Annotated in this window: 98 protein-coding genes and 2 pseudogenes (2 of these 100 running past the window's edge); 31 read left to right on the top strand and 69 right to left on the bottom strand. The window is 37.5% G+C overall.

Features of this window, described 5'->3' with window-relative positions:
* The 6 genes from B5488_RS12365 to B5488_RS12340 form a co-directional block, all read left to right on the top strand.
* Positions 1–245, top strand: partial view of a hypothetical protein gene (locus B5488_RS12365; RefSeq protein WP_079735540.1) — the 3' portion only. 229 nt of this gene lie to the left of the window's left edge; the window shows 245 of its 474 coding nt (coding positions 230–474); its start codon lies beyond the left edge, outside the window; its stop codon occupies positions 243–245.
* 132 nt (positions 246–377) lie between these two features.
* The gene (locus B5488_RS12360; RefSeq protein WP_079735539.1) at positions 378–1508 is read left to right on the top strand and encodes a CNNM domain-containing protein; all 1131 of its coding nucleotides are present in this window, start codon (positions 378–380) and stop codon (positions 1506–1508) included.
* Complete coding sequence (locus tag B5488_RS12355; protein ID WP_079735538.1) at positions 1441–1935, top strand: methylated-DNA--[protein]-cysteine S-methyltransferase; 495 nt, start codon at positions 1441–1443, stop codon at positions 1933–1935. The genes B5488_RS12360 and B5488_RS12355 overlap by 68 nt, the downstream gene beginning before the upstream one ends.
* Positions 1936–1947: 12 nt before the next feature.
* Positions 1948–3102 (top strand): serine hydrolase domain-containing protein, encoded by a 1155-nt coding sequence (locus tag B5488_RS12350; protein WP_079735537.1) that lies wholly within the window; start codon positions 1948–1950, stop codon positions 3100–3102.
* Positions 3086–3799, top strand: a complete 714-nt coding sequence (locus B5488_RS12345) for a 3'-5' exonuclease (protein ID WP_079735536.1) — start codon at positions 3086–3088, stop codon at positions 3797–3799. The genes B5488_RS12350 and B5488_RS12345 overlap by 17 nt, the downstream gene beginning before the upstream one ends.
* A gap of 112 nt (positions 3800–3911) precedes the next feature.
* Positions 3912–4271, top strand: a complete 360-nt coding sequence (locus B5488_RS12340; RefSeq protein ID WP_079735535.1) for a DUF6616 family protein — start codon at positions 3912–3914, stop codon at positions 4269–4271.
* A gap of 58 nt (positions 4272–4329) precedes the next feature.
* Here the strand turns inward: B5488_RS12340 and B5488_RS12335 are convergent, their stop codons facing one another.
* The 6 genes from B5488_RS12335 to trhO form a co-directional block, all read right to left on the bottom strand.
* Positions 4330–4983, bottom strand: coding sequence for a CoA transferase subunit B (locus tag B5488_RS12335; RefSeq protein WP_079735534.1), 654 nt, complete (start codon positions 4981–4983; stop codon positions 4330–4332).
* Between the two features lie 144 nt (positions 4984–5127).
* Complete coding sequence (locus B5488_RS12330; RefSeq protein ID WP_079735533.1) at positions 5128–5826, bottom strand: CoA transferase subunit A; 699 nt, start codon at positions 5824–5826, stop codon at positions 5128–5130.
* A gap of 107 nt (positions 5827–5933) precedes the next feature.
* On the bottom strand, positions 5934–8246 hold the full coding sequence (locus B5488_RS12325) for a penicillin-binding protein 1A (RefSeq protein WP_079735532.1): 2313 nt from the start codon (positions 8244–8246) through the stop codon (positions 5934–5936).
* 11 nt (positions 8247–8257) lie between these two features.
* Complete coding sequence (locus B5488_RS12320; RefSeq protein WP_079735531.1) at positions 8258–8749, bottom strand: gliding motility lipoprotein GldH; 492 nt, start codon at positions 8747–8749, stop codon at positions 8258–8260.
* Positions 8742–9902: a PSP1 domain-containing protein gene (locus B5488_RS12315; protein WP_079735530.1), complete on the bottom strand. Its 1161-nt coding sequence runs from the start codon at positions 9900–9902 to the stop codon at positions 8742–8744. Before B5488_RS12315 ends, B5488_RS12320 begins: the two co-directional genes overlap by 8 nt.
* 205 nt (positions 9903–10107) lie before the next feature.
* Positions 10108–11139, bottom strand: a complete 1032-nt coding sequence (gene trhO, locus B5488_RS12310) for an oxygen-dependent tRNA uridine(34) hydroxylase TrhO (protein ID WP_079735529.1) — start codon at positions 11137–11139, stop codon at positions 10108–10110.
* 468 nt (positions 11140–11607) lie between these two features.
* Between trhO and recA the strand changes: the two genes are divergently transcribed.
* The 4 genes from recA (at position 11608) to B5488_RS12290 (ending at position 15285) form a co-directional block, all read left to right on the top strand.
* Positions 11608–12624, top strand: coding sequence for a recombinase RecA (gene recA / locus B5488_RS12305; protein WP_079735528.1), 1017 nt, complete (start codon positions 11608–11610; stop codon positions 12622–12624).
* Between the two features lie 160 nt (positions 12625–12784).
* Positions 12785–13267 carry a hypothetical protein gene (locus B5488_RS12300; RefSeq protein WP_079735527.1) on the top strand — a complete coding sequence of 161 codons (483 nt, stop codon included), beginning with the start codon at positions 12785–12787 and terminating at the stop codon, positions 13265–13267.
* 12 nt (positions 13268–13279) lie between these two features.
* Positions 13280–13822 (top strand): RNA polymerase sigma factor, encoded by a 543-nt coding sequence (locus B5488_RS12295; protein ID WP_079735526.1) that lies wholly within the window; start codon positions 13280–13282, stop codon positions 13820–13822.
* Positions 13819–15285 carry a hypothetical protein gene (locus B5488_RS12290; RefSeq protein ID WP_079735525.1) on the top strand — a complete coding sequence of 489 codons (1467 nt, stop codon included), beginning with the start codon at positions 13819–13821 and terminating at the stop codon, positions 15283–15285. Before B5488_RS12295 ends, B5488_RS12290 begins: the two co-directional genes overlap by 4 nt.
* A gap of 33 nt (positions 15286–15318) precedes the next feature.
* Here the strand turns inward: B5488_RS12290 and B5488_RS12285 are convergent, their stop codons facing one another.
* The gene (locus B5488_RS12285; RefSeq protein WP_079735524.1) at positions 15319–16077 is read right to left on the bottom strand and encodes a lysophospholipid acyltransferase family protein; all 759 of its coding nucleotides are present in this window, start codon (positions 16075–16077) and stop codon (positions 15319–15321) included.
* A 74-nt stretch (positions 16078–16151) separates the two neighbouring features.
* On the opposite strand from B5488_RS12285, the gene trpS reads away from it, so the two are divergent.
* The gene (gene trpS / locus B5488_RS12280) at positions 16152–17120 is read left to right on the top strand and encodes a tryptophan--tRNA ligase (protein ID WP_079735523.1); all 969 of its coding nucleotides are present in this window, start codon (positions 16152–16154) and stop codon (positions 17118–17120) included.
* On the opposite strand, the gene dprA is transcribed toward trpS, so the two are convergent.
* Positions 17117–18217 (bottom strand): DNA-processing protein DprA, encoded by a 1101-nt coding sequence (gene dprA / locus B5488_RS12275; protein WP_079735522.1) that lies wholly within the window; start codon positions 18215–18217, stop codon positions 17117–17119. The two genes, trpS and dprA, sit on opposite strands and share 4 nt — an antisense overlap.
* 98 nt (positions 18218–18315) lie before the next feature.
* Between dprA and B5488_RS12270 the strand changes: the two genes are divergently transcribed.
* Positions 18316–19245: an HU domain-containing protein gene (locus B5488_RS12270; RefSeq protein WP_079735521.1), complete on the top strand. Its 930-nt coding sequence runs from the start codon at positions 18316–18318 to the stop codon at positions 19243–19245.
* 57 nt (positions 19246–19302) lie between these two features.
* Positions 19303–19815: an acyl-CoA thioesterase gene (locus B5488_RS12265; protein ID WP_079736614.1), complete on the top strand. Its 513-nt coding sequence runs from the start codon at positions 19303–19305 to the stop codon at positions 19813–19815.
* On the opposite strand, the gene B5488_RS12260 is transcribed toward B5488_RS12265, so the two are convergent.
* The 20 genes from B5488_RS12260 to B5488_RS12165 all read right to left on the bottom strand — a co-directional run bounded on the left by B5488_RS12260 (position 19812) and on the right by B5488_RS12165 (position 39050).
* Entirely contained in the window at positions 19812–20450 is a 639-nt protein-coding gene (locus B5488_RS12260; protein ID WP_079735520.1) for an autotransporter domain-containing protein, read from the bottom strand. The genes B5488_RS12265 and B5488_RS12260 overlap by 4 nt on opposite strands.
* Entirely contained in the window at positions 20434–21135 is a 702-nt protein-coding gene (locus tag B5488_RS12255) for a hypothetical protein (RefSeq protein WP_146128743.1), read from the bottom strand. The genes B5488_RS12260 and B5488_RS12255 overlap by 17 nt, the downstream gene beginning before the upstream one ends.
* Positions 21136–21198: 63 nt before the next feature.
* Complete coding sequence (locus B5488_RS12250; protein ID WP_079735518.1) at positions 21199–22422, bottom strand: murein hydrolase activator EnvC family protein; 1224 nt, start codon at positions 22420–22422, stop codon at positions 21199–21201.
* Complete coding sequence (locus B5488_RS12245) at positions 22422–23192, bottom strand: DUF4292 domain-containing protein (protein WP_079735517.1); 771 nt, start codon at positions 23190–23192, stop codon at positions 22422–22424. Before B5488_RS12245 ends, B5488_RS12250 begins: the two co-directional genes overlap by 1 nt.
* Complete coding sequence (locus B5488_RS12240; protein WP_079736613.1) at positions 23193–24569, bottom strand: tetratricopeptide repeat protein; 1377 nt, start codon at positions 24567–24569, stop codon at positions 23193–23195. It abuts the gene before it with no gap.
* A gap of 170 nt (positions 24570–24739) precedes the next feature.
* Entirely contained in the window at positions 24740–25756 is a 1017-nt protein-coding gene (locus tag B5488_RS12235) for a sugar phosphate nucleotidyltransferase (protein ID WP_079735516.1), read from the bottom strand.
* Positions 25757–25880: 124 nt separating this feature from the next.
* The gene (gene dut / locus B5488_RS12230) at positions 25881–26315 is read right to left on the bottom strand and encodes a dUTP diphosphatase (RefSeq protein WP_079735515.1); all 435 of its coding nucleotides are present in this window, start codon (positions 26313–26315) and stop codon (positions 25881–25883) included.
* A gap of 2 nt (positions 26316–26317) precedes the next feature.
* Complete coding sequence (locus B5488_RS12225) at positions 26318–27769, bottom strand: oligosaccharide flippase family protein (RefSeq protein ID WP_079735514.1); 1452 nt, start codon at positions 27767–27769, stop codon at positions 26318–26320.
* Positions 27770–27794: 25 nt separating this feature from the next.
* Positions 27795–28235, bottom strand: a complete 441-nt coding sequence (locus tag B5488_RS12220; protein ID WP_079736612.1) for a hypothetical protein — start codon at positions 28233–28235, stop codon at positions 27795–27797.
* Positions 28236–28350: 115 nt separating this feature from the next.
* Complete coding sequence (atpG, locus tag B5488_RS12215; protein WP_079735513.1) at positions 28351–29211, bottom strand: ATP synthase F1 subunit gamma; 861 nt, start codon at positions 29209–29211, stop codon at positions 28351–28353.
* Positions 29212–29330: 119 nt separating this feature from the next.
* The gene (atpA, locus tag B5488_RS12210) at positions 29331–30911 is read right to left on the bottom strand and encodes a F0F1 ATP synthase subunit alpha (RefSeq protein WP_079735512.1); all 1581 of its coding nucleotides are present in this window, start codon (positions 30909–30911) and stop codon (positions 29331–29333) included.
* Between the two features lie 76 nt (positions 30912–30987).
* Entirely contained in the window at positions 30988–31542 is a 555-nt protein-coding gene (gene atpH, locus B5488_RS12205) for an ATP synthase F1 subunit delta (RefSeq protein WP_079735511.1), read from the bottom strand.
* A 6-nt stretch (positions 31543–31548) separates the two neighbouring features.
* A complete protein-coding gene (locus B5488_RS12200; protein ID WP_079735510.1) occupies positions 31549–32043 on the bottom strand; it encodes a F0F1 ATP synthase subunit B in 495 nt (164 codons plus the stop codon).
* Between the two features lie 88 nt (positions 32044–32131).
* Positions 32132–32356, bottom strand: coding sequence for an ATP synthase F0 subunit C (atpE, locus tag B5488_RS12195; RefSeq protein WP_079711397.1), 225 nt, complete (start codon positions 32354–32356; stop codon positions 32132–32134).
* A 23-nt stretch (positions 32357–32379) separates the two neighbouring features.
* Positions 32380–33465 (bottom strand): F0F1 ATP synthase subunit A, encoded by a 1086-nt coding sequence (atpB, locus tag B5488_RS12190; protein ID WP_079736611.1) that lies wholly within the window; start codon positions 33463–33465, stop codon positions 32380–32382.
* A 134-nt stretch (positions 33466–33599) separates the two neighbouring features.
* Positions 33600–33983: a hypothetical protein gene (locus B5488_RS12185; RefSeq protein WP_079735509.1), complete on the bottom strand. Its 384-nt coding sequence runs from the start codon at positions 33981–33983 to the stop codon at positions 33600–33602.
* A complete protein-coding gene (locus B5488_RS12180; RefSeq protein ID WP_057482400.1) occupies positions 33973–34203 on the bottom strand; it encodes an AtpZ/AtpI family protein in 231 nt (76 codons plus the stop codon). Before B5488_RS12180 ends, B5488_RS12185 begins: the two co-directional genes overlap by 11 nt.
* A gap of 19 nt (positions 34204–34222) precedes the next feature.
* Positions 34223–36739, bottom strand: coding sequence for a type IX secretion system periplasmic lipoprotein PorW/SprE (gene porW / locus B5488_RS12175; RefSeq protein ID WP_079735508.1), 2517 nt, complete (start codon positions 36737–36739; stop codon positions 34223–34225).
* Between the two features lie 90 nt (positions 36740–36829).
* Positions 36830–37555, bottom strand: coding sequence for an ABC transporter ATP-binding protein (locus tag B5488_RS12170; protein WP_079736610.1), 726 nt, complete (start codon positions 37553–37555; stop codon positions 36830–36832).
* A gap of 13 nt (positions 37556–37568) precedes the next feature.
* Positions 37569–39050, bottom strand: coding sequence for a DUF5687 family protein (locus B5488_RS12165; RefSeq protein WP_079735507.1), 1482 nt, complete (start codon positions 39048–39050; stop codon positions 37569–37571).
* Between the two features lie 182 nt (positions 39051–39232).
* Here B5488_RS12165 and B5488_RS12160 point away from each other — a divergent pair, with 182 nt between their 5' ends.
* Together B5488_RS12160 and B5488_RS12155 are read left to right on the top strand one after the other, a co-directional pair.
* On the top strand, positions 39233–40279 hold the full coding sequence (locus tag B5488_RS12160; RefSeq protein ID WP_079735506.1) for a ferredoxin--NADP reductase: 1047 nt from the start codon (positions 39233–39235) through the stop codon (positions 40277–40279).
* A gap of 53 nt (positions 40280–40332) precedes the next feature.
* The gene (locus B5488_RS12155; protein WP_079735505.1) at positions 40333–41301 is read left to right on the top strand and encodes an ABC transporter ATP-binding protein; all 969 of its coding nucleotides are present in this window, start codon (positions 40333–40335) and stop codon (positions 41299–41301) included.
* 30 nt (positions 41302–41331) lie between these two features.
* On the opposite strand, the gene B5488_RS12150 is transcribed toward B5488_RS12155, so the two are convergent.
* From B5488_RS12150 to pdxA, 9 genes are all read right to left on the bottom strand, one after another.
* Positions 41332–41784, bottom strand: coding sequence for a transcription elongation factor (locus B5488_RS12150; RefSeq protein ID WP_170065282.1), 453 nt, complete (start codon positions 41782–41784; stop codon positions 41332–41334).
* Positions 41785–41937: 153 nt separating this feature from the next.
* Entirely contained in the window at positions 41938–42609 is a 672-nt protein-coding gene (mtgA, locus tag B5488_RS12145; RefSeq protein ID WP_079735504.1) for a monofunctional biosynthetic peptidoglycan transglycosylase, read from the bottom strand.
* A complete protein-coding gene (locus B5488_RS12140; protein ID WP_079735503.1) occupies positions 42606–43721 on the bottom strand; it encodes an NAD(P)/FAD-dependent oxidoreductase in 1116 nt (371 codons plus the stop codon). The genes mtgA and B5488_RS12140 overlap by 4 nt, the downstream gene beginning before the upstream one ends.
* A 250-nt stretch (positions 43722–43971) precedes the next feature.
* Positions 43972–45327 (bottom strand): acetyl-CoA carboxylase biotin carboxylase subunit, encoded by a 1356-nt coding sequence (gene accC / locus B5488_RS12135; RefSeq protein ID WP_079735502.1) that lies wholly within the window; start codon positions 45325–45327, stop codon positions 43972–43974.
* A 55-nt stretch (positions 45328–45382) separates the two neighbouring features.
* Positions 45383–45901, bottom strand: a complete 519-nt coding sequence (gene accB, locus B5488_RS12130; protein WP_079735501.1) for an acetyl-CoA carboxylase biotin carboxyl carrier protein — start codon at positions 45899–45901, stop codon at positions 45383–45385.
* Positions 45902–45922: 21 nt separating this feature from the next.
* A complete protein-coding gene (locus tag B5488_RS12125) occupies positions 45923–46918 on the bottom strand; it encodes a beta-ketoacyl-ACP synthase III (protein WP_079735500.1) in 996 nt (331 codons plus the stop codon).
* A gap of 178 nt (positions 46919–47096) precedes the next feature.
* Positions 47097–47294: a 50S ribosomal protein L32 gene (rpmF, locus tag B5488_RS12120; RefSeq protein WP_037318365.1), complete on the bottom strand. Its 198-nt coding sequence runs from the start codon at positions 47292–47294 to the stop codon at positions 47097–47099.
* A gap of 9 nt (positions 47295–47303) precedes the next feature.
* Positions 47304–47843 (bottom strand): YceD family protein, encoded by a 540-nt coding sequence (locus B5488_RS12115; RefSeq protein WP_079736608.1) that lies wholly within the window; start codon positions 47841–47843, stop codon positions 47304–47306.
* Positions 47844–47939: 96 nt separating this feature from the next.
* On the bottom strand, positions 47940–48986 hold the full coding sequence (gene pdxA, locus B5488_RS12110; protein WP_079735499.1) for a 4-hydroxythreonine-4-phosphate dehydrogenase PdxA: 1047 nt from the start codon (positions 48984–48986) through the stop codon (positions 47940–47942).
* A 145-nt stretch (positions 48987–49131) separates the two neighbouring features.
* Between pdxA and B5488_RS12105 the strand changes: the two genes are divergently transcribed.
* A complete protein-coding gene (locus tag B5488_RS12105) occupies positions 49132–49719 on the top strand; it encodes a riboflavin synthase (RefSeq protein ID WP_079735498.1) in 588 nt (195 codons plus the stop codon).
* Here the strand turns inward: B5488_RS12105 and B5488_RS12100 are convergent, their stop codons facing one another.
* The 11 genes from B5488_RS12100 to B5488_RS12050 form a co-directional block, all read right to left on the bottom strand.
* Positions 49720–49935 carry a hypothetical protein gene (locus B5488_RS12100; protein WP_106197102.1) on the bottom strand — a complete coding sequence of 72 codons (216 nt, stop codon included), beginning with the start codon at positions 49933–49935 and terminating at the stop codon, positions 49720–49722.
* 192 nt (positions 49936–50127) lie between these two features.
* A complete protein-coding gene (locus B5488_RS12095; protein WP_170065281.1) occupies positions 50128–52242 on the bottom strand; it encodes an ATP-binding protein in 2115 nt (704 codons plus the stop codon).
* Between the two features lie 104 nt (positions 52243–52346).
* On the bottom strand, positions 52347–53687 hold the full coding sequence (locus tag B5488_RS12090; protein ID WP_079735495.1) for a Gfo/Idh/MocA family oxidoreductase: 1341 nt from the start codon (positions 53685–53687) through the stop codon (positions 52347–52349).
* A 2-nt stretch (positions 53688–53689) separates the two neighbouring features.
* Positions 53690–55048: a 3-keto-disaccharide hydrolase gene (locus tag B5488_RS12085; RefSeq protein WP_079735494.1), complete on the bottom strand. Its 1359-nt coding sequence runs from the start codon at positions 55046–55048 to the stop codon at positions 53690–53692.
* Positions 55049–55171: 123 nt separating this feature from the next.
* Entirely contained in the window at positions 55172–55930 is a 759-nt protein-coding gene (locus B5488_RS12080; protein ID WP_079735493.1) for a glycoside hydrolase family 16 protein, read from the bottom strand.
* A 2-nt stretch (positions 55931–55932) separates the two neighbouring features.
* A complete protein-coding gene (bglX, locus tag B5488_RS12075) occupies positions 55933–58209 on the bottom strand; it encodes a beta-glucosidase BglX (protein WP_079736607.1) in 2277 nt (758 codons plus the stop codon).
* Between the two features lie 233 nt (positions 58210–58442).
* Positions 58443–60092 (bottom strand): family 16 glycosylhydrolase, encoded by a 1650-nt coding sequence (locus B5488_RS12070; protein WP_079735492.1) that lies wholly within the window; start codon positions 60090–60092, stop codon positions 58443–58445.
* A gap of 11 nt (positions 60093–60103) precedes the next feature.
* Positions 60104–62158 (bottom strand): PKD domain-containing protein, encoded by a 2055-nt coding sequence (locus B5488_RS12065; RefSeq protein ID WP_079735491.1) that lies wholly within the window; start codon positions 62156–62158, stop codon positions 60104–60106.
* A 12-nt stretch (positions 62159–62170) separates the two neighbouring features.
* Positions 62171–63634 (bottom strand): RagB/SusD family nutrient uptake outer membrane protein, encoded by a 1464-nt coding sequence (locus B5488_RS12060; protein WP_079735490.1) that lies wholly within the window; start codon positions 63632–63634, stop codon positions 62171–62173.
* An 11-nt stretch (positions 63635–63645) separates the two neighbouring features.
* On the bottom strand, positions 63646–66678 hold the full coding sequence (locus B5488_RS12055; RefSeq protein WP_079735489.1) for a SusC/RagA family TonB-linked outer membrane protein: 3033 nt from the start codon (positions 66676–66678) through the stop codon (positions 63646–63648).
* A 240-nt stretch (positions 66679–66918) separates the two neighbouring features.
* Positions 66919–69687, bottom strand: coding sequence for a helix-turn-helix and ligand-binding sensor domain-containing protein (locus B5488_RS12050; RefSeq protein WP_079735488.1), 2769 nt, complete (start codon positions 69685–69687; stop codon positions 66919–66921).
* Between the two features lie 82 nt (positions 69688–69769).
* Here B5488_RS12050 and B5488_RS12045 point away from each other — a divergent pair, with 82 nt between their 5' ends.
* The 7 genes from B5488_RS12045 to B5488_RS12015 all read left to right on the top strand — a co-directional run bounded on the left by B5488_RS12045 (position 69770) and on the right by B5488_RS12015 (position 80518).
* Positions 69770–70702 carry a DUF6807 family protein gene (locus tag B5488_RS12045; protein WP_079735487.1) on the top strand — a complete coding sequence of 311 codons (933 nt, stop codon included), beginning with the start codon at positions 69770–69772 and terminating at the stop codon, positions 70700–70702.
* Between the two features lie 222 nt (positions 70703–70924).
* The gene (locus B5488_RS12040; RefSeq protein ID WP_079735486.1) at positions 70925–72769 is read left to right on the top strand and encodes a PLP-dependent aminotransferase family protein; all 1845 of its coding nucleotides are present in this window, start codon (positions 70925–70927) and stop codon (positions 72767–72769) included.
* 107 nt (positions 72770–72876) lie between these two features.
* Positions 72877–73764, top strand: coding sequence for a DMT family transporter (locus tag B5488_RS12035; RefSeq protein WP_079735485.1), 888 nt, complete (start codon positions 72877–72879; stop codon positions 73762–73764).
* A gap of 306 nt (positions 73765–74070) precedes the next feature.
* On the top strand, positions 74071–76608 hold the full coding sequence (locus tag B5488_RS12030; RefSeq protein WP_079736606.1) for a glycoside hydrolase family 9 protein: 2538 nt from the start codon (positions 74071–74073) through the stop codon (positions 76606–76608).
* 247 nt (positions 76609–76855) lie between these two features.
* Positions 76856–79333, top strand: coding sequence for a glycoside hydrolase family 9 protein (locus B5488_RS12025; protein ID WP_079735484.1), 2478 nt, complete (start codon positions 76856–76858; stop codon positions 79331–79333).
* Between the two features lie 378 nt (positions 79334–79711).
* Entirely contained in the window at positions 79712–79897 is a 186-nt protein-coding gene (locus B5488_RS12020; protein WP_079735483.1) for a hypothetical protein, read from the top strand.
* 12 nt (positions 79898–79909) lie between these two features.
* Positions 79910–80518, top strand: coding sequence for a response regulator transcription factor (locus tag B5488_RS12015; RefSeq protein ID WP_079735482.1), 609 nt, complete (start codon positions 79910–79912; stop codon positions 80516–80518).
* 401 nt (positions 80519–80919) lie between these two features.
* Here B5488_RS12015 and B5488_RS12010 read toward each other — a convergent pair whose 3' ends face one another.
* On the bottom strand, positions 80920–84153 hold the full coding sequence (locus B5488_RS12010; RefSeq protein WP_079735481.1) for a T9SS type B sorting domain-containing protein: 3234 nt from the start codon (positions 84151–84153) through the stop codon (positions 80920–80922).
* Positions 84154–84640: 487 nt separating this feature from the next.
* Here B5488_RS12010 and B5488_RS12005 point away from each other — a divergent pair, with 487 nt between their 5' ends.
* Positions 84641–86932 carry an IPT/TIG domain-containing protein gene (locus B5488_RS12005; protein WP_079735480.1) on the top strand — a complete coding sequence of 764 codons (2292 nt, stop codon included), beginning with the start codon at positions 84641–84643 and terminating at the stop codon, positions 86930–86932.
* A gap of 97 nt (positions 86933–87029) precedes the next feature.
* Positions 87030–87269 (top strand): annotated as a pseudogene (locus tag B5488_RS18410) (tyrosine-type recombinase/integrase); the annotation flags it as partial.
* A 49-nt stretch (positions 87270–87318) separates the two neighbouring features.
* Here B5488_RS18410 and B5488_RS11995 read toward each other — a convergent pair.
* Both B5488_RS11995 and B5488_RS11990 read right to left on the bottom strand, forming a co-directional pair.
* Complete coding sequence (locus B5488_RS11995; RefSeq protein WP_079735479.1) at positions 87319–88644, bottom strand: serine hydrolase domain-containing protein; 1326 nt, start codon at positions 88642–88644, stop codon at positions 87319–87321.
* A gap of 8 nt (positions 88645–88652) precedes the next feature.
* Positions 88653–89120 carry a MotA/TolQ/ExbB proton channel family protein gene (locus tag B5488_RS11990; protein ID WP_079735478.1) on the bottom strand — a complete coding sequence of 156 codons (468 nt, stop codon included), beginning with the start codon at positions 89118–89120 and terminating at the stop codon, positions 88653–88655.
* Positions 89121–89400: 280 nt separating this feature from the next.
* On the opposite strand from B5488_RS11990, the gene B5488_RS11985 reads away from it, so the two are divergent.
* Both B5488_RS11985 and B5488_RS11980 read left to right on the top strand, forming a co-directional pair.
* Positions 89401–90408 carry a sensor histidine kinase gene (locus tag B5488_RS11985; RefSeq protein ID WP_231919732.1) on the top strand — a complete coding sequence of 336 codons (1008 nt, stop codon included), beginning with the start codon at positions 89401–89403 and terminating at the stop codon, positions 90406–90408.
* A complete protein-coding gene (locus B5488_RS11980; RefSeq protein ID WP_079735476.1) occupies positions 90401–90736 on the top strand; it encodes a LytR/AlgR family response regulator transcription factor in 336 nt (111 codons plus the stop codon). The genes B5488_RS11985 and B5488_RS11980 overlap by 8 nt, the downstream gene beginning before the upstream one ends.
* 51 nt (positions 90737–90787) lie before the next feature.
* Here B5488_RS11980 and B5488_RS11975 read toward each other — a convergent pair whose 3' ends face one another.
* Complete coding sequence (locus B5488_RS11975) at positions 90788–92026, bottom strand: IS256 family transposase (RefSeq protein ID WP_079733433.1); 1239 nt, start codon at positions 92024–92026, stop codon at positions 90788–90790.
* Between the two features lie 183 nt (positions 92027–92209).
* Here B5488_RS11975 and B5488_RS11970 point away from each other — a divergent pair, with 183 nt between their 5' ends.
* Complete coding sequence (locus B5488_RS11970; protein WP_079735475.1) at positions 92210–92497, top strand: LytR/AlgR family response regulator transcription factor; 288 nt, start codon at positions 92210–92212, stop codon at positions 92495–92497.
* A 614-nt stretch (positions 92498–93111) separates the two neighbouring features.
* Here B5488_RS11970 and B5488_RS11965 read toward each other — a convergent pair.
* A complete protein-coding gene (locus tag B5488_RS11965) occupies positions 93112–94350 on the bottom strand; it encodes an IS256 family transposase (RefSeq protein ID WP_079733433.1) in 1239 nt (412 codons plus the stop codon).
* Positions 94351–94501: 151 nt separating this feature from the next.
* Positions 94502–95506 (bottom strand): hypothetical protein, encoded by a 1005-nt coding sequence (locus B5488_RS11960; protein ID WP_079735474.1) that lies wholly within the window; start codon positions 95504–95506, stop codon positions 94502–94504.
* Positions 95507–95664: 158 nt separating this feature from the next.
* Here B5488_RS11960 and B5488_RS18195 point away from each other — a divergent pair, with 158 nt between their 5' ends.
* The 3 genes from B5488_RS18195 (at position 95665) to istB (ending at position 97940) form a co-directional block, all read left to right on the top strand.
* Positions 95665–96417 carry a hypothetical protein gene (locus B5488_RS18195; RefSeq protein ID WP_231919731.1) on the top strand — a complete coding sequence of 251 codons (753 nt, stop codon included), beginning with the start codon at positions 95665–95667 and terminating at the stop codon, positions 96415–96417.
* 116 nt (positions 96418–96533) lie between these two features.
* The gene (locus tag B5488_RS18190) at positions 96534–97187 is read left to right on the top strand and encodes a Mu transposase domain-containing protein (RefSeq protein WP_231919730.1); all 654 of its coding nucleotides are present in this window, start codon (positions 96534–96536) and stop codon (positions 97185–97187) included.
* A gap of 24 nt (positions 97188–97211) precedes the next feature.
* Entirely contained in the window at positions 97212–97940 is a 729-nt protein-coding gene (istB, locus tag B5488_RS11950) for an IS21-like element helper ATPase IstB (protein ID WP_079735473.1), read from the top strand.
* 72 nt (positions 97941–98012) lie between these two features.
* On the opposite strand, the pseudogene uxuA reads toward istB, so the two are convergent.
* The 15 genes and pseudogenes from uxuA to B5488_RS11870 form a co-directional block, all read right to left on the bottom strand.
* Positions 98013–98774 (bottom strand): annotated as a pseudogene (gene uxuA / locus B5488_RS11945) (mannonate dehydratase).
* Positions 98764–99462 (bottom strand): bifunctional 4-hydroxy-2-oxoglutarate aldolase/2-dehydro-3-deoxy-phosphogluconate aldolase, encoded by a 699-nt coding sequence (locus tag B5488_RS11935; protein WP_079735470.1) that lies wholly within the window; start codon positions 99460–99462, stop codon positions 98764–98766. The pseudogene uxuA and the gene B5488_RS11935 overlap by 11 nt, the downstream one beginning before the upstream one ends.
* Before the next feature lie 3 nt (positions 99463–99465).
* Positions 99466–100488: a sugar kinase gene (locus B5488_RS11930; protein WP_079735469.1), complete on the bottom strand. Its 1023-nt coding sequence runs from the start codon at positions 100486–100488 to the stop codon at positions 99466–99468.
* Entirely contained in the window at positions 100488–101891 is a 1404-nt protein-coding gene (gene uxaC, locus B5488_RS11925) for a glucuronate isomerase (RefSeq protein ID WP_079735468.1), read from the bottom strand. The genes B5488_RS11930 and uxaC overlap by 1 nt, the downstream gene beginning before the upstream one ends.
* An 8-nt stretch (positions 101892–101899) precedes the next feature.
* The gene (locus tag B5488_RS11920) at positions 101900–103501 is read right to left on the bottom strand and encodes a beta-N-acetylhexosaminidase (RefSeq protein WP_079735467.1); all 1602 of its coding nucleotides are present in this window, start codon (positions 103499–103501) and stop codon (positions 101900–101902) included.
* Positions 103502–103594: 93 nt separating this feature from the next.
* On the bottom strand, positions 103595–104737 hold the full coding sequence (locus B5488_RS11915) for an N-acetylglucosamine-6-phosphate deacetylase (RefSeq protein ID WP_106197094.1): 1143 nt from the start codon (positions 104735–104737) through the stop codon (positions 103595–103597).
* Positions 104738–104748: 11 nt separating this feature from the next.
* On the bottom strand, positions 104749–106221 hold the full coding sequence (locus tag B5488_RS11910; protein ID WP_079735466.1) for a sodium:solute symporter family protein: 1473 nt from the start codon (positions 106219–106221) through the stop codon (positions 104749–104751).
* Positions 106222–106516: 295 nt separating this feature from the next.
* Entirely contained in the window at positions 106517–108097 is a 1581-nt protein-coding gene (locus tag B5488_RS11905; RefSeq protein WP_079735465.1) for a family 20 glycosylhydrolase, read from the bottom strand.
* A gap of 55 nt (positions 108098–108152) precedes the next feature.
* On the bottom strand, positions 108153–108935 hold the full coding sequence (locus B5488_RS11900; protein WP_079735464.1) for a glucosamine-6-phosphate deaminase: 783 nt from the start codon (positions 108933–108935) through the stop codon (positions 108153–108155).
* A 254-nt stretch (positions 108936–109189) separates the two neighbouring features.
* On the bottom strand, positions 109190–109813 hold the full coding sequence (locus tag B5488_RS11895; RefSeq protein ID WP_154045353.1) for a glycoside hydrolase family 16 protein: 624 nt from the start codon (positions 109811–109813) through the stop codon (positions 109190–109192).
* Between the two features lie 135 nt (positions 109814–109948).
* On the bottom strand, positions 109949–111397 hold the full coding sequence (locus B5488_RS11890) for a CBM96 family carbohydrate-binding protein (RefSeq protein WP_197686257.1): 1449 nt from the start codon (positions 111395–111397) through the stop codon (positions 109949–109951).
* A gap of 28 nt (positions 111398–111425) precedes the next feature.
* Positions 111426–112244: a RagB/SusD family nutrient uptake outer membrane protein gene (locus B5488_RS11885; protein WP_079735462.1), complete on the bottom strand. Its 819-nt coding sequence runs from the start codon at positions 112242–112244 to the stop codon at positions 111426–111428.
* Between the two features lie 7 nt (positions 112245–112251).
* On the bottom strand, positions 112252–113247 hold the full coding sequence (locus B5488_RS11880) for an IS1595 family transposase (protein ID WP_079733415.1): 996 nt from the start codon (positions 113245–113247) through the stop codon (positions 112252–112254).
* 33 nt (positions 113248–113280) lie between these two features.
* Positions 113281–113850, bottom strand: a complete 570-nt coding sequence (locus B5488_RS11875) for a RagB/SusD family nutrient uptake outer membrane protein (RefSeq protein ID WP_079736602.1) — start codon at positions 113848–113850, stop codon at positions 113281–113283.
* A 10-nt stretch (positions 113851–113860) separates the two neighbouring features.
* Positions 113861–115343: the end of a SusC/RagA family TonB-linked outer membrane protein gene (locus tag B5488_RS11870; RefSeq protein ID WP_197686255.1), read on the bottom strand. It continues 1520 nt past the right edge of the window; 1483 of the gene's 3003 nt are visible here — the last part of the coding sequence; its start codon lies beyond the right edge, outside the window — the gene reads right to left on this strand; it ends in the stop codon at positions 113861–113863.

Genomic DNA, 115343 nt, shown 5'->3' with positions numbered 1-115343 from the left:
ATATGCAACACCAGGTATTGGACCTTAGTTTTATAAAAAATACTAAAGTAAGTTCACAGCCTTTTCCAGATAAACCCGAGCTTATAAAAAGAATTAGCCTGGATCTTTCTGAAAACAGGAACAATAAAAAACTTACCGAAATTATTTTCTATGACGAAGATGATAACGCCAGCAATAATGCTTCAGAAAGGCTAATTGTGGCCCAAAAATGGAACCGGATAATTAGCGAAAAACTTTCTGCTTAATTTTTATTACTTTCTATTTTACTGCCCTGCCCTTAATCGGGTGGGGTTATTTTTTTAGGTTTTACCATTTCTTTGCGACGCATTGTTAGAATTATCTTTAAATTAGTATTTCAAACAAGCCTAAAAACCAATATGGGAATACTAATTTTATTTGCTGTTCTTTCCATTTTCTTTTCTTTTATGTGTTCTATTTTGGAGGCAGCTTTATTGAGCGTAACCCCTTCTTATATTAAAATAAAAAACAAGGAAGGTAAAGCGTATGCAAAGACCCTTGCTAATTTTAAACAGGATATAGACAAGCCGTTAATAGCAATTTTAACCGTAAATACCATAGCGCATACTGTTGGTGCTATTTTAGTAGGAGTACAAGCCGAGAAAATTTATGGCGATGGTGGTAATGCTGTGGGTATAGTTTCGGCCATTATGACTGTAGCTATTCTAGTTCTTTCTGAAATTATTCCGAAAACCATAGGCGCCACATACTGGCAAGCCCTTGGGAATTTTACCGCAAAAACCCTTAAAATAATGATTTTTCCGCTGAAGTATACCGGTATACTTTGGCTTATGATGCTTACTACCAAATTAATAGGTAAATCGGCTCATGTTTCTTCTATGAATAGGGAAGAATTCGCTGCAATTACTGATGCTGCCGAAGAAGAAGGTGTTTTTGATGAAAGTGAAACCACGGTAATTAAAAACCTTCTTGTATTTAGATCGGTTAAGGCAAAAGATGTGATGACGCCGTATTCGGTTGCTATTATTGAAGATGAAGATACCAGTATAGAAGAGTTTCACCGAACCCATAAAAACCTTAAATTTTCTAGAATTCCTGTTTATAAAGATAAAACCAATAATGTATCAGGTTTTATTTTAAAAGACGATGTTTTGGAAGAGATGATAGACGATAAAGGCGACCAGCCTTTAAGCGCTTTGAAAAGAGATATTTTTATGAGTGCGGGAGATACTCCAATCCCAGAACTTTTTGAAAATTTTGTACAAAAAAGAGGGCATATTTCCATAATTGTAGATGAATATGGGAATACCGTTGGTATTGTAACTATGGAGGACATTATAGAAACTTTGCTCGGCCTTGAAATTATGGATGAAAGCGACAGTATTGAAGATATGCAAATGCTGGCCCGCCAGAACTGGGAAAAACGCGCAAAAAGACTTGGGTTAATTCAAAGAAAAGATAATGAAGAAAACGAGGAGTCAACAAAATCAGATATTTCTGAAAACTCCACTCGGGACAGCCAAAATTAGTGGCGACGAAGTCGGGATTTCGGCCATTCAGATTTTGGATAAAGAAATGCCTTCTTCCAAAGAAATCCCCGATTTTCTTCAGTCGGCGGTACAACAATTAGACGATTATTTTAAAGGAAACCTGGAAAACTTCAATTTAAAACTAAACCCTAAAGGCACCGATTTTCAGCAAAAAGTCTGGAAAGCTTTAAGTGAAATTCCATTTGGAAAAACCTGTAGCTACCTGGAACTTTCCAGAAAACTAGGCGATGAAAAAGCTATACGGGCGGTTGCTTCAGCGAATGGGAAAAATCCGCTTTGGGTAGTAATTCCCTGTCATCGTGTAATTGGCAGCGATGGTTCTTTAACCGGATATGCCGGGGGTTTATATAGAAAGCAGTGGCTTTTAAATCACGAAAATAATACTTCGCAACTCTCAATGTTCTAAACTTTCAGCTTTATGATTAGATTTTTAAAAATTTCCGGAACCGTAATTTTTGTTCTTCTAATTGCTATTATTATCCTTATTATTTTCGATTTCGGTTATATTTTCCGCGGAATGCAGGCCACTTATTTCCAGGGAGAAAAAACAGCCTATATAGACGATTTCCCTAACTTTGAAAACCGAATTATCGAAGCAGGAACTGAAGCTGACACCTGGCCAGAACATTCTAATTACAACTCTGCAACCCCAACTCAAAACCTTGCTGAATTAAACGAAGAACTGGAAACTGCGGCTTTTTTAATCATAAAAAATGATAGTATTTGGTTTGAAGAATATCACCAGGAATATGGCCCCAATTCTAAAACCAATTCGTTTTCTATGGCTAAAAGTATCGTCTCGGCATTGCTGGGAAAAGCAATTCAGGATGGCCATATTACAAGTTTAGACCAGCCGGTAGCCGATTTCTTTCCGCAGTTTAAAGAAGAATTAAAAGTAGGAGATCTAGCTTCTATGGCCTCAGGTTTAAACTGGAACGAGAATTATTACAATCCGTTTGGACTGACTGCGAGAGCTTATTTCGACGAGAACATTCGGGAATTGGTTTTGCGCTTGCAGGTAACCACAACTCCCGGAGAAAGCTTTAAATACCTTAGCGGAAACACTATTTTATTAGGTATGGTAATAGAAGAAGCCACCGGAGAAAATCTTTCAGAATATTTAAGCAAAAGTTTCTGGAAACCCCTGGGAATGCAAGAAGATGCGCTTTGGCAATTAGACAGCGAAGAGAGCGGAATGGAAAAAGCTTACTGCTGTATTGCTTCCAACGCTCGCGATTTTGCAAGATTCGGGAAACTTTACAAAAACAAAGGAAAATGGAATGGGCATCAGCTCCTGGATTCAGAATTTGTAGCCAGATCTACCGAACCGCGTTTTGAAGATAGCCCGCATTATGGCTACGGATTTTGGCTGAGTGATTATAAAGAAAAAGATATTTTTTATATGCGGGGCATTCGCGGTCAATATGTAATTGTGATTCCAGAAGACGATTTGATTATTGTAAGATTGGGGGAAAACCTTATTAAAAAAGAAGAAAACGAAGAGCACGCTCCAGATTTCTATAAGTATATTGATGAGACTTATAAAATGCTAAACGATGCTGCAAACAATTAAGCTCGAGAACATTCTTTTTCTCGATATTGAAACCGTGCCAGAATTTGAAAATTTCAATGACCTCTCCCAAGAAAAAAAGTCACTCTGGGGAGAGAAAACCCAATACCAACGCAAAGATGAATTTACCGCAGAACAGTTCTATGATCGTGCAGGAATATGGGCAGAATTTGGTAAAATTGTTTGTATCTCGGTAGGTTTTTTCAACTTTAAAAACGTTGAGAGAACTTTTAGACTTACCACCTTTAAAGATGAAGAAAGAACTTTACTTCAGCAGTTTTCTGAATTACTAAAAGAGCATTTTTCAAAACCTCAGCATTTACTTTGTGCACACAATGGTAAAGAATTCGATTTCCCCTTCATTGCACGCAGAATGCTAATTCACGATCTTCCACTACCTCTAAAACTTAATCTATTTGGAAAAAAGCCCTGGGAAGTACCGCACCTGGACACTTTAGAATTATGGAAATTTGGGGATTATAAGCATTTTACTTCCCTTAAATTACTAACCAATGTTTTAGAAATCCCGTCCCCAAAAGATGATATTTCAGGCAGCGATGTTAGAAATGTTTTCTATAAAGATAAAGACCTGAACCGTATTGTAAACTACTGCGAAAAAGATGTACTTGCTATTGCGCAGGTTATTTTAAAGCTTCGCCAGGAAAAATTGTTAGAAGCTTCTGAAGTGGTAAGCGTCTAAAACATATTTCAAAATATGAGTTTTATCATCTAAAAAGTATTTTAACCTTCCCTAAAGATTTAACTATCTTTTTATTACTAACTTTAGATTATAACCAATAAAACCAATAGTTATGTATTTGTATATTGAAATGTGGAATGTAACCGGGAAATGGATAGACCTGTCTAAAGATAAAAGACGGGAGCTCATGGAAAATATGCAGAGTAGGATTACCGGTTTAAAGGATAATGGGGTGGAAAACCTTGGCTGGGCTTTAAATGACGAACATACGCACTACCGCAGCCAGTATCGCTATGTTACGGTTTGGAAAATGCCATCTTTAGATAATGTTGAAACATTAGAAGAAAACCTGAAGAAAGTAGGCTGGTATGATTATTTTTCCCAGGCCAATACCCGCGGAAAAATTATTTCCCAGGGCGAAGCTATAGATTTCTTAGTAAATCTTGAAGCCGAATCTACTTCCCTAACTTAAATATGAATTAAAATAGAATATTTTCCGGCAGTGATTTTAAAATTACTGCCGGATTTTTTTATATCTGCATCTCAGGAATATCGCCTTCTACAAGCAACTTTCCTTCTGTAGCTTTTTGAATTTCTTCTACACTTACTCCCGGAGCCCTTTCCAGCAGCTTAAAACCATCTTTAGTCACTTCAATAACCGCAAGGTTAGTCACTATCTTTGTAACGCAGGCAACGCCAGTTAAAGGCAATGAACATTTTTTAAGCAATTTAGAATCACCCGCTTTGTTGGTATGCATCATCGCCACGATAATATTTTCGGCACTGGCTACAAGATCCATAGCACCGCCCATACCCTTTACCATTTTCCCCGGAATTTTCCAGTTGGCAATATCTCCGTTTTCGGCAACTTCCATAGCACCTAAAATTGTAAGATCTACGTGCTGACCGCGAATCATCCCGAAGCTCATTGCCGAATCAAAGAAACTAGCACCGGGAAGTGCTGTTATGGTTTGTTTTCCCGCATTAATAAGATCGGCGTCCTCTTCTCCTTCAAATGGGAAAGGTCCCATTCCCAGGATTCCGTTTTCACTCTGAAACTCTACTTCTATATCATCGCGTACAAAATTGGCTACAAGGGTAGGAATCCCAATTCCCAGATTCACATAATACCCATCTTTCACCTCTTTGGCAATACGTTTTGCTATTCCTTCTTTGTCTAACATAATTCTAATTTTGTCATTTCCGCGAAGGCGGAAATCTATATTTTTTCAAAAAAGCCGATTCGAAAAGATCCTAAAATCACTATTGAAAAATGAATGATTCTCAAACTACCACATTTTCAAATCTTCAAATCATCTATTATTACATTACTTTTTTCTTACCGTTCTTTTCTCAATTCGCTTTTCGTAGTTTTTTCCTTCAAAAATTCGTTGTACAAAAATGCCCGGAATATGAATTTGATTTGGGTCTAATTCTCCCGGTTCTACCAGTTCTTCAACCTCAACAACAGTTATTTTTGCTGCACCGCACATTAACGGATTAAAATTACGAGCGGTTCCTTTAAAAATAAGGTTTCCGGCTTTATCGCCTTTCCAGGCTTTTATAAAAGCGAAATCGGCTTTAAAGGCTTTTTCCAAAACATACATTTTCCCATCAAATTCGCGGGTTTCTTTAAACTGAGAAACTTCGGTACCGTAACCGGCAGGGGTGTACATAGCCGGATAGCCCTGTTGGGCAGCCTGGCAGCGCGCCGCTAATGTTCCTTGTGGAATAAGCTCTACGTCTAGCTCTTCGCTTAGCATTTGGCGCTCAAACTCGTCGTTTTCTCCCACATAGGAAGAAACCATTTTATCTATTTGTTTCTTTTGAAGTAAAAGTCCGAGGCCGAAGTCGTCTACCCCGGCGTTATTGGAAATGCAGGTAAGGTTCTTTACATTAAGACGCACAAGTTCTGAAATGGCATTTTCGGGAATCCCGCTAAGGCCAAAACCACCCAGCATAAACGTCATACCATTTTCTACGCCCTGCAAAGCATCTTCTACATTTGCTACAGTTTTTCTAATCATCGGTATTTAATTTTACCGAAAAATACGAAAATAAAAATGCTGCTACAATGCTTTTAGCGCTGTAGATTATATTTTTCTGAAAAATAAGAGAAGATTTTTGCTAAATCTTAAAAATCAAGTTCGTCTGGAACACTATTGTTTTCAGAATCACTTTCCTGATTATAGTTGTCACAATTTATTTCAATTGAAAGATTATCAGGTTTAGGAAAAGCATCCTGAGAAATATCCAGTTCTTCATCGGCATAAAGATCTTTCATATACATTCCCCAAATTGGCAGCGCCATAGTAGCACCCTGCCCGTAAGTTAAATTTGGAAAATGCACCGCCCGATCTTCAGCACCAACCCAAACGCCGGTTACAAGATTAGGAACCATTCCCATAAACCAGCCATCACTTTGGTTTTGTGTAGTTCCGGTTTTACCGGCAATAGGATTTTTAAAATCGTAAGGATAACCGGTTACCCCGCGTTTATAATGATCAAATTCTTTAGCGTAAGTTCCGCGTAAACGAACCCCCGAGCCATATTGTGTTACACCTTCTAAAATATTTACCGTTACATATGCCGCTTCTTTATTCAACACATCTCGGGTTTGGGGTACGTGTTGATAAAGTACAGTTCCATTTTTATCTTCTATTCGGTTTACAATTACCGGTTTTACATAAACCCCTTCATTTACAAAAGTGCTATATGCCGAAACCATCTCGAAAAGGCTCATATCCTCGGTACCCAAAGCGATTGCAGGTCCGTTTGAAAAGTTTTCGGTATCTACTCCCAATTTTTTTACTAAATCTAAAACCGGTCCGGGGCCTGTTTTATCTATTATCCTGGCTGTTACGGTATTTATGGATTGTGCAAGCGCGTTTTTCAAACTTATCATCCCTTCATATTCTCCGTTAGCATTTGCGGGAGACCAGTCTTTAACATTCCCGTATTTACCAGCTTCAATAGTAAATCTATTTTTAGGCATTACATCGCAAGGAGAAAGCTTTAATTGATCTATAGCCGTAGCATAAACAAAAGGTTTAAAAGTAGAACCTACCTGGCGTTTTCCCTGTTTTACGTGATCGTATTTAAAATGCTTGAAATTGGTTCCTCCAACCCAGGCTCTTACTTCCCCGGTTTGAGGCGTCATAGACATTAAACCGGCCTGTAAAAAGCCTTTATAATAAAAAATAGAATCTTTAGGCGTCATAAGGGTATCCTTTATTCCATCCCAGGAAAAAACACGCATTTTAGTTTCTTTATCGAAAGAAGCCAGAATATCTTCTTCAGGTTTACCCTGAGCTTCCATTTCTTTCCATCGTACAGATCGGCGCATAGCGCTTCTCACAATACCATCAACCTGTCCCTGGTCTATATCCCGAAACGGGGCAGTTTTGTTATTCTTATTTTGCCGGTCAAATTCTTTCTGAAGATGTGAAATATGCTTTTCTACCGCAGTTTCTGCATATTGTTGCATTTTAGAATCTATGCTGGTATAAATTTTTAATCCATCCCGGTAAAGACTGTATTCACTACCATCTGGTTTTGGATTTTTCCCTATCCAATCTCTCATAAACCCTTGCAGATACACACGGAAGTATGTCGCCATTCCCTCATCATGACCTTCTGGAGAGAAATCAAGGTTTAATGGTAATTTTTGAAGAGAATCTTTTTCCTGTTCAGAGAGATAACCGTTTTTATTCATTTGAACAAAAACCTGGTTACGTCTTTGTTTTACTAATTCAGGTCTGCGAACCGGGTTATATAAAGCGGCATTTTTTAGCATTGCTACTAAAACTGCAGATTCTTCTATATTTAGGTTTTTCGCTTCTTTTCCGAAGTAAATTTTTGAAGCTGAACGAATTCCCACGGCCTGATACACAAAATCGTATTTATTAAAATACATGGTAATAATTTCTTCTTTTGTGTATTGTCTTTCCAGTTGGGTAGCGATATTCCATTCTTTTACTTTCTGCAAAAGCCTGGCAAAAGTATTATTAGAAACATCTTCTGTAAACAAAAGTTTAGAAAGCTGTTGTGTTATGGTACTTGCTCCACCGCGCGTTCCCAGGTAAAAAGCAGCTCTAAGGGTACCTTTGGCATCTATCCCGGCGTGCTTATAAAAACGTTCGTCTTCAGTAGCTACAAGTGCTTCAATGAGGTGATCGGGAAGATCGTCATACTTTATAGGCGTACGGTTTTCACTATAATATTTACCCAAAGTTTCTCCATCTGAAGAGAAAATTTCGGTAGCAAGGTTAGTTTCAGGATTTTCCAATTCTTCAAAATCGGGCATCTTACCAAACGCGCCCCAGCCGGCAAGTAAGAAGATTAAAACTACAGCTAATAAACCTATACCAAAAATTGTCCAAAAACCAACTATATAAGATCTTTTGCTGGTTTTGGGCTTTTGCTGCTTCTTTTTTGTTGCGGCCATTTATTCAAAAATTATTGTAGGTTTTCTTCTATTCTAAAACCTATGTGGGTAATTCCTTCTAAATTTTCTATTCCTTCTACCTCGTCGTTTTTACGCATTGCCTGTTTGATGGCAATTTTATATTCGCCGGGTTCAGTAAAACTCACATTTTCTTTATACCAGAGTTTACTTTCTTTTACATCACCAAAACCCGTACCAAGCCAGCTTCCATCTGGTGCTGCCATTTCGTATTCCAGGGTATCGGTTATCACTTTCCCCTGTGGAAATCGCATTTCGGTAATCAAAAACAGGTTTCTGTAATTATAATCTTTATTATTTCTAACGTTTATAAACAGATTATAGTTTTGCAAAGAATCAAGCTCTTCCAATTTAAAAACTAAAGTAGAATCTTTTTCCCAACCTCCCTGTATAGGTTCATATTCATCATAAACCCGCTTTTTATCGCAGGAAGCCAGTAAGGCAAAAGCACTAATAAAAATTAAAAATACTGCAGCTTTACGCATTATTCGAAGGTTTGCCTTTACGTTTTCTTCGTTTTTTTGACTTGTTTTTCTTCTGCTGCCCTTTGGGTATATCAAAGCGCGTTAAGCTATCCTGCCCAACCACATTATTGAAATCCCGTTTTTCTTCCAACTGAACCTGCACTTCAAATTCTTCCAGGCTGCCAACATCTTCTTTCTTACGATTAGAAGTAATAATTTTATTAGCCTGTTCTGCAGTTAATTGATGCCAGTTCATCCACTCCCCTTCGTATGCATACCAAAGCACACCTTTAAAAATGTCAATTTTTTGACAAACCGCAGTTCCCTTTTTAGTGAAAAGTTTGGTATCGGTTCGTGGAAATGTCTTTAAAGCTTCAAGGTAAGAATCAAGTTCGTAGTTAAGACAACATTTTAATTTACCACATTGACCCGCTAATTTCTGCGGATTTAAAGATAATTGCTGATATCTCGCCGCCGAAGTACTTACCGATCTAAAATCTGTTAACCACGTAGAGCAACAAAGTTCCCGGCCACAAGAGCCAATCCCACCAAGGCGGGCAGCTTCCTGTCTTAAACCAATTTGGCGCATTTCAATTCTTGTATTGAACTCCCTCGCAAATTCTTTAATTAGCTGGCGGAAATCTACACGATCATCTGCGGTATAATAAAAGGTTGCTTTTGAAGCGTCTCCCTGAAATTCAATATCGCTAATCTTCATACTTAGATTAAGCCGAATTGCTATTTCACGGGCTCTTTTCTTTATCGCTTCTTCCCGGGCGCGAACTTCTTCCCAAACATCAATATCCTTTTGGGTTGCTTTTCTGTATATTTTAAGTACTTCTTCGCTATCGGTTTTTACTTTTTTCTTTTTCATTTGTACCCTAACCAGCTCGCCGGTTAAGCTTACCATCCCTACATCGTGACCGGGAGAAGCTTCAACAGCTACTACATCGCCCATACTTAGGCTTAGGTTTTCGGTATTTTCAAAAAAGTGTTTTCTTCCGTTTTTAAAGCGAACTTCTACATAATTAAATGGTGCTACGCCATTAGGCATAGACATATTTGATAGCCAATCGAATACAGAAAGTTTGTTACAGGAATCTGTACCACAGGTACCGTTGTTTTTACATCCTTTTGGCTGACCGTCTTTGGTTGAGCAACTGCTACAAGCCATAAATAGTTATATGTTGTAAGTCTTGCAAAATGATTTGCAGACTTTGGGTTTATATTGAGTTTCTAATCAAGAACCTTGGGACAATCCCACAAGTTATGAAACCAAAATTTATTATTTCAATAGAGGCAAACCTCAAAACAATTAAATCTCGATTATCGAGTAAATATACCAATATTAATTGGCACTCTCTTTTTAGAACGCTGTGTTAACTTTTATATTTTAAAACCTTAGAACGTCCTTTTTTGAATATTTTATTGCTATTTCCCTTGCCTTTTCGCAAAGCTTTTTGCTCTTCGTAAGGTAAAGCGGCAATCTCCTTACATTCTATAGAACAGCAATTATTCATTTTTTCAGCACATTCTTCACACTGGATAAACAGCAAATGACAGGCTTCATTATCACAATTTACGTGTTTATCACAAGCTTTACCGCATTGGTGGCAATGCGCAATAACTTCTTCTGAAATCTGCTCGGCACGGCGATGGTCAAAAACGAAATTCTTTCCTATAAATTTATTTTCCAGTTTTTGATTTTCAACCTGGCGGGCATACTCAATAATACCGCCTTCCAGCTGATAAACATTTTTGAAGCCTTTATGCTTATAATAGGCACTGGCTTTCTCACATCGAATCCCACCGGTGCAATACATTACGAGGTTTTTATCTTCTTTATAATCTTTTAGATCGTCTTCAATAATCGGCAAAGAATCCCTAAAAGTATCCACATCTGGTGTGATCGCACCCTGAAAATGACCAATTTCACTTTCGTAATGATTTCGCATATCTACCAACACCGTTTTGGGATCGCCAATAAGTTCGTTGAATTTTAAAGCATCAACATGAACTCCTTTATTGGTTACATCAAAAGTACTATCGTTAAGTCCGTCGGCAACTATTTTTTTACGCACTTTCACCTTCAGCTTTAAAAAGGCTTTGGCATCGTGTTCAATAGCGATATTCAGCCTAACTCCTTCCAAAAAGTAGATGTTATCTATAAAATTCTTGAATTCTTCAAATCGTTTTGCCGGAACCGAGAGTTGGGCGTTAATCCCTTCGTGGGCTACATAAATACGGCCAAGAACGTTCATTTGATCCCAGGCAATAAAGAGGTGATTTCTAAACAAATGTGGATTGCCAATTTTGGCGTAGGCATAAAAAGAGAGCGTTAAACGGTCTTCTCCCGCTTGGTCTATAAGTGCTTCCCTCTCTTTAGCGCTTAATTTATTGTACAGTTGCATGCTATACTAATTAGTTAAGGTTAAAGAAAAATTTTTGCAAAGATACATTTAAAATTGAAGCAAGAAAAAATGCCCTGAAAAGTCATTTCCCAGGGTATTTTTTGTGTGGCTAATTCGGTTTGTAATCTTTTTTACTTTGTTTCATAAATTAGATTTTTAAATTCTAGCCACCATCAACCCGGCAACTTACATTCAGCAAAATAATTGCCGAAGTACTAAAACCACCAGGCATAATCAGACTTTTTTTCAAAAATCTCATAGGCAGGGTTAATTTTAAATTTTCACTTAATAACTACCCGGGAGCAAGCTCGCAGGCATTAGTTTGAGAATGTAAAAGATTTTAGCATAAGCAAAAAGATGCTTTAAACCTCACGTTAGAAAGTAAATATACAAAAGCTGCACATATAAAATTGGGATGCAGCAAAACTTATAGTAATTTAGCAACTCTCTAAATAGATTATTCAAATTATGAGCAACGATAAAGAAAAAGAAGCAAAATTAAAGGCCTTAAAGCTTACCCTGGATAAGATGGATAAAACCTACGGAAAGGGTACCGTAATGAAGATGAGTGACCAGGCCGTAGTAGATATAGATGCAATTTCTACCGGTTCTTTAGGTTTAGATTTGGCCATGGGTGTTGGAGGTTATCCTCGTGGAAGGGTTATTGAAATTTATGGACCGGAATCTTCTGGTAAAACAACTTTAACTTTACACGCAATAGCTGAAGCACAAAAAAAAGGTGGTATTGCCGCTTTTATTGATGCAGAACACGCTTTTGACCGTTTTTATGCTGAAAAACTTGGTGTAGATATAGAAAATCTTATTATTTCCCAACCCGATAACGGGGAGCAGGCTCTAGAGATTACCGATAATTTAATTCGCTCGGGAGCTATAGATATTATTGTGATAGATTCGGTTGCAGCGCTTACGCCAAAGAGTGAAATTGAAGGAGAAATGGGAGATTCTAAAATGGGATTACACGCCCGTTTAATGTCCCAGGCACTTAGAAAACTTACATCTTCTATTAGCAAAACCAACTGTACCGTAATCTTTATTAACCAGCTTAGGGAAAAGATTGGGGTAATGTTTGGAAATCCTGAAACTACTACCGGTGGTAATGCACTTAAGTTTTATGCTTCGGTTCGTTTAGATATTAGACGTTCTACGCAAATAAAGGACAGCAATAGTAATGTTATGGGTAATAAAACCCGCGTAAAAGTTGTGAAAAACAAAGTAGCTCCACCCTTTAAAATGGCTGAATTTGACATTATGTATGGCGAAGGAATCTCAAAAATTGGTGAAATTGTAGATATAGGGGTAGATTATGAGATCGTGAAGAAAAGCGGTTCCTGGTTTAGCTACGAAGACACCAAATTAGGTCAGGGTCGTGATGCGGTAAAAATTCTGTTGAAAGACAATCCTGATTTGATGGAAGAACTTGAAGAAAAAATTAAAAATGCTATAAAAGTAGCCAAAGAGGCTTAGTACCAGCACTTAAATTCGCTTAAGCCTATTTGTATTTTACAAGCAAATAATAACCAAATCTTAAAAATCCCTTAAAAAGAGGGATTTTTTTGATTCTGGACGCAACCTTTTCAATAATGCTGCATCTATAAAATAGATAACCCTAAATAATTAATTTAAAATGAAAAGAATTGCCTTATTAATGATTTTAGCCGTAAGCCTTTACAGTTGTAGTAGCGATGATGGCCCTAGCGTGGCATTTGAATTTGCCGAAATTACTGCTTCAGATTTGCCAGAGTATTTTGAACTTGACGAAGAGTACGATATAAATGTAGATTATGTACTACCTTCAGCCTGTCATACTTTTGCAGGATTTGAAGGAGGACAAGGAGAAAATGAAGAAAATGACTCAATATTTGAGTATTCTATTAGAGCTGTTTCTTCTTATGATCCTGCCCTTACTGAATGCACAGAAGAAAACGATTCTTTAACTGGTAGCGCCAAAGCCTTTGATAAATTTGAAATTAATTCTGAAAATTATACAACTATCAGATTTAATTTTCTTTCAGGTTTTGACTCTGACGATGACCCAGAATACATAACCGTAGATGTTCCGGTAGGAGAACCTGAGCCGGAAACTCCAGAAGAGAATACTAACGAATAACAATCTAAGTGAGTGGGTTTAGAAAAACTCATACATCAGTGTAAAAAACAGGATATTAGGGCGCAGGAAAAGCTTTACCGTATGTACTCCGGTAAACTTTTTGGCCTGTGCCTTAAATATTCTAATAACTACCAGCAGGCTGAAGACAACCTGCAGGATGGTTTCATGACCATTTTCAATAAAATAGATCAATATGAAGATAAAGGATCTTTTGAAGGCTGGATGAAACGAATTGTGATAAATACCACCCTACAAAAGCACCGAAAAGAAAAATATTTTGAAATCATTAATGAGAACCAGCTGGAAGATCCAGTTGTAGAAATTGATGATGAAGAAATTACTACAGATTTTCTATTAGAAAGCATTCAGGGATTACCTGAACGTTACCGACAAGTTTTTAATCTCTATGCTTTAGACGGATTTTCCCATAAAGAAATTGCCGATATGCTAAACATAAGTGTTGGAAGTTCAAAATCAAATTTGGCCCGAGCCAGAAATATTTTGAAAGAAAAAATAGAAAACCACCTCAACGATAATAAGGTGCAATCACTATGAAAGAAAGAAAGAACATAGACCGACTCTACCAGGAAAAGTTCAGGGATTTTGCCCCCGAACCGCGACCTGAGTTATGGGATAATATTGCCGGCAAACTGCAGGAGAAAGATAAGAAAAAGCCTTTTATAATTCCGTTATGGTTTAAACTTGGCGGTGTGGCCGCAGTTTTAGCTTTAATGCTGGGCGGCTATTTTTTTAGTCAAAATAATTTCACCAATACCGAAGTAGTTTTTGAAGTAGAAGAAACGGCAAAACCCCAAATAAATTTACCCGAAATTAATAAAAATCAACAGTTTATAAATGCTTCAGAAATCCTGAAAAATGTTAATGAAGCTACTTATTCAACTTCTGAGGGCGCCAACACCTCATCAGCAAATAACAATTCGGCTATAGCTTCAGAAAACACTAATCCAGGAGTCGAAAAAACTCCAGGTAATTCAACTGAAAGGAAAAATTCAGAAAATATTACTGCAGATAAATTAAATGGGCAAAAATCAGCAATAGCGGAAGAAAATCATCAAGATTCCGAAGAAGAAAATTTTCAAAATCAAGATTTCATCAATCCAAATTCAAAAAACGAACAGAAACCTGAAGTTATTGTAGAAAACAGTAACGAAAATATTGAAAAAGAAGAAGCGCTTTCCCTAAAAGACAGTCTGGAAGTAGCAGAACAATTAGCTCAAATTGAAGAAGAAAAAAACCTTGATAAGGAAGAAGATCTTATTGCCGCGGCTTCTAAAAAGAAACTGCGCTTAAGCACTTTTGCGGCTCCTGTTTTTTATGACAATATTGGCAGCGGGAATGCGATAGACTCACAATTTGCGGGAAATAATACCACTTCACAGGTGAGTATGGCGTACGGGATGAATTTAGCTTATGCAATTTCAGAAAAAATAAAGATAAGAAGTGGAATATCTAAAGTGGCGATGAGTTATAATGTAGAAGACATCGTGTTTTCTGCCTCTATAAATCCAAGTACTATTAGTTCTATAAATTACGAATCTACCGGAAATAATGTACAATTAGAGAGTGCGGCACCAAGTGGGCTTCCGGGCGGGAATCAGGATCTCAACCCCGCGTTTTCCAATTCTACAAATATGGCATTACCGGGCGAGATCAATCAACAATTTGGTTTTATTGAAGTACCCTTAGAAATAGAATACAGCCTCCTGGACAGTAAATTTGGTATTAACCTAATTGCGGGAGGAAGCAGCTTATTTTTAGATGAAAACAGCATACAGGTAAATACCAATAATCAAAATACCAGGATTGGCGAAGCTAATAACATTAATAAAGTGAGTTTTAGCACCAATGTGGGCGTGGGATTAGATTATAAATTAACTGATAGCTTTAAGTTGAATGTAGAGCCTATCTTCAAATATCAGCTGGATACTTTTAATGATGCACCCGGCGTGAGACCGTTTTACTTCGGAATATATTCGGGAATAAGTTTTAGTTTTTAACACCTATGTAATGAGTGGAATCCTTCAGAAGTTTTATTTTGAAGGATTTTCATTCTGTAAATCTTTAGAAAGCTCTTCAAAAATTACCTGCCGGGTTTGATTTCTTAAATCCTTTCTATCACCTGGCTGCATTCCTTCAGTATTAATAAATTGGTGAATCTTCACCCTGAGTTTCCCCGGCGCTCCCGATATGAATTTATAAGAAAACCGCTTCTTATTATCGTAAAAAGTAATGGGCACAATGGGAATATGGTGCGCAATGGCCAATCTAAATGCCCCGTCTTTAAAAGTGTCTAAAACGAGCGATCTATCTTCTGGCACACCGCCTTCAGGAAAAATGCAGATGCTTTCACCCATATCTAATCTTCTGCGGGCTTCAGTCACTACATCCAATTTGCTTTTAGCGCAGTTTCTATCTACAGTTATATTAGTTTTTCGGTAGAAAAAACCGAAAATCGGAATTTTAGCAAGTTCCCTTTTCCCCACAAAAATAAATGGCTGTTTAATAATCACCAGCATCATCATAATATCTATCATAGAAGTATGATTGGCCACCAACATATAATTTTTCTTTGGGTCCAGGTGTTGCATCCTTTTAATTTCAGGATAAAAACCCATTCCATATAAAATACATTTGGCCCAAATGCGGGCGCAAACATAATATTTGGGATAAAGTCTCTCGGAAGAAGAGAAAATAACAAGCACCGGAAACATTACTAAAATTGGTAATACAAGAAGAATATAAAACCAGATTCGCCATAAAACAGTAAGTATTGTGCGTAGGATGCTCATAGAAACCAAAAGTACTAAATTGAACCGAGGGAATTCCGTAAAAAAAGTACCTTTGCAGAAAACCGAAAAAGCAGATGTCCAGAATTCTTACAGGAGTACAAAGTACAGGAACTCCACACTTGGGAAATTTATTGGGAGCAATTTTACCGGCTATAGAAATGGCTAATAAACCCGATAACGATTCTTTTATTTTTATTGCCGATATGCATTCGCTAACCCAAATAAAAGATGCCGAAACTTTAAGAAACAACACTTATTCTGTGGCGGCAACCTGGCTGGCTTGTGGAATAGATATTGAAAAAACTGTTTTTTACCGACAAAGTGATATCCCGCAAACCGCAGAGCTTTCCTGGTATTTAAGCTGCTTTTTTCCTTATCAGCGCTTAACCTTAGCGCATTCTTTTAAAGATAAATCTGATAGGTTAGAAGATATAAACGCCGGGCTTTTTACTTATCCAATGTTAATGGCGGCCGATATTTTGCTTTATGATGCCGAAATTGTGCCGGTAGGAAAAGACCAGCTTCAGCATTTGGAAATCACCCGGGATGTCGCTTCCCGCTTTCACTCAAAAATGGGTGAGGCTTTTGTAATTCCTGAAGCGAAAGTTCAGAAAAACACCATGTACGTTCCGGGAACCGATGGCGCCAAAATGAGTAAATCTAAAGGCAATAGCATAAACTTATTTGTAACCGATAAAAAACTGCGGAAACAAATTATGGCTATTGACACCGATAGCACACCGTTGGAAGAACCAAAGAATCCGGATACATGTAATGTTTTTGCACTTTACAAGTTAGTAGCTACAGAAGCGCAAATAGCAGAAATGCGTAAGAATTATGAAGCAGGCGGTTTTGGATATGGTCACGCTAAACAGGCTTTATACGAAGTACTTTTAGAGCAGTTTGAAACGCCTCGAAAAAAGTATGAATATTATATGAATAACCTTGAGGAGCTTGACAAAGCCCTTGAAGTTGGCGCCGAAAAAGCCAGAAATGTTGCCAATGAGGTTATAAACAGAGTAAGGAAAAAAGTAGGCTACTAGATCAATTCAAATAATTTACCGGGTAATGGGCGTACCACACCTTTTAATTCCATATTAATTAAAATACCCGCGGTTTTATAAGAGGGAAAGTTACAGTTTATCGCAATGCTATCTAACTGGGCTTTCCCTTCCTTTTGTAAAAAATCTAACACATTATTTTCTTCCTCATCAAGTTCTATAAATAATTGTTTTTGCACCGATTTTGCTAATTCATCCGGCTGCCAATTGAGCATATAAACCAAATCTGCAGCTGAATTAAGCAAATGAGCTTTCTGTAACTTTATAAGGTCGTTACAGCCTTTACTTAATTTATCTGAAGGTCTTCCCGGCACCGCAAAAACTTCCCGGTTATAGGAATTCGCAATATCTGCAGTAACTAGTGAACCGCCTTTTTCAGCACTTTCTATAACCACGGTTGCTTCGCTTAAACCGGCGATTATTCGATTACGTTTTAAGAAATTATTCCTATCAAAGTTATCACTGCTCCAGAAATCGGTAAAAAACCCACCGTTTTCTTCAACCGAAGCTACATACTTATGATGCACTTTAGGATAAATTTGATCTAAACCGTGTGCCAAACAACCAAGGGTTTGTAAATTATTGGCTATGGCTGCTTTGTGAGCCGTAATATCTACTCCATAAGCAAAACCCGAAACGATAACCGGATTTAACGGACTTAATTCTTCGATGAATTTTTCACAAAATGCAACTCCGCTCTGAGTGATTTTTCGGGTTCCCACCACACTAATAATCTTTTGGTCTTTCAGGTTGATATTTCCGCGCTGAAACAACAATATTGGCCCATCTATACAATGTTTTAATTTCTCGGGATAGTTTTCATCTTTAAAATATAATGTTTCAATATTGTTCTTTTCAATAAATTTAAGCTCTTGTTCGGCAGCCTTGAGATGAGAAGCATCAAAAAAGTCTTTTAATCGGGAAACCCCAATTCCATCTATTTTAAGTAAAGTTTGCTTCTTTTGCTGTAATACATTTTTAGCCGATCCAAAATGCCTTATCAATTTTTTAGCGAGGGTATCTCCCAGGTTTGGAATGTGTTGCAGGGCCAGGACATACTGTAATTCTTCAGCAGACATATTTCTATTTTTATTAAAATTACAGAAAAAAAGGTTTGTTAATAAAATTTCTTTGGGTAACTTTAGGAGGATTAAAATAACACCTTATTTTTGCGGCAATGAAGATAGCTAACTACATCCAGGATTTACTTTATCGTTACGAATGCGTAATATTACCCGGTTTTGGGGCCTTCCTTTCCCAAAAAGAGCCGGCTTATATAGACAAAAAAAGTGATGTTTTGCATCCGCCCAAGAAGGTAGTTTCCTTTAATTCGCAGTTAAAGAAGAACGATGGGCTTTTAGCCAACTATATCGCTGCTACCCAAAACGTGTCATATTCCACTGCGGTTAATAAGATTACTGAATTTGTGGGCAAACTTGAAGAATCTTTTAAAGAAGATGGTAAGGTTGAACTGGAAAATATTGGCCGTTTTTATTATGCTGAAGAAAAACTTCAATTTGAACCTGTTGAAGAGGTAAATTACCTCACCGATTCTTTTGGACTGGAAAATGTGAAAGCTTCAGCAATTAGTCGTGAAGTTTATAAAAAACAAGTTGAAGAGCTTGAGGAAAAAGCTCCATTACATTTCACTCCAGAAAGAAGAAAATCACCTGCTTATCTTAAGTATGCAGCTATTGGACTGATTGCTTTAGGAGTTTCAGGCTTCGCAGGATTAAATATTTACAGCAGCCAGGTTTCTCAACACAATATTGCAGAGCAACAACAAGCACAGGAACAACTTCAGGAGCAAATTCAGCAGGCAACATTTATTATTGATAATCCTTTACCGGCCGTTACTTTTAACGTAGCCAAACAAACGGGAAATTACCATATTGTAGCAGGTGCATTTCGTGTAGAAGAAAATGCCAAAACAAAGGTTGCTGAACTTAGAAAAGAAGGCTTTAAAGCACATCTTCTAGGCGAAAACAAATATGGCCTTCACCAGGTTGTTTATGCCAGCCACGAAAAAAGACGTGATGCTATAAATATGCTACGTAAAGTAAAATCTTCTAACGAAGGTGCGTGGTTATTGGTGCAGGAACTTTAATAGTTCTTTAAGCTGTAAATTGCTCAAAGCACCTTATTTTTGCCCAAAATTGGCAAAATGCAGGCAAAACACCCAAAGGAATCCAGAACTACTTTAACCGATCTGGTTTTACCCAGTGAAACCAACCCACTCAATAATTTATTTGGGGGAGAATTGCTTGCGCGAATGGACCGCGCTGCCAGCATAGCCGCCAGAAGACACAGCCGTAGAATTGTAGTTACTGCCTCGGTAAATCACGTGGCTTTTAATAAAGCAATTCCGCTAGGAAGTGTAGTTACTGTAGAAGCTGCGGTTTCCCGTGCTTTTAAATCGTCTATGGAAATCTTTATCGACGTTTGGGTTGAAGATCGTGAAAGTGGGAACAGATCTAAAGCAAACGAAGCTATTTATACTTTTGTAGCCGTAGATGAAACCGGAGCTCCAGTTGGTGTCCCACCTTTAGAACCCGAAACAGAACTCGAAAAACAACGTTATGACGCTGCCTTAAGAAGAAAGCAGCTTAGCCTTGTACTAGCCGGTAAAATGAAACCAAATGAAGCCACAGAACTTAAAGCTTTGTTTAAAGACTAACCGTCTGGGTTCTGTAAATGAAGCCTTACTCCAAAACCAACCAGTAATAAGCTGTGTTTGTTAAAATAATCGTCCAGAACCTGTGGAGTTTCTATCTCCATCTTGTCCCAGCGCAATGTAGCTTTAATAAAAATCGCGGCGGTTTTATCAAATCGATATCCTAATTCGCTTCGCAGCATTAAACTGTTTCCATCTTCGGTAAAACGAGAATCTGGGGCGCGATTTACATTATGCACCTCCCCAAAACCGGCGAGACTGTGTAAACTCCATTCGCGGTTAAAGGCGTGATAATACCCCAAATGAAGTCCTAAATAATGGGTAGTGATTTTATTAACTGAACCGGTGTTGCTAATTTGGTCTTCCTTTAAATTCCCTGCGGTTAAATTATACTGCCCGCCAATAGTTAAAAAAGGCAGCACAAACCAGTTAAAATCCAAACCAAAACCTAATTGGGAATAGTTCTCCAAACTTGAATTATTTACACTATAACCTCTAAAAAATTCTCCGACAAAAAATACGGTTTCAGGATCTGTAGCTACATATTGATTTCTGTGAGGTTCAGGAAGAGTATCTTGCGCAGTAATTAACAGCGGAAAAAAGAGTACGATTAGGAAAAGCTTAATAGCTGAACTCATACACGGGATTTTCAGGAGTTATTTCAACATTTATTGTATCGTAAACCGCTTCAGCACTAAATTTATAATAAAACTGAAGATAGCTGTTTTCGATAGTTTTAGCTGAAATTGTCATTTCATCTTCTCCCGGCAATATTCTATTCCAATATTCACTTCCATTCTGAAACCGGATGGTATTATCAAATGAATCTTCGTGAAGTTTTCTATATATTTCAGTAGAAGAATAAGAAAATTCAAAAAACAAAGTATCGTTTCTGGCCGAAGTATTATTCACCTTTACCTGGAATTCCTGAATTTTAGGCAATTGTATATTTGTCAATTCAAAAGAATTTCCTCTCGAGCCAATAGAATCTAGAAAGTGAATAGTGCTAAATTCTTCCCTGTAGTCCTGGTGATTTGAATGGTTTACACTTACCCCATAAAAGCTATTATCGGTATCTAAGCTTACAAAAGAAAATTCCCCGGAAGCATTTGTAGAACTTTCTCCAAGCATTTGGGCCGGCCTTGCCCATAGCCTATCGTATTCTGAGCCCGATGCGATTACACTTATATTTTCTATCGGTGTGTTTTCAGCATTTAGAATATTTCCCGATATCAGCATTCTCTTACTGCCAACCACTCCCACGTTGTGCTTGACACAACCGGTAATAACAATAAATATTAAAAGGAGTAATACTTTTTTCATAATCATGAAGAATGAGATTCTCTTTCTAAGATGCAGGAATTACCAAAAGGTTGCGTGGGGAAACTACATTTCCAGGATCCAATCTGCCGGATCCATCTTTTGCATGTTTTTGTAAATCAGGAAGTGTAAGGTAGTTTTCCCTGAAGTCCGGCTGGTAGCCACAGCGCCAAGTTCCTGCCCGGTATTTACCACATCCCCCCTTTTTACAAATACTTTTTCAAGGTTATCGTAAATAGTAATATAATCTCCGTGTCTTACCATTACCGCTTTATTTGCGCCTTTTAACACCTGAACTTCACTTACGGTACCGTTAAAAACAGCGCGGGCTTTCCCGCCGGGGTCGGTATCAATATTTACTCCGTTATTATTAATACTTATGGTTTTCACCACCGGGTGTGGCTGGCGACCAAAGCGGGAAGTAACAACCCCAGATCTAACCGGCCAGGGTAAACGGCCCTTGTTCTTCACAAAATCGGCTGCGAGAGCTTTTGCAGCTGGAGTTAATTCATAAACATCCCTTTCGGCAGAACCGCTTTCTTCATTAGATTTTGCAATAGACTCACGAATCATTTTCTCAATTTGCGCGTCAATTTTATTAATTTCTTGTTGTTTTTGCCTAATCTGTGCAGCGAATTCCCCTTCTTTGCTTCGTATATTCTGCATTAAATCCTGCTGTGCCTTTTTATTCTTTTCCAATTGAGAACGGGTTTGGCGGTTTTCGGCAATAAGAGCGTCCTTAGTTTCCTTTTGGTCGGCTAAATCGGCATTAAGCTGCTGTAATTCTTCTGTACGAGCTTGTATTTCGTCTCCCTGCTGCTTGCGATAATTGGTATATTGTTTCATATACTGCATTCGCTTATAGGCTTGCAAAAAGTTTTCTGAAGACAGCAAAAACATTATTCTACTTTGGGTAGATTTGCTTTTATAAGATTTCTCAATCATCCTCGCATAATCTTCCTTAAGCTGCTCAAGTTCTTTCCTTAGCCGGGAAATTTTATTCGTATTTGCACTAATTTGATTAGTGAGAAGATTTGCCTGCTGGTTGGTTACTTTTATTAAATTTTCTGTACTTCTTATTTGTTGGTCCAGGTCTTCTACCTGACTTAAAACCGAGCGTTCTTTTTGCTTATTACTGCTTCTTAACTCGTTTATGCGTGTAATTTCATTTCTAAGCTCTATCCGTTTTTTTTCAAGTGCCTCCCGGGTTGTTTGAGCTGACAAATTTCCCGCGGAAAGCAGGAGAAATATTAGGCAAAATAAGATTTCAGAAAATTTCTTAAATTTCATTATAAACTAATTTCTTCATAACCTGTCGGAATATCAAACGGAAAGCTCAATTCTCCCTGGTCAAATTCCAGTGAACGGTAGGTGAGTTCTATTCTAGTGCTACTCCCCGCCTCATTGGCAATAATGCTTATTTCTTCCGGAAAAATCTTTCCAGCTACTTCCTGGTAATCTGAATAAGTTACGGTCACACTTTTATTTTCTTCCGTTTGTGCCAGTTGTTGCGCAGAGGTTTTAAAGTTTTTAGGATTCAACAGAAACATTTTCTTTATTAATCCTTCATTTGAAGGCATAAACTGGAAGCCTTTTGCCGTTTGAGAAAACTCAAATTCTTCCTCCCTAAGATCATAAATAGCCTGGCCTATGAGTAAATTTTGAAGTTTTTGAAAATCTAAAGGTGTACCTAACAAATCACTTAACAGTCTAAAATCTCCATCAAAATATGTTTGGCTTACTTTTTCGTAATAACTAACTCGTGAAGGGGTGATATACGCTTTCGCTACCGGAAACCCTAAAACCGAAGCGCTCATCCAAATAGCCTTATCTTTTTCCATTCTAAAGCTTAAATTCACCGATTGGGTGCGATCTTCATTTTGATACACCGTTCTTAATTTCCCGGTAAGGGTTTTAAAATCGGCTTCAGCATTATAATGACTTTCTATAATATTTGCAGCTTCAGCATTTTTAGTAGCGATTCCTTTTACTCCTTTCCGGCTTCCGCAGGAAACAACAAAAAGGCTCAACAATACTAATCCTAAAATCTTTCTATACATCTATTCAATTTCTTTAATTAATATTTCGGCTTTTCGTGAATATTCCGCCGATTTCTCTTCTTCTCCCAGTTCTCCATGCGCTCTGCTTAACTGGGTATAGAAATCTACTTCCATTTTGGGATTATCTATTAAATAATCCAGGCCAAATGTAAGTATTTCTATAGCTTCACGATATTCTTCCAGTTGGTTTAATGCAATACCCTGTAATAAAGATAAAACAGGCTGCGCGGGAAACACTTCTAACATCTCCTTACTCAAATCCCGGGCCTCTTTATACTTTTCTAACTCTATTTGCAGTAAAATAGTATTCTTAACTAACTGAAAATCTTCTGTACTTTCTGCCAAACCGGCTTCAAAAAAAGTAAGCGCTTCTTCTATTTGTCCGCGATTCAAATAATACTGACCTAATTGCCCGTAAAGTTTTGGAGCATTTTCCCGTTCACTAAGCATTTTACTCACCTGCATTAAATCTTCTTCATATTCGGGATTGTTATCTACAAAAATCAGAAAATCATTGAGCACTTTAAATTTAGATTCGGGATCTATTTCTTCACTTTCAAAAACAATTTTCATTGAATTTACAGCGTCTTCTGGTTCTTCTCTTTCCAGGTAAAATTTATAAAGCGCCAAATGAACCAGGCTTGAACCAGGATTTGCAGCTAATAATTCCTGAGCAGTATTGTAAGCTTCTTCATTTTCTCCCAGGTCGCTGTAGATATAAATGAGGTTCAGGTAATTTTGTTCTATTTCGGGATTATTGCTAATACTTTCTTCAAGGTTCTCTATTTGTGCTGCTGTGTCGCCGGTGCGGGCAAAAATTTGTCTTCGTAATTTATTTCGGTAAGTACTGGGGCCTTCCTGCCGGTCCAGTTCATCTATTGTTTGAAGCGCTTCTTCGTACTGTTGATTGAGCAGATAAATATTAGCAAGCTTTTCTTTATAATCATCGTCAAACTTTTGAAGTTTTCCAAGGGTTTCTATAGCTGCATCATATTGCTGTGCCCGGGTGTAGCTTTTATAAAGTTCATTTAAAACATCTTCTCTTTCTGGTGCTAATTGATGGGCTTTTTCAAGGTTTGCAATCGCCTTATCATAATTCTCTAATTCATTATAATTTCTGGCCATTTCAAAATACACCACCGGATTATCAGGTTCCAGCTTCTGGCATTTTTCTAAAGCAAGTATGGCTTTTTCGTAATTCTCAATGCCTTTTTGTTTTAAGGCTTCAAAAAATTGCTCCTGAAATTCATCGGTTACATTCCCAAGATCATCCTGATTTACATCTTCAAGCACCACTTCTTTTTCCTGGGCAAAACTTACCTGAAAGGAAAACAACGCTCCTGAAAGCATAGTAATAATGAAGAAGTACTTTTTCATAAATAAATTTTCAGGACAAAATTGAAATAAAGAGGTTGTTTGAAAAATTTTTAAGATCGTCATCCTGAATTTATTTCTGGATCTAATTTATTGTTCGTCAAAACATGTTAGAAGCTGAAACCAGTTCAGCTTGACGAAACCCTATTTTTCAAACAACCTCTTAAATAAGCTTATTCTAAAGTTGAATAATCGCCAATACTAATTTGGGTAAAGTTACCGTCAAATTTCGCGAAATTCCCTATCATCGCGTTATCCAATTTTGCATTTTTAACTTCAGCAAAAGTTTGAATTAAGCTGTTTTTAATTTCAGAATTAGTAATCTTAGTTCCGTCGCCCACTGAAACATTAGGACCAATTTTCGCATTTACCAGCTCTACATTTTCGCCAATATAACAAGGCTCGGTAATTTCAGAATTAGTAATTTTTACAGAGTCTGAGATCAATTTTTCACCATCCTTGTGAAGAAAATTCAGCATTCTGCCGTTGGTTTCTACGGTTACATTTTTGTTCCCGCAATCCATCCATTCATCTACGGTTCCGGTTTTAAAGACCCTGTCTTCAGCCATCATTTTCTTAATACCATCGTTAATCTGGTATTCGCCGCCGTGCATAAGATTCTCATCAAGAACTTCTTCCAATTTCTCTTTTAAAACCGCAATATCTTTAAAATAGTAAATACCAATTACGGCCTGGTCACTTACAAATTCTTTTGGCTTCTCAACCAATTCAATAATCTCGTTCTTTTCGTTAAGATTTACCACCCCAAAAGCTTCGGGATTTGCTACTTTTTTAGTCCAGATTACGGCATCGGCATCTTTATCAAGTTTAAAATCTGCTTTTATTAGAGTATCAGCGTAAGCTACCACTGCAGGGCCAGAAAGTGATACCTTCGCGCTCATAATAGCGTGACCGGTTCCCAAAGGTTGATCCTGGCGGTAAATTGAAGCTTTTGCATTTAGGCTTTTTGCCAGCGCTTCTAAACTTTCTACTATTTCATCTCCAAAAAAGGCCGGATCTCCCAAAATAAAAGCGATCTCGTCTATAGGTTGATTAAGAACTTTTGCAATATCTTCTACCAAACGATGCACGATTGGCTTTCCCGCTACAGGAATTAAAGGTTTTGGTACTGTTAACGTATGAGGACGTAGTCGTGAACCACGACCCGCCATAGGAACTATAATCTTCATTTATTTAGTTTTTTTGATCTTCAATCCTTGAAAATCCATATTCATATTAATTTTCCGCACAAATAACCCAAAGGTTAAAAATTATTGAGGCCTCCTTCAACGAGCTCAGGATGACCCGCAGGCATTATTTATTCCCTGTACTTCCAAAGCCGCCTGCACCGCGAGTGGTTTCTTCCAGCGTATCAACTTCTGCCCAGGAAATATGTTCGTGTTTAGCAATCACCATTTGGGCAACACGCTCCCCATTTTCTATGGTGAATTCTTCGTTAGATAAATTCACTAAAATCACTCCTATTTCTCCACGATAATCGGCATCTATAGTTCCGGGTGCATTTAACACGGTGATTCCCTTTTTGGCGGCAAGGCCGCTTCGTGGTCTTACCTGTGCTTCATAGCCTACCGGAAGTTCTATAAAAAGCCCGGTTTTAACGATAGCTCTTTCTAATGGTTTTAACGTAACAGCTTCAGAAATATTGGCTCTAAGGTCCATTCCTGCTGAAGCTTCAGTTTCGTAATGCGGCAGTTTATGTGCCGATTTATTGATGATCTTTACTTGCATAGTTAAGATTGTATAATTTTGATAAGTTGTTTTCTTTCAGCAACATAAACTGTTGCAAGAAAGATTAATAATAAGCTAATTCCCACGAAATAATTTCCGCGGAAAACATAAAAGGAAAATACCGAAAATAAGACGGAAAGTACTAAATAGCCGCCTATTTTTTTAAGGTTATATGGAATGGGATAATATTTTCTTCCGTAGAAATAAGAAAGCAGCATCATTACTCCGTAAGCTACCAAAGTTGCAATCGCAGAACCGGTGTAGCTTATATATGGAATTAAAATAATGTTGAGCGCAAGGGTAAATAATGCACCTACTACAGAGATATAGCCACCAAAACGGGTTCGGTCTGTAATCTTATACCACACAGAGAGATTGTGATAGATACCAAGGAACAGGTTTGCCAGTAAGATAAGTGGCACAATATGCATTGCCTCCCAGTAAGAGCTATCCTGAATTAAAAGTTGCTTTAAAATATCTATAAAAACGATCACGGCCACAAGAATGAAACTTCCAAAAACCACAAAATATTTGGTGATTATCGCATAGGTTTCCGGTGCATTTTTATTTTCAGCATGGCTAAAGAAAAAAGGTTCTATTCCCAATCTAAAAGCCGTGGCAAAAAGCGTCATAAACAAAGCTAACTTATAACACGCGGCATAAGCACCAATTTCGGCCCGGGCTATATCCTGCGGAAGTAAATAATCTAACATTATTCGATCAAAAACTTCGTTTATCGAGAAAGCAAGTCCGGCGATTAAGACCGGAAACGCATAAGACATCATAGATTTCCATAGCTTACTATTAAAGCTAAAATCTATTTTGAAATAGAAAGGCAGCATCATTAAAAGTGTAGCACCACTAGCCACCAGATTGGAAATAAAGATATAACTGATCTCAAAATCTGGAACGTAAATACTTTGAAAAACCGAATTCCCAACGGCCAAATCTTCTAAAAACAGTAAGAAGAAAACATTTAAACCAAGATTAATACAAACATTAATGAGTTTAATTATTGCGAAACGCATTGGCTTTTCGGCGGCTCGAAGCCAGGTAAATGGAATAATCACCAAGGCATCCAGGAATAGAATCCAGATTGCCAGTTGAATATATTTTAGCGGAATATTCGTGATTTCAGCAATAAAACCCTGAATGAAAAACGCAATAATAAAAAACACTAAAGAAGTAGCTACAATAGACCAGCCGGAAGTACTTAGAACTTCTTTGCTGTTTTTCATTTTATTGTAAAACCTAAAAAAAGCGGTTTCCATCCCATAAGCAAGGATGACATTAAAAAACACAAAATAGGCGAAGATTATAGAAACTTCGCCATATTCCTCTTTGGGTAAAACGTGAGTATAAAGCGGTACCATAATCACATTCAGCATACGCGGCAACACCGTGGCGAGGCCGTAAACGAAGGTTTGCTGAAAGAGTTTTTTAAAGGTACCCAACCGGAGGATTAATTAGATTTCAAGCTTAGTTCTGCGCTTCTATTCCTGTTAATTTGTAATATTTTGTTTTATCGTTTTGAGTATACACCAGGATAGCTTCATCGTCTTCAATCTCAAACGGGGCTTTTTCAGCTTTCTGAGGAACCCTGTTTTTGTTTTCTTCCGCAGGATCTGAACTCATTATATCCATTCCATTTGTGCTAAAATTAGCGATAAAAAGATTTGCTTGCTCACTATCCTGAACCAATGGAGATTTCATTCCTCTAAAATAAACACTTTCCATACTTACCCGATTATCCTGGATAACCGCCACAGGAACGTGGAGATTTAACCCATTTTCACCCTGTGTATAATAAATATCCTGAAACTGTGCGGGAGCACGTTCCTGTAATTCCTTATTGCTGCCGCAGCCTGTAATTAAGCTCAAAGCGAATACACTGCTGAATAAAAATAGTAGTTTCTTCATAATAGAAATTTTGTTGTTTAAAAGTACAAAAACAAAACGCATACCAAATAAAAAACCCGTAGTTAACTTACGGGTTTTTAGAACGGAATTACTTCCAGAATATTATTTATAGGTTTTATCCATTTAATGCTTCGGCACCACCAACAATCTCCAGGATCTCATTGGTAATAGAAGCCTGTCTTGCTTTGTTGTAAGACAATTTAAGATCGTCTCTAAGTTCTTTTGCATTATCGGTTGCTTTGTGCATTGCCGTCATACGAGCGCCGTGTTCTGAAGCGAAAGAATCTCTTAATGCTTTAAACAATTGCATTTTTAAAGATTTAGGAATAAGCTCTTTTACAATTTCGATCTTTGAAGGTTCAAAGAGGTAATCGAGTTGCTTTTCTTCTTCCGTATCAAATTGTTCTATTGGCAAAAATTGCTCATGCTGTACAACTTGGGTAGCCGCGTTTTTAAATTGGTTATACACCAATACTATTTTGTCATATTTTTCGTCTAAGAAGAGCTGCATTAATTCTTCGGCAATCTCAGATACGTTTTCAAACGTTAGCTCGTCGTAAATTTCATTGTTATTCTTATATACTTCGAAGTCCTTTTTAAGAACATCGTTGGCTTTTTTACCAAGTGTATAAAGTGATAGATTTTTAGACTCGTAATCGTTTTTGGCTTTATACCTAACGCCTTTTACAATATTAGTATTAAAAGCACCTGCAAGCCCCTTGTTAGATGAAATAGCAACTACCAATACGTTTTTAACTTCACGGTCTTCGGCGTATTTACTGCTGGTATCATCATCCAGGGTTGCACTTAAATCCTGTAACAGCTGAGTTAATTTTTCAGAATAAGGTCTCATTTGCGTGATCGCATCCTGAGCCCTGCTCAACTTTGCCGCCGATACCATTTTCATGGCACTGGTGATCTGCATCGTTGATGATACCGAAGTAATCCTGCTACGTAATTCTTTTAAGTTTGCCATTTTATTTAGTATTGAGTATCGAGTATTTAGATTTTAGACAAAATACTCGATACCTATAATTTATTTAAAGTTTAAATATGAACTTAGGTTTCTAACTACTCTAAGCTCAATACTCAATACTATTTCTTATACTTAGCTGAAAGCTCTTTTGCTACAGAACTTAGCGTATCTGTAACCTCATCGGTTAATTTACCGGCTTTTAACGTATCTAAAACATCTCTATGTTTAGTATCTAAAAACTGTAAATAATCTGTTTCAAATTCTTTTACTTTCTCTACCGGAACATCTTTTAGTAGGTTTTTAGAACCTGCATAGATAATCGCGATCTGGTCTTCTACCGGGTAAGGATCGTTTTCAGCCTGCTTAAGGATTTCTACGTTACGCTTACCTTTTTGAATAACTCTTAAAGTGGTAGGATCAAGATCTGAACCGAACTTAGCAAAAGCTTCCAATTCCCTGTATTGCGCCTGGTCTAATTTTAAAGTACCGGCAACTTTCTTCATCGACTTAATTTGCGCCGAACCACCTACACGAGATACAGAAATACCAACATCAATTGCAGGACGAACCCCAGAGTTAAATAAATCTGAAGTAAGGAAAATCTGCCCATCGGTAATGGAAATTACGTTGGTTGGGATATATGCTGAAACGTCTCCTGCCTGTGTTTCAATAATTGGAAGTGCAGTTAAAGAACCGCCTCCTTTAATTTTATCTTTTAATACATCAGGAAGATCGTTCATTCCTTTTGCAATATCATCATCGTCAATAACTTTAGAAGCACGCTCTAAAAGTCTGGAGTGTAAAAAGAAAACATCCCCAGGATAAGCTTCACGTCCCGGTGGGCGACGTAAAAGTAAAGATACCTCACGGTAGGCTACGGCTTGTTTAGAGAGATCATCATAAATAATCAAAGCCGGGCGACCGGTATCTCTAAAATATTCACCAATAGCTGCACCTGCAAATGGAGCATAAACCTGCATAGGAGCAGGATCTGAAGCATTCGCTGCTACAATGGTAGTATAATCCATTGCGCCCTTATCTTCAAGTACTTTGGCAATACCTGCAACAGTTGAGGCTTTTTGCCCAATTGCTACATATATACAATGAACAGGTTCCCCTGCATCATAAAATTCTTTCTGGTTAAGAATGGTATCAATACAAACAGTTGTCTTACCGGTTTGACGGTCACCAATCACAAGCTCACGCTGTCCTCTACCAACTGGCACCATTGCATCAATAGATTTGATACCGGTTTGCAAAGGTTCGGTTACTGGCTGGCGGAAAATTACACCCGGAGCTTTACGCTCTAATGGCATTTCAAAAGTTTCACCTTCAATGGCTCCTTTACCGTCTATTGGACTCCCAAGAGTGTCAACAACACGACCTACAATACCTTCACCAACATTGATGGAAGCAATTCTTTCAGTTCTTTTTACTACAGATCCCTCTCTAACACCTTTTGAAGGTCCTAACAAAACGATACCTACATTATCTTCCTCAAGGTTTAACACCATACCTTCAAGGCCGCTGTCAAACTGAACCAATTCTCCGTATTGTGCGTTTGCCAAACCATACACATTGGCGATACCATCACCAACTGTAAGTACAGTTCCTACCTCATCTAAAGAGGCTCCGCTTTCAAAACCTGATAATTGTTTCTTTAATATTGCTGATACTTCAGCAGGATTTACTTCTGCCATAATTATTTAAGATAAAATGCCACGGTAATTACGTGACTGTTTTTATTAACTTTTTTAAAAGCCCATTATGGGCATTTTATATTGATGATGTATATGCGTTTGTTTTCAATTCTCTTTTCAACCTATTAAGGTTTCGGGAGACGCTGGCATCATATTGCAAATCACCAACTCTTAAAACAAAACCTCCTATAATATCTTTATTGATAACATTTTTAATCTTTGCCCCGGTTCCAGTTAATTCTTTCACCTTAGCCAGAATTTTCTCTTCCAGCTCTGGTGTTAAAGGTACAGCCGAAGTTACTATCGCTTCCTGAGACTTGTTTAATGTATTGTAACGAACTATATAATTTCTCGCTACTAAATCAAGAATATTAATTCTCCCATTTTCAATAAGCACATCAAAACTACCATGAGTAATTTCGCCGGCGCTTTTAAAAATTTCCTTTAAACTCGCTTTTTTAACCGATGAATTTATAACCGGACTTTTAAGCATATTGGCAAGATCTTCACTTTTTGCGATAGTTTGAGAAATTTGTTGCATATCTGTAAAAACAGTATCTGCAGAATTCTTCTCTTTCGCCAAATCTAAGATCGCTTTCGCATATCGTTTTGCTGCCCTGGTTCCTTTCATTATATCTTAATTTAAGGTAGCGTCATTCAACATCTTGTCTATCATTTGATGTTGTTTCTCCTCGGTAGATAATTCTTTCCCGATTACTTTTTCAGCAATTTCTATAGAAAGTGTTGCAACCTGGTTTTTAATATCGGCCATTGCTGCACGTTTCTCCATCTCGATGCTTTCTTTCGCCTTAGCTACAATTTGATCTGCCTTTTTCTGTGCATCTCCTTCGGCTTCAGCAATCATTTTCTCCTTTATCTGGCGAGCTTCTTTAATAATTTCATCTCTTTCGGCACGAGCTTCCTGCAATAACTTTTCGTTATCTGCCTTAAGATTTTGCATTTCTTTACGTGCATCCTCAGCAGAAGCAAGAGCTTCATTAATAGATTCTTCACGGGTTCTTACCGCACCAAGAATTGGCTTCCAGGCGAATTTGGCAAGAATCAGCATCAGTACTAAAAATACGATGGTTTGCCAAAAAATAAGACCAACTTCAGGAGTAATTAAATCCATAATTCTTTATTTATATAATACCTGTTAACATCATTTTTAAAAAAGCCCATTCGCAACCAACCGTTACGAATGGGTTTTTGAAATTTTCTTAGGTGGTCAATACACCTAAAAGCGCAGCTACAACTCCAAAAAGAGCAACACCCTCTACAAGTGCAGCAGCAATAATCATTGCAGTCTGGATTTTTCCAGAAGCTTCCGGCTGGCGGGCAATAGCGTCCATTGCGGCAGCGCCAATTTTACCAACGCCAATAGCGGCTCCAACAACTGCTAATCCAGCTCCTAAAGCTGCAAGACCTACGTGTAATAATTCCATAGTATAAAAATTAAAAATTAAAATTAATGATGTTCATGTTCCGCAACCGCCATCCCGATAAACAGGGCAGACAGCATTGTAAAAATAAACGCTTGAAGGAATGCTACTAACAATTCCAGTATTGTGATGAAAAGCGCAAATGGCACCGAAATCCCGGCAACTCCAGCACTTTCCAGTATAAAAATCAATCCAATTAAACTTAGTATAATAATGTGACCCGCGGTAATGTTCGCAAATAAACGAATCATAAGTGCTACCGGCTTAATAATTAAACCAAGCACCTCTACCACTGCCAAAATAGGCTTTACAAAAGTAGGTATTCCCGGCATCCATAAAGTATGCTGCCAAAAATCTTTATTTCCGTTAATCAATATTAATGCAAGGGTAAAAAGCCCTAAAGAAACGGTTACCGCAATATTTCCTGTTACGTTGGCTGCACCCGGCAACAAACCTAAAAGGTTGGTAATCCAGATAAAGAAAAATACTGTTAATAAAAACGGCATAAACTTCATATACTTCTTTTCGCCAATTTGAGGTCTTGCGATCTCATCGCGTACAAAAAGCACTAAAGTCTCTAAAATATTATTGAAGCCTGCCGGCGCATTTTTACTCTTTTTATGATGCCCTGCCAAACCAAAAAAGAAAACTAGCATTAAAATAACCGTTAACAACATTGCTGCAACGTTCTTGGTTATGGAGAAATCCCAGGGTTTACTGGCGTTTATAGCATTATGCTCTTCATCAAACGCTACGCTCTCGGCACCTGCATCTAATTTGTAAATATCTTCGTGATAATTCACAAAACGCATCCCGTCTTTTTCTACAACGTATTGCCCTTCGGTATCGTGATGAAATTCACTAGACATAAATGTAACCATTCCATTATCAGTAAAAAGAATTACCGGCAATGGTAATGTAAATGAACTATCTCCTTCACCAAAAAAATGCCACCCGTGAGAATCACCAATATGGTGCATAATCATATCGGTAGGATTAAATTCTTTAGATTCTTCTGCCTGAGGACCGTCCTTGGCAAAAGCGTTAAAAGGAAGTAAGGCTAAGGCTAGTGTAAACGTCACTATAATCTTTAAAGATTTATGTGCTATCATAGTACCTGTTCTGCTTAAAATTATGGGCTCTAAATTCGGGTGCAAAGGTATACTTTTAATTTTTATTTGAAAGCACCCCAACTAAAATTTTAGCAAAAGCGTTATTTTTATTATTATAACTGATAAACAGCAATTTAAGCTTTGTTTATTAGTTTCACTGCGTACAAGGTCTCAAAGACTAAATACAAAAAGTAAGGAATAAAAAAGGCTAGAATATTTACAAAGACAGCATTAACCTCACTTAAAACTAAAGGAAGCAAAAAAATTACCGCCGCTACCATTTTAAATAAACTTAATCCCATAAACGCAAATCCGGTTTTATCGGTAAAATTCTTATAAACAAAAACCAGGCTCAAATAAATAAGAAATGTAGCCAGGAAATGGAAAAGGTAAATACTGAAACTGCTATAATAAAATTCTACCTCCAACACGTAGCGCTGCAGTAAAAATTGAACAAGCCATAGCAATAAAGTAAAAGGAAGCAATCGCTTTAGGAAAGCCAGTAGATCATTTTTCATTTTTTTCGTCTTCTTCGCTCATTTTAATTACACTTCTATAAACCTGATACAGGGCTATAAAAACCCCTAAAAGTGATAAGGAAATTGTAAATGCCGAATATTTATTGGGGAATTTCCCATCTAACCAAATCCCTAATAAAACACCGCCGGCAATAATGATTCCCATCTGGAAAGCAATATTTACAAAACCCAGGTATTTATTTAAGTTGTCGTTTTTCATACTTTAAACTGAAAAAATCCTAATTAATCGGTTGCGGGTATTCTTCTAAATTCTTCTGAATTTGTACAATTCTATAATTTTCTGTTGAAATTTCTATAGGTTCTTTTTCAACTAAATAATCTTCATTTATTTGAAGTAATTCAGCAAAGCCTCCTGCACGATTAAGATTTTCAAGACCGTGCACCATTACAAAAACCTCTTCAGGATCATAAACATCTATAGAAACTGAAAGATGATTGTAATTTATATCTGAAATCGCTGTTTCTATCTTTTCTTTTAGAGCTAAAGCTGCTTCCTGCTCTGAAACTTCAAAGCGATAAAGCAACTTATAATTTTGCTGAAGGCTATCAGTATTAAATTCCAGCCCGCTTAACTGCGGAATTGTTTTATTTAAAATTTGCTGAGCTTTTTTACCTTCCTCGGTTTGTGGATAGGTCAAAGCCACGTGGTTTAAGGCACTTTTATAAGCTTCTAAACCTAAAAGTCTTCCGCTGGCCTGGGCTTTTAAAAGTTCTAATTTTGGCACAATCGCATCCCCGGCAAATTCAGAACTATATCTACTAGTTTCCGCAATAACCTGGTTGAAATTTTGCGCTTCAAAATCACGATAAAGTTCAGCGTAAATCGCTTCTGGAGAATTTTGATCTTCCCGTATACTTTCAGGATTTAAAATATAAGCTGCGTAACGGGAATCTGGGTAACTCTCCAAAATTTCCTGCTTCATTTCTTCAGCCCTAAAACTTTGATTTGTGATCTTATAAATCTGATATAGATTATACATAGAAGGCAAAATAAGGCGCTCATCTAAAGACATCTCTAAAACAGCTTCCAATCTATCCTGCGCCATTTTATATTCCCTGAAATTCTCTTTATAAATTATTCCCAACTGATAATATGCAAAATCCCTATCGCGGGTTATGGTATCTAAAACAGCCAGATCTGTAGGTATTTGATCGATATAAGTATAAGGATCAAGCCTTGGATCGTTATCTAAAAGCTGTTGTGAAAGCCCAGCTTCTTCGTTTCCCGAAGAATCTTCGGTTTCAAAACTAACCTCTGCCCATCGCCAGTTATCGGCTAGCGGGCGATCTCCCCACTGATTTAAAAATTCCTGTCTTCCCTGTTGAACCCTCGCTTCACTGTAAAAATAAAAAGTACGGGCCGAAGCTGGTGGCTGCCTGGATGCTATAGCCGGTAAATTTACAGGCATAGCCACTGCGTTATTATCGGCTTCTAATTTCGTGCGTAAATCTGTAGTGTAATTTTTAAAATAATCCAATTGTTCAGCCGGCATCATCTGACTTATCTGCAGGATGCTATCGTTTTTATATGCTACGTCTTCGTATTTTATAACGTCTTCCAGGTTATCCCTTTTCTTTTTTATAGTCCGGAATTCCCTTAATTGCGGATCCATTTCTGCCAGGGTACTATCAAAATATTTGCTTGCTAACACATAATTGCTTTGATCGAAATTTATATTTGCAAGGATTTCATAATTGATAGAACGCAAATAAACATCGCTGGCGGGTTCCTCCAGGGATTTCTTATAATAATCTACTGCCGGGTCTATAGAATCTAAACGATTGTAATATTCCCCAATTTGAAAATAGATCTTGTCTAAAAATGGCCTGTTTTCACGATCTTCTTCCAACTCCCTAAGCATTTCCCGCAATTCGTAATTATTCCCCTGTCCCATTTCAAAATTCCGTGCTTTTTGAACATAGGCATTAATCATATAAATCCTGGGAGATTTTCTGTTTAGATCTATCACTTTATCAAAAGCAGCATTAGCCTCCGCTACCTGCCCCAATTCATTATTTAGCTGACCTAGGATATAAAAATAACGTCCTTTTTCTTCGTTATTTCCGGTGAATTCTGCTGCATTCTTTAACGGAACTACCGCGCTGTCTAAATGCCGTAAATTAATATAGGCCTGGGCCATAGTTGCACTGGCATCAGCAATATCCTGTTCTTCAAGATGCTCTAAATCCAGTACTTTTTTGAGATTATTTACGGCAAGACGGTTATTATCCAGGCGCATATGGGTTTTTTCGCGCCAAACCCGGGCGTGAATAATATTATTGCTGGCAGGATAACGCCTTAAAATATAATTGAAAGCTTCTAGCGCCGGGATAAAACGTTGATCGAAATACCGGGCTTTTCCGAGCAATAAATAAGCTTCATCTATTTGCGGATTTCTTTCTTTACCATCGATCAGCATCGAGTGACGCTGAATTGCTTTTACGGCTTTTTCTTCGGCGTAGCCAAAATTTTGATTTCGGATACTATCGGGCAAAACGATGTTTTCATCAATTTGCATACGCTCAATGGGAAGAATATCCCAGTAATTATCGGCGTAGTTTTGGTTGAGTTCTTCCTTACCCTGTTCCAGGCCAAGATTACCGTTATACAGCGTATTATACTCTGTAGTAACCGCGTGCCAATTTCTATTTACGAAGGTGTTTTTTTTGCGTGAACAGCCAGCGATGCTCCCAAACAGAAGCAACAATAAAGTAAGTTTGGTAATTATATTCAAAATTAACCGGTTCTCGATGGCTTTATAACTAAAAATCAGTTTGTTTAGTGTGCAAAAATACGCTTCTTTTTACAAACGCAAACCAAATTGTTATAGTTCTTCAGCCTGAGTTGCGCCTACTTCGCCTGAAAAATAGCTTTCCAATTCACTTAAAGTGGCTTCAGAAGTTTTAATATCTTTTACCGGTATGCCTTTATCTAAAACCACAATACGTTCACAAACTTCGGTCACGTGAATAAGGTCGTGGCTGGAAATAAGGACAGTAGTTTCACGGTTTTCTGTAAGTTCTTTAATGATCTTTTTTAAGCGAATTTGGGTTGTTGGATCTAAATTAGCAAAAGGCTCATCTAAAATCACCACTTTGGGATTCCCAATAAGTGCCGCCACAATACCCACTTTTTTCTGATTTCCTTTAGAGAGGTCTCGTAAATATTTTCTTCTGCCAATAATTTCTTCGTGGAAAAAATCTTCAAAATTGGCTAAAAAGGCATCGATATCCGCTTTATTGGCGCCGCGTAATTCTCCCACGAAATAGAAATATTCTTCGGGAGTTAAGTAACCAATCAGGAAACTTTCGTCTATAAAAGAAGCGGTAAAAGGTTTCCAATCTTCACTTTGGCTTACCGTGATCTCGTTATTAAAAATATTCCCGGTGGTTGGCTGAATTAAATCCAGCAATAAACTGAAAAAAGTGGTTTTACCGGCGCCGTTATTCCCTACCAGGCCAAAACTTTCTCCTGTGGGAATATCCAGATGATCTATATTTAGAACTTTTGTTCCGCCGTATATTTTACTAAGGTTTGTAGCAGTTATCATAGTATTATAAATTTTATTCTCCGGTTTGTTTAAAACCATTTATCATCGCATATTTTCTTTTTCGGTAAACACCGGCAATGTATTTCATTAAACTAGAGCGCAAAAGTAGACCAAGAACTCCTAAGCTGGAAAGACCAATTAAGCCTGCTTCAAACCCTATAAAATAATCCAGAAGCCAGAAGATTAAAATTGGCAAAAACATTAAGGGTAGACCAACTATCCATTGGGCTGCTCCTGTTCCCTGGTAATTCATAAACGGACTTTTATCCAGGTCTATTCTCTTTTTATTAAAAGAGCCCGAATAGAGCAAAATAGGAACATTCACACCAATATTATATAAAGCCGCCACCATATTTATCAATAAGATATTCCAGCCAAAATAAATATAAGGTGTGCTTAGAATAGCCAGAATTATTACACTAAAACTAATAAGCATTGCTTTAGAAGACAGGTAATCTTTTACAGGGATATTTTGTGACATAATTAGAGGATAATATGAAGCATCCCACGAAGGCACAAATTGCCCAAAATTGATCATAAAAATTCCAGTCATAAAAATACCTACAAAAACATATATAGAAGGATGTTCATACATATCGCTGGGATAAACAAACAAGCCGTAGCACAACAAAAGTAAAGACATGTAAATTGTTGTTTTTGGCCTTTTATTTCTCCAAATTAGTTTTAAATCTAATTGAAGAAATGGCGCAAGGGTTCCAAATTTTTTAGTCCAAACAAAATCCTTTGTATCGGCATCTTTTTGTTTCTCCTTTAAGCCGGCATCAAGATAAAACTTGCTTTCCAGGTTAAGTTGGTTCCATTTATAAAAAGCTATTACCAGAATTATAGGTATAATAGCCAGATACGGATTCAAAACCAGGAAATCCATCATTTTTCCAAACCAAAGACTTATTTCAAAAACTTCAAAATACTCCAGCGCGCCCAAAACGACGAGTGTAAGAATTACCGGAATTAATGCTTTTAAATTATCGGTGAATTTCTTTTTAATAATAAAATTCAGAAAATTCACACATTGAGTTATAGCAATCATTGCTATCATCCAACCTATAATATTCCAGGTTCCATACTCGCCTTTATAAATGCAAAAAATTCCGAAGGGAATAATTATAAATAACGGCAGGAAATTGAAAAAGGAGTACATAGACTTGATCAGTACAAAATTCACTGCCTTTCGTCTTGGAATTGGTAAATTTAAAAGTGGTTTTATATCTAACACCGGTAAGGTTTGTAGCATAAATCTAAAACCTAGCTCAAAAACCAGCCACAGTAAAACAAAACGGTTTACCATTTGTAATGGATCCTGCTCAGGAAAAGCTTCCTGCAGCAAAGGATAAAGACCAATACCCAAGGCAAGAAATGCTACAGAAAAATATAAAGCCAGGAAAATAAGTAAGACCTTTAGCCCGATACTCTTCCCCACACTAGCAGAACGGAAAAATGATTTCCATTCTAACCATAAAAACCGTTTAAACATAATTTAATAATTTAACCCATTGCCGGGATTAAAAATGCTAACCCAAAATGATTAAATACCCGAAATAAAACACCAGTTTAATCAAGTTACGGGCATATTTACCTTACATGTATAGAAATTTAGGTATTTGTTACACTCTTTAATTTCACATACTTTGTATTTTTGCAAAAAATAATTTTTTGATGAGTCAGTTTTTTCCGTTAGAAATAAAAGAAGTAATTAGGGAAACCCCGCAGGCAGTGAGCTTGTCTTTTAATATTCCAGAAAACTTAAAAGAAGAGTTTAAGTTTGACGCGGGTCAATATATTACGATAAAAATAAAGTTAGGCGACGAAGAACTAAGGCGTGCTTATTCGCTTTGTTCGGCACCAAATTCGGGAGAATTCAAGGTTACCGTTAAAGAGGTTGAAGGTGGTAAATTCTCAGTAATTGCCAATAATAAACTCAATGCCGGCGATATTTTAGAAGTACACCCGCCAGAAGGAAAATTTATTTTAAAACCCACCGGCGAAACCAAATCTTATGCGGCCTTTGCTGCAGGAAGTGGGATCACTCCTGTACTTTCTATTATTAAAACTGTTTTAGCTGAAGAACCTAAAAGCAGGTTTGTACTTACCTACGGAAATAAATCACCCGAAGAAACCATATTTTTTAAGGAATTACTGGAATTGCAAGCCAAATTCCCCGACAGGCTTTTTATTGAATTTGTTTACAGCCGCACCAGGGAAGACGATTCACATTTTGGAAGAATTGAAACCAGCACGGTGAATTTTGTGGTAAAAAATAAGTTTAAAGATCACCCCTTTGATGCTTTCTACCTTTGTGGGCCAGAAGAAATGATTAACCAGGTAAGCGATGTTTTAAAAGAAAACGGAGTTACCGAAGACAAAATTCTTTACGAGCTCTTTACTTCTGAAGAAACCGGCGCTATAGAAACCAATGTAGAAGGCCAAACCGAACTTACTATTATGGTAGACGACGAGGAGACCACTTTCTCTATGGATACCAAAGAAACGGTTTTAGACGCCGCTTTAGAGCACGATTTAGACGTGCCGTATTCCTGCCAGGGCGGGATTTGCAGCAGTTGTATTGCCAGGATCGTAGAAGGAAAAGTCGAAATGCGTAAAAATCAAATCTTAACCGACGAAGAAATTGCAGAAGGTTTGATCCTTACCTGCCAGGCGCAACCGCTAACCCCAAAATTAAAGGTAGATTACGACGATGTTTAAGTTACTTTCCAAACAATTGGGAAAAGCCTAACTTGTAGGGACAAAATAATTTTATGCTGAAACTCAAAAATGTCTCCTTTGCCTACGCTGAAGAACCAGTTTTAAAAAATATTAGTTTTAAGCTTGAAAAAGGAGAAAACCTCTCTGTAATTGGCGAGAGCGGCTGCGGAAAAAGTACGTTGCTTAAACTTATTTACGGCTTACTTCATACCGAAGGAAATATTTTTTGGGGAGAAAAAGAACTTTTAGGGCCTAATTTTAACCTGGTGCCGGGAGAACCTTTTATAAAATATTTAGCGCAAGATTTCGATTTAATGCTACCCTTAAGTGTGGCCGATAATATTGGGAAACACCTTAGTAACCAATATCCGCAGAAAAAGAAAAACCGTATCAAAGAACTACTGGAAGTGGTAGAATTGACTGAGCTGGCTGATAAAAAAGCGAAACTCTTAAGCGGTGGCCAACAACAGCGCGTAGCTTTGGCAAGAGCACTGGCCAATGAACCCGAACTGCTTTTACTGGACGAACCTTTTAGCCATATAGACCATTTCAGGAAAAATAATTTACGCCGAAAACTTTTCGCTTACTTAAAGGAAAACAATATCGCCTGCATCGTCGCCACGCACGATAGTACTGATGCGCTTTCTTTTGCCGATAAAACTATCGTGCTGAAAAACGCAAAGATTTACGCTGAAAATTCACCAGAAGAATTATATCAAAATCCGCCGAATAAATATGTGGCTTCCCTTTTTGGGGATGTAAATGAAATAATGCTGAAAGATTTATTTGAAGCTGAAAGCAGCAGAAAAAAAGTGATTCTTTACCCTGAAGAAATCAAACTTACCCAAAAATCAGGTATAAAAGCTACGGTAAAAAAATCCTGGTTTAAAGGCGAAACCTGGTTAATTGAAGCCGATTTAAATGGGAAAACCATTTATTTTAATCATTCGAAAGTTTTAAAAAAAGGAAAAAAAGTAAACCTAAAAGTTTCAGAAAAATTAATCGAATCAAGGTTGAAATAATTTGATTTTCATTCAACACCTCATTTTAATTTAAAACACTTCAAGGAGTTTAGCCGATTTTCCATTAAAAGTAATTTCCTCACCGACTTTTTTATTTAGTAATAATTGTGCGATCGGAGAATTGGCGCCAATGGCAAAATACTCTTCCCCATCAACGATAATGCGATTTGCCGGGATTGCGATAAAATAATTAGCCATATTGGTTTTTACCGCAGTTCCCAATTGCGCAGAACTGGTATTCGTCCTGTTTTTAGCAACATTAAGCGTATTTTTTAGGCTTTTAAATTGCTGCAGTTGTTCCGCAAGTTTATTTATTTCCAGGTTTATCATTTCCCGCCCGGTTTCGTATTTATCCCCAGCGCTGCTTTTGGTTTCGTTTCCCAGATCGCTTTCAAGTCCGGCCATAGAAGTTTCAATACGCTTTATCCGTTCTTCCAGGTAAGCCTCGCAAGCTTTAAAAAGTTTTTCTTTTATTGAATTCATAGATTATTCTCTTTTTGAAATATGAGAAGTTTATAGAATCGTCATCCTGAATTTATTTCAGGATCTAAGCGTTTAATAATCGCAACAAATTAGAATCTGAAACAATCCCGAAGCCTCGGGACAGATTGACGATAAATGACATTATTGTGAAATTTACTCCAAACTAAATTTCCCATAATTCTGCATTTGCCTTACAATCCAGTTTATCCGCTGATTGATATAATTACTAGCGGGATTTGCCCGGTATTCCCTGGGATTCGGCAAAATAGCCGCAATCGCCGCGGCTTCATAAACCGAAAGATTTGCAGCCGATTTATTGAACCAATGTTGCGCGGCGGCCTCAGCCCCATACACTCCGCCTCCCATCTCTATACTATTCAGGTAAACTTCTAAAATTCGTTCTTTACTCCACAAAGTTTCGATCAAAAAAGTAAAATAAACTTCCAGGCCTTTTCGAAACCAATTTCTACCCGGCCATAAAAACACATTTTTCGCAGTTTGTTGAGAAATCGTGCTGGCACCGCGCACCCGCTTTCCTTTTTGATTATCCTCTATCGCCTTTTCTATAGCTTCAATATCAAATCCACGATGCTTTACAAAATTTTGATCTTCGCTGGCAATTAAGCCCAATTGCAAATGCCGGGAAATATCTTGCCGTGGCACCCAGGAATGTTGAATTTTTTCATCGGGATTTTCAAAATAACGAATGGCCATCAACGGTGTAAAAGGCACCGGAACCCATTTATAAAGTACCACCATAAAAAGTGAAAACAGGATTAGGATTCCTACCAGTTTCAAGAAGAATTTGAAGATTTTCTTTATCATTTTATCAATTCTGAAAGTTCTTTTCCTACCAGGCTACCAATGGCAACCCCCATTCCACCTAAACGAACTCCGCAATAAACATTTTCTGAAATTTGTTTAACGACCGGGTTTTTCTGTTTTCCCACGCCCATAATTCCGCTCCAGCGTTGATCAATTGTAAAGAAAGTTTCGGGTAAAACAGTGGTTTTAAGCAATTCTTCCAGTTTCTGCTGAATAAGTTCAGTTTGAGCGATTTCGGTGGTTTCTTCGGTTTCAAGATCAAGGTTTCTTCCGCCGCCAAAAAGAATTCGATCATTTATATTTCTAAAATAATAATAACCTTTATCTAAATGAAACGTGCCTTTAATTTTCAGATTTTTAATCGGCTTGGTGATCAAAACCTGGGCGCGCGCCGGTTTGACTTCAGGAATTCCCAGTTGTGAAGCAAATCCGTTGGTAGCGATCAGTAATTTATTTGCTGAAAATTCTAATTTATCAGTTTTAATTTTTACTGAATCCTCTGTTTCTACAAATTCTTCAACTGTAGTATTATTCAGGATTTTTATACCGGCTTTCTGCACTTTATGTAGCAAAGCTTCCATCATTTTCCCGGTATTTAACTGTCCTTCAAATTGATTAAAAATGAGTTTTTTCTGAATATTCAGAAAACCAAAACTGTCTTTTTGGATGCCAAAAACCGCATCTCTAAATATAGGCTTCAGCATGTTATTAAGGTTTGGTATAGCCGATTTACACTCTTCAAAAAGAGCACTATCCGCATTGGTAAAAAGTTCGTAGCCCCCGTATTCTTTATAACCAATATTTTGATCTCCAAGATTCTTCCGAAGCAACTTCAAACCTTTTAATCGCTTTTGTATGAGTTGCATCACTTCTTCTTCAGAATGTGAATTAAGATCATCCAGGATCTCAGAAACGCTTCCAAAACAGGCAAATCCGGCATTTTTTGTACTTGCTCCGTTCGGCAAAATGCCACGTTCTAAAATCAGGATCTTAGATTTTGGAAAACGTTCTTTTAAGTTTAGTGCACAATTTAGACCCGTAATCCCGCTGCCGATAATACAAAAATCGATATTTGAAAACCAGGTTTTGGTTTCCCAGTAAGAAAGATTCATTGAATTGGTTAATTTTCAATGAAAATACGAAATAAAAAAAGAGGCTTTCTGGTAAACTCTAATCAATCTAATTTGGGCCCGAAACATATTTAGATTTGCAACTTGTTAGATTCTGAAACAAGTTCAGAATGACAGCCTGTACACAACAAAAAAGACCTCACAGTCCCGATTTGAATCGGGACTGTGAGGTCTAATGTTTAAATATTCGAAATGTAAGATTCTGAAATAAACTAAGAATGACGATAAAAAACTAATCCTCTTCTTCTAGTGGTTTCATTTTAAAATCTTCCATAAACTTAGTGGTATAGTTCCCCTCCACATAATCGGGGTGATCCATAAGTTGCCTATGAAAGGGAATAGTAGTTTTTACACCTTCTATCACAAACTCGTCGAGAGCGCGTTTCATTTTGTTGATCGCTTCTTCCCTGCTTTGGGCAGTAGTGATCAATTTCGCGATCATAGAATCGTAATTAGGCGGAATAACATAGCCACTGTAAACGTGTGTATCTATTCGTACTCCGTGACCACCTGGCGCGTGTAAATTAGTGATCTTCCCGGGAGAAGGTCTAAAATTATTATAAGGATCTTCAGCATTGATACGGCATTCTATAGAGTGTAATTGCGGGAAATAATTTTTTCCGGAAATTGGAACTCCTGATGCTACAAGAATTTGTTCCCTAATAAGATCGTAATCTATTACCTGCTCGGTAATGGGGTGTTCTACCTGGATACGGGTATTCATTTCCATAAAGTAGAAGTTTCGGTGTTTATCTACCAAAAATTCTACGGTTCCCGCACCTTCGTATTTAATATATTCTGCAGCTTTTACTGCAGCCGCTCCCATTTTTTTCCGAAGACTATCGGTCATAAAAGGAGAAGGGGTTTCTTCGGTTAATTTTTGGTGACGACGTTGTACCGAGCAGTCCCTTTCTGAAAGGTGACAGGCTTTACCTGTACTGTCTCCAACAATTTGGATTTCTATATGGCGTGGCTCTTCAATAAGCTTTTCCATATACATCCCGTCGTTTCCAAAAGCAGCGCCTGCTTCCTGGCGGGCAGAATTCCAGGCATCCTCAAGATTTTCTTCTTTCCAAACGGCTCGCATTCCTTTCCCACCACCACCGGCAGTAGCTTTTAGCATTACAGGAAAGCCCATTTCTTTCGCAAGTTTTTGGCATTCCTTAAAATCTTTCATCACTCCTTCTGATCCTGGAACACAAGGTACTCCCGCTGCTCTCATAGTAGCTTTTGCGGTAGCTTTATCTCCCATTTTTGCGATCATTTCTGGTGAGGCACCGATAAATTTAATATCGTGCTCTTCACAAATCTTAGAAAATTTAGCATTTTCAGAAAGAAATCCGTAACCAGGATGAATTGCATCTGCATTGGTAATTTCTGCAGCAGCAATAATATTTGAGATTTTTAGATAAGATAAGTTACTGGGTGGCGGACCAATACATACGGCCTCGTCGGCAAACCTTACGTGAAGACTTTCAGCATCTGCAGTAGAATAAACCGCAACGGTGCTAATTCCCATTTCTTTACAGGTGCGAAGAATGCGCAATGCGATCTCGCCCCTGTTTGCAATCAATATTTTTTTAAACATACCTATTGTTTTTTTGGCCCGGGAAAAATTTCCCTTAAGCTAAATGGGCAGTAATTTATGATGGGTCTACTAAAAATAATGGCTGATCGAACTCTACAGGAGAGGAATCGTCTACCAGTACTTTTACTATTTTTCCTGAAACTTCGCTTTCAATTTCATTGAAAAGTTTCATAGCCTCAATTACACAAAGCACATCACCTTCTTTAATTGAATCTCCAACTTCTACGAAAGTGGGTTTATCTGGGGAAGGTTTGCGGTAGAATGTTCCGATTATAGGAGATTTTACAGTAATATAGTTTGAATCTTCACCCTCAGGTGCTTTTTGCTCTTCCTTGCCCTGCGAATCACTCTCCTGAGAAGGAGCCGGAGCCTGTGGCTGTTGATGCTGCTGAGGCTGGGGCTGTGCAGGCATATGCTGCATTTGGCCACCCATTGGCACATGTTGAACAATAGTTTCTTTTTCGTCTGAGCCTGTTTTAATGGTGATCTTTACATCGCCCGTTTCCAGTTTTACCTCGCTGGCACCAGATTTGGCTACAAACTTGATTAAATTCTGAATTTCTTTTAAATCCATAATAATAGGGTGTTGGTTTTTTTAAGAATTATATGCCCATTTTAAGTAGGTCGCCCCCCAGGTGAAGCCGCCCCCAAATGAAGCAAAAACTAAATTATCTCCTTTTTTAAATTGCTTTTCGTAATCGCTAAGCAATAAAGGCAAAGTAGCCGAGGTAGTATTTCCGTAGCGCTCAATATTCATAAGCACTTTTTTATCTTCAAGTCCCATGCGGCTAGCCGTGGCTCCCACAATACGTTTATTTGCCTGGTGCGCAACAAGCCAGTCTACATCTTCATTGGTTAATTTATTACGCTCCATAATATTAGCACTAACTTCTGCCATATTAGAAACCGCAAATTTAAAAACTGTTTTACCGTCCTGTCTCACATAATGTAATTTATTGGCTACAGTTTCTGCCGTGGGCGGCATTAAAGAGCCTCCGGCTTCTATTCTAAGGGAATCCCGCCCAATAGAATCGCTTCTAAGAATTTCATCCTGTAGGCCAAAACCTTCTTCATTTGGTTCCATAAGCACGGCACCTGCACCATCTCCAAAGATAATACAAGTAGTTCTATCGGTATAATCAATAATAGAAGACATTTTATCGGCTCCAATTATTAATACCTTTTTGTATCGCCCAGATTCTATATAGGCTGAACCTGTAGACATACCGTATAAAAATCCTGAACAGGCGGCTTGAAGATCGTAAGCAAAAGCATTTATAGCACCTATTTGGGTAGCAACGTGAACTGCTGTAGCTGCTACAGGTAAATCTGGAGTGACAGAAGCAAGAATAACAAGGTCTATTTCTTTTGGATCGAGATTAGATTTTTCTATTAAATCTTTAGCTGCTTCTATTCCTAAGTATGAAGTTCCTTTACTAGGGTCTTTAAGTATTCGGCGTTCTCTTATTCCGGTTCGGCTGAAGATCCATTCATCATTGGTCTCAACCATTTCTTCCAACATTTTGTTGGTCAACACATCGTCGGGCACGTAAGCACCCACAGCGGTAATAGCTGCTGTGATTTTATTCATAGATTTGACTTTTAACCCCGTTTACGCTTCAAAAAAACGTAAAAACTTAAAAAGAAAAGTACTAATTTTTCTTTGAACGGGGGTGCAAATTAAGGTCTTTTTAGCACTTATTCAACTTCAAACAAAAAACTCCCACGTGGGTGAGAGTTTTTAAAAAAAGTTAAAGCTCTATGTTAAATTAAGCTTCTATTTCTTCGGTATTGTCAATTAATACCTGGCCTCGGTAATATAGTTTACCTTCATGCCAGTGTGCTCTGTGGTACAAATGCGCCTCTCCTGTTGTAGGATCTGTAGCTATTTTAGGTACCGAAGCTTTATAATGTGTCCTTCTTTTATCTCTTCTGGTTTTCGAGATTTTTCTCTTTGGATGTGCCATGGCTTGCTGTTATTTATCGTTTAATAAGTTTTTTAATTTATCCCAGCGAGGATCTATTTCATCCTCATCATTTTTATTCTCGTTGTTATTAATACTTAATTCTTCAAGTTTATCAAGTACATCAGATTCTAAAGTACCGTCTTCTACCCCGGGATGAACCCTTTTTAATGGTATAGACAAAACTATAAGTTCGTAAATATATTGCTGAATATTTACTTCAAATTCACCGTGCGGCAAAACTAGTAAATCTTCATTTTCATCGTTAAATTCATCACCAAACTTTACAACCAAAAATAAACTGCCATCTATAGGCTGGTTATATGGCTCGTTGGTAATGTCACAATTTACGTTTACAGCACCCGAAGCTTCAAAAGTAAGCTCCATCATTGTTGTTTTCTTTTCTAACAACAAATCTATTTTAACATTAGCACTGTTTAGATCGTCGTACTCAAAATGCTCAAAGAACTCATTATCAATCTCGTATTCAAACTGGTGTTTTCCCAGCTTTAATCCCACAAAAGGAATTGTATACGCTGCTAATTTCCTCATCTCATCGTCAATTTCTTGCCCGGGCCGCTTCGGCTTAGGCGGGTGCAAATATATAAAAATTAATAAATTAGAGCGCTGTTATAAACAAATTTTTGTTTATAACTTTCTACCCTGTTTCTTTAAAGGATTTTCGGTGAGTTCTTTATACTCTTCACGGCATTTATAAATTTCTATAGCGCGAAAAACAGCTTCTTTAAAAGAATTAATATTTGCAGAATTTGTCCCGGCAATTTCAAAGGCCGTTCCATGGTCTGGTGAAGTCCTTACTTTACTTAAACCGGCGGTGAAATTCACCCCATTTCCAAAAGAAAGTGTTTTAAATGGAATTAATCCCTGGTCATGATAAGAGGCAACTACTGCATCAAAATTCACGTAATTTTTTGAACCGAAAAAGCTATCGGCCGAAAATGGACCGAAAACAAGATCGCCTTTATCTCGTAATTTCTGAAGCGTAGGCTTTAAAATCTCTTCATCCTCTTTTCCAATAACACCATTATCACCACTATGCGGATTGATTCCTAAAACAGCAATTTTAGGTTTTTGAACTCTAAAATCCTGTTTTAAGGTTTCCTGAATTATGTTTAGTTTCTTTTCAATTAATTCTGGCGTAATAGTATTGGCTATATCTTTTAAAGCTACGTGATCTGTAAGTAAACCAATTTTCAAGGTATCGGTGATCATAAACATAAGGCTTTCGCCTTCTAACTCTTTCGCTAAATAATCGGTATGGCCGGGAAAATTAAATTCAGCCGATTGTATGCTGTGTTTATTTATTGGTGCAGTAACCAACACATCAATTTCATTTTCTTTTAGCGCTTTAGTTGCGGCTTGAAGCGATTTAAAAGCATATTCCCCAATTTTAGGATCTTCTTCTCCAAAATTGATATCTACCCCTTCTTTCCAAACATTCACCACGTTAATTTTCCCGTCTATAGCTTTAGACGCTTCGTCTATTCCCTGGTAATTGAGAGAAAGATTAAAATGTTTCTTTAAAAAAGTAAGCACCTTAGTAGAAGCAAAGATTACCGGCGTACAGAAATCTAACATCCTGGAATCATCAAAGGTTTTAAGCATTATTTCACTTCCAATTCCATTTAAATCTCCTATGCTTATTCCTAATTTCACCTTTTCTGCGTGCTTCATCTGCTTATAATTATCGGGATTATTTCTTTCTGAAAATTCACCATTTTCAATCCTGAACTAAATCTGGATTTGTTCTGGCTATTTCCTTAAACTTCCCTTGTTTATTTATATTTTTACATCACAAATGTAAGAATAATCCAAAGATATGTTTACCGGAATTATTGAAGAAGTAGGAGAAGTAAGCCGCTTAGAAACCGAAGGTGGAAATATGCATTTTAGCATAAAGGCAACTATGACGCCTGAATTAAAAATAGACCAGAGTGTAGCCCATAACGGTGTATGCTTAACGGTAGTTTCAATTGAAGATAATGAATACACTGTAACTGCAGTAGCTGAAACTTTGCAAAAAACAAATTTAAAGCACCTGGAAAAAGATGCGCCGGTAAACCTGGAACGCGGGATGAAGCTTGGTGATAGACTTGACGGTCATATTGTACAGGGACACGTAGATCAAACGGCGACTTGTAAAAAAGTACAGGAAAAAGATGGTAGCTGGGAATTCACTTTTGAATACGATTTCAGTTTACAAAATATTACCATAGAAAAAGGTTCTATAACGATAAATGGTGTGAGTTTAACTGTTGTAAATTCTAAGAAGAATGAATTTAGTGTGGCTATAATTCCCTACACTTACGAGCACACTACATTTAAAAACCTCACGGAAGGGGCTACTGTAAACCTGGAATTTGATGTTATTGGAAAATACGTTAAGCGATTGCAGGAATTAAAGTAATTATTTTCTGTTTTTAATATGATGAATTCCAAGTGCTAAACCAGCAGCGATTAAAGCTGAAATTCCGAAATCTATAGGAAGGCCAGGTGGCACTACGATAGGACCACTACCGTCATCCTGCATCTGAGGTTCAGGCAGGTTATGCGTCTGTCCTGCCAAATCTGCCGATAAAAGCATAATCATTATAAAACATAAAATTCTTACATCAACCCTCATAATTCGTGCGTAATGTACTACAATAATGTTATTCGCCAAAAAACTTTGTGGTGGAGTAGATATACGTAAAAGTTAGTACGTTGGATTTATATGGGGCAACATTATATAAAAATAATACAAATTTGCTATACTTCAACAATTCCTCCTAATTAAATCTGATTTTACCTGTGTCACTTTGTAATCCAGCACAAGCTAGTTAAACACCGTTTGTTTCGCGAATCTTTCACCATAGAGCCACTTTTCAACCTTTTCAAACAATTGTTTTTTTTGAAAAGGTTTGGCTAGATAATCATCCATTCCAACTTCAGCGCATTTTTGTCTTTCAGTAGCCATAAAATTGGCAGTTAATGCCACAATAGGCGTTTTTAACTCCAATTTATTTCTAAGGAATTTAGTGGTTTCATAGCCATTTTTAACCGGCATTTGTACGTCCATAAAAATCAAGTCGTAGGTATTCTCCTTTAGAAATGAAAGTGCTATTTCTCCATTTGAAGCAATATCTACCTCCAGACCTTTCCCTTTTAAAAGAGCCTTTACCAATCGTTGATTTAGTTCGCTGTCTTCACAGATCAAAATTTTTCCCGAATATTTTTCCTGTAAATCATCTGTCGCGGCTGCCGCCATACCTTTTTCTTCTGTAGCTTTTTCAAAAGGAATGTCAAAAATAAAATCGGTTCCGTTCCCCGGTTCACTTTGTACTTCAATTGTGCCCCCCTGTTTTTCGATAAGCTGCCTGGAAATATTAAGTCCCAAACCTGTACCGCCATACTTTTGTGAGGTATTTTCATCTGCCTGCAAGAAACGGTGAAAAACGGTATCCAATTTATCCGTCGGAATACCAATTCCAGTATCTGAAACTTTAAAATTAAGTCTAGTTAATCCTGAAGTTTCTTTGCTAACACTTACTAATAATCTTACGCTTCCTTCTGAAGTAAATTTTATGGCATTGCCTAAAAGATTAATAAGTACCTGGGAAAGCCTGTTTTTATCTCCCACTAATAAAGTTGGAACATCATCAGCAATATGTGGTTCAAATTCAATTTTCTTTTGGTGCGCTTTTAAATGTAAAATTGAAAACACCCTGTTTACCGCATCCCGAATATCAAAAACATCTTTATCTATTTGCAATAAACCGGCATCCATCTTTGAGAGGTCCAGGATATCGTTAACAATAAAAAGCAAGGAATCGCCGGCGATTTTTACTGCTTTTAGATAATTGGTTTTATGAGTATCTTTTTCATTTTCCAGTAAAAGATCGGTAAAGCCTAAAACTGCGTGAATTGGCGTACGAATTTCGTGACTAACATTCGCGATAAAATTATCTTTCTGTTCATTAAGGCTTTCGGCCATTTCTTTAGCCTTTTCCAGGGAAATTTCAGCTTCAATTTCTTTAGTAATATCCTGGGAAATCTTCACCACTTTCACCACATTCCCGTCTAAATCCTGGATTGGGTTGTAGGAGGCCTGTAAATAAAACTCAGATCCGTCTTTATGTATTCTGCGCACACGACCGGTTTTATATTCACATTTACGTAAAGCCTCCCAAAGTAGCTTATTTGCAGCATAATCGGCCGGGGTAATAAACATATTATGATGACTTCCCTGCAGCTCTTTTTCGGTATAGCCCGAGATTTCTTCAAAATTTCGGTTTAGAGAAATTATAGTTCCATCGGGTTTAAACTCTACAACCCCGCTAGAATTTTTAATGGCCTGCATTAAAGATTTATTCTCGTTTTCTTGAAGCTCGAGTTTTCTTTGAGTATCTTCTATTCGTTTTTCGAGAATATTATTTAATTCTTTTCCCAGGCTTTTATTCTTTTGCCTGGCCTCTATGAGGTGCATCGCCTGACTGGCAAGTAATTTTAAAGCTTGCTTTTGCCGGTCATTAAGTTTTCCTGGTTTGCCATCTACCACACAAACCGTCCCTATATTATAGCCATTTTCAGCCTTTAATGGCATCCCGGCATAAAACCGAATTCCGTTTTCTGAAGTAACATGTGGGTTGTTTTTCACCCTTTCATCTAAAAGAGCATCAGAAATTTCAAGAAGTTCATCCTGCATTACTGTGTATTGGCAGAATGTTTCTTCTAATGGGGTTTCGCTTCCATCAATACCCACTTTGGCTTTATACCACTGTCTTTTATCGTCTATCATGGCAATAAAAGCAACAGGTACATCGCAAATTAGGGCAATAAGCTGTGCGAGCTCATTAAAATCTTTTTCGTAGGGTGTATCAAGAATATTATAGGAAAGCAAGGTTTGAAGCCTTTTTATCTCCTTATTCTCTTCAATTTTAGCATTATTCATAAGGGGCATTATGAGCCGCGAAGGTATTAAAAAAGAACTCCTTGCAATTATGATTTTGGTTAGTTTTTACTAAAATAGGCTAAAGGATTTATAAACCTAAAAGATTAAATTTCAGGCTTCCAACCAGGGGCATATTCACGGCCCCAAAGTTTCATAGCATCCCTGTCGAATATCTTTCCTGTTTTATCGTCTACATCAAATCCTCTTCCAAGTTGATCGGCAATATTGGTATAGTGTACCATGGTCATACTAATGTTGGCATCATCTATAGGTGCATTTAATTTGGCTGTGCCGCGTATCCCATCAAAGAAATTTATCATATGCGCTGTAGACATATCGCCACCGCCACCAAGTGCCGTCCCGGCTTCATTAGATGCAGAGTTATATTCCTTTATTACTTCCCCATTTCTATTGGTAAGCACATATTTCTCACGATCTACAAATACGCCGCCATCGGTACCATAAATTATGGTTCCACGGCCGCCACCGTAGGTGTCGTAGGCATTTCGGCTTTTACCATCCCACTGAATAACTTTATTGTTTGCAAACTTAAACGTGGCATCCATGGTGTCGTACATTTCCCAACCGTCATCTTTAAAATGTCTTTTTGCTGACTGCGCATCGGTACGTAGTGGAATTCCCACTTGCAAGGCCCATCTTGCTACATCCATCTCGTGAGTTCCGTTATTACCAGATTCGGCTGTACCGTAATTCCAACCATACCAGTGCCAGTTATAATCCCAGGTTTCCTCGGTATATTCTCTTCTTGGTGCAGGGCCCTGCCATAAATCCCAATCTAATCCCTGCGGAACAGGGGCTTTTTTCTGGTTTGGAACTTCACCACGTCCATTAGTATAAAAGGCCACCGCTTTATAAACTTCGCCAATCGCACCTTCGTGTATATCTTTTATAATTTCAATAGTGTGATTTGATGATCGCTGCTGATTACCCATTTGCACCACTTTCCCGTATTTTTTGGTGGCTTCTACCAGCAGTTCATTTTCAAACATATTATGACTGGAAGGTTTTTCAACATACACGTGCTTTCCGGCTTTCATAGCCATAATAGAGCCTGGAGTATGCCAATGATCTGGCGTAGCATTTATAATAGCATCAAGCTTTTTATCTTCAAGAACTTTACGAATATCGTTTTCCAGCTTTGGGCTATAATCTATATGTTCTGAAAACCGCTCCAGTGCATTTACCCGCTGACTTTCCATTACATCGCATAAATACAAGAGTTCTACATTGGAATCCTTTCTTGCAATAGGATCAAAATAGGCCCCAAGCCTTCTTCCCAAACCTGCTATCGCAACATTAATCCTGTCGTTAGAACCTATAATTTTGCGATAGCTTTTAGCGCTCATTGCCATTGCTGAACTTCCAACTGCAAGAGCAGTTCCGCCTAAAGCTGTTTTTTTTATAAAATCTCTTCTTGAATTCATATTTATTCTGCTTTGATCTTAATGTTTTTAAAACTCACTTTATTTCCGTGGTCCTGAAGCAGAATGTGACCTTCATTGGCTTCTCCAAAATTTGGCCAGTCTACATACTTACTTTCAGAAACCAGCTGGCGGTATTCTTCACTTTTCCGCTCATATTCCAGCACTTTCTCGCCATTTAACCAGTGCTCTACTTTATTCCCTTTAGAAACAATACGAGCGGTGTTCCATTCTCCTACAGGGTTCACAGGTTTATCGGGATTGGCTTGAATTAAATCATATAAAGAAGCCATGGTCCTGCTTCCCTCGTGGTTACCCAATTTGGCATCGGGATGCCGTTCATCATCAAGAATTTGATATTCCAAACCTATTGAAGAACCTGGCCCTTTATTCAAATCGGTATCAACAAAATATTTAATACCAGAGTTGGCGCCTTCAGTAATTTTAAAATCTACTTTTAATTCAAAATCGCCATAAAGTTCTTTGGTAACGATATCACCACCAGCTTCAGATTCTCCGCCACCGCTGGCCAACACTGTAAGTACTCCATCTTCTATTTTCCATCCTTCTTCCGGAAATTCATCTAAACGTGCACCACGCCAACCTTCGGTGGTTTCACCATCCCATAACATTTCCCAGCCGTTATCTTTTTCAGCTGTAGTTAAACTGTTTTTGGTTTTAATAGGTTCCAGGGGAGTTTCAGTGCTGTATTTATCTAAATCTTCGGTAAGAATTTTAATATTTTTCCACATGACTTCGGTGCCTGCTTCGGCATCTTCGCCAATACTATGTACCTGCAGGGCAATAAAACCTTTTGAGGTTTTATCGTCTATTAAATGCGCTGCGGGCTCACCATTTATCCAGGTTTTAATAGTGTCGCCAATGGCTTCAATTCTATAGGTATTCCATTCATTTTGTTTAAAAGCTTTTTGAGCATCCGGGTTTTCTTTTAGATCTACTAACCAACCTCGACGCGCTTCATCATAAATTCCGCCGCTCCAGGCACGATCTGATGGATCTATTTCTACCTGGTAACCGTGTACCCGGCCATCCATATAATCATCTAAACTATTGCTTCTTATTTGTACACCAGAATTCATACTTGAATGCACCTTAAAATCCAGCTCCAGAATAAAGTCTTCGTAATCTTTATTAGTGGTAAGGAAAGTGTTCGGGGTATTGTGGGCCGTAGTCCCAATTATTGCTGAATTTTCCACCCGGTATTCGGCATCACCACCTTTTTTAGACCAGCCATCCAGATTTTCTTCATCAAATAATTTTTTCCAGGGAGTATCGTCTTTTTGAGATTCGGCACAGCTGGTAAGTATAAATGCAGTTACCAGTAGAATGATAAGATTTTTCATTAGTTAGGATTATAAATATCTGTAAAATATACATAAATTATTAATCTCCAGCCAATTCATTAAAAATAAAAGGCCAGCATACGCTACTGGTATGCCGGCCTTACTAAAAAAGGGGGGAAATTTTTATTTATAAACCTTTACATAATCTATTAAAAACTGCTTCGGAAAAATGGAATCATCAACTTCAGGACCACCAAAATTACCGCCTACAGCAAGGTTCAATAAAAAATAGAACGGATGCCTGTAAGGGTAAGTTTCCTCGGTTTTTTCTGAAGGAGAAAACGTATAGGTCTTTTCTCCATCTATATAAAAAGTGATCGCATCTTCAGTCCAGTTCATTTTAAACACCCGAAATTCTGAAGTTGCATTTTTTACCGGCGTGGTTTTTATATTTTCGGTATCTCCATGACTTGCGGGCGTATGCAGTGCATTATGAATAGTATCGGGCTGCCTGCCTACAAATTCCATAATATCTATCTCTCCCGAAGCAGGCCAGCCCACCTCATTTACATTATCTCCCAGCATCCAGATCGCCGGCCAAAGCCCGTGGCCATCGGGTAATTTCGCTCTAACCTCAACAGTGCCGTATTGAAACTCAAATTTATCTTTGGTATTTACTTTTCCGCTGTAATACTTATCACCAACCTTATCGGCGGTAATTACCAATTTGCCATTTTTAACCTCAACATAATTTTCGTTATAAATCTGGCGTTCGTTATTTCCCCACCCACAAAGATCGGGGCAGCCGTCTCCGGTTTCGTAACTCCAGTTTTCCATATTCAGGGAATCGCCTTCAAAATCTTCTTCCCAAATCAAATCCTGTGCAGAAATTTGTAACCCAATAAACAGGCTTAAACTAAGAATTATATACTTTCTATTCATTATTATTTTTTTAAAGTAAAGCTGGCTTTCTTAAGATCATTAGAATTTCCGCCTATAAAAACTTCAAATTCTCCTTCTTCAGATTCCCATTTTCTATTAGCATTATAAAACTGAAGCATTTCTTCATCAATTTCAAAAGTGACTGTTTTAGATTCCCCGGGAGCTAAACTTACCGCTTCAAATCCTTTTAATTCTTTTACCGGCCTGGTGGTACTCGCCACAAGATCTCGCAAATAAAGCTGAGCGATCTCTTTTCCTTCAACATCACCGGTATTCTTCAAAGTTATACTTGCCTGGATACTTTGATCGTTATTCATTTCTTCTGAAGAAAGTTCTAAATTCCCATATTCGAATGTTGTATAACTAAGTCCGAAACCAAAAGGATAAAGTGCATCTTTTTTCTCATCGGTATAACCAGAATAGGTCACGTGTTCGGGATTAGAAGGACGTCCTGTACTTTTTTGATTATAGTAAAGCGGTTCCTGGCCTACGGCGCGCGGGAAAGAAACCGGAAGTTTTCCTGAAGGATTATAATTTCCCAGTAAAACATCGGCAATCGCATTTCCGCTTTCTGAACCTAATTGCCAGGCTTCAACAATAGCCGGGATATTTTCTGACGCCCAGGTAATTTCCAAAGGTCTTCCGTTTATCAAAACCAAAACAATATTCTTGTTCACTTTATAAATTTCCTCAAGCAATTCTTGCTGAACTCCTGCTATACCAACATTTACCTGGCTCCTTCCTTCCCCGGTTTGAAATGCATCTTCACCAAGTGCCATAATTACCAAATCGGCTTCTGAAGCTGTATTAATAGCTTCCTGGAATCCTGATGTATCGGTTTCATTAATTTTTAACGGCATTAAAAAACTTCGTTCACCCATACCAAGGTCTGCACCTTTAGCATAGCTGATCGCTACATTTTCATTGATATTAGCTTGAATTCCTTCCAGCAAGGAAACTGCTGAATTAGCTTCTCCCTGGGCTCTCCAGTTACCAATAGGTGTATCTTTATCATCAGCCAACGGACCAATAACCGCAATCTTTTTAACCGACTCTTTTATTGGAAGTAACTCATTTTCATTCTTTAAAAGAACAATAGATTTTTTAGCCACGTCTCTAGCTACATTTTTATGCTCTTCAAACGAGATCTCTTCTAAAAGTTCTACATTAGAATATAAATATGGATCATCAAAAAGTCCGAGTTTAAATTTCACTCTTAGTACTCTTTTTACCGCGTCATCAATATAATCCAGGGTCACCTTATCGTTCTCAACAAGTTCAACAAGGCTAGATTCGTAAGCCCCGCCTTCCATATCCATATCACTGCCCGCGTTTAAAGCGATTTGTGCGGCCTGCATTTTATCTTTAGCAAAACCGTGTGCTATCATTTCGGGAATAGAGCCCCAATCTGAAACTATAAATCCGTCCCAGTTCCAATCTCTTTTTAAAACATCCCTTTGAAGGATTTTGTGACCAGTGGCTGGAGTACCATCTATATCATTAAAGGCATTCATAAACGTAGCAACTCCTGCTTCAGCCGCAGCTTTAAAAGGCGGAAGAATGGTATTATGAAGTTCGTTCTCTCCAATATGGACCGTATTATAATCCCGACCGGCTTCTCCAAAACCGTAGCCTGCAAAATGTTTAGCCGTTGCAGCTATACTTTTTGGGTTTGAAAGATCGTCACTTTGATAACCTTTTATTTTGGCAACCGCCACTTTTGCAGTTAGAAAAGGATCTTCCCCAGAACCTTCCATAATTCTACCCCAACGCGCATCTCGCGAAACATCTATCATAGGCGAAAAAGTCCAGTTAACTCCGTTTGCTGCCGATTCCAGAGCAGCGATTGCTGCGGTCCTTTTCATAGCTTCAAGATCCCAACTGGCAGTTTCTGCCAGAGGAACAGGAAAAATCGTGGTATACCCATGAATTACATCATAGCCGAACATCAACGGAATTTTTAACCGTGAATTTTCCATCACCAGCTTTTGTGCTTCCCTGGTAGCTTCTACCGAAAGTACATTAAGCATAGCGCCTACTTTTCCGGCTTTAAGGTTTTCCTCCTTTTGTTTGTTATTCATTTGTGAAGCAGGTCCCGTAAGATCCCAACTGCCATTGTACTGCACAAGTTGTCCTACTTTCTCTTCAAGGGTCATTAATGCTAAAACCGAATCTACTTTGATTTCTACATTTCTAACCGAACTTTGTATGGTTGAATCCTGTGCATTGACCATAAAACAGCCTAACAGGAAAAACCCTAATAAATTTAGTTTTTTCATAATTTGAGGTAAACTACCTCGGGGCGAACCGCCAGAGGCATTATTGGAAAATATATTTTGATTTCGAGGCATCCCAAAAATGTTGGGACGGAACATTTAAATCTCGATTATCGAGTAAAAAAACTGCCTGAAGTGCGCTTAAGAAATTAAGTTTGTGGCCTACAAACAAATAATCTTCAATCGTAAATTCAGAAAACAATAACAGCAATCAGGCAGTCTTATTTTTAGTTTTATTATTCCTGGTAAACTCGTATGTAGTCAATTTCCATGGAGCTTTCCTCAAATGCCGGATCAATTTCTCCGCCAAAGGTTCCACCCATCGCTACATTAAGAATAATAAAGAAGTCTTTATTAAATGGAGAATCTGGATTATTAGCGTAAGTATGGTAAACTTCGCCATCTACGAGAAACAGAATTCTTTCAGGAGACCATTCCATAGTATAGGTATGGAATTCGTCGCTAACACCGGGAACTTCAACTGAACCTCCATCGGCATTTCCACCGGAACGTCCCGGATAATGCAGGGTACCGTGAACAATATCCTGTTGGTTCCCTACGTGCTCCATAATATCTATCTCCCCGGTTTCAGGCCATCCTACTTCATCAAAGTTTGAACCCAACATCCAGATAGCGGGCCAGGTGCCAGCTCCTTCAGGTAACTTAGCACGGGCTTCTACTCTTCCGTATTGAAATTCAAAATTATCTTTTGTAGTTATTCTTGAAGATGAATAATCAAATTCGTTGGTATCTTCTGCCTTTGCAGTAATCACAAGGTTTCCACCCTCTATTAATGCGTTATCTTCAGTATAATATTGAGCTTCCTGGTTTCCCCAGCCGTTATTATTACCAATTTCAAAATTCCAGATACTAGAATCAACCGGTCCATCGGTATCAAAATCCTGTTCCCAAACAAGGTTTTCATATTCGGTTTGAAATTCTTCAGGCTCTTCCTCTTCTCCCCCCTGAGATGTGGTGAATTTTAAATACCAGGCCAAAGCAGGATCGTTGCCGGGAATTACCCTAACATCCATTGTGGTTGGTGTAATATTAAGAACTTCGTAAGAACTTGAACCTACGTAGTAGCTCATCGTTCCACCGCCAGCGATATTAATTACCGTACCGGTAGTTGCATCTTCTGGCAAACCAGAAGTTGAGGGCGAAAGCGAAGCGCTAAAGTCACCAGTATTACTAAAGTCAAGACATTGGTCTTCCGATCCATCTCCACCAAAATCGCCGGTGTAGGCTACATTAACAAAGGTTAGCCCATTGTTATTGTAATTGTAAACAATATTATCGTTTTCATTTAAACTAAAAGTAAGTTCATCTGTATAGAAACAAGAACTAACATCTGCGCCGGCCTTTTCAAAAGGAGCAGCTGCATAATATATAGGAGCCGTAAATCCTTCTCCACCGCTTGGCCCAACACCCAGGTGAGCCGGCTGTGAAGCCGCTACATACCAGGTTTTTGAACTTCCGCCGGTAAGCAATTCTTTAGTCTCAGGATCGCTAAAATCACTAAAAACTGTGACGGTAGTCGTCATATTTGAGGATGCACCACCGGTACCGGAAGCGATTACTGTTACGGTATAATCGTTTACACCGTTCTCGTTAAAACTATGGGTGGTTTCTCCAGAAGCAGAAACTTCTTCAAAACCATCGCCATAAATAAACTTGTAGGTCATGGCATTATCGGCGCTGGCGCTAAAACTTACCGCTCCACTACCATCGCCATTAGGCATTTCTTCAGTTTGCCCTACCACATTGGCGGTAACGTTCAAGTTAGAAGGTGTGGTAATATCACCTATATCATAATCGTCGTTGGAACAGGCGCTGAAGAAAACTAGCGTAAGTACCGCAAGACTTGTTTTTATTATGTTTTTCATTTTTATGATTTTTAATTGTGGAAATAGATGTTGTTCACATATACTTTTGCTTCACCGGCAGGCGTGGCAGAATATATAAGCTGACCAATATTTGCTCTTCCCTGAAGATTTTCAAATTCTGATAACGGGATATCCAGGCTTACCCATTCATTTTGGGCAGGATTTTCTATAATAATTTCAGATTCAGAATTATCGTCTCCATCGTAAACTCCATCGGGTCCAAGATCTACTAGTTTGATTTTGAAAACTTCGGCGTTACCGGTATAGATATCGGTATGAAAGTGCGTCATGTTTGAAGCATCTACGGGGCTGGCGATTGTTTCTATTCCCACGTAATCTAAATTGAAATAATGTTTAGACAATTTTCCGTCAAACTCAACTTCTTCATAATCTGAAACAGACCAGCTGGTTCTCCAGGTATCAACTTCTACATCATCGGCAACATCACTAAAAAGCGAAATATATTCGGTTTGTACATCGCCAATTGTAACATCGTCAAAGTAAAAGCTAGTGCCTTCACCTGGGCTGTTGAAGTCATAGAACACGATCAATCGGTCGTAACCTATACTTTCGTCAAAAGCTTCAAAAGTGCTTAGATCGAAAGAAAGCTCTTCCCATTGGCTAGCAACAGTAGTATTTTGAGTTACCTCAACAAATACTGAAGGATTTCCGTTATTGTCTGGGTCTGAATCTGAATCTTCAAATTTCAACAGAATTGGCACTCCAGCTTCTGGTGACCAGGTTTTCATCTTAACCGTAGTTCCGTTCTCAAAACTTAAAGCTTCATCCAGATTTAAAGAAACCCCGGCCCAGCCTTCTGCACCTTCTCCTTTAGAAAGTTCGGTAACTTTAGCGCTGGGATTAATACCAGACATATCAGGATTAACAATAACACCGGCACCGGCTCCACCAAATCCTCCCCAGGCATATTCTATATTTCCCGATTCAAAATCTACAGGAAGTTTTATAAGTTCTAAACGGGTAGTTTCAATATTATCGAAATAATAGGTTTCCCCGGTTCCCGGAGCATCAAAATTGAAGAATAATACAATTCTTCCATATTCAATAGAAGGATCAAGTGTATTCATATCAAATATCAATGTTTCCCAACCTTCACTTACTGTGGTTGTTGCCGTAGCTTCTACAAAAAGGTCGGCATTTTCAAGATTTTCAACTTTGAAAATAACATCGGTTCCGGCTTCTGGTGACCACACATCTACACTAATGTAGCGCTCGCTTGAAAAATCTATAGGTTCGTCTAAAGCGATGGTTGTACCTGCCCAGGTTTCTGAACCTTCGGGCTTGGTATAAGAAGCTACTCTATCACTGGTATTCCCCCCAGATGGATCTGGATTATCGATTACCGGTGCGCCGGCTCCTTCGCCACCACCAAAATTGTTAAACGTGTAATTAAGTGTTTCCGATTCAAAATCTATAGGAAGGAAAAGCGGATCTGTAATACTAATTTCCTCAGTAACTTCTGTAGTCGCAGCGCCCCCACTTAGAGCAACCACGCGAACATTGTAAGTTCCAATACTGCTATAGGTGTAAGAAACACTTTCTCCCGGCATTAACGGGGTGGCTTCTTCATCTTCCTCTTCACCAAAATATACCTCAAACATCGCAGCGTTTGTAGCACTAGCTGAAACTGTTACGGTATAATTATCGTCGGCATCTTTTACAATTTCGGTCTCCAGGTTTTCGGGAGCAAGGAAAGAAACGGTTAAAGGCTGAGTTCCTGTAGCGGTTTTACCGTTAATATTAGTCCCGGTAACCTCTACTTCATATTCACCTTCTGCATAAACATGCTCTACAGCTTCTCCTACTTTAATTGCTTCTGCAGGGGTAGAACCATCACCGAAATCTACGGTATATATAGCAGCTCCTTCACCAGTTGGTGTAATCTCTACCAAACCAGAATTATCTTGAGTTATTTGAAATGTTGCACCCAAATTTGCCGGGGCCTGCACCTGCTCAAGATCTACCAGTGCATCGTCATCACTCTCGCAGCCAAAAAACGGCAGGGCGAGTAGGAATGCAAAAATTATTTTATAATGTCTTTTCATAATTCTAATGTTTTAGTATCCCGGATTTTGCTCCCAGTTACCCTGAGAAAATTCGATTTCTTCTAACGGAATTGGAAAAAGTTCGTTTTTTCCGGTGGTAAATCCGTCTATATTATCAGCGGCTCTGCCGGTTCTAACCAAATCGAAGAAACGGTGACCTTCGCCTACCAGTTCTTTTCTTCTTTCTTCGTAGATAATTTCGGTAAGTGCATTTCCTGCAGCTTCTACCCCATCTAAACCTGCTCTGTCACGAACCTCATTAAGGTATGTTCTAGCCTCACTATCGTCTCTCCCGCCACGGTTCAAGGCTTCAGCAGCCATTAGTAAAACATCGGCATAACGAATAGAACGGTAATTATTAGGCTGGGTAAGGTTGGCATCACCTACATTGTTATTTTCACGAGGAAGATATTTTCGGTTAAAATAACCAGTGTGTTTATATCCTTCAGCATACGTTGCGCCGGTTTCTGCTGCCCAGGCTTCAATATCTAAAACAGAAAGATCTCTGCGAATATCATCTTCAGTAAACATATCGTAAGCTTCCTGAACAGGAACATTAAAACTGAAACCAGGTTCAAAAACAGGACCCGAGTAATTTCTTATTCCCTGAAAACCTACGGCCACGTTCCCTTCACTACACTGCAAGCAATCAAAACCTGCTCCTTCTTCACCTGTATACTGTACTTCAAAAACAGATTCTTCATTATTCTCGCCTTCCTGTTCAAAAAGTGTATCAAAATTTGCTAAGGCATAAGGACCATTATTGATTAATTCTGTCAATACATTTGCAGCTTCATCAAATTCTTCCTTGTATAAATGTGCTTTACCTAGTAAAGCCATTGCAGCGCCTTTAGTTGCACGGCCAGTTTGTGGCGCGGTATAATCTAAATTATCTATTGCGAAATGTAGATCGCTTTCAATTTGCGCGTAAACTTCTTCAGTGGAAGCTCTGGGAACAGAAGTTTCATCTCCCAATACAAAACGTTCATCTCCCTTTAAAGGAATTGGCCCAAACCATTTTACCAATTCAAAAGTGAAATAGGCGCGTAAAAAGCGTACTTCAGCAATAATCATTTCGCGACCTTCAAAATCTGTTTTATCCTGAAACTCTAAGACATAATTTGCGCGTTGTACCCCGGCAAAATTCCAGTCCCAAACATCGTCAAGATTGTCGTTTACGGGAGTATGCGTCATTTCGTCTACTTGCTGAAAACCTATTACATCATTGGCGCTTTCTCCTCCACTTAGTGTATTGTCTGAAGCAATTTCTCCAAGTAATACGTTTACGTAAGTAGATTGCAGAATATCGTAAACGCCAATTAGTGCGTTGTAATAATCTTCTTCTGAATTAAAATAGTTTTCAGAATCTATATTATATTCTTCGGTATCTTCAAGATAATCTTCACTGCAACCAAAACTGAAAGCCAGCAGGAGCAACAGAAGCATTTTATTGAATATGTTATTATATCTCTTCATTGTGCGATTTTTTAAAAGTTAAGGTTTAATCCTGCAAGGAAAATTCTGGGTACGGGATAAAACCCGTAGTCAATTCCGCCACCAATAGCTTCACCTGTTGAGGCAGAAGGATCAAAACCTTTGTAATTGGTAAAAGTGTACAGGTTTTGCACCGAAGCGTAAATTCTTAATCGGTTAATTCCTGCTCTATCCAAAAATGTTTCGGGAAGACTATACCCTAACTGAACATTCTGGATTCTTGCATAAGAAGCATCTTCCACATAAAATTCTGAAAAAGCCACATTAGAAGTTGCACCTGTTGTTACACGCGGAACTTCATTGCTTGTTCCCGGCCCGGTCCATCTTTCCAGATAGTAAGCGTGACGGTTTACATTTGGCTGATTACGCTCGTAATTTCTTACCATATCGTTTCCTAAAGAAGCGTAGGTATAAGCCGTGAAATCGAAATTTTTATAGTTGAAATTAAGATTTATACCCATTGTAGCAGTAGGAATTGGGTCGCCAATATTAGTACGGTCATCTACATTTATCACTCCGTCACCATTGGTATCTACATAACGAATATCGCCGGGAGAAGCTGCCGCACCCAAAGTTTCCTGTGAAGGATGTGCATCTACTTCTGCCTGATTTTGGAAAATCCCATCGGTTTCATATCCGTAGAAATAACCAATTGGGAAACCTTCCTGAAAACGTGACGGTTGCGGTTGTCCCACACCAAACTGTCCACCTAGAAGAAACTCTGTCCCGTTTACTTCGGTTACTTCATTTCTTAAGAAAGTAGCGTTGTAACCAATTCCAACTCGAATATCGTCGCCAAAATTTTCTTTATAATTAATCGCGAATTCAAAACCTTCATTTCGGGTAGTTCCCGCATTTATAGTTGGTGCGCCAGAGCCCGGTGCACCCCCGCCAAAAATCCCCGAAACAGGAATACCGGCAACTAAAAGGTCTTTACGATCTTCTCTAAATACATCGGCTGTAATATCTATCCTATTGTTTAATAGCCTAAGATCTATACCAACATTGGATTTTTCAGCTTGCTCCCAGCCTGAAGCTGGATTGGCGATTCGGCCCGAAGCGGTTCCGTTTACCAATTCCCCTCCTAACACATAGGTGGCCTCACCATCTAACAATGATCGGTAAAACTGATTAACCTCACGATCGGCTATATCATTTCCAAGGATACCAAAACTTCCTCTTAATTTTAAGAAAGAAATCACATTAGAATCTTCTAAGAAATCTTCTTCAGAAAGAATCCAACCGGCAGTTGCGGACGGGAAATAACCTACGCGGTTTCCAGGGCCAAATCTTGTAGAAGCATCTCTACGAAACATCCCTGAAACCAAATATTTCCCTTGAAAATCGTATTGCAGCCTTCCGAAGAAAGACAGTTTCCTGATATCGTATTTATAAGCGCTATTGTTTAAACCATCGTTTGTTCCCGTGGTTAGGCTGATATCGGCAAAATCCCACGAATTATTTGGAACATCATAACCGGTGGCATATAAACCATCTCCCCAGTCTCTAATTACCGTCATCCCGGCAGTTCCCGTTAAATGATGTATGTCGTTAAAAGTGTTTTCGTAAGTTCCAAAAAGATCGTATGTATAAGAATTATCGTTAATTCGGTTTTGGTTTACCGTGCTACGAACATTATTAAATACTTTTCCCGGTCCATAATCTATAATTGGCGCGAAATCTTTTCCTTTTGAATTAGCAAGACTGTAACCAATTCTGGACGTGAAAGTCAATTCTTCTATCGGCGTATAATCTAAGCTGAAAGAACCGTTGAATTTATTAAGATTGTAGTCATTAAATGTATTTTCAACCTGGGAAAGCGGGTTTATAATCTCGTTCCCCAATCTACCTTCAAGATCTTCCTGGTCACGGCCAAAAGTTGGAGGAATGTTTAAGGCGTTAAATAGAACAGAACCCAAACCGTTTTCGTTAATAGACCTTCTATTTAAATTAGTATAAATTGAATTGGCGGTAAATGTAAATTCATCTGAAATATCTACCCCAATATTAAACCTGGCGGTACTTCTTTGAAAATCAGATTTTTCAGCACCAATTATTCCTTCCTGGTCAAGATGCGAAACCCCAAAAGAATAGGTTACTTTTTCTGAACCCCCGTTAAGAGTAAGGTTGTGGCTCATAATTGGAGAAGTGTCGAAAACTTCATCCTGGAAATTAGTTCCCCTGCCTAATTCACTAACATTAGGATAAGGCAAAGCCTGGCCATTGTTGGCGTAGCTTTCATTTAAAAGTAAACCGTATTCTGTAGCATTAAGCAAAGGAAGTTTTCTAGAAGTTTCCTGCATTCCTATGTAGGCGTCATACTGTATGGAAGGAGCGGTATTCTTTTTACCCGATTTGGTAGTTACCAAAACCACCCCATTAGCACCGGCAATACCATAAATAGCAGCCTGTGCATCTTTAAGGATAGAAATAGATTCAATATCGTTAGGGTTAATAGTGTTTAAATCACCCTGGTAACCGTCTATAAGAATAAGCGGCCCGTTTTCACTATTAGAAGCGATACCGCGAATATTTACATTAATTCCTGCTCCCGGTGCTCCCGAAGATGGTGTAACATTAACCCCGGCTGCAGTACCCTGCAGGGCCTGTTCTATTTTAATAGGGTTAAGCTCTTCAATAGTTTCATTGGAAACTACAGAAACAGCACCGGTAATATCCTTTCGCTGTTGCGTTCCATAACCAATTACCACTACTTCATCTAAAGCGGCAGCATCTGTTTTTAAACTAACATTAATTTCTGTTTGATTTTCCCCTACGCTAACTTCCTGAGGAAGAAAGCCTACGTAAGAAAAGACCAAAACGTCTCCGGCTGAAACCTCATTAATGATGTAATTCCCATCAAAATCGGTTACCACTCCATTTGAAGTATTCTTTACAATAATGTTTACTCCCGGTAGTGGAAGTCCGGTATCAGCTTCATCTACCATTCCCGAAACAGAAAAGGTTTGTGCCTGCAAGGAAAAGGTTCCTATACAAAACAAAATTAGTACGAGTATTTTATTCATTTGTTGATGATTTAAATTCGGAAATCAATGTATTAAGAAAGCATTAACAGCAATAATTAATCACCCTTACAAATAGTATACAGGAAAAATTATGAGGTAATTTTTGAGAAATATGCATCCACAACCCGCTGAAATAGAAGAATAAGCAGATTACAATTATTTTAAGCTAAATATTGATTTTCTGGCATTTAGGGAGAATGTTGTGGTAATGTTGAGGGAAATGAAGGTATTGTAAAGGCGCTAAAACTTAAGGATGTACTCTACTAAACCCTGATCATGCTCTAAATTCATTTTCTTACGCAAACGATATCGCTTTATTTCCACACTTCGCACCGAAATATTTAGCAGGGGAGCGATCTCTTTTGAAGATAAATTAAGCCTTAAATAAGCACAAAGTTTAAGATCGTTTGAAGTAAGGTTTGGATGTTCCTTCTTTACCGATTGCAGAAAATCTTTGTCGGCATTATCAAAAGCTTCTTTAAATAGTTTCCAGTTATCCTTTTCAGCAATATTTTTATTGATAATGGAAATCACTTCCTGAATATCTTCTTTCTCATTAGCTCCGGTCAGTTTGTTTTTAAGCTGAATAAGAAATTCATTCTTTTTAATAATATTCATTGTAGAGGCTGCTAATTCCCGGTTTTTAGAAGCTACATCAGATTCCAGTTTCTGGTTTTGAAGTGTAATAATTTCCTGCTGCGATTCTAATTGCCTTATTTCGAGTTTCTTTTTATTTTTCTCTAATAATCTTTGGCGCTGTTTCCTGTAATACCCTGTATAAATTTTATGCAGTATAAAAATAAGCAACAAGAAAAGTAAAACATAAACAATTATTGCCACAGTAGTGGCATACCACGGTAAAGCAATAGTAAAGGCATAAGCCGCTATATCACTTATATTGTTGTTATATTTTCCACGAACTTCAAAAACATAATCGCCGGCGGGAAGATTTTCAAAAGTTGCACTCCCGTTGCGTTGCCAATTGCTCCAACCAGTACTAAACCCTTTAATTCTATAACTGTAAACCGGTTTTGCAAGTTTGGAATATGCAGGAATACTAAATTCAAAATTGATATTATTAACCGAGTTTGGTAATTCTAATTGATCAAGATTTAAACTATGACTTTTAAAATCTTCTTCTAAAGCAGCGGTAGAAACTTTGTTGATATAAAGATCTTCCATAGAAGGCAGCTCTAAGGGCGTAGAAAAAATAGTATAGCCCACGTTAGATCCCACCAGATATTCACTTTCCCCAATTAGGGAAATATTTTCAAAACCTTTAGCAATACTCCTGTATTCTAAAGGAATGGCTGCCGATTTTGCGCTTAACCTGTCTTGAAAAGCATCCCGGGTAACATATAAGAGGTTGTCTTCACCAAATCCCCACCAGGTATTATCGGGTAAAACATGGGAAATTCCGCTTATTCTTTGTTCTTTAATTAGATTATTTAATTCATTTTCAGGGTTAAATGTATCAGTTTGGGGATCATACTTGTAAATTTCATCTTCAGTAGAATAATAAATAGAATCGTTAAACTGAAAAACTTTAAGTCCCATCCCACCCTCATAAGAAACGCTGTAATTTTCCTCGCTTAAAACCTCACTAACTTCAGAATTAATTTTCAACTTAAAAACTCCTTTGTGATCGTGACCCACCCAGAGAGTGGAATCGTTCTCTACCACCAGATTCCTTGAAGAAAGATCGAAATTTGCTAAATAAACGGGATCGTTTTTTACATTTCCTTCTTCCCAAAAACTAATTCCGTCGTAATGCCCCTGAAGCAATCCGTCTTTAAATCCTCTAATTTCCCAAACCCCGGGACCATCAGAAATTTGGATTGCGCTATTATCCTCAATGGCAAAAATACCGCGATCATGCCCAGCGTAAAGTTTTCCTTTTATTTCATTAATACTCCAAACCTGCCCGCTAGTGCCGGGAATAAGTTCATAATCATTAAATACGCCGGTTTTAACATATAAGCCTTGATTGGTCCCCAAATACAAATTATCTTGAAATTGATAACTGCAATATACCGTACCCACTTTTCCGGAAATATCTGTAAACAATCTAAACGGACTTTTACGATTAATTAGCACAAGTCCATTATCGAGCCCGCCCCAAATATTTCCCGCTTTATCTTCTAAAATCGATAAAACCGTATTGTTGTTAATTACAGGTTGCAGTAACTGATAATTTTCTGAGGTTTCCAGGTTATAAACGTGCAAACCATTACCAATGGTTCCTAAAACAAGGGTTTGGTCCTCGATTAATTTCGCAGTAAAAATACTTTCATCTAAAGGATAATCTTCAAACTGAAAAGGCTGCCAATTAGATCCCTCTATAGTAAAAAGCCCGTCGTCCCGGGTAACGGCAAGCATTTTATTATCTTCAAAAGAAAAAAGGCCAACAATGGGTTTATCCTTAATTTTGGTATTAGAAATTACCTGCGCAATCCTGCCATTCTCTATGGTGTAAAGTCCGTCTTCCGCAACCTGGTAATAGAGTTTATTATTAACCTTAAATAAATTGGAAATAATATTACCCGCATTTATGGTATTAATCTCATCGGTTTCCCTGTTATAGCTATAAAGACGGCGTAAACTTTGAAAAATAATATATTCTTCCAGCGCTTCAATATGCCAGAATTGTTCTCCATCCAGGATTTTCTCTTCAGAAAGATTTCTTAAGCTGGTATAATTAAGTTCCCCTTTTTCGTCTGCCTTCCAAAAACCAAAGTCCATATAAGACCCGGTATAGATTCTTTTATCTTTAGCTAAAACAGAACGAACGGCACTGGCATTTGGCACTTTATGCAAATCCCAATGTTCGCCATTATAACTTAACAATCCCAGGTTATTGGCTATGTAAATATGATTATTTTCGGCCTGCGCCATCATCCAGTTTTGGTTACCGGCATTGTAAATTCCGGGATCAAAATTGGTGATTGGCGGCAATTCCTGCGCAAACAGGCTGAAGCTGAAAAACAAAAAGAAAGCAAGTAAACGCATAGTTTAGTAAAAAACGGAAATTACTAAATAATATGGGGCATAACTAAATTTAAAATACACAGGATTTTAGTAATTTTCCAGTATGCACCAATTTCCTCTTATTAAAAAGGCTTTTTGCACATTGGTTTTACTAAGCCTGCAACACCAATTATTTTCTCAGGAACTGGAATTTCAAAAGGATAAAGAAGGAGTGCTCCTACTGGAAGATGAAAAACCTCGATATTTTTATCAGGAAAAAAGCAAAAGTCTCGATGGTAAATATGCCCGGGCAAACTATGTTCACCCTTTATATAACAATAACAGTGAAATTATTACTGAAGATTTTCCTGAAGATCACTTACATCATCATGGCATTTTCTGGTCGTGGCATCAATTATATGCTGAAGGGAAACGCGTGGGAGATCCCTGGTTAAGTGAAGGTATTTCCTGGCAGGCTGAAGTAACCGAAACCACAATCAAAGAGAAAACAGCAGTTTTAAAAGCGGAAATTCACTGGTTTGGTGAAACAGATAAAAACCCTGTTTTAAAAGAAAACCTGGAGCTTATTTACGAGCGATTTAACCCGAAAACCTATGCGCTGACTTTTAAAATTAGACTTACGGCTTTAAAAGATGGCGTTTCTATTGGAGGATCTCAAGATGCCAAAGGTTACGGTGGGTTTTCGCCTAGGTTAAAACTACCTGGAGATGTGGTTTTTGAATCCAGAGACGGTATAGTTAATCCGCAAAACTTACCGGTAAAGGCCGGACCGTGGATGAACATAGAAGGCAATTTTGATAATTCAGGTGAAATAACCGGAATTGTGATTATGGGCAAACCCGAGGATTTACCAAATTACCAGGGTTGGATTTTAAGAAAAAGTCGCAGCATGCAAAATATGGCTTTTCCCGGGCGAGACCCAATAGCCATTAAAAAAGATGAAAGCCTGGAATTTAAAAATCAAATCCTGGTACACCAGAATTTAAGAATTACCGAAATCGAGGATTATTATAAAAAGTTTCAGAAAGTTGAATAAACTTTGAACCTCTCTATTACTGCAAATTGACATGATTAATTTTAAAGGTAGATTTTATGCTTTTGTATAAAGAAAAGAGGGCAAAGGAAACTAATAAATAATATGGAATTTTTTTGAAGGAATAAGTGAAAAAAAGAATTATACCTTCAAAGAAATCGATCGCTTTTACTTTTAAAATTGTTCTAAGCAGTTTATATTACCAACTTATCTAAAAGTTAAGTTATGAAAGAGCAAAAAGTACTAAATTATATTGACGATATAATTGAAAATATACCCAATGACTGGCTGAAACTAACCACTCATCGATTGGATATTTATAATGAAAAATTGGCGAAAACTGAATTCGTTGAGAAATTTGAAAAGTTATTTGCTGCCAATAATTCTGAAACATCAGCACTCAAGGAACTCCCTACCGCTTTCGATTATATTAGATTAGGCCATCCATTATCTTCTGTACTGGAATGGGGAATTGCTAAATTAAATGATCTAAAGTCGGAAAATATAATAAGTTTTTCTTCAAGGACGATTCCTGTTTTAGCAATTTTGAGAAAAAATCTCTTCGATAAGAAAAATACGCAAATTATTTATAGCGGTTCGTTACCGGAATATTTTGATGCTGAAGCCCTAAAAAGAGTGTACGGATATAATTTTGAATTAAAACAGGTTGAGAAGCCTGAAGAGATTACTGAGTTTAATGGCAGTACTATATTTATTTCACAGGAAGGGGAAATTGGCAAAGTTAACCTCAACCCAAATATTGATTTTTGGGTTAGTGTTTACCCTAAGCTTGGAAGTATTCTATTAGTTAATGGCGAAAAAAATGAGCGTTATATCTCCGAAATTCAGCACGTGAGAAGAAGAGAAAGTATTGCTATGACCCCAGCAGATTCTTTTTCTGCTTTGAAGCTGTTAACAGGAAAACCTTCTTCTTTTCCTGAGAAAAATAATATTGACACCAACAAAGCAAGTGTAATAGATTCAATTAAAAAGATTACGGCTACAAATTCAAATGCGCTACTTGGCTCTTGCGGACTTTCGGTGCAATATGCGATTATGATGGGCCTTATTGACGAGGCTCTGGAAAAACATCCGGGAAAGGCTATCAAGATTGTAGTCCCGCCTAATTGCTATGGTGGCACAAACGACCAGGCGCGACGGGTTGCTGCAAGCCTGGATAATGTAGAAATTGTGGATTTACCGGTAGACGGTGATAATGATATGGTTCAAAGTACTGATATGGTTTTAGACCAGGTTGCTAAAGATGATGCGGTGCCTTACATTATTGCTGAAATCCCAACCAATCCTCGAGTTGAAGTTCCTGACCTGGAAAAATTAAAAGAGGCTTTAAGTAAAAAGCGTAAAACTGCGAGTGGAGAAGCTGCTATTGATCCTGTTTTTATTTTAGATCAAACATTTTGTCCTAACGTACAATTCTTAGCTGAAGATGGAATATTATCATCTATAAAAAGCATTTCATACGTTAGTGGATCAAAATTTCCAAGTGGCGGGAAATGTACGGCCGGTTATTGTGTAGCTAACCAAAAAGCTGAAAATTTATTAAGCAAAATAGATAAACATCTTGTACTGTGTGATAATGAAGCTACAGCCCTTCAAATTGAAATACTGGCCGGGCAATTACCTTCAATGAACCAAAGAATTGCTGATGCCTATAAGAATACACGTGAATTTGTAAACTTTATCAGGGAGACTTTACCAGAGGCGAAAATCAACTTTGTTTCAGAAGAATTAGCTACGCAAGGATTTACACCATCTGTATTTTCCTTAGATCTTCCAACGAAAGGAAATACCGATGAAGAGAGGGAAGCTTATAAACGGGAATTAAATCTAAAACTAATTAATATGATGATTAGTAAAATCCCTAACGAAAGCAAATATTGTGTGAGTTATGGCCAGTTAAAGGGATGTTACTGGACCATTCCTGCAACATCTACCCAGGGAACAACCAAGGAAGACGACAAAGATTATATTGCCAGGGTATCTGTATCGCCAGATCTGGATCTTGAGCTTCATAAAAAAGTCTTTTTAGAATTTGTTGAGGAAATTTAGCATTAAGGGAGGTACTAAACGCCTCCCTGTTACTATTGTGGGTTATTTAATAACTGTGTATTTTCAAACATGGAATAAGCTCAGCAGGTGATTGGAAAATAGCTATTATGAAAAGAAGTACAATTTTATTAATTGTAGGCTTTGTTTTATTATGGAACTCCGGCTTTATAGGTGCTGAATACGGGCTTCCCTATACCGGACCATTTACGTTAATTTTCCTTCGATACCTTGCAGTAACTGTATTACTGGTTCTATACCTGGCTATAAGAAAAAGATTGAATTGGGTAGGTTTTAGAGCGGCTTCATTAAATATGCTCATTGGTTTCCTGGCGCATGGGGTATGGCTTACTTGCGTTTTACTAGCCCTTGCTGAGGATGTTCCGGCAGGAATTGTTGCTCTCATTGTGGCCTTGCAGCCTCTTGCCACTGGCGCTCTTTCCGGTTATGTTACCAATGAAAAAACAAATACATACCAATGGTGGGGCTTAATACTAGGCTTTATAGGTGTGGTCCTCACTGTAGCGTTTCGAATAGATTTTAGCAACTCCAGCTCAATTTTCGGTTATCTAATTCCTTTAGGGTCTGTTATAGGAATTACCATTGCTACTCTAATTCAGCGCAGAATGGAAATAAATGATAAAAACGAAAAACTACCTCTAGACCAAACCCTCTTTTATCAAAGCTTTGCTACTGCGCTGGCTTTGGCTTTTCCGGCGATTTTTATAGAAAATGTAGCTGCAGAATGGGTACCTGAATTTACTTTCTCAATGATATGGCTAATTTTAGCCGTGTCTCTCGGAGCTTATATTCTCATGTGGCGTTTAATCGAGCGGCTTGACGCTACTCGAGTAGCAAGTTTGTTTTACCTGGGGCCACCAATAACTATGCTAATGGCCTGGTTGGCTTTTGGTGATACAATTAAGATTATGGATATCGTTGGACTTAGCGTAGTTTTCCTCGGCGTTATATTAACTTCCAGGGGGAATTCAAAGTAAATTTATTCCTCTTCAGAAGCCCTCTGTTTTTAAATAGAAAAGCACATTAAAAAATCAGATTTATTCAACTTCTTCGGGATTTAAGCTCACAAAACCATTAATTTAGCTTATTCCATCTTTATATAAATGCTGAATAATTCCTTCAATAATATGTCATTCGACTATATTAACTTTTTCAGAATTAGAACCTATTCTTTTTATTTATCCCAACATTAAAATAATTAATCTTTTTTCATTTAATTCCCTGGAAAATAATAAAGTGTGTTTTTAACAATTATTTTTTACATTTATAAAAAATATATAATTATGCGTAAAAAATTACCAAATTGGAATTGGGTGCTAATTGTTTTTTTCACGTTAGGTACAGGTCAAATTTTTGCCCAACTCAACCTTAATGAAAAAGAATATTTTGAAACCCAGGGGCTCAACGTTCTCGTTTTTAGCAACGAGTATAACGGATTCTTTTTTGATGAGAAGAACGCAGGAATTGAACTTATTCACCACGGAATGAGGAGTAGTACCGGAGGTGCCGTAAGATTACAAAACACCCCGGAACAATGGGATCTAGTGCCTTCACTTGTAGAACGTACGGTAGATCGGGCTTCAAATACTATAGAGGTAACTACCCGGTATGAACAACTGGATTTCACATCAAAAATCATCGTCAAAGCCGAAGGAAAAGGAGTAAATATTTCTGTTCATCTCGATAAACCTCTTCCTGAAAATTTGCAAGGGAAAGCAGGATTTAATTTAGAATTTTTACCGGCTGCTTATTTTGAAAAAACGTATCTGGTAAACGGGAACCCTGGTATATTTCCACTTTATCCATCTGGGAACACCCGTATAAAACCAATAAGCGAAAAAATACCTCAGTTTGCCGGTCATTCTACTTTGGACAACCGGGGGGAAGAAGAATTTATAGAGCCGCAACCCCTTGCCAGTGGTAACACAATCATCCTGGCTCCCGAAGATCCTTACCACCACGTAAAAATTACTTCAGAAACTGAAATCTCTTTATTTGATGGAAGAAGCCTTGCCCAAAATGGCTGGTTTGTTACCCGCAGTATACTGCCGGCGAATAAAACCGGAAAGGTTTTGGAGTGGCATCTGGAAGCCAATACCGTTTCCAACTGGACACGTGAACCCAATATTGGATTCTCTCAAATAGGCTATCATCCAAAGCAAAAAAAGGTTGCGATTATAGAATTAGATAAAAATGACAGTCCATCACAAAGTGCCTCCTTATATCAGGTAACGCCGGAAGGAAACACGATTGAAAAGGCAAACAATAAAATTGATGTATGGGGGGAACATTTTAGATATAACTATGTTCAATTTGATTTTTCAGATATTACAGAAACGGGAATATATTATATTAAATATGGAGATCAAATAACAAATACCTTCCCTATAAGTGACCAGGTGTACAAAACGGCCTGGCATCCTACCCTTGATGTTTTCTTCCCGGTGCAAATGGACCATATGAAGGTGAATGAAGCCTACCGCACCTGGCACGGAAGACCTTTTATGGATGATGCTTTACAAGCTCCGCTTGATCAGGAACATTTTGACGGGTATAGTATGGGATCATCTACAGATACTAAATTTGAACCTTATGAACACATTCCCGGCCTGGATGTAGGTGGATGGTTTGACGCAGGAGACTACGACATCCAAACCGGCACACATTGCCTTACCATTACTGATCTTGTGGCATCCTGGGAAGAGTTTGGGCTGGAACGCGATCACACCTATATCAATCAGGAAAATCGATATGTTGATATTCATCGACCTGATGGAAAAATAGATATCCTGCAGCAAATCGAACACGGAACCCTGAATCTGGTAGCACAAATTAATAGTATTGGACACCCGGTTCGCGGGATAATAGTTCCTAACCTTCACCAGTATCATCATCTTGGTGATGCCTCTACAGAAACTGATAACCTGCCCTACAATCCAGATTTGGAGCCGTTTGAAAGCGATGGAGTGTCCAGCGGTGTTTTAGATGACAGATGGGTATTTTCTGAACGTTCTCCTTACCTCGATTACCGCACCGCCGGTGCATTAGCTGCAGCAAGTCGTGCTTTGAAAGATTACAATCCTTCCCTGTCTGAAGAATGCCTCGTATTAGCAAAAAAACTTTGGCAGGAAAATGAAAATATGCCCTCGCAAGACTCGTCTTCCGGCTATTTTGCACGTTTTCTCAAACTTAGTGAAATGAATGCTTCTATGCAGCTTTATGTAACAACTAAAGAGGCAAAATATGCTAAAGCTTTTGAGTCTAAAATCTGGGAAGCGATGGATGAAAGTTTGGATAGAACTATTGATATAGCCTTACACGCTGCGCCTCATATGGACGGGAAATTCAATAAAAAACTGAAAACTTATGTTCAAAAATATGTTGACGAAATTGACCAGTTAGAAAAAGACAATCCTTACGGGGTGCCTATGTTCCGCAGACCGGGTTGGGGTGGAAATCACGGGATTATTGATTTTGCCATCGCAAATTACAGGGCGCATAAATTATATCCAGACCTGGTAGACAAAGAACATGTATTTAAGGGATTACATTATATTTTTGGAAGACATCCGCATTCTAATCTCTCTTTTGTTTCGGGAGTAGGGACAAAAACTAAAAAAGTTGCCTATGGGAGTAACCGGGCAGACTTCAGCTTTATTGCGGGAGGAATTGTACCGGGCATTTTGTTGATGAATCCTGATTTTCCGGAGAATAAGGAAAACTGGCCTTTTTTCTGGGGCGAAAATGAATATATAGTAGATATTGGAGCAAGCTATATTTTTCTTGTTAATGCCACAAATGAACTCCTGAACGAAAAATAAATTACTGATACAAAAAGGAGGCTGTTAGTTAAAGTTAAACGGCCTCCTCTTTTTTACTCTTATTATTAAAATGAATATTTAACTACTTATAATCTACTTATATTCAGAATATAAACGCTTTTCTAGCTCTTCTTCCGTTTTTTCCTTAATTTCAAAAAAAGAATAGCTTTTCGATTAAAATAAAGATTAAAAATTACCAACTAACCTATAAATCTTTCTCTATAGTTTATAGCCAAACTTCAACAATATGAAATCACTATTACTTTCCTTTCTAATTTGTTTTTCAATAACAACAATTTTTGCCCAAAACCAGGGAGACAGCTTAAGAATTAATGAGCAGGAATATCTTGAAATGCGCGGTCTTAACGTAATGCTTGCGCACGATTTTTATCCGGAAAGCCATCAGGGCGGCGTTGGAATAATCCAAAACGGGATTAGGGTGGCCACCAACGGAGATTTACGCCTGGAGCCTACACCCGGGCAATGGCAACCGGTTCCAAAAGTTGGAGAACGTGTTGTAGACCGGGAAAAGAATGAAATAAGTGTAAAAATGGCTTATCCCGACGAAGCCAAAAACCGAACAGGCTTTAATCCTATTGAATATCCCGATTTGGAATTTTCTTATAATCTAAAAATAATTCCGCAGGGAAAATCTTTTAAAATCGTGGTAGACCTGGATGAACCTTTGCCTGAAGAATGGATTGGAAAAGTGGGTATGAATATCGAATTCTTCCCCGGCTACCTTTTCGGAAAATCATATTATATGGATAACGAATTCGGCCTTTTTAACCGACAGGCAAACGGCCCAGGATCCTATGATGATGAAAATGAATATCAAATTAGCCCAATGGCTACGGGTCAAAAACTGGTTATTGCTCCCGGGACTCCCAGACAAACTTTAAAAATAGAAAACCTAAAAGGAAATACGTTAGAATTAATAGACGGCCGTGCGCAACATAGTAATGGCTGGTTTGTGGTAAGGTCACTGGTACCTTCAGGAGCAACAAAAAATGCTGTTGAATGGCTTATTACACCCAATACGTTGGAAGATTATACCTACGATCCTGTAGTTCAAATTTCCCAGGTTGGTTATCATCCCGTTCAGGAAAAAATAGCCGTGATAGAAACCGATCAAAATGATACCGATCTGAAAAAAGCCAAATTATTACGTGTAAATAATGAAGGTGGTTTTTCCGAAATAATTTCAGAAAATCCTTCGGAATGGGGTGAATTTCTTAGGTATAAATATTATCAGCTGGATTTTACCAAAATCGAAGAACCCGGAATGTATATTATAAAATACGGCGATTATACCACTGAAACTTTTCAAATTAGCAAAAACGTTTATAAACGTGAGGTTTGGCAACCCACTTTAGAATATTTTTTACCGGTGCAAATGTGCCATATGCTGGTAAACGATAGGTACAAAATCTGGCACGGCCGCTGCCATTTAGACGATGCGAGGATGGCGCCGATAGATACCAATCATTTTGATGGATACCTGCAAGGTCCCGAAACCTTAACCAGTTTTGAACCCGGCGAGCACGTTCCCGGGCTTGATGCCGGCGGCTGGCACGATGCCGGAGATTACGATCTTAGAATAGAATCCCAGGCTTCTACCATACAGGGCCTTTCGCATATTTATGAGATTTTTCAGGAAGATTATGATAATACCACGATAAACCAGGAAACCAAAACGGTCGATATTTTGCAACCCGATGGAAAACCCGATTTTCTTCAGCAAATAGAACACGGTACCATTCATATTGTAAATGGCTATAAATCTTTGGGCAGGTTTTATCGCGGGGTAATTGTTCCCACGTTAGATCAATATGTTTTATTGGGAGACCCCGTAAATCATTCTGATGGGGAGATTTATAAAGAAACCAGTACTTCAAAAGAAATTCCGTTAGGCCAGGAAGGAGCACCCGATGATCGCTGGGTGTTTACCGAAGAGAATCCCCGCAGGGAATTGCAAAGTGCCGCTGCATTGGCTGCAACTTATAGAACACTAAAAGATTTTAATAGCGAACTTGCTGAAGATGCTCTGGATATCGCCAAAAAAACCTGGGAAAATACCAGTACAGATAATCCCGTACACAAACTTAGTTTAAGTGTAGAGCTTTTCAGAAGTACTTCTGAAGCGAAATATCAAGAATTTATAACAGAAAATACTGAAATCTTTAGTGAAAATATTGCGCAAACCGGCTGGGTTCTCGCACCCGTTTTTGATGAAATTCAGGATGAAAATTTTAGAAATAAAATAAAAGCTTCCGTAGAAAATTATTACCAGGAAGTAGAAAAATTAGGAGCGCAAACTCCCTACGGAATGCCTTATACACCCGATATTTGGGGTGCTGGCTGGGGAATTCAGAATTTTGGAATGAAACAGTATTTTTTACATACTGCTTTTCCTGAAATTTTTCCGAAGAAATATATGCTGAATGCGCTCAACTTTGTATTGGGGACGCATCCTGGCGTAAATACTTCTTCTTTCGCTTCGGGGGTTGGTTCACGCTCTTTAACCCAGGCATACGGTACAAATCGGGGTGATTTTTCTTTTACTCCCGGCGGAATTGGCTCTGGAACGGCACTAATTCGACCCGATTTCCCGGAATTGCTTGAATGGCCTTTCCTTTGGCAACAAACCGAATATGTTTTAGGCGGTGGTACAACAGATTACTTGTTTTTAGTACTGGCAGCCGATAAATTGTTAAACGAATAATTGAGAAGATCTCCACAGTAAACAAGCTCAGAACTTTCAAATCTCAATTATCGAGTAAATTACCTTTAAAGTGGTATTTTATAAATGATTTTCTGTTTCTATCTTAGCCTGGTCAAATTACTAATTGTAGTAGCGGGTTAGGATTCACAAAGAAGATTTGGTAGGGCTAACTTCTTAAATGTTTGATTTGGGGATTAACATTTATGAGTATCTAATTTCTAATACCATTAAAAAGTATTTGGCGCAAAAACCTTCAGAATTTTCCTGGAGGTTTTTTCATTTACATAATTTTCTCATGGAAAGGTTGAAAAGACTAATATAAATAATTAAGCATCTTTTAAAATTCCTATATTTAATACGATTAAACAATCGCACTTTATGCAAAAGGATTTCGAAAAAATCTCAAATTACTGGGAGGAGATGTATTCCCGCCAGGTAAAAGAGTATCGGCCGTTTGAAATCTCTGAAGAGTTTAAAAGATTTGCCACTATTTTCGCCCCGGGAGACTCCTATTTATATATTGTAAACCTTCATAATTTTGGGCTGGAATATGTTTCTGATTAGGTAGAGCGTTTTGTGAATAAAAAGGCCCGAGATATTACGCTACAGGATTTATTGCAAACCGTGATCCCGGAAGAAATGGAAATTATAAGCCTTAAAAGTAAGGTTATCAATAATTTTTATACCTCGTTTCTTGATAAAGAAAGTGTGTTAAGCTATAAAAATATGTTTTCTTATAGAATGAAAGATGCCAGCGAACAAACACGAACCATGTTGTACCAGGCATTCCCATTAAGTGTTTTAGAAAATGGAACCCCGGAGCATGTATTGTGCATTCAAACCGATGTTTCCCACCTTAAAGTAGCCAGTACAAAAACAGTTTCTTTTATTCATATAAACGGCGGAAAATCTTATTATAACATAGCTATTTCTAAAGGTGAATTCGATCCCGGGGAAAATGCAGATGCCAATTTCTCTGAATTTCTTACAGAAAAGGAAAAACTGATAGTGTGTAGACTATCCCGAGGATTAAACGCCGAACAAATCGCGAAAGAACTAAACCTCTCCCCTCACACCATTAAAACGCATAGAAGGAACGTGCTGCAAAAAAGCGGTTGCCGAAACACCACCGAATTAGTTGCCAAATGCCTTACTACCGGAATAATTTCCCCGGGGCTGGGTTGAAAGGAGATTGGATGATAAGGATAAGTTTTTTTTAATTCATTTACTGAATTTCCTTTTGGAAGAATGTCTCTATTTCTACCTTTAGAATAGTTAAAACCAGTTTACCCCAAAATCTTATAAATTTATTAAACATTAACCGAGTCCCGTTAAGGAATTACATAAAGCACCTATAATTTAAATCTTCCAGTTCTGTTAAATTTGATATGGAAAAAAATTGAAGACAGTGTTTTTTGAAAAACGGCCACACCATTGGCGAAACAAAACCACAAAAAGTGGTCCCACCCAGGCTCAAGAAACAGGGGGCTCCTTTGATTATAATTAAGTATAAAATGGTCTACTCAAGTTTACCTATATTTTTATTTCAATAAACTGTGCTTAAATGATAAAAGGATTATTCCGAATTATCGAATTAGGGTAAAGTGTCCTGTTTTTAATTCGTTATTTACGGTTGAAATTTCAAACCAATAATCATTTTCTGGCATTATTTTTCCATCAAAGGTGCCATCCCAGCCTTTGCCTTGAGGGTCAATGCTTATTAAAAGTTTTCCATATCTATCGTAGATATTTATATAAGAAATTCTTGGTCCTGTATTTCCTTTTAACTGCCAAAAATCGTTATATCCATCATTATTTGGAGTAAAGAATTTAGGGTAATCCAGAATGGTTATAAGCTTTTGAAGAATATCGCATCCACCAATTTGGCGCGCAGTAAGAGAATGCGTTCCGCCGGTTAAATTTTCAAAAACCGGACTATTTTGAAAAGCACTGCCATCTAATGAGTACTCAAAAGTTAAATTTGAATTGATTATGACCTCAATAAAATTATTCTTACTAAATTCTTCCACCCTAATTTCATAATCCTCAATTGGTTGAAAATCAGTTTTTGTTACGGAAACATGAGCCACTGATGTCCCACATGTATTAGAAACTTCATAAGAATATACCCCCTCAGGATCAATCGCTGGATTAAACACTCCATTGCCGGAGGATAAGCTGGGCGTCCATTTCCCATTAATCTGTGGATTGCCCCTTAAGCTATTAAATAAATCTACTGCATCAGCATTTTTGCATATTTCAAGGTTCCCATTCTCTCCGGCATTGGGCCCTGGTATAATAGAAATTGTAACTTCTGATGAATCTGTTTGATCATTATCATTGGTTACGGTATAAACATATGTTCCAGCTGAATCTACCTGGGGATCAAACAAATTTCCGGATAGTTCTGGATACCAATTTCCTCCCTCGTCAGGACTCCCTGACATTAATTCCAGTAAGTTGATGGGGGCTACATCTTTACAAATTTCTAAAGTTGCATTATTGCCGGCATTAGGCAGCGTGTTAAGATTCACATGAATTTGCGAAGATGTTATACCGCAAATAGTATTCTCTACCGTATATGTATAAATACCTTCATTATCTAAGGAAGGATTAAATATGCCATCAGCATTTGAAAGCTCTGGTTTCCAAACACCACCTGGATCTGGATTGCCACCCAGGCTATCAAACAAATTAACAGGATTACTATGTATGCCTATAGTAAGAGCTCCAATTTCCCCTGCACTGGGAGTCTCTCCAATATTGACGACTATTTCACTAGATTCAGGTTCACAGCTATTGTTTGAAACCGTATAAGTGTAAATCCTGGCTGAATCCAAAAATGGGTCGAATATTTCTGTGCCACTTGCCAAGGGTGGGGATAAAGTTCCTCCTTCCATAGGATTACCATTTATTTTACTAAATAAATTGAAAGGAGCATCCTGCGAACAAACTTCAACACTGGTATTTTCTCCAGCATTATTTTTTTCTTCAATTTCTATAGTAACCATCGCAGAATCTTCCCCGCAAATTCCATTTTTAACGATATACGTATAACTGCCTGGAGCATCTTTAGTAGCATCAAAAATGCTATTACCACTTTCTAAAGTTGGGTTCCAAATACCACCTTCATCTGGGTTTCCAGTTAATTCCTTAAACAAATCAATGGGTTCATTAATATTACAAATAGAAATATTTCCATTTTCTCCCGCACTTAGCGTATTCCATTCCTGAAAGTCGGGAATACCATTATTATCAGAATCTAATGGTGTAGTATAACCATCCCCAGTATTTATTACAAGCCCATTTTCATCAACTTCAACGGGCGAGTCTCCTAATGTCCCATCCTGATTCTCATCTAAAAATCCAGCTTCTGTGACATCATAACATCCATCATTGTCGCTATCTAAATCCATATGGTCTGGAAAATCATCGCCGTCAGAATCTCTATTAGGATCGCCATTCTGTTCTACCGTATCTAGAATCCCATCATTGTCATCATCCAGGTCTATATCATCTGGCACTTCGTCATTATCAAAATCGGGAATGCATTCTCCCCTCACTTCCTGTACGCTACTGCAGGCTGAGGGATTATCTACAATAGAAATATCTCCATCTACCGTACCATTCGTTAATATATTGCAAATTGCGGAGCAATCTGACAATACAGGGTTACTTCTTATCGCTATACCGATTTCTCCTATTGATAAAAGATTTTCTAATCCATTTAGATTTTCCAACGATTCATTCATCTGGATATTTAATGATCTAGTTGCTTTTAGATTACTAAAGCCAATAAGGTTAGTTAATTTTTTATGTCTAGTAATTCCTAGTTCTCCAAAAAGTTTTTGTAGATTTCTAAAGCCAGAAATAGCAGTGAGTTGGTCATTTCTTCCAATATATAAATTGCCCCAAGATGGGTCCAGGTTTCCAATTACTTCAAGATTATTAAAACTATCAATTCTGGTAAAGCCATTATCTATGAGCGATAACCCACTCCCTACTGTTTTAAGATTATCGAATGCTGGAATAACAGCTAATTCGGGATTTCTGTCAATTTCGAAATGACGATTCACTAGGCTTAAGTTTGAAAAACCTGCTATTTTGTTCAAAGATCTATTATCCAGGATACTAATATCTCTAACAACCTCTAGTAAAGAATTGAAGCCATTAATTTCAATAAGAGATGCATTATTTCTAATACTCAAATTGCCATCAAAGGACTCTACTGAATATTGGACTCCTATTTTAATTAAGGAATTAAAACCTGTTACTCGTTTTAACGAGTCATTATTTTGTATCACAAACGCACCATCAACTTGAGCTAATTTTTCAAAGGCTTCTATTTTTTCCAGACCATTATAATTTTCGTTTATATAAAAGTTTCCGCCTATTGTTTCTAGTTCTTCAAAGCCGCTTATAGTTTTAAAAATGGCAGAAGTTTGTCTAATAAACAAACCACCTTTTATGGTGTGTAAGTTATTAATTCCTTCAACTGACTGAAGTGAACGACAGTTATGAATTTCAAAATCCCCACCTACATAATTTAATGAAGCAAAGTTAGAAACCCCTGGGACATCTGCATATTTCACTTTTAGTGATCCCTCTACCCTTTTAATTCCAGTTATTCCAGAAATATCTGATACTTCATCTCCAATTAATAAATCACCGTTTATTATCTCGCAGGTATTATAATTTTGAATAAATTCTTCTACATCATTTTGAGTATTTAAAACAACATTTCCTACTGGACATTGGCCGAAAGTGATAAACGGAAATAAAATTATTAAAAGGAAGAGGAATTTATTTTTTTGGGGCATAGGAATTTATATTGACGAAAAGTCTAGAAAAAAATGAGTTTAAATGTATAGATAAATTTTAATTTTTAAAATTAAAAAACGGCCCTACCGGTTCCAAAACGATTTTCAATCTTTTTCTAATACTCTTCATATTAGGGAATATATTCCCCAGATATAATGTTTTTCAGGGATTGTATTCCCTAAATATAGTATTAGGCGGGAGCAATCTTCCATCCGTATTTATACATGATTAAAAAACACCCCTTTTTATAGCAATTTTTACCACCTGCACCAAGAACTAAAATAATTCGGATAAATTAGATACATTTCTTAGAAAAAACAGAATTCAAGGAATAAACTGAAGCTTAAAGCAATAATTTATCTTAAAAAAATATTAAATTAGCATCCGATTTACTTATTTCCTCCATTGCTTAAATTTTATATTCTTATCACTAATATGCATATTTCTAAGTCGTAGTGCTGATCAAGACCCCCTAACCAACAAACTATGAACAAAATTAACTACCTGCTTTGTCTCACCATTTTGGCCAATTTATTTTTTTCCTGTAGTTCAGATGATGAAGAAATTACCCCTCAAAATTCAAATCCCGAAGTTCTTTCTTTTGATGCTTCTGTAGGAGTAAAGGGTGGGGTACATTTCACTGCAAGTTATAAGTCTAATGGAAACGACATTGCAGAAGGAGGATTTGAGTATTCTGTAGACAGCCTTTTTAATAATAAATCCAGGCTTATAACTGAACCAACCTCAGATAACCAGCTAAAATATTTTCTTTCCAGTGGAATAGAGGAAAATGTTGAATATCATTACAGAGCTTTTGTAAAATCATCAACCGATTTGTTCTATGGAGATTCCGATAGTTTTATAGCTGATGGAAGTGTCGCCCCTCAAATAGATTCTATTTCACATGAGTATGCGCATATTGCTGATACACTTGAAATATACGGGCATTATTTTAAAGATGAGAACCATGAAACGAATGTGGAACTGAATAACAGGAATGGACAAATAATTTCTTTAAATGACAGCATAATTAAATTCAGAATTCCTGCCTCTATCAGTAATGTTATAAACGATGTACGGGTGAGGATTGATAACAGAGCAGATGTTTATTCCTCTTTTACGCTCTTTGCGCCAACTATAGAGACAATTAACCCGATAGTTGCTTTAATAGGGGATACCTTATTAATTGAAGGGAATCATTTTGATATCGCTAATTCCAGGAATAAAGTGTTTTTTGGTGACCAGCAATCTACAGTTATTGAATCTGATAGAGAGCATATTAAAGTAGTAGTGCCTAAAACTATTGAAAGTATTTCTGAATCTATTCTGCTAAATACACAATTACAGGATGTGTCCTACCCTACTTCTTTTCAACTGGCAGCACCAGAAATAAATTCTGTTTCTCCCCTTAATGCAACATTTAGAGATGAAATAACCATTACTGGAAATAATTTTGATTATGAGTTATCCAGGAACAAGGTCTATTTTGGAAATATCGAAGCAACAATAACTTATGCCGATAAAAACACTCTAAAGGTCCTGGTTCCAGATGAACTGGAAAGTAGTAATGAAGCTATAAAGGTAGTAGCCCAACTTCAGGAAGTGGTGTACGAAGAAAACTTTCAGTTGATTCCGCCAGAACTTAATTTTATTCCTCAAAATGTTAACGTAGATCAGGATATCACCATTGAAGGTAACTATTTCCACCCTATTCTTAATAAAAATAAGGTTACCATAGAAGATATTGAAGTAAATCTAACTTCCGGAAATCCAGAAAATATAAATACAAAAATTCCGTTAGGCCCATTTCCCAGGAGGAAGGCAATAGTTAAATTGACATTATTAGACCTCACCGTGGAATACGCAATTGAATTAAATATCATTGATAATTGGATAATGGTTTCGGACAGCCTTCCGTTTCGGTTTAGAAGAGGGCCTAAAAACGCCGTAGTGGTGAATGATGTGGCTTATATTCTGGCAAGAGAAAAAGATAATTATGCCGATGAGTCCGTCTATTTATGGAAATTTAATTCCGTAGATTTTACCTGGAAAAAAATAGACACAAGTGTTCCCGACCATAGCATATTTGCAAGCGGGATTTTAGAAACGAATGGTAGCGAAATTTTTTATTATACTTCCAACTCTTCAAATGAATTTTGGGAATACTCAGTAGATAGCAATACCTGGTCAAAACGTTCTGCTTTTCCGGGGGAAAGAAGGGATTATCCTGCTCATTTCACTATTGGAAATGATATCTATATAGGAATTGGAACGGATATGCAACCTTATACACCTGTAAGTTATAATGACTTTTATAGATACAATACCTCTTCCGATACATGGAGTCAAATAAGTGATTTACCCTTTGATATTTGGGGAGGAAATAGAAGAACAGGAATGGCCTCTTTTGTAATAGATAATGTAGCTTATTTAGCAGGAGGCGCCTCCAATACTGGCGATACAGATGCCTGGTCTTACAAACCAGGCTCAGATTCCTGGCAACAAATTGCAGATTTTCCAATGGCTAATCATGAATCAGTAGGATTTCAAATTGATGGCTTAGGTTATTTAACTGGAGGAGCTCCTATAGGCGGCAGCAGACTTAATAAATCATGGTCCTATTCTCCAGATACTAATTCCTGGGAAGAGAGTCATAGTATTATTCAAGGAAGAGGTTGGCACTTCTCATTCGTAATACATGGTAAAGCATATATTGGAGGAGGAGATAACTATTCCGGAGGAAGTTCATTAGATAATTTTTACGAATATATTCCATAATCCACTTCCTTATTACAGCAGAAATAAAAGACCCTATATATTTCCAATAATCCTTAGAGAGTAGCTCACTCCTACCCAATTAAACGACAGGAAAAGAAAAACCCTGAAAAAATTCAATAAAGATCTAAAGGAATTAGCAAGTCTCGCAGGAATTGATAAACACATTACGAGTTATGTCGGTAGGCATAGTTTTATCAACTGTTTAGAACAAAAAGGTGCAGGAACAGATATCATAAGTGAATCACTAGGCCATCAGGGTGTAAAAACTACCAAAGCTTATCTAAAAGAGCTCGTTACTGCCATACTGGATGAAGCCAGTGAATTATTGTTACAATAAATTCAAAACATCATAACTCAACCTTGAAATAGAGCTATTCTAGATCAAACTACTTTCTTTTAAGCTCATTTATCTTCCCTCCCTGTTCCAACATCATCTTATTTTCTGCAGGGATGAACGTAAGTTTAAGCATCAGCTGATCGGCTTTAAAAATATTTTCTCCTGCGGCATCCAGAGGAACCGGTGGTTGTCCAGTTCCCTGTACGTATACTATACCTTCTTTATGAAAAATTGCAACATCAATGGGAAATTCGTCGCTACCATAGTTTCCCGTATATTGTTCAAGTACTTCAGGATTAAGTGCCTTGGGTGGTGCGAAATCAGGAATTTGATATGGTAAACCAAGGGTGATTTTTACCGCTTCAAGAAAAATACTATTAAGGGGATAATCTGAGGCATTGGCGATATATGAAGCCGTTATTTTTTCTTTCGGAAAGTGGACCGCAATGGATGAAAAACCATCTATACCACCTCCGTGACCATAGACCTCAAAATCATTAAAGCTTAACTTCATTAATCCTAAACCAGTTCCATCATTTGTAGTTTTCATCGATTCTAGCGAAGCTTTTGAAACAAGATTTCCCTCAAACAAATTGTAATAAAAAATATTTAGATCTTCAGGTGTAGAAACAAGGCCTCCGGCTCCCATTGGCACACTCATATCCGTCTCCGGGGTTACCTCCCAGGCACCTTCAGTTTTTACATAAGATCTGGCCTGGTTGTCTTCAGCGTTAATTTCTTTCCCATAAAATGTATTTTTTAGACCAAGCTTATCAATAATTCTATCCTCTACTATTGCAGCATAATCTTTTTTCTCAATAATTTCAGCTATATAGGAAAGCAACAAATAGTTTGAATTGGAATAGCGAGTCTCATCGCCGGGTTCAAATAGGGTTCCATTTTTAATTATTCTTTTTAGCATAGTTTCCCGGGTTTGTGGTTCTTTCATCCAGGTGGTGAAATCCTCATCATCTGTCACATTAAATATTCCGCTTTCGTGTCGCAATAAATGTTCTAAAGTTATTTTTTCTGAGTTGGGTACTTCAGGGAAAAAATCACTCAAATAACTATCCAATTTCAGCTTATCTTCTTCTATAAGTTGCATAATAACGACCGCAGTAAAGGTTTTTGTAATAGATCCAATCCTATATTTTGTAGTCGCATTTGCTTCCACATTTTTTTCTACTTCTGAAAAGCCTATGGATCGCTGATAAAACTCCTTTCCGTTAGAGAAAATGGAAATACTTCCCATTCCCTTCTCTTTTGAATTAACAATGTCAAATAAGCTGTCCAGGGTTTGAGCTCGTTGGTTATCCTGAGCATTAACGAGGTATCCCGATAAAACCAGAATGAATGGTAAGATTAATTTTTTCATAATATGTCTTATTTAAAATTGGTAGATGAATTAGACTCCTTAGAAAAGACAGATTTACCATTTTTTTCCTGAAAGGGTTTAATCGAATGAAGTAAAATGGTAGACAATCGCGTAAAGAGAAAAATAAAGGCTCCGAATAAAGTAGGAAGCATGGTTGTTTTTAAACCATCGGCGAAATCTCGCGGAGTTGTTCCCTCAAAGGAACTGAGATAATCCAGGGTATTGATTAGTTGAATTAACTGTCCAAAAACCCCAAGCACCAAAGCAAAAAGTCCCAGAGAGTTTATAAGGATAATAGTCTTCTCTATTTTCGGGTTTCTATTTCGAACCAAATAGATTCCTCTAGCCAGAAGAATTAAACCTATAATTCCAACAATCAGGATAAGCATCATTATAAAAAATCCTCCTTCCTCAAACCTGGCAGCAAGAACCTCAAATAAACTTCTGTGCGCTCCTTCTTGTAATGCAAATGTCATAATTCTATTTTTAAATTGTCATTATTCAAATCTAAAGCCTTTTTCCAGGGATCGATTTAAAAGTCGATGAGCAACTACTTCCTAGCTGTTTTTAACTGAATTTCTTCTCTTTACGGTTAAATTAAACTGAAGCAGTTAAATGAAGCTAAAAAGGTGTTATTCATCGCAATTAAGTAAATTTCATTAAAATAATTTGGATATTGTACTGGTTATGAAGCTTAACCGATTTGCATATTTCTTTTTGAGGAAAATTCTGTTGCACAGCATTTTTTGGATTCTTGTGCTACTTTTTTTTTCCTACTTTTTGGGTGCTCCCAATGAAGATATCTTTTATTCCGGTTCTTTTTCGGTATTTCTCTTACCGGTAACGATCATCACTACTTACATTATAATTTACTATCTCATCCCTAATTTTTTACTTAAAAAAAGGTATCTACTTTTTATTCTTTATAGCTTTTACACGCTGGTTTTATCTGCTTTTGCCATTGTACTTTCTATCTTCTACGGACTCGTTTTTGTATTGAATATGAACTATAGCGAAATGCCACCGCTTAGTCGAAGTCTTTTATCTATGATGCTATTGGTGTATCTGGTGGTATTGTTAGTGAGCTCATTTACCCTGCTAAAACAGAATTATGCAGCTATAGCCAAAAACAAGTCTTTGGAGAATAAAATCCTGGAAGCGCAGTTGAAGCTCAAAGAACAAGAGTTGAATTACCTTAAATTGCAGGTTCATCCTCATTTCCTTTTTAATACACTTAACACCCTTTATGGCCACGCATTAAAAAAGTCTGAAGAAACACCCGATATGATCCTGAAGCTTTCAAACCTTCTTGATTATTTATTATATCAGGCAGATAAACCATTAGTGAGCCTTAGCAGTGAAATAGAACACATAAAAGATTATTTAAGCCTGGAAAAAATGAGGTATCGCAGTAACTTATTAGTTGCTCTTGATCTCCCTGAAAATATGAAAAATATTAGTATTGCACCTATGCTATTTATTCCTCTCGTGGAGAATAGTTTCAAGCACGGACAACTTATTGATGGAAAACTGAGTATAGATATTCAACTAAAAATAGATGAGGATAGTATAAGGTTTACTATAAAAAATTCTCTTAAAAGTATAGAAAACCAAGGTTTACAAAATGGAATCGGATTAACAAATCTGGAAAAACGATTGGAATTATTATACCCAGATCATCATTCTCTTTCAATAAAGAGAAACAGCAATTCTTTTGAAGTGCAACTCTTTTTAACGCATACTAAAGTTCACCAGCATGTCTAAAAAAATATCCTGTATTATAGTTGACGATGAACCCGTAGCAAGAGAAGTTATAGAGGCTCATTTATCTAAAATAAATAGTGTAAAGATAATCGGTACCTGCGGAAGTGCTGGTGAAGCATTTAGTTTGATCAATGAGCATAAAGTAGACCTAATATTTTTGGACATCAATATGCCTGAAATTTCAGGTTTGTCCTTTGCACGTTCAATCAATAATGATATTAAAATTATCTTCACTACAGCATATCGTGAATATGCCATAGACGGATTCGATTTGCAAGCGGTAGACTACCTCTTGAAACCCATTTCATTTGAAAGGCGGGAGTGTTAGCTCAACTCTGTCTGCTTCTTCTCCCGGGGGTACCCCCGGGAGAAGAAAATTTTAGTTTTTCGTTTCATTGGTGGCTAAGTCCAACTCTAGCCGACCTTCAAATTTAATAGCTAATTGTTGAACTACCAAACCCCAGTTCTGCAGTGGGGCGTTCCATTTCTTTTCAATTCTTCTGGTAGCTAGGTAAACCAGCTTCAATAGTGCCATATCATTGGTAAAAGCGCCTTTGGTCTTGGTTACTTTTCTTACCTGCCGGTGAAAAGCCTCTACGGCATTTGTGGTGTATATGAGTTTTCTAATGGGTGCGGTATATTCAAAATAAGCACTCAATCGGTCCCAGTTATCATTCCAGGAACGGATCACTATGGGATATCTTTTGCCCCATTTTTCTTCCAGATCCAGTAAAGCCGATTCAGCCTGGTCTTTGGTGTCAGCCTTGTACACCAGTTTAAGGTCTTTCATAAAATCTTTTTGATCCTTACTGGCCACATACTTCATACTATTGCGGATCTGGTGGACAATACATAGCTGAATATCAGTCTTGGGATAAACAGAATGAATGGCTTCACTAAAGCCCGTAAGATTATCCGTACAGGCAATCAGAATATCTTTTAAGCCACGGTTGTTTAATTGGGTCAGCACCTGAAGCCAAAAATTGGCCCCTTCACTTTCCGAGATATACATACCCAGCACTTCCTTTCTTCCAGCTTTATTTATTCCTAAAATATTATACAAGGCCTTGTGCTTTACTTTGCCTTCTTCGCGTACCTTGAAGTGCATCGCGTCGAGCCATAGGATGCAATATACCGGCTCCAAGGGGCGATCCTGCCATTCCTTAACCTTGGGAATCACCCGGTCCGTAATATCACTTAGAACGTGTGTGGATATCTTGGAATCATACATTTCCTCTATATGAGCTGAGATATCCCGCAGGCTATTGCCCATCCCGTACATGCCTATAATCTGCTTTTCTAAATTATCGGCCAGGATACGCTGGCGTTTCGCTACGATCTCCGGCTCAAAGGTACTGTTACGATCCTGGGGCGTGTTAATGGTGACGTCCCCTTGGCTGCTCTTTAGGGTCTTTTTGCCTTTGCCATTACGCTTATTACCTGCTTTTGAGCCTTTTTCTTCATCGGAAAGGTGCGAAGACATTTCTGCTTCCAGGGCCTCTTCCATAAACTCCCTAAGCATTGGAGCAAAAGCGCCGTTTTTGCCGGTTAGGGATTCTCCTGATAAAAATTGTTTTAATGCTTTTTCCTTTAATTCCTTAATCTCTTCTTGTGTCATAATCTAGTCTAAAAATTTTAATTTAATTTTCAAAGTCTAGACAGACTTGAGATTACACCCTCTGAAAGGCTTTTAAGGGCAATCAGTTCCTTTCATAAAATTCATTTCAATGAAGCAGAGCAACAAAAGGATGAAGAAAAAAAGGAGCTAAACGATTTTATATTTGTCCGTGCAGACCGTAAAATGATCAGGATCAACCTTAATGAAATTTCCTATATTGAAAGTTTGAGTGATTATTTAAAGATCCATACCTCCAGTAATCCGGTGGTCATTAGGGAAACAATCAGCAACATCGAAAAGGAACTTCCAGATTCAAAATTTATTAGAACACATCGTTCTTTTATTGTATCACTTGCAGCGTTGGAGTCCTATACCAATGAGTACTTAGAAGTTAAGGGAAAAGCTATTCCTATAAGCAGGAGTTATAAATCGTCCGTTTTAGAAAAATTAGAAAAATGGTCGGTACAATAGATCCTATTTTCTTTTTTAGCGTCCGTTCATCATATTCAGGGATTGTATTCCCCAATTATTATGTTTTTTATGGATTATATTCCCTGAATATTATAATTAAATGAGAAACCAACTCTTCAAAAACAGATTATATTCCAGTATCAGGCATCTCTCCATACATTCACACCCTATACCTTTAAGCCTTTGCAACAGTAAATTTAGTGTCAATTATTGAGATTAGATTTTCAAAATGGAACCTAAACTTCAAAGAAGTGCGAGCAGAATGAATCTGAAACTCTCCAGGAGTAATTATATCATATCGAATGGTTACACTATTTTTATCCTGGAATTTTTTGAATAATCCAATCCCTTAGTAAAGTTACAATCCTAAAACAAATTTCTCTACAAATTGTGAATTGATATTACTTCCTTCATTATAAGTTCATTTTCATATGATAACCAATAAATACTGGAAAATTGAAAAGTGGTGGAACTACTGGATAGATTTACAGTTAAAAAATGGCATTATACTCCGAAATAAAGATTACAAGCCTTCATCAGCATTTGACGTAAGGGAGTGTTAGCTCAACTCTGTCTGCTTCTTCTCCCGGGGGTACCCCCGGGAGAAGAAAATTTTAGTTTTTCGTTTCATTGGTGGCTAAGTCCAACTCTAGCCGACCTTCAAATTTAATAGCTAATTGTTGAACTACCAAACCCCAGTTCTGCAGTGGGGCGTTCCATTTCTTTTCAATTCTTCTGGTAGCTAGGTAAACCAGCTTCAATAGTGCCATATCATTGGTAAAAGCGCCTTTGGTCTTGGTTACTTTTCTTACCTGCCGGTGAAAAGCCTCTACGGCATTTGTGGTGTATATGAGTTTTCTAATGGGTGCGGTATATTCAAAATAAGCACTCAATCGGTCCCAGTTATCATTCCAGGAACGGATCACTATGGGATATCTTTTGCCCCATTTTTCTTCCAGATCCAGTAAAGCCGATTCAGCCTGGTCTTTGGTGTCAGCCTTGTACACCAGTTTAAGGTCTTTCATAAAATCTTTTTGATCCTTACTGGCCACATACTTCATACTATTGCGGATCTGGTGGACAATACATAGCTGAATATCAGTCTTGGGATAAACAGAATGAATGGCTTCACTAAAGCCCGTAAGATTATCCGTACAGGCAATCAGAATATCTTTTAAGCCACGGTTGTTTAATTGGGTCAGCACCTGAAGCCAAAAATTGGCCCCTTCACTTTCCGAGATATACATACCCAGCACTTCCTTTCTTCCAGCTTTATTTATTCCTAAAATATTATACAAGGCCTTGTGCTTTACTTTGCCTTCTTCGCGTACCTTGAAGTGCATCGCGTCGAGCCATAGGATGCAATATACCGGCTCCAAGGGGCGATCCTGCCATTCCTTAACCTTGGGAATCACCCGGTCCGTAATATCACTTAGAACGTGTGTGGATATCTTGGAATCATACATTTCCTCTATATGAGCTGAGATATCCCGCAGGCTATTGCCCATCCCGTACATGCCTATAATCTGCTTTTCTAAATTATCGGCCAGGATACGCTGGCGTTTCGCTACGATCTCCGGCTCAAAGGTACTGTTACGATCCTGGGGCGTGTTAATGGTGACGTCCCCTTGGCTGCTCTTTAGGGTCTTTTTGCCTTTGCCATTACGCTTATTACCTGCTTTTGAGCCTTTTTCTTCATCGGAAAGGTGCGAAGACATTTCTGCTTCCAGGGCCTCTTCCATAAACTCCCTAAGCATTGGAGCAAAAGCGCCGTTTTTGCCGGTTAGGGATTCTCCTGATAAAAATTGTTTTAATGCTTTTTCCTTTAATTCCTTAATCTCTTCTTGTGTCATAATCTAGTCTAAAAATTTTAATTTAATTTTCAAAGTCTAGACAGACTTGAGATTACACCCTCTGACGTAAAGCAATTAAATTCTCATAACATCAGGTCTATTGCTTCCTATGTTACAAAATACGTGACTAAGAACAATGCTAAGTTTGACTTTACCGCTGTATAAAAGATTGGATGAAAAAAATAAAAGCATCCCATACTCTCGCAACACTATTCCAACTTAGATAAAAAACTAGACTAGTAAGTCCTAGTGCAATAAAAAAAGTCACCCATCTAAGAGTTTTCAATTTATTATACTGATTCTCTAAAGTATTATTTTTTAATTGTTTTAATTCGGTGTGAATTTGACTTAGACTACTTATATGTTTAATTTTACTTTCATATCGATTAATATCATTTTTAATAGAATCTAAAGACTCTTCAATACTTTTAAAAAATATTTTATAAATCAATAAAATGAATAAATAACCAATTCCCAATAAGCTGAAATTTTTTACAGCGGATGGTTCGGAAAACTCTAAACGACTTATTAGAAATAAAAATGCAATTGGTATCCCAAAAATATAATTTGAAACTTTCCTTATTGTTTCGTGAATTTTATCATTTAATTCCTGAAAATACTGAAGTGAAGACGTTTTAATTTTCTCAAACGAAAAGCCTTCTAAATACGATTCAAAACTTGAATAATAATTCTCTTTTAATAAACTCCAGTTCTCAATTAAAAATGAATACTTCTTTTCCTTATTGGTAAAAATATTCATAAGTTCATTTACAAACAATTTACTTCTTTCCGACTTATGAATTCCTCCAAATATATCTTCTCTCATTTCCTTAACGTCATCAAGTGTCAAATTTTCTAATTCAGAAACTCCATATTCAATAGGTAAAATCAGACTGTTACCAACTCTATGAAAATAAACCTTGAGTTTTCCTGCAGTAATATTGCTATGATCCGCTAATTCTTTTACCAATCCTATAAGATGTAAGTTTTGGAAGTAAGATTGCATTAAGTAATGATCTTGATGCTCTTTTTCTGTTATTCTATACTGGTGTATATAATACTTCTCTAAAGTTAGCTCATACTTTTCTTTCTCAATAAACTCCGAAAAATTTTCAAAATAATTAGGGAAAAGACCTAGGTTGCAAAAAACGGTCATAGTATACCACCCTGGCCGGATTAAAGTGAACCACCTTGGCCGGGTCAAAGTGAACCACTTTAGCCGGGATAAAGTGAACCACTAAGAAATCGATTCTATTTGTAATAAGCCAAATGTCTTTTTTTGTAAAAAAGACCATGGCCAACAAACAGATAGATATGCGAAAAGTAAAACAGATTTTCAAGTTGTACAGCCAGGGCGTAAGTAAACGCCAGATAAGTTCTAGCTTGGGGTTGTCACGTAATACCATCACTAAATACATCGCCTTTTTTCAGCGTTACCAGTTTACAAGCTACGAGATCTCTGCCATGACTCTAGAAGAGCTACACAAGCTTTTTAAGTCAGACCAAAAGCCAAAGAGCGCTCAACTATTGACCCTGGAAAAATACTTTCCCTATTTTGATAAGGAATTACGTAAGACGGGAGTAACCAGGCAACTGCTTTGGCAGGAATATTATGTAAAACATCCTGATGGCTTTAAATTATCCCAGTTCAAATACTGGTACCATCAGTGGACTAAGGAAGTATCACCGGTGATGCACCTTACTCATAAGGCTGGCGATAAGTTGTTCATCGATTACACAGGCAAGAAACTTAGCATTGTGGATCGTCACACTGGAGAACTGCAGGATCTGGAAGTTTTTGTGTGCGTTTTGGGCAGTAGCCAATACACGTATGTAGAAGCTTCACCAAGCCAAAAGAAGGAAGATTTTATACGTAGCGTCGAGAATGCGCTTTGGTTTTATGGTGGGGTGCCCAATGCTCTGGTACCCGATAACCTGAAATCTGCTGTAACCAAGGGAGTCGTTATGAACCCAAGGTCAACGAGACGTTCTCTGATTTTGCAGAATATTATGAAACCGCAGTACTGCCCACAAGAACATATAAACCCAGGGATAAGGCCATTGTAGAAAACGCTGTACGGATTATATATACCAGGGTATTTGCACCGCTACGCCACCAGACCTTCCATAGCTTACCAGAAATCAATAAGGCAATACTTGAACTTCTAAAAACACATAATGAAATGTCCTTCCGGGGAAGAGAGTACTCCCGCCGTTCTTTGTTCGAAGAAGTAGAAAAACAGGAATTAAAACCCCTGCCTTTAAAACGGTATGAGATAAAAGCCTACGCCAATGGGACCATTCACAAGAACAGCCACATCTATTTTAGCAAAGACAAGCATTACTATAGCGTACCTTATCAGCACATAGGCAAACGCATCAAGATCATCTACTCCGATAGCCTGGTGGAGATATTCTATAAATTTGAACGCCTGGCCGCACATCCAAGAGAGAAAAGGAAATACGCCTATACTACAGTTAAGGAACATATGCCATCACACCATAGGTTTGTAAGTGAATGGAGCTCTGAAAAATTCATCGCCTGGGCAGCTCATATTGGAGTACACTGCAAAGGGTATATCACTGAAATACTGGACAAAAAACAACATCCCGAACAATCCTATAAATCCTGTCTGGGCATACTACACCTGGCAAAAAAAGTAGGGAACCTGCGCCTGGATAATGCTTGTAAGAGGGCTTCTGATTACGGGGCATACAATTACAATATTATTGATCGCATCCTTAAAAAAGGCTGGGATAATCTTGAAGAAAACCTCGAAGAGGAAATAGTCTTGCCCGATCACAAGAACATCCGGGGAGGCCATTATTACAAATAGAAAGGAACCATTAAAACCATGTATATGAATACGCAAACCTTAGAACAGATGAAACAATTAAGGCTCCACGGAATGATCAGGGCCTTCAACTCCAGCTTATCCCCGCAGAGCGTGGATTACACTAATGATGAGCTTGTAGCTTACCTTATCCAGTCCGAATGGGACGATCGCCAGAACCGAAAGGTAGAACGCCTAACTAAAACAGCCAGGTTCAGGTATAGCGCCATTATGGAGAATATCGATTATAACCACGAACGAAATATCGATAGAAATCAAATACAACGTTTTGCCACGTGCGACTTTGTAACACAAAAGGATAATATTTTAATCACGGGAAGCACCGGGGCAGGAAAAAGTTATATGGCATCCGCCATAGGTCATCAGGCCTGTTCATTAGGCTTCAAAACGATGTACTTCAACACTTCTAAGCTCTTTACCATGCTTAAAACATCCAAGGCTGATGGCTCTTATTTAAAGCAGGTAAACAAGATAGAAAAACAGGATCTGCTCATACTTGATGACTTTGGACTTAAAGGTCTGGATAATATTAACAGGCACTCCCTGATGGAAATAATTGAAGATAGGCACGGAAAAAAATCTACCATTATAGCCTCCCAGTTACCGGTAGAGGCCTGGTACGAGATTATTGGAGAACAGACCATTGCAGATGCCATATTGGATCGTTTAGTTCATACGGCTCACAGAATAGATATCAAAGGGGAATCAATGAGGAAAAAGCTTAAAAATAAATAGTAAATTTAACCACAATAGAATCGATTTTGAGCACTTAGTTTGCTATGCTCACTTTCATCCGGCGCACGTGGTTCACTTTGACCGGCTCATCCACCATGGCGGGTCATCAGGATGAATAGCCATATTTACACCGCTTTCTTCAGCAATCGGAATTACTTCACTAAGGAAATACACTAAATGTTCACGAAGTTGTTCTGCAGAAATTCCATCATAAGCCGCCAGACCATTTTTTAATTTTTCAAGAGTAAAACCTTTATCATCGCCTGGTAAGGCCATCAACAGACTTTGCTTTAGGACCTCAAGTTCTCCTTCGCTTTTTGATTTATAACGTTGCTTAGCTTTCTGCCGAATTTCTTTAGAATAATCGCTTTCCGCATTTTCCCTTTTCAAGATAAACAAATCGAAAATGGCGAGTTCAACTTTATCGTGAAGCAAGGCCGTACTGCCGTCTTCCAACTGAAATTTCACGTTGGTTCGCAGCCAATCCAGCACCGGCATAAAATTATAGCAAACGGTTTTAACGCCACATTTCCCCAAATTCCTAAGGCTGATTTTATAATTTTCAATAAACTCGTCGCGCTGTAGTTTTCCGAGTTTTATGGAATCGTGTACCGGAAGGCTTTCTACCACATTCCAGTGCAATTTAAAAGGATGTTTTTTATTGCTTTCTTAAAGTTCCCCAATTCGTTTTTCAATTTCTTGTAAAGACCACACCTCACCTACCGGAATATGGTGTAAAGCAGTTACCACGCCATGTGCGCCTGCCTGTTTAAGCATTTCCAAGCTTACCGGGTCTTTTGGGCCATACCAACGCCAGCTTTGTTCAAATATCATTTTGATTTATTTTTTTCTTCCGATTTCTAGCATTGCGAATTAGTGTTAGGGTACTATTAACCCGTTCGCTTAACAAACTAAAATCCTTTTTCAATAAAATATTAGCAGATATTAATTTTGAGCCTATTCCCACACAAGTCACCCCAGCTTCAAACCACTCTTCTAAATTACTTTTTGAAATAGTAACACCCCCTGTGGGCATGATACTGGTCCAGGGACAGGGGCCTTTGATTGCTTTCACAAAGTTAGGACCATAAACACTTCCAGGAAAGATTTTTACTATTTCACAACCCAATTCTTCAGCTTGTGAAATTTCGGTTAAAGTGCCACATCCAGGAATCCATAATAATTTTCTTCGATTACATAAAATTGCAATATCTTCTTTAAAGACCGGGCTTACAATGAAATTGGCTCCTCTTTCCATAAAGAGTGCACAAGTAGAAGCATCTACAATTGATCCCACGCCAATTATCATGCCTGGTAAATTATCTTTACAATACTTTATCAGTTCTTCAAAAACTTCAAAAGCAAAATCTCCACGATTTGTAAATTCAAATACGCGAGCTCCACCTTCGTAGCAAGCTTTAATTACCTTCTTACAAACATTCACGTTCGGATGATAAAAAACGGGTATTAGACCCAAATTCTGCATTTCTAATACCACCTCAATTCGAGTATATTTATACATATTTTATCTTTTTATTCTACCTTCAATTTGACCGTTTGCTATTTTCCAGATTTCTTCTTTGCGAGCTAAATTTACATCACCAACGATTGTATGTTTTAATGCACAAGATGCATTGGCAAAATTTAAAGCAGACTGTTCATCGTATCTATCCATAGTGTAAATTATACCCGCAACAAAAGCATCGCCAGTACCTATCCTATCTATAACTGGATTTATTTCAATTTCAATAGTAGAAAAATATCTTTTCCCATTCCAATACCTCGAATAAATCCTTTGAATAGAGGCTCCATAACTAACGCGAACTTTATCAAAAACCTTCTTAATTGAGGGATAAATTTTCATTAACTCTTTAGACGCTTTAACAAAACCATCTTTCCCATTATCAAAATTCGTTTCAAGAATCTCATTAATTTCATTAGTTCCTCCAATAAAAACATTACTATATGAGATAAACTCTTTGAGAACCACCTGCGAGTCCCTTCCATATTTCCAAAGATTCTTTCGGTAGGTAGGGTCAACGGTGATTTTAATTTCTAAATTTGCAGCTGTAGCTAAAGCACGTTTCAAGCCTTGATAAGTGTTCTCGGATATTCCCGGTGTAATTCCAGTCCAGTAAAAAATATTTGCATCCTTTAATATTTCTTCCCATTTTAAATCCTCCCAAGCTATATTAGCAAAAGAGCTGTAAAGCCGGTTGTATATGACCTGACTTGAACGTAGGGAGGCACCTTCTTCCATAAAATACAAACCTAAAGGGTGATAATTTTTTTGAGTATAAAGATTTCCTACTCCTAATCGATTCAGTTCCTTTAAGCTACTCTCACCTAAGAAGTCATCAGGCACGGCAGAAACATGGTCAACCTTCTCATTCCAATTTGCAAGTGCCATAGCAACATTGGCTTCTGTTCCACCAAAGAAAAAATCTAACTGATAACTCTGACCAAGTAGCCGTTTGTCTGGAGGTGAAAGTCTCATTAGAATTTCACCAAATGTTATTATTCTTTGAGGTTTTGTTTCAGATATCATTATAGATCAAAATATTCTTTAGCATTAAAATAACTAATCTCAGAGATGGTTTCACCTATTAAATCTAAATCCTTGGGTAAGTCCCCTGAAACCATTTCATTTCCCAAAAGATTACACAAAATTCTTCTGAAATATTCATGTCTACTCATGGATAAAAAGCTACGGGAATCCGTAAGCATTCCTACAAAACAGCTCAAAAGACCCATATTAGAAAGTGTGTTGAGTTGATTAATAATACCTTCCTTTTGATCCAAGAACCACCAAGCAGAGCCATACTGGATCTTCCCCTTCACACTTCCATCATTAAAATTCCCTACCATACTCGCAAACACCGCATTATCCGATGGGTTTAAATTATAAAGTAAAGTCTTAGAAAGTTTATTTTCTTTATCAAGAGCATTCAGAAAAAAGGAAAGAGCCCTACTATGTTTAAAATCGCCAATAGAATCCCAACCTGAATCTGGCCCTAATTTTTTAAACATTCTAGAATTGTTATTACGCTGTGCACCTAAATGAAACTGTTGTACCCAACCGAACTCGTGATAGATCTCCGCCAAATATAATAGGATGGCCGTTTTAAATTTATCTATATCATTACCTGAAAGAATTTTACCCTTAAGTTTGTCCCTAAATATTTTATCAATATTAGAATCACTAGATATCTCAAAGGGCATATAAGTCAATCCATGATCACTTAACCGACAGCCATTTGCGTGAAAATATTCTACTCGCTTGCGTAAAGCATCCTGAAGATCATAATAAGTACTAATTTCAATATTTGAAGTGTCGGATAATTTATTTATATAAGTCAAATAGCTTTCGGATTCAATTGATATTGCCTTGTCTGGACGAAAAGAGGTACTTACTTTAACTTTCGAATTGCTGCTTACGTGCTGTTTATGATATTTCAAATCGTCCAAGGGATCTTCAGTTGTGCAAAGGGACTCTACATTCGATTTATTTAAAAATCCTTGACAAGAATTCTCTGGTTTTTGTAGTTGATAATTAACTTCTTCATAAATATCCTCAGCAGTTTTTTGATTCAAAAGCTTTTCTATTCCAAAATAGCGTTTTAACTCTAAGTGCGTCCAATGATATATGGGATTTCTTATTGTTTTGGGAACAGTCTTAGCCCAAGTAAGAAACTTTTCCTTATCACTTGCTTGGCCCGTAATATAATCCTCTGAAATACCATAACATCTCATTGCTCGATATTTGGCATGATCACCTGCCAACCAGAGTTCAGTTATATTAGAATATTTCCTATCCTGGGCAATATCTTTTGGAGACAAATGATTGTGATAATCAATTATTGGATGATCTTTGGAAAATTTATTATAAAGTTCTCGAGAATAATGATTCTCCAGCAAAAAATTATTTGTTATAAATAATGAATTATCCATTGAAAAAATTATTTGTCATTAAAATTAATACCTGTTAAGCTCCATCGTTTTTTGAGGCTCTGCAATTTCTTTTCGAATTTTTCAAAACCTTTTTGATCCGTGGATGTCCAGCCTGACTCTGAGTAAGCAGCTAACCTGGGATAAATTTGATTCTCCATTTTCTCCACGGTAGGAATCCACTCACTCCACATTTGAGTCCCTAAACCAAGAATCTTTGAATGATATTTTTTTTCTAGGCCTTGAGGTATAGGATCAAAAGCATAAGATTTACTTAGTGGAAGGCGCTCATAAGTATAGTCCAAATAAGTATCCCAATGATTTGAATTCACTACATCATAACCTTCCTTTACCGCTCTATTAATTAATTCCAAATCTCCCTTCCAAAAATGAACAATAGCTGATAATGCTAATTTTTCTTCAACCTTATGAGATTCCTCTATTGCTTTCTCATGGATATCCTCTCCCATTATGTCATTCCATCCCATCATTCTTTTTCCAGCCCTATCAATATAATTTGAAATCCCATTGGTAAAGTATATTTGCAGATCAACAGGAGATTTTAACTCTTTTTCCTTCATAAAACTATGAATTTCCTTAGAATTTTTCCAAGTATCAAAATTCACTTCATCACCTCCTATGTGGATCACCTCTCCTGGAAAAAGAGCCATCACTTCATCCAAAACATCCTCTAAAAATCTTATAACCTTGGGATCACTGATTAAAAAAGAATCATCCATTATTCCAAAAATTTCTGATACTTCTGTAGTAGTCCCTAAAGTACCCAACCAAGGATAAGCTGCAATAGCTGCCATGGCGTGCCCGGGCATTTCAATTTCAGGTACTATGGTAATATGAAGTTTATTAGCATATTCTATTATTTCTTTAATATCCTCCTGGGTATAAAATCCTTCATGCGATTTTCCTGTCCTTTCTTCACTTTTTCTAGCCGTTTGTGTATCATCTCTCTTGGATCCAATTAGAGTTAGCTTCGGATACTTTTTTATCTCAATCCTCCAGCCCTGATCATCAGTTAGGTGCCAATGAAATTTATTCATCTTTAATAATGCCATTTGATCAAGTAAATCTTTTACCACAGCCTTCCCTTTAAAATGTCGAGACTCATCTAACATAAAAGCTCGCCAGGGAAATCTAGCCTTGTCAGTTATCTTTAATTCCGGCAATAGGATATCCTTTGTATATGTCCTAAATTCAAAATCTTCAGGCAAGATTTGTCTAAAAGATTGTATCCCATAAAATACACCGTTCACCGTACGAGCCTTAATTGAAATTTCATTCTTCTCTATTTTGAGTATATATCCTTCATCTCCTAATACCTCTGACAAAGCCCTATCTACTTCTAATTTGAAACCCTTGCCCTTTGACTTAATACTAGGTTTCTGACCCAACCCTTTTCCTAAAAGCTCTGAAAGAATGTAAGCTTCGTTTTTTAGGGAATCTTCTGCAATGATAGCCACATTCCTATCCAGAATTACCATTCCGCTTCTTTGTTCGATTGAATTAGGTTGAGGTATAATATTAATACTCTTCTGAGCCATTGTCGGATTTATCCAAATTAAAGGCAGTAATAAAAAAAGCGTTTTAATTTTCATTGATTTTAAGATTTAAATAATAATTACTTTAGAATAAAAACATTAACAGTTTGGTGTTCAAAACTTACACCCTCCTCAACAGATTACTCTTGCTTACGGGTACTCATAAACCACCTCTCCAGATTTTATGGTTTTTAAAATTTTCAAATTACCCTTGACATATTCAAAGACAATAAGGTCTGCTTTCTTGTTTGTTTCAAAGCCATTTGAAATTTCCATAACTTCTATAGGCTTAAGGCTAGCCATTTCCAATGCATATTCCAAGCTAGTAATTTCATTATTAACTAAATGCTCAATACACCAGCGTAAAGTTTTGGCAGAACCCGCTAACATTTCTGGTCGATTTATTATTTGTAAGCGTCCATTTTTTGTCAATTCAATGTCACCCCCTATATGGGAATTATAAATTCCAGGAGGCAACCCGGCAAACTTGGTTGAATCACTAACTAGTACACTTTTTGTATTTTTAACCTTTAAGAAGACCTTAAGAATAGAGACGGGTAAATGAAATCCATCAGCAATTAAGCTACACCATAGGTTCTCATTTGCCAACTGATCCCAGATATAATTTGAATGACGTGGTAGAGTAAGATGCGTTGCATTACCTAGATGGGTAGACATAATTGCACCTGCTTGCACAGCTTCAGCTATTTGTTCTTCAGAGGCTGCCGTATGACCAATTGCCACCTTTACTCCTGATGAAACACACTTATCTATAAATTTTCCCGAATCTGGCCATTCGGGGGAAATAGTTATCAATTTTATTCTTCCCTTAGCAGTATTCTGCCATTCACAAAACAAATTCCAGTTAGGAGCCTGAACAAAATTTAAAGGATGTGCTCCTCTAGGTCCATCTTTTTTAGATAAAAAAGGGCCCTCCAGGTGTATACCTCCAATACTATCGGCAACAAGAGGATTCTCACACGCCTTTATAATGCATTTTATGGCAGCATGAATTTTAACGGTGTCGTTTGTAATAAGAGTAGGATAATACGTAGTAACGCCTTCCGACCAAAGATCCTTAGTTAACTTAACTACTTGTCCCGGAGAAAGACCTCCCTGATTAAAATCAACTCCATTAAAACCATTTATTTGAAGATCTACAAAACCAGGACCAACCATTTCTAACTCCTCTTTTCTGGGATATTTACTGATACTTTTTATGTATCCATTAAGTAAGCCTATACCTATAGTGCTTTTATCCTTATAATGTTTCCCAACTATAGTTCTTTCCATTTTATAAACTCTTAATGATTTCTATCTAAATTTAGATGAAGTTCCTTAACCTTTTCTGATGGCTGTTTTTTAAAAATAAATCCATAGAGAACGAATATCAAAAATGAAACAAGGGTAGGCCCACCAATTTCAATAGCGAGATTCTCTAAAGGGAAGACTTTAAGAATTATAAAGGTAGACAACCCGCCCAGTATTGAAATCACTGCTGCCTTTCCATCACTATTTGCGAACATAGGTAAAAGACCCAGGATCATCGGTATTGAAATTGGACCTAATAATGCTGCAAACCAGGTAATAATAAGACCAAATACACCTCCAAAGTAACTAGCATTCAAGGCTACAATTATGGTTAATAAGGTAAAGCTAAATGTGGTCACTCTGGCCAACTTCAAGGCTTTCTTATGGGAATATTTTCTAATCTTCGGAAAAATTACAGGAAGAATATCCCGACTAATTACAGCAGAAACAGTATTAGAGTCAGAAGCTGTCATTGATAAGGTATTGGCAAATAATGACGCTAATACTAATCCTACTAATCCTTGGGGCAAAAATTCTATTACCATCTTACCGTAAGAAAGGGTTGGATCCGCGAGATTTTCGAAGAATATGGGGGAAGCAAACATTGGGTAAAGTAATACTAGTGGCCATAAAAAATAAAGCAACGATGAAGTTAGTGCGGCCTTACGTGCGGTTCTACCGGAAGTCGAAGAAATAAACCTGGTAGCTAGATTCCAGGTTCCCCCACTGTAACTAAAAAAATTAATTACTAACATCACCATCATAAAGCTGAGAGTAAATGGATCATTAAAAAAACCAGAATGAGAATCTGGAAGTCTATCCCACATACTGAAGACTCCACTAATTCCATCATCCAATTTAAGAATTATCATAACGAACATTGTTAACCCTGCTAATAATTGAACGATAAATTGCCCAAAGTCATTCCATACATCTGCCCATAATCCACCAATGGTAATATATATTAAAGAAACACCTCCAACTAGGAATATGCCCAAACTGATGGGTGCCCCACTAAATACATTTAGCAATACAGCAATTGCCGCCAATTTTCCACCCGTATCGAAAATTTTAATTATTGACCCAGTCCAAGCTATAAGTTGCTGCGTTGATAAGTTATAACGAACAAGCAAATATTCTGTTGGGGACTGAATCGAAGCAAATATTCTCAATCGTGACCATCTTGGAGCAATATAAAAAGCAGCGATCAGAGTGGCCAGACCCACCGTAAAAGCCCACCACACATATAAGGTAAACCCATGGGTATATGCTATTCCGGCATAAGCTACAAAGACTGCACCACTATAACCCGAAACATGGTGGGACACCCCCGATAACCACCACGGTAAATTCCCACCCGCAGTATAAAAATCAGCGGAATTCTTGACACGTGAATAAGCCCAAACCCCAATTGCAAGTAACATTAAAAAATATACGGATAGAACTATCCAGTCCAGTGTTTGCATAGGTAGGAATAATTAAATATTTGATTCTTTTTAAAAATAATGCTCAGTTTTTCAAATGAGCGAGGATATAGATTCTCTAAGCCTGAAAAGATCTTTTGACTATTATCCCAAAAAATAGCTTGAAAGGGGTAAAGTGGTGGCTGAATTAAATTTCTATATATCACTTCTTCTATTTAGAAAGACAACAATCTCTTTTAGCATCCTAGACATAGTTCTTTTATGCATTATCTTGATTTTACCGAATAATTCCCTTGTAAAAAAAAGATGAAGAATATTCATTTAGCCTTTATCTTTATTACTTAAGTTTGACTAATCGATCATATAGAACCTGAACAGGTTGAATTCTAATATCATTTTGCTCTTTGATTTCAGAGTCGTACAAAAATCCCTTGTTCAAAGCAGTAAATCGTCTATTCAGGACTTTAGCTTCATCAAAAATGTTTTCTAATTCTTCCGCTAATTCTGGAGTTTGATCAATGGAAAATTCTGGTGAATTGTATCTAGCTTCAATTGCTTTAAATTTCAGATAATGCATTCTTAAATCAGCCATTAATTTAAGATGGTTAAATTCAGTAATATTTCTTTTCGGGTTAATCCTATTGAGTTTTTCATTTAACTGGCCATAGTCAAACTGCATTTGTTCAATACTTTTACTTTTTTCAGGTTTTCCGTTCTGAATTAATTCAACAGGTTTGGAAAAATAATCCCAAAGAATTCTTCCATCTTCCTTTTCTAAGCCGAAGCGTTCTCTTGAATATTGAAGTACAAAATCCTCTGGATTAATTGAATCCTTGGAATTTAGAGATTCGACGTAACTTGCAATGAGAATTCTAAATCCAGACATCGGGTAAGTATTTCTTATCTGGGTCATATCTATTACTTCATATCCCACGTCCCAGGTAAATCCATAAAGTCCCGTGGTAGACCAGGAGGTCATTACTATTCCTTCATAACCAGCTTGCCTAGCATATGGAATAAATTTTTTTTGATTATTAAAGTGTGTTTTCCAATCTGTAACATACCAATTATCAGGATGACTACGGATTGCGGGGGCTCCCCAGAAGGTAAATCCCATTTCCTGAAGTTTTGATACGTCCCCGAAGTGATTAATTTTCCAACCGTAATTCCAATCCACAAGAATTGTTTCTTTAGGAAGTTCCTTGGCTGCTTCCGGATATTTTAAAATCATATCAGCCCACATAACAGGCTTCTTGCCAAGACCAATGACAATCTCTGCCATAGATTTCATATGATCCACGAAAACTTTCGATTTTCCTTGCTCCTTAATCTTCTTCTGGCAGCCTTCGCATTCTTCCAGAAGTCTGGTTTCATCTCCTCCAATATGAATGTAATCTGATTTATGCATTGAAGCCAGATCAGAAAATAATTCTTCAAATAAAATAGAGCTTTGCTGAATTTTCATAGGTGAAAGCTGAGAAATGTCTTTTTGATCTACCTTAAAGTGATTATATCGTGGATGTCTTAAAATGTATTCTACATGACCCAAGCTTTGTTGAAGCGGAATTACCTGTATACCTAAATTATTGCAGTATTTGATAAAATCTTCAATTTCCTCCCTGGAGTAAGAATATTCATTTGAAATCGTAGCGTGTTTTTCATAGGGGTAAGTAGCCTCCCATTCCATCACTAATGTATTTAACCCCATATCGGCTATTTCTGAAGCAAACTCTTTTAACGCCTTGGGTGTCATAATTTGAATTCTTAGATCCAAATGAAAACCTTTAACGTCAAAATCATCTTTAGATTCGAACTGCTCCTGGGCACTTATAGATAACGTGACTAAAATAAAAAAAGTAGTCAGCAAGAAATTAGATAAGTTATAGGAACTTCTTTTTTTAATTGCTTTATGATACATAATTATTAAATTCAATATTTAAATTTTATCCTATTTAGATAGGAAACCACGAATTTTAAGAGTTTTTCTTTAATGATTCCTGCAATTCTATTTGCTCAACGGCTGAATTGTCAAAATAAAAGGAACAGCTAGGATGTGATCTAAGAATAGTTGCAGGACAGCTTTCATCAATCCGTTTTGTAAGAGTATGATAAACAGCATCAGCTTTCTTTTTACCGGTTGCTATACAAAACAACTTCTTTCCTTTCATCAAAGTGGGTATGGTTAAGGTTACTGCTTTTGCGGGTACATCCTCTAATTTTTCAAAACACTTATCATTGACTTGTTGTTGCCTACAAACATCATCAAGCTGGACTATCTTTATTACCTTTGAGTCATTAAAATCTGCAACAGGTGGGTCATTAAAAGCAATATGACCATTTTCACCAATGCCTAAACATACTATATCAATAGGTTTTCTCGTGATTTTATCCTCAAAATTTAAAAGTTCCTGTTCCTGAGCTTGATTATTGATTAAATGTAATTCTCCCACCTTAACTTTAGAAAATAAATGTTCTTTTAAGTATTTGGAAAAATGTTGAGGGGCCTCCGGAGATAGTCCAAGATATTCATCCATGTTAAATGCTGTTACATTTTCCCAGTCAATTTCATCAGAATTAACTAAGTATTCTAAGGTTTCATTCTGAGAAGGTGCAGCTGCAAATATTATTCTAACTTTCTGTTTTTGTTTCTGAATTTTCTTTATTTCATTCACAATATCCCTACCAGCTGACTTCCCTACGAGCTCTTTGGTCGGGTATATATTTATATTTAACTTCGAAAAAGTATCCGTTTTCATTTTTATATTTTAATTGTTACAATTTTGAGGTAAAACCATATTTCGTAAAAAAGGAATCCTGGAAGGTTCATACCTTCCGGATCCCAATCAAGACCAGCTAACAGCTAACTCATGGGTAAAAGTCAATACTAATAGTTAACAGATCTATCCATTTAATTATTAAATATTTCCTAATGGTGATAATTTAAATGTTATAGTTCCTTAGTCTTTAAAAAGAAGAAAAATCAAGAACTATTAGTTTATATCCAATTAGGTCAATGAATTTCAACTCTTTCTATAATTAACTCTGCTTCTTGCATATCCTTTGGCGCCGCTCCACGAAAAAGCCATAAATTTATTTTTAAGCGTTCATTGCTATCTGGAGGAATATTTTCACCATTATATAACCAAGAATTAATTAAATCATCAGGTTTCGGTTCTAAGCTATGGCCATGATAACTACCAAATTTTATATTATTTGGCTTCCAATCAAAAAAATGAGTTGATAGGTTGTTATCCCTCGGCATAATGTCAAACCGAACCTTATTCCCATCTATATAAGAGGGCTGTACTGCAAATTGTGCGTTAATATTTTGAGGATCGCCCCATTGTGAGAATTCTATATCTATTTCTTCATTATCATTCATATAAGTGAATAAACCAGCAACAACGTTAGGATCCAAGTCAGTTAAATCACTTGCCAGGTAAAAGATATATTTACCGTAACCCAAAGATCTTCTTAATGAAACCCCACTACATTGCCATTTTCCACCCACTTGTCTAATTTTCAGATGTAGACGTCCTTCTCCATCCACCCAGACATTCTCTTCTACATCTGAAAAATAATTTGGACCCGGACCTGCTAAATCCTGATCTGTTTTTCGTACGATCCATTCCATTCCAGAAAATTCTATCGTTCGGTTTGTCTTCTTTGGTTCGACAAACGGATCAGTTTCATCTTCACAAGCCTGAAATATAACGGTGTTAACTATCAATAAGATCAAGAGGTAGCTCGTTTTAATCCTCATAGAACTTTATTGAATTTCAATGTTTATAGTTATTTCATCAATCCTACTACCTGTACGATCTTTAGCAGAAAGTAAGACAAGGTCCTCGGATGCACCTTGATCGTCATTAATATATAGTAGGTTTTGTAAATCGATATCCAGTTGTGTAAATTGATCACCAGGTCTTAGGATTGATGCTCCTTGTATAAGCCATCCATTGGTAGGCACGGAATTTACTGTGTAAATAATATCTGCTGCCGGAGCCCCTGTCAGTTCCAAAATTTCATTATCCATAACAAACACATCTCCTGAAGCGGTCTGAATTGAGTTATTTTTTAAAACCTCTAGCGTATTTTCTCCTGAAGCCAATCTGGCTATAAGCATAGGGGGATGAAGTGATGGATGTTCTTTGGAAGCTAAATCGTTGGTTTCATCTGTAGTAGCCTCTCCATCTAACATTATAGAAACTCTACCTAATCCCTCATTTTCAAGATAGAAATTAGTTAAATCGAATTGAAATTGAGGAACCCTTGTAGGGGTAATACTTGCTATCGGTTCTCCGTCGGGGAATACAGCATTATCAAACGTCAACCCCATTTCATTCCAAGTTGTATCTGGAGTTTGATAGGCATCCAAACTTACTCCTTTCGCGTGGGTAAATGAGACCGCAATTGCCAGCTGTAGATCTGTAATAATTCCTTCTTCCCCGAATTCATTCAGGTCAAACATTAAAAACGCCTTACGATCATACAATCCATCACCAGTAACATTCTTAACCTTGATTAACGGATCACTTCCATAGTTAGTCCCTGAAGACGTACCTCCGTTTACATAAGTATCATATATTGGAAAAATGGTATCCGTAACTATGGAAGGATCTGGAGCGCTCGGGTCTCCTGCCGGTGCTGAAAAATACACCAATGCATCGACTACATGTATCACTCCATTACTAGGCTCTAAATTAGAAGTTACGATCTGCCATTGGCTATTTGTTCCTTGATTGATAATCCCCCTAAAATTAGTATCATGGGATAAAAACATTACCTGTCCATTCTGGGTTGGATATGCAATAGGAAAGTTACTTTCCGCTAAATCAGGATCTGAAAAGATGACTTTATCATTAACAATGTGATACTGCAAAATATTTCTTAATATAGGGAGGGGAATGGCTTCCAGATTACTATATCCATTGGCTTGAAGATAATCACGGAATGATTGATTATTGGGTGCAATAAATGTCCTGGTTTCACTATCCTGATAAAAAGATTGCAATCCTGCGCTTGTAATCGCATTTTCCAGCAAGGCAAGAGAATCGTTTTGCTGAATATATTCCCAAGCTGACACTTCTAATTTTCCGTCTATATTATCATGTTGGTATTCAAAGTCTTCCTGAATTTCGCAACTTGAAACCCATACTAAAAGGAATGTCAAAATACCAAAATATAAATATGCTCGAATGCTCATTTTAGTTTTCATAACTAGTTAATTTAAAGTTTTAATGAATTTATTGGTAGAACGCATTCTGCTCAAGATTTAGATTGCGGTTAATCGCATCTTCATGGATAGGCCATACAAGGTTTGCGGGATCACTCAAGCCATTTAGAGGTTGCATCACTTCAATAGCACGTTCAGTCCTTATTAGATCAAACCAGCGATGCCCTTCAAATGAAAGTTCGATATAACGTTCTTGATAAATAGCTTCAAGAATACTTCCGTACTGGCTTTGAGCATCAGTTTGGTCGAGACTCTCTAAGCCTGCACGATTACGTATAGTATTCAACATGTCGAGAGCATCGTCATCCTCGCCTAATTTTGCGTGAGCCTCAGCTTTCAATAGCAGGATATCAGCCAAACGAAGAAGAACGATATTATTCTCTGAGGGGTTCGGACTCTCATCATTAAATCCCTCACCGAAGTACTTCCATATCATACGTGGTTCTATCTGCGTGGTATCATATATTTTTTGACGTCTCTGATCATCCTCTTCAAAAGAATTTCTAAACTTTTCATTTGGAAAATAATTACTATCTGATCCTAAAGCGTAAAGAACTCTTAACCCATTGGTTTGCACATCGTTATAACCTACCTCAAAAATACTTTCTGATGAAAGTCCTGTAGTAAAAATACTTGACCAATCGCTAATACTAACCAAACTATAAAGAGGATTATCAATCACTTGATTTGCAGAGCCAATAGCATTAGAATAATCTCTTCTCCACATATAGACTTGTGTCAAAAAACCTTGAGCTGCGCCTTGGGTTATTAGAATCCTATCTCGTTCCCCACCATATGATGCACGACAATTTTCAGCCGCAAATTGCAAATCATGGCTAAGTTCTAATTAGCATATTGAATAGTTGTTGTTTGTACTCGTACCATGCGCTATTTGAAGCAAAGGCAATGGCTGTAACTGTTGCCATTTTACTGGTTGAGTTCTTGATTTTTTCAAGTACCAAGAACCAATTCAAGTAATTCTGTAAGTATTTTGTAGCTACCCCATTGAAAGAATCCATGAACTTTCTCAATCTCATATCCATATTGTTTACATTCTGGACATGGTACACCTTATCTACGGTTCGCTGTCCCTTTGAGGTGTTGAACTTTTTATGGGCAATTGTGTTGGCTTTTGCAAAAGCACCATAACTTCTATGGCTGTCGCTGCAGAGTACGTCAGCTTTATCAAGTTTCCCTTTAAGTATTCTATTCAGATCCTCTTTACTGATACGACCTCTTGTGGCCACTTTAAAGTCTTTGTTTCCAGATCTATCACAAGTTGCCACTACAGCTACTTTTTCATCACTTATGCCTGCTTTGCTTGCTTTTTCTCCTCGCATTTTCGGTTTTCTACCTAAATGACGTCCTCCTTTTTCTGAGTAGGCAAAGAACAGGTCATCGCTTTCGACTATGCCCTGAAACTCTTCTACCGAAACACTGGAAAATGACGTGAGCAATTTATGTCTCCAATCAAAGGACGTTTGAATTGATATCTCCGTCTCTTCTGCACTTTTCCTGATACTGTAGCCCGACAACAAACAGTATAAATACCGATTTAACTTCTCTTTCTTTTTTATATTATACCAAAACTTACCTGTGGTCTCACTGAAATTCTTCTTACAGCCATTGCAAACATAGCGTTGAACGCCTTTGAGCTTGCCATTGGCACGAACACGCTTTTCTGAGCAATGAGGACAGGTAACTGCTTTTGCCTCGTTGCTGTCCTTTACTTCACTTTCTTGCAAAGACAATGATAGCAACGAAGCCACTATCTCTTGTTGAACAGTCGCTGGACTATTAACGAAAAAATCCCTGAAATCTGAAGGTATCATATCTATATAGTTTTACACAAATATAAGACATATTCATCTTAGAACAAAGCTCAAATCATCAATTATTTGATCCATTATTTGCGATTCATCCGCTTTTTCTAAGAATATATCCTGATCTATACTTTCGTATGGTTCCAGGATCAAAGGCACATCCCCCCAGATACGAACGGCATAAAAATACCCCAGTGCCCGTAATGCTCTTGCCTGCCCCATAAGCTCTCCACCAAGCGGACTATCCTCCCCGAAGACATCAGGAATATATTTAATTGCATAATTCGCACGGCTTATCATTTCGTATAGATTATTCCAGCTAGCCGAACTCATTATAGGAGTAAGATTATTCTGTTGTAAAAGCCCAGGATCACCGGCCTGAATAGTGCTTACGGCGTCTGCTCGACCTTCTCCCCAGTAGGCAAAATTCACCCTCATTACGGATTGTAAAGCATCGTAAGTACCGTAAACTCCAGCCTGAGCGTCACTTGCGTTTTGATAAAAACCTTGCGCTGAGAAACTACTTACTGGATCTTTATCCAGTAAATCTTCTGAACAAGCCACGCAGGTTAAAACAATAAAACCAATAATTATGTTGTTAATTTTTTTCATATGCTTATTTTTAAAATCCAAAATTTAATCCGAAAATTATAGTTCTACTTTGCGGATAAGATCCTTCATCCACCCCCATACGTAATCCACTATAAGAATTGACATCGGGATCAAATCCAGTATATTCAGTCCAGGTAATTAAATTTGTCGCTGTAAGATATGCGTCCAGACTCCCAATTCCGAAACGATTCACAAAAGCCTCAGGCACACTATATCGAAGATGTACATTCTTAAGTTTAATGTAAGAGCCGTCTTCAACCCAACGACTCTGAACCCTACTATCTGATTGTAAAGGATCATCTCGAACTGGTCTAGGGAAATCAGTAATATCACCTTGCTCTCTCCATCGGTCTAAGGCATCTGTTGATAAATTGTTATATCGCACCACCGCATTACGTTGATGGTTTATTTCGCTATAAATATCATTCCCATAGGAATACTGAAAGAATACATTTAATGAGAAGTTCTCATAAGAGAACTCATTAGAAATTCCGCCGAAGAAATCTGCCTCTGCATTTCCAATAATTTGTCGGTCATCCTGATCTATGATATTATCTCCGTTAAGGTCATTCCATATTGGATCCCCTCCTTGATACTCAGACCCAAGGGCTCCATTAGTAACACCATTGACGTTATCCTGATCGCTGGCATACACACCATCAAATTGCCAGCCGTAAAAAGTCCCAATAGGTAGGCCTTCTTGTAGAATATGATACTGACCATTTTGAATAAATCCATTTGTTAAAACATTTTCAGGTAAAGAAGTGACTTTGTTACGATTGGTGCTAATATTAAAATTGGTAGTCCATTTAAAATCATCTACCAAATTACGGCTTGTAACCATAAATTCAACTCCTCGATTCTCAATACTACCAATATTTTGGGTTATCGAATTGAACCCGGTAGTTCTAGGAATCGGCACTGCATAAAGTAGATCTTCTGTTTTCTTTAGATAAGCATCTGCATTCAATATAACGCGATTTGCCCACATAGCTATATCTAGACCGGCATTGTACTGAGTAGTAGTTTCCCAGGTAAGTCCTGAATTAGGCATTACCGTTGGAGCAGCTCCGGAAAAGTCCAGATAATTTGTTCCTACTGCAAATACTCCCTGGGAAGTATAATTCCCAATTGACTCATTTCCAGTAGATCCAACACTAAAGCGTAATTTTGCATCATTAAGTATCTTAAAGTTTTCCAGGAAAGCCTCTTCCGAAAAACGCCAACCTATTGAAGCCGAAGGGAAATATCCAAATCGTTGATCTTTCCCAAAACGAGATGAGCCATCTGCCCTTAAATTTGCCTCTATCAAGTAGCGTCCTTTATAATCATAAGAGACTCTCCCAAAATAAGAAAGCATAGAATGTTCTGTAGAAATATTAGCTTCTTGATTGGAAATAGTTCCGGCAGCATTCAGGGTTCGTATATTATCGCTCGGAAAGAACATCCCATCGAGACCCGTTCTTTCATATTTCCAATTTTGGAAGCTAAAC

The organism is Salegentibacter salegens, assembly GCF_900142975.1.
Lineage (GTDB): Bacteria > Bacteroidota > Bacteroidia > Flavobacteriales > Flavobacteriaceae > Salegentibacter > Salegentibacter salegens.
This window is presented reverse-complemented; position numbering and strand designations above follow the sequence as displayed.

Excerpts from the sequence above, each read along its gene's own strand:
- B5488_RS12170 (WP_079736610.1), bottom strand. The coding sequence starts at position 37,555 with ATGATAACTGCTACAAACCTTAGTAAAATATACGGCGGAACAAAAGTT.
- B5488_RS12100 (WP_106197102.1), bottom strand. The coding sequence starts at position 49,935 with ATGAGGGTTGATGTAAGAATTTTATGTTTTATAATGATTATGCTTTTA.
- recA (WP_079735528.1), top strand. The coding sequence starts at position 11,608 with ATGAGCAACGATAAAGAAAAAGAAGCAAAATTAAAGGCCTTAAAGCTT.
- B5488_RS12290 (WP_079735525.1), top strand. The coding sequence starts at position 13,819 with ATGAAAGAAAGAAAGAACATAGACCGACTCTACCAGGAAAAGTTCAGG.
- B5488_RS11935 (WP_079735470.1), bottom strand. The coding sequence starts at position 99,462 with ATGTATAAATATACTCGAATTGAGGTGGTATTAGAAATGCAGAATTTG.
- B5488_RS12065 (WP_079735491.1), bottom strand. The coding sequence starts at position 62,158 with ATGAAAAGACATTATAAAATAATTTTTGCATTCCTACTCGCCCTGCCG.
- accC (WP_079735502.1), bottom strand. The coding sequence starts at position 45,327 with ATGTTTAAAAAAATATTGATTGCAAACAGGGGCGAGATCGCATTGCGC.
- B5488_RS12285 (WP_079735524.1), bottom strand. The coding sequence starts at position 16,077 with ATGAGCATCCTACGCACAATACTTACTGTTTTATGGCGAATCTGGTTT.
- B5488_RS11900 (WP_079735464.1), bottom strand. The coding sequence starts at position 108,935 with ATGAAAACGGATACTTTTTCGAAGTTAAATATAAATATATACCCGACC.
- atpB (WP_079736611.1), bottom strand. The coding sequence starts at position 33,465 with ATGATAGCACATAAATCTTTAAAGATTATAGTGACGTTTACACTAGCC.
- B5488_RS12045 (WP_079735487.1), top strand. The coding sequence starts at position 69,770 with ATGCACCAATTTCCTCTTATTAAAAAGGCTTTTTGCACATTGGTTTTA.
- B5488_RS12270 (WP_079735521.1), top strand. The coding sequence starts at position 18,316 with ATGAAGATAGCTAACTACATCCAGGATTTACTTTATCGTTACGAATGC.
- B5488_RS18195 (WP_231919731.1), top strand. The coding sequence starts at position 95,665 with ATGCGAAAAGTAAAACAGATTTTCAAGTTGTACAGCCAGGGCGTAAGT.
- B5488_RS12040 (WP_079735486.1), top strand. The coding sequence starts at position 70,925 with ATGAAAGAGCAAAAAGTACTAAATTATATTGACGATATAATTGAAAAT.
- B5488_RS12085 (WP_079735494.1), bottom strand. The coding sequence starts at position 55,048 with ATGAAAAATCTTATCATTCTACTGGTAACTGCATTTATACTTACCAGC.
- B5488_RS11930 (WP_079735469.1), bottom strand. The coding sequence starts at position 100,488 with ATGATATCTGAAACAAAACCTCAAAGAATAATAACATTTGGTGAAATT.
- B5488_RS11910 (WP_079735466.1), bottom strand. The coding sequence starts at position 106,221 with ATGCAAACACTGGACTGGATAGTTCTATCCGTATATTTTTTAATGTTA.
- atpH (WP_079735511.1), bottom strand. The coding sequence starts at position 31,542 with ATGAAAGGAACCAGGGCAGCAAAACGATATGCGAAAGCGATCTTAGAT.
- B5488_RS12200 (WP_079735510.1), bottom strand. The coding sequence starts at position 32,043 with ATGGATTTAATTACTCCTGAAGTTGGTCTTATTTTTTGGCAAACCATC.
- B5488_RS12340 (WP_079735535.1), top strand. The coding sequence starts at position 3,912 with ATGTATTTGTATATTGAAATGTGGAATGTAACCGGGAAATGGATAGAC.
- B5488_RS12055 (WP_079735489.1), bottom strand. The coding sequence starts at position 66,678 with ATGAATAAAATACTCGTACTAATTTTGTTTTGTATAGGAACCTTTTCC.
- B5488_RS12050 (WP_079735488.1), bottom strand. The coding sequence starts at position 69,687 with ATGCGTTTACTTGCTTTCTTTTTGTTTTTCAGCTTCAGCCTGTTTGCG.
- B5488_RS11960 (WP_079735474.1), bottom strand. The coding sequence starts at position 95,506 with ATGACCGTTTTTTGCAACCTAGGTCTTTTCCCTAATTATTTTGAAAAT.
- B5488_RS12125 (WP_079735500.1), bottom strand. The coding sequence starts at position 46,918 with ATGAATAAAATCACAGCAGCTATTACCGCTGTGGGTGCTTACGTGCCC.
- B5488_RS12350 (WP_079735537.1), top strand. The coding sequence starts at position 1,948 with ATGATTAGATTTTTAAAAATTTCCGGAACCGTAATTTTTGTTCTTCTA.
- bglX (WP_079736607.1), bottom strand. The coding sequence starts at position 58,209 with ATGAAAAAACTAAATTTATTAGGGTTTTTCCTGTTAGGCTGTTTTATG.
- uxaC (WP_079735468.1), bottom strand. The coding sequence starts at position 101,891 with ATGGATAATTCATTATTTATAACAAATAATTTTTTGCTGGAGAATCAT.
- B5488_RS12020 (WP_079735483.1), top strand. The coding sequence starts at position 79,712 with ATGCAAAAGGATTTCGAAAAAATCTCAAATTACTGGGAGGAGATGTAT.
- B5488_RS12220 (WP_079736612.1), bottom strand. The coding sequence starts at position 28,235 with ATGAAGAAACTACTATTTTTATTCAGCAGTGTATTCGCTTTGAGCTTA.
- B5488_RS12095 (WP_170065281.1), bottom strand. The coding sequence starts at position 52,242 with ATGAATAATGCTAAAATTGAAGAGAATAAGGAGATAAAAAGGCTTCAA.
- B5488_RS12010 (WP_079735481.1), bottom strand. The coding sequence starts at position 84,153 with ATGCCCCAAAAAAATAAATTCCTCTTCCTTTTAATAATTTTATTTCCG.
- B5488_RS12265 (WP_079736614.1), top strand. The coding sequence starts at position 19,303 with ATGCAGGCAAAACACCCAAAGGAATCCAGAACTACTTTAACCGATCTG.
- B5488_RS12105 (WP_079735498.1), top strand. The coding sequence starts at position 49,132 with ATGTTTACCGGAATTATTGAAGAAGTAGGAGAAGTAAGCCGCTTAGAA.
- B5488_RS12090 (WP_079735495.1), bottom strand. The coding sequence starts at position 53,687 with ATGAATTCAAGAAGAGATTTTATAAAAAAAACAGCTTTAGGCGGAACT.
- B5488_RS11920 (WP_079735467.1), bottom strand. The coding sequence starts at position 103,501 with ATGAAAATTAAAACGCTTTTTTTATTACTGCCTTTAATTTGGATAAAT.
- B5488_RS12245 (WP_079735517.1), bottom strand. The coding sequence starts at position 23,192 with ATGTATAGAAAGATTTTAGGATTAGTATTGTTGAGCCTTTTTGTTGTT.
- B5488_RS12260 (WP_079735520.1), bottom strand. The coding sequence starts at position 20,450 with ATGAGTTCAGCTATTAAGCTTTTCCTAATCGTACTCTTTTTTCCGCTG.
- B5488_RS12035 (WP_079735485.1), top strand. The coding sequence starts at position 72,877 with ATGAAAAGAAGTACAATTTTATTAATTGTAGGCTTTGTTTTATTATGG.
- B5488_RS12155 (WP_079735505.1), top strand. The coding sequence starts at position 40,333 with ATGCTGAAACTCAAAAATGTCTCCTTTGCCTACGCTGAAGAACCAGTT.
- B5488_RS11880 (WP_079733415.1), bottom strand. The coding sequence starts at position 113,247 with ATGATACCTTCAGATTTCAGGGATTTTTTCGTTAATAGTCCAGCGACT.
- B5488_RS12080 (WP_079735493.1), bottom strand. The coding sequence starts at position 55,930 with ATGAATAGAAAGTATATAATTCTTAGTTTAAGCCTGTTTATTGGGTTA.
- dprA (WP_079735522.1), bottom strand. The coding sequence starts at position 18,217 with ATGTCTGCTGAAGAATTACAGTATGTCCTGGCCCTGCAACACATTCCA.
- B5488_RS11895 (WP_154045353.1), bottom strand. The coding sequence starts at position 109,813 with ATGGAATGGATCGTACGAAAAACAGATCAGGATTTAGCAGGTCCGGGT.
- B5488_RS11905 (WP_079735465.1), bottom strand. The coding sequence starts at position 108,097 with ATGTATCATAAAGCAATTAAAAAAAGAAGTTCCTATAACTTATCTAAT.
- B5488_RS11975 (WP_079733433.1), bottom strand. The coding sequence starts at position 92,026 with ATGACACAAGAAGAGATTAAGGAATTAAAGGAAAAAGCATTAAAACAA.
- atpA (WP_079735512.1), bottom strand. The coding sequence starts at position 30,911 with ATGGCAGAAGTAAATCCTGCTGAAGTATCAGCAATATTAAAGAAACAA.
- B5488_RS12320 (WP_079735531.1), bottom strand. The coding sequence starts at position 8,749 with ATGCGTAAAGCTGCAGTATTTTTAATTTTTATTAGTGCTTTTGCCTTA.
- atpE (WP_079711397.1), bottom strand. The coding sequence starts at position 32,356 with ATGGAATTATTACACGTAGGTCTTGCAGCTTTAGGAGCTGGATTAGCA.
- B5488_RS12165 (WP_079735507.1), bottom strand. The coding sequence starts at position 39,050 with ATGTTTAAACGGTTTTTATGGTTAGAATGGAAATCATTTTTCCGTTCT.
- mtgA (WP_079735504.1), bottom strand. The coding sequence starts at position 42,609 with ATGATAAAGAAAATCTTCAAATTCTTCTTGAAACTGGTAGGAATCCTA.
- B5488_RS12150 (WP_170065282.1), bottom strand. The coding sequence starts at position 41,784 with ATGAATTCAATAAAAGAAAAACTTTTTAAAGCTTGCGAGGCTTACCTG.
- B5488_RS11990 (WP_079735478.1), bottom strand. The coding sequence starts at position 89,120 with ATGACATTTGCATTACAAGAAGGAGCGCACAGAAGTTTATTTGAGGTT.
- B5488_RS12325 (WP_079735532.1), bottom strand. The coding sequence starts at position 8,246 with ATGGCCGCAACAAAAAAGAAGCAGCAAAAGCCCAAAACCAGCAAAAGA.
- B5488_RS12140 (WP_079735503.1), bottom strand. The coding sequence starts at position 43,721 with ATGAATCTTTCTTACTGGGAAACCAAAACCTGGTTTTCAAATATCGAT.
- B5488_RS12005 (WP_079735480.1), top strand. The coding sequence starts at position 84,641 with ATGAACAAAATTAACTACCTGCTTTGTCTCACCATTTTGGCCAATTTA.
- rpmF (WP_037318365.1), bottom strand. The coding sequence starts at position 47,294 with ATGGCACATCCAAAGAGAAAAATCTCGAAAACCAGAAGAGATAAAAGA.
- B5488_RS12345 (WP_079735536.1), top strand. The coding sequence starts at position 3,086 with ATGCTGCAAACAATTAAGCTCGAGAACATTCTTTTTCTCGATATTGAA.
- dut (WP_079735515.1), bottom strand. The coding sequence starts at position 26,315 with ATGCAAGTAAAGATCATCAATAAATCGGCACATAAACTGCCGCATTAC.
- B5488_RS11995 (WP_079735479.1), bottom strand. The coding sequence starts at position 88,644 with ATGAAAAAATTAATCTTACCATTCATTCTGGTTTTATCGGGATACCTC.
- B5488_RS12330 (WP_079735533.1), bottom strand. The coding sequence starts at position 5,826 with ATGATTAGAAAAACTGTAGCAAATGTAGAAGATGCTTTGCAGGGCGTA.
- B5488_RS12025 (WP_079735484.1), top strand. The coding sequence starts at position 76,856 with ATGAAATCACTATTACTTTCCTTTCTAATTTGTTTTTCAATAACAACA.
- B5488_RS12240 (WP_079736613.1), bottom strand. The coding sequence starts at position 24,569 with ATGAAAAAGTACTTCTTCATTATTACTATGCTTTCAGGAGCGTTGTTT.
- B5488_RS11890 (WP_197686257.1), bottom strand. The coding sequence starts at position 111,397 with ATGAAAACTAAAATGAGCATTCGAGCATATTTATATTTTGGTATTTTG.
- B5488_RS11980 (WP_079735476.1), top strand. The coding sequence starts at position 90,401 with ATGTCTAAAAAAATATCCTGTATTATAGTTGACGATGAACCCGTAGCA.
- istB (WP_079735473.1), top strand. The coding sequence starts at position 97,212 with ATGAATACGCAAACCTTAGAACAGATGAAACAATTAAGGCTCCACGGA.
- accB (WP_079735501.1), bottom strand. The coding sequence starts at position 45,901 with ATGGATTTAAAAGAAATTCAGAATTTAATCAAGTTTGTAGCCAAATCT.
- trpS (WP_079735523.1), top strand. The coding sequence starts at position 16,152 with ATGTCCAGAATTCTTACAGGAGTACAAAGTACAGGAACTCCACACTTG.
- B5488_RS12355 (WP_079735538.1), top strand. The coding sequence starts at position 1,441 with ATGAAGAAAACGAGGAGTCAACAAAATCAGATATTTCTGAAAACTCCA.
- B5488_RS12235 (WP_079735516.1), bottom strand. The coding sequence starts at position 25,756 with ATGAAGATTATAGTTCCTATGGCGGGTCGTGGTTCACGACTACGTCCT.
- B5488_RS18190 (WP_231919730.1), top strand. The coding sequence starts at position 96,534 with ATGTCCTTCCGGGGAAGAGAGTACTCCCGCCGTTCTTTGTTCGAAGAA.
- B5488_RS12250 (WP_079735518.1), bottom strand. The coding sequence starts at position 22,422 with ATGAAATTTAAGAAATTTTCTGAAATCTTATTTTGCCTAATATTTCTC.
- B5488_RS12300 (WP_079735527.1), top strand. The coding sequence starts at position 12,785 with ATGAAAAGAATTGCCTTATTAATGATTTTAGCCGTAAGCCTTTACAGT.
- B5488_RS11875 (WP_079736602.1), bottom strand. The coding sequence starts at position 113,850 with ATGAAAAAAATTAACAACATAATTATTGGTTTTATTGTTTTAACCTGC.
- B5488_RS12255 (WP_146128743.1), bottom strand. The coding sequence starts at position 21,135 with ATGAAAAAAGTATTACTCCTTTTAATATTTATTGTTATTACCGGTTGT.
- B5488_RS12060 (WP_079735490.1), bottom strand. The coding sequence starts at position 63,634 with ATGAAGAGATATAATAACATATTCAATAAAATGCTTCTGTTGCTCCTG.
- B5488_RS11970 (WP_079735475.1), top strand. The coding sequence starts at position 92,210 with ATGATCAGGATCAACCTTAATGAAATTTCCTATATTGAAAGTTTGAGT.
- B5488_RS11965 (WP_079733433.1), bottom strand. The coding sequence starts at position 94,350 with ATGACACAAGAAGAGATTAAGGAATTAAAGGAAAAAGCATTAAAACAA.
- B5488_RS12185 (WP_079735509.1), bottom strand. The coding sequence starts at position 33,983 with ATGAAAAATGATCTACTGGCTTTCCTAAAGCGATTGCTTCCTTTTACT.
- pdxA (WP_079735499.1), bottom strand. The coding sequence starts at position 48,986 with ATGAAGCACGCAGAAAAGGTGAAATTAGGAATAAGCATAGGAGATTTA.
- B5488_RS12160 (WP_079735506.1), top strand. The coding sequence starts at position 39,233 with ATGAGTCAGTTTTTTCCGTTAGAAATAAAAGAAGTAATTAGGGAAACC.
- B5488_RS12070 (WP_079735492.1), bottom strand. The coding sequence starts at position 60,092 with ATGAAAAACATAATAAAAACAAGTCTTGCGGTACTTACGCTAGTTTTC.
- B5488_RS12335 (WP_079735534.1), bottom strand. The coding sequence starts at position 4,983 with ATGTTAGACAAAGAAGGAATAGCAAAACGTATTGCCAAAGAGGTGAAA.
- B5488_RS12030 (WP_079736606.1), top strand. The coding sequence starts at position 74,071 with ATGCGTAAAAAATTACCAAATTGGAATTGGGTGCTAATTGTTTTTTTC.
- atpG (WP_079735513.1), bottom strand. The coding sequence starts at position 29,211 with ATGGCAAACTTAAAAGAATTACGTAGCAGGATTACTTCGGTATCATCA.
- B5488_RS12360 (WP_079735539.1), top strand. The coding sequence starts at position 378 with ATGGGAATACTAATTTTATTTGCTGTTCTTTCCATTTTCTTTTCTTTT.
- B5488_RS12180 (WP_057482400.1), bottom strand. The coding sequence starts at position 34,203 with ATGAAAAACGACAACTTAAATAAATACCTGGGTTTTGTAAATATTGCT.
- B5488_RS11915 (WP_106197094.1), bottom strand. The coding sequence starts at position 104,737 with ATGGAAAGAACTATAGTTGGGAAACATTATAAGGATAAAAGCACTATA.
- B5488_RS12115 (WP_079736608.1), bottom strand. The coding sequence starts at position 47,843 with ATGAGGAAATTAGCAGCGTATACAATTCCTTTTGTGGGATTAAAGCTG.
- B5488_RS12315 (WP_079735530.1), bottom strand. The coding sequence starts at position 9,902 with ATGGCTTGTAGCAGTTGCTCAACCAAAGACGGTCAGCCAAAAGGATGT.
- trhO (WP_079735529.1), bottom strand. The coding sequence starts at position 11,139 with ATGCAACTGTACAATAAATTAAGCGCTAAAGAGAGGGAAGCACTTATA.